This window comes from Lewinellaceae bacterium, assembly GCA_020636105.1.
Taxonomy (GTDB): Bacteria; Bacteroidota; Bacteroidia; order Chitinophagales; family Saprospiraceae; genus BCD1.
In genome coordinates, this window is the sequence record JACJYL010000001.1 from 2,710,563 (window position 1) to 2,825,905 (window position 115,343).

81 protein-coding genes, 1 tRNA gene and 1 other RNA gene (2 of these 83 cut by a window edge) are annotated in these 115,343 nt (G+C 44.2%); 19 read left to right on the forward strand and 64 right to left on the reverse strand.

Annotated elements, in window-relative coordinates; genetic code table 11:
* The 6 genes from bamD to H6571_10230 all read left to right on the forward strand — a co-directional run.
* Positions 1-532 carry the 3' portion of an outer membrane protein assembly factor BamD gene (bamD, locus tag H6571_10205; GenBank protein MCB9324095.1) on the forward strand. 308 nt of this gene lie to the left of the window's left edge, so 532 of the gene's 840 nt are visible here — the last part of the coding sequence; its start codon lies beyond the left edge, outside the window; its stop codon occupies positions 530-532.
* On the forward strand, positions 492-836 hold the full coding sequence (locus H6571_10210) for a DNA-directed RNA polymerase subunit omega (protein ID MCB9324096.1): 345 nt from the start codon (positions 492-494) through the stop codon (positions 834-836). Before bamD ends, H6571_10210 begins: the two co-directional genes overlap by 41 nt.
* A gap of 188 nt (positions 837-1,024) precedes the next feature.
* Positions 1,025-2,224, forward strand: coding sequence for a bifunctional phosphopantothenoylcysteine decarboxylase/phosphopantothenate--cysteine ligase CoaBC (gene coaBC, locus H6571_10215; GenBank protein ID MCB9324097.1), 1,200 nt, complete (start codon positions 1,025-1,027; stop codon positions 2,222-2,224).
* Between the two features lie 36 nt (positions 2,225-2,260).
* Positions 2,261-3,163, forward strand: a complete 903-nt coding sequence (locus H6571_10220; protein MCB9324098.1) for a DUF4835 family protein — start codon at positions 2,261-2,263, stop codon at positions 3,161-3,163.
* 124 nt (positions 3,164-3,287) lie between these two features.
* Entirely contained in the window at positions 3,288-4,883 is a 1,596-nt protein-coding gene (locus H6571_10225; GenBank protein MCB9324099.1) for a hypothetical protein, read from the forward strand.
* 161 nt (positions 4,884-5,044) lie between these two features.
* Positions 5,045-5,842 (forward strand): hypothetical protein, encoded by a 798-nt coding sequence (locus H6571_10230; protein MCB9324100.1) that lies wholly within the window; start codon positions 5,045-5,047, stop codon positions 5,840-5,842.
* A gap of 401 nt (positions 5,843-6,243) precedes the next feature.
* On the opposite strand, the gene H6571_10235 is transcribed toward H6571_10230, so the two are convergent.
* The gene (locus tag H6571_10235; GenBank protein ID MCB9324101.1) at positions 6,244-8,940 is read right to left on the reverse strand and encodes a bifunctional acetate--CoA ligase family protein/GNAT family N-acetyltransferase; all 2,697 of its coding nucleotides are present in this window, start codon (positions 8,938-8,940) and stop codon (positions 6,244-6,246) included.
* Positions 8,941-9,228: 288 nt separating this feature from the next.
* Here H6571_10235 and H6571_10240 point away from each other — a divergent pair, with 288 nt between their 5' ends.
* Both H6571_10240 and H6571_10245 read left to right on the forward strand, forming a co-directional pair.
* Positions 9,229-9,393 carry a hypothetical protein gene (locus H6571_10240; protein MCB9324102.1) on the forward strand — a complete coding sequence of 55 codons (165 nt, stop codon included), beginning with the start codon at positions 9,229-9,231 and terminating at the stop codon, positions 9,391-9,393.
* Between the two features lie 487 nt (positions 9,394-9,880).
* Positions 9,881-14,503 carry a 2-oxoacid:acceptor oxidoreductase family protein gene (locus H6571_10245; GenBank protein MCB9324103.1) on the forward strand — a complete coding sequence of 1,541 codons (4,623 nt, stop codon included), beginning with the start codon at positions 9,881-9,883 and terminating at the stop codon, positions 14,501-14,503.
* A 153-nt stretch (positions 14,504-14,656) separates the two neighbouring features.
* Here H6571_10245 and H6571_10250 read toward each other — a convergent pair whose 3' ends face one another.
* From H6571_10250 to H6571_10295, 10 genes are all read right to left on the reverse strand, one after another.
* The gene (locus H6571_10250) at positions 14,657-15,289 is read right to left on the reverse strand and encodes an NAD(P)H-binding protein (protein MCB9324104.1); all 633 of its coding nucleotides are present in this window, start codon (positions 15,287-15,289) and stop codon (positions 14,657-14,659) included.
* Positions 15,290-15,471: 182 nt separating this feature from the next.
* Positions 15,472-16,512, reverse strand: coding sequence for an agmatine deiminase family protein (locus H6571_10255; protein ID MCB9324105.1), 1,041 nt, complete (start codon positions 16,510-16,512; stop codon positions 15,472-15,474).
* A 53-nt stretch (positions 16,513-16,565) separates the two neighbouring features.
* Positions 16,566-17,453 (reverse strand): carbon-nitrogen hydrolase, encoded by an 888-nt coding sequence (locus tag H6571_10260; protein MCB9324106.1) that lies wholly within the window; start codon positions 17,451-17,453, stop codon positions 16,566-16,568.
* 159 nt (positions 17,454-17,612) lie between these two features.
* A complete protein-coding gene (locus H6571_10265) occupies positions 17,613-18,101 on the reverse strand; it encodes a threonine/serine exporter family protein (GenBank protein ID MCB9324107.1) in 489 nt (162 codons plus the stop codon).
* Complete coding sequence (locus H6571_10270; GenBank protein MCB9324108.1) at positions 18,098-18,829, reverse strand: threonine/serine exporter family protein; 732 nt, start codon at positions 18,827-18,829, stop codon at positions 18,098-18,100. The genes H6571_10265 and H6571_10270 overlap by 4 nt, the downstream gene beginning before the upstream one ends.
* A gap of 286 nt (positions 18,830-19,115) precedes the next feature.
* Complete coding sequence (locus H6571_10275) at positions 19,116-20,072, reverse strand: aldo/keto reductase (GenBank protein ID MCB9324109.1); 957 nt, start codon at positions 20,070-20,072, stop codon at positions 19,116-19,118.
* 185 nt (positions 20,073-20,257) lie between these two features.
* Positions 20,258-23,662, reverse strand: a complete 3,405-nt coding sequence (locus tag H6571_10280) for a hypothetical protein (GenBank protein ID MCB9324110.1) — start codon at positions 23,660-23,662, stop codon at positions 20,258-20,260.
* 67 nt (positions 23,663-23,729) lie between these two features.
* Positions 23,730-24,386: a hypothetical protein gene (locus H6571_10285; GenBank protein MCB9324111.1), complete on the reverse strand. Its 657-nt coding sequence runs from the start codon at positions 24,384-24,386 to the stop codon at positions 23,730-23,732.
* 195 nt (positions 24,387-24,581) lie between these two features.
* Positions 24,582-26,381, reverse strand: coding sequence for a serine hydrolase (locus H6571_10290; protein MCB9324112.1), 1,800 nt, complete (start codon positions 26,379-26,381; stop codon positions 24,582-24,584).
* 202 nt (positions 26,382-26,583) lie between these two features.
* Positions 26,584-29,793 (reverse strand): PD40 domain-containing protein, encoded by a 3,210-nt coding sequence (locus tag H6571_10295; GenBank protein ID MCB9324113.1) that lies wholly within the window; start codon positions 29,791-29,793, stop codon positions 26,584-26,586.
* A 441-nt stretch (positions 29,794-30,234) separates the two neighbouring features.
* Here H6571_10295 and H6571_10300 point away from each other — a divergent pair, with 441 nt between their 5' ends.
* Positions 30,235-30,879: a PorT family protein gene (locus H6571_10300; protein MCB9324114.1), complete on the forward strand. Its 645-nt coding sequence runs from the start codon at positions 30,235-30,237 to the stop codon at positions 30,877-30,879.
* A gap of 287 nt (positions 30,880-31,166) precedes the next feature.
* Here the strand turns inward: H6571_10300 and H6571_10305 are convergent, their stop codons facing one another.
* The 4 genes from H6571_10305 to H6571_10320 all read right to left on the reverse strand — a co-directional run bounded on the left by H6571_10305 (position 31,167) and on the right by H6571_10320 (position 35,116).
* Positions 31,167-32,228 carry a 3-deoxy-7-phosphoheptulonate synthase gene (locus H6571_10305; GenBank protein ID MCB9324115.1) on the reverse strand — a complete coding sequence of 354 codons (1,062 nt, stop codon included), beginning with the start codon at positions 32,226-32,228 and terminating at the stop codon, positions 31,167-31,169.
* A 151-nt stretch (positions 32,229-32,379) separates the two neighbouring features.
* Entirely contained in the window at positions 32,380-33,075 is a 696-nt protein-coding gene (locus H6571_10310; GenBank protein ID MCB9324116.1) for a hypothetical protein, read from the reverse strand.
* 10 nt (positions 33,076-33,085) lie between these two features.
* Positions 33,086-33,409, reverse strand: coding sequence for a T9SS type A sorting domain-containing protein (locus H6571_10315; protein MCB9324117.1), 324 nt, complete (start codon positions 33,407-33,409; stop codon positions 33,086-33,088).
* Positions 33,410-33,472: 63 nt separating this feature from the next.
* A complete protein-coding gene (locus H6571_10320) occupies positions 33,473-35,116 on the reverse strand; it encodes a M1 family metallopeptidase (GenBank protein MCB9324118.1) in 1,644 nt (547 codons plus the stop codon).
* A 403-nt stretch (positions 35,117-35,519) separates the two neighbouring features.
* On the opposite strand from H6571_10320, the gene H6571_10325 reads away from it, so the two are divergent.
* Positions 35,520-38,561, forward strand: coding sequence for an aminotransferase class III-fold pyridoxal phosphate-dependent enzyme (locus H6571_10325; GenBank protein ID MCB9324119.1), 3,042 nt, complete (start codon positions 35,520-35,522; stop codon positions 38,559-38,561).
* A 101-nt stretch (positions 38,562-38,662) separates the two neighbouring features.
* Here H6571_10325 and H6571_10330 read toward each other — a convergent pair whose 3' ends face one another.
* From H6571_10330 to H6571_10350, 5 genes are all read right to left on the reverse strand, one after another.
* The gene (locus H6571_10330) at positions 38,663-39,280 is read right to left on the reverse strand and encodes an SET domain-containing protein (protein MCB9324120.1); all 618 of its coding nucleotides are present in this window, start codon (positions 39,278-39,280) and stop codon (positions 38,663-38,665) included.
* Between the two features lie 319 nt (positions 39,281-39,599).
* Positions 39,600-40,214: a hypothetical protein gene (locus tag H6571_10335; protein MCB9324121.1), complete on the reverse strand. Its 615-nt coding sequence runs from the start codon at positions 40,212-40,214 to the stop codon at positions 39,600-39,602.
* Positions 40,215-40,355: 141 nt separating this feature from the next.
* Complete coding sequence (locus H6571_10340) at positions 40,356-40,889, reverse strand: bifunctional (p)ppGpp synthetase/guanosine-3',5'-bis(diphosphate) 3'-pyrophosphohydrolase (GenBank protein MCB9324122.1); 534 nt, start codon at positions 40,887-40,889, stop codon at positions 40,356-40,358.
* A 142-nt stretch (positions 40,890-41,031) separates the two neighbouring features.
* The gene (locus tag H6571_10345; protein MCB9324123.1) at positions 41,032-42,510 is read right to left on the reverse strand and encodes an alpha-L-fucosidase; all 1,479 of its coding nucleotides are present in this window, start codon (positions 42,508-42,510) and stop codon (positions 41,032-41,034) included.
* A 17-nt stretch (positions 42,511-42,527) separates the two neighbouring features.
* Entirely contained in the window at positions 42,528-42,848 is a 321-nt protein-coding gene (locus H6571_10350) for a hypothetical protein (GenBank protein MCB9324124.1), read from the reverse strand.
* Positions 42,849-43,003: 155 nt separating this feature from the next.
* On the opposite strand from H6571_10350, the gene H6571_10355 reads away from it, so the two are divergent.
* A complete protein-coding gene (locus H6571_10355) occupies positions 43,004-43,573 on the forward strand; it encodes a hypothetical protein (protein MCB9324125.1) in 570 nt (189 codons plus the stop codon).
* A gap of 477 nt (positions 43,574-44,050) precedes the next feature.
* Here the strand turns inward: H6571_10355 and H6571_10360 are convergent, their stop codons facing one another.
* The 16 genes from H6571_10360 to H6571_10435 all read right to left on the reverse strand — a co-directional run bounded on the left by H6571_10360 (position 44,051) and on the right by H6571_10435 (position 65,789).
* Entirely contained in the window at positions 44,051-46,474 is a 2,424-nt protein-coding gene (locus H6571_10360) for a S9 family peptidase (protein MCB9324126.1), read from the reverse strand.
* 143 nt (positions 46,475-46,617) lie between these two features.
* The gene (locus H6571_10365) at positions 46,618-46,857 is read right to left on the reverse strand and encodes a DUF2132 domain-containing protein (GenBank protein MCB9324127.1); all 240 of its coding nucleotides are present in this window, start codon (positions 46,855-46,857) and stop codon (positions 46,618-46,620) included.
* A 17-nt stretch (positions 46,858-46,874) separates the two neighbouring features.
* On the reverse strand, positions 46,875-47,192 hold the full coding sequence (locus H6571_10370; GenBank protein ID MCB9324128.1) for a hypothetical protein: 318 nt from the start codon (positions 47,190-47,192) through the stop codon (positions 46,875-46,877).
* A 73-nt stretch (positions 47,193-47,265) separates the two neighbouring features.
* The gene (locus H6571_10375) at positions 47,266-49,593 is read right to left on the reverse strand and encodes a glycoside hydrolase family 92 protein (GenBank protein MCB9324129.1); all 2,328 of its coding nucleotides are present in this window, start codon (positions 49,591-49,593) and stop codon (positions 47,266-47,268) included.
* A 16-nt stretch (positions 49,594-49,609) separates the two neighbouring features.
* On the reverse strand, positions 49,610-52,123 hold the full coding sequence (locus H6571_10380; protein MCB9324130.1) for a T9SS type A sorting domain-containing protein: 2,514 nt from the start codon (positions 52,121-52,123) through the stop codon (positions 49,610-49,612).
* A 117-nt stretch (positions 52,124-52,240) separates the two neighbouring features.
* Entirely contained in the window at positions 52,241-54,931 is a 2,691-nt protein-coding gene (locus tag H6571_10385) for a glycoside hydrolase family 3 C-terminal domain-containing protein (GenBank protein MCB9324131.1), read from the reverse strand.
* 48 nt (positions 54,932-54,979) lie between these two features.
* Entirely contained in the window at positions 54,980-56,833 is a 1,854-nt protein-coding gene (locus tag H6571_10390; GenBank protein ID MCB9324132.1) for a glycoside hydrolase family 13 protein, read from the reverse strand.
* Between the two features lie 185 nt (positions 56,834-57,018).
* Positions 57,019-57,954 carry a DUF4382 domain-containing protein gene (locus H6571_10395; GenBank protein MCB9324133.1) on the reverse strand — a complete coding sequence of 312 codons (936 nt, stop codon included), beginning with the start codon at positions 57,952-57,954 and terminating at the stop codon, positions 57,019-57,021.
* 382 nt (positions 57,955-58,336) lie between these two features.
* The gene (locus H6571_10400) at positions 58,337-58,477 is read right to left on the reverse strand and encodes a hypothetical protein (GenBank protein ID MCB9324134.1); all 141 of its coding nucleotides are present in this window, start codon (positions 58,475-58,477) and stop codon (positions 58,337-58,339) included.
* 89 nt (positions 58,478-58,566) lie between these two features.
* A complete protein-coding gene (locus tag H6571_10405; GenBank protein ID MCB9324135.1) occupies positions 58,567-59,349 on the reverse strand; it encodes a class I SAM-dependent methyltransferase in 783 nt (260 codons plus the stop codon).
* The gene (locus H6571_10410) at positions 59,330-59,770 is read right to left on the reverse strand and encodes an NUDIX domain-containing protein (protein ID MCB9324136.1); all 441 of its coding nucleotides are present in this window, start codon (positions 59,768-59,770) and stop codon (positions 59,330-59,332) included. Before H6571_10410 ends, H6571_10405 begins: the two co-directional genes overlap by 20 nt.
* A 19-nt stretch (positions 59,771-59,789) precedes the next feature.
* Positions 59,790-59,927, reverse strand: a complete 138-nt coding sequence (locus H6571_10415; protein ID MCB9324137.1) for a hypothetical protein — start codon at positions 59,925-59,927, stop codon at positions 59,790-59,792.
* Between the two features lie 194 nt (positions 59,928-60,121).
* A complete protein-coding gene (locus H6571_10420) occupies positions 60,122-62,908 on the reverse strand; it encodes a fasciclin domain-containing protein (protein MCB9324138.1) in 2,787 nt (928 codons plus the stop codon).
* A 211-nt stretch (positions 62,909-63,119) separates the two neighbouring features.
* Complete coding sequence (locus tag H6571_10425; protein ID MCB9324139.1) at positions 63,120-63,521, reverse strand: lipocalin family protein; 402 nt, start codon at positions 63,519-63,521, stop codon at positions 63,120-63,122.
* A gap of 150 nt (positions 63,522-63,671) precedes the next feature.
* Positions 63,672-65,090 carry an SDR family oxidoreductase gene (locus tag H6571_10430; GenBank protein ID MCB9324140.1) on the reverse strand — a complete coding sequence of 473 codons (1,419 nt, stop codon included), beginning with the start codon at positions 65,088-65,090 and terminating at the stop codon, positions 63,672-63,674.
* Positions 65,091-65,093: 3 nt separating this feature from the next.
* Entirely contained in the window at positions 65,094-65,789 is a 696-nt protein-coding gene (locus H6571_10435) for an SDR family oxidoreductase (protein ID MCB9324141.1), read from the reverse strand.
* Between the two features lie 246 nt (positions 65,790-66,035).
* Here H6571_10435 and H6571_10440 point away from each other — a divergent pair, with 246 nt between their 5' ends.
* A complete protein-coding gene (locus H6571_10440) occupies positions 66,036-66,830 on the forward strand; it encodes a hypothetical protein (protein ID MCB9324142.1) in 795 nt (264 codons plus the stop codon).
* Positions 66,831-67,028: 198 nt separating this feature from the next.
* On the opposite strand, the gene H6571_10445 is transcribed toward H6571_10440, so the two are convergent.
* The 4 genes from H6571_10445 to H6571_10460 all read right to left on the reverse strand — a co-directional run bounded on the left by H6571_10445 (position 67,029) and on the right by H6571_10460 (position 73,253).
* Positions 67,029-68,186 (reverse strand): SAM-dependent methyltransferase, encoded by a 1,158-nt coding sequence (locus H6571_10445; protein ID MCB9324143.1) that lies wholly within the window; start codon positions 68,184-68,186, stop codon positions 67,029-67,031.
* A gap of 114 nt (positions 68,187-68,300) precedes the next feature.
* Positions 68,301-68,789: a gluconokinase gene (locus tag H6571_10450; GenBank protein MCB9324144.1), complete on the reverse strand. Its 489-nt coding sequence runs from the start codon at positions 68,787-68,789 to the stop codon at positions 68,301-68,303.
* Positions 68,790-68,799: 10 nt separating this feature from the next.
* Positions 68,800-71,046, reverse strand: a complete 2,247-nt coding sequence (locus tag H6571_10455; GenBank protein MCB9324145.1) for a glycoside hydrolase family 3 C-terminal domain-containing protein — start codon at positions 71,044-71,046, stop codon at positions 68,800-68,802.
* Between the two features lie 17 nt (positions 71,047-71,063).
* On the reverse strand, positions 71,064-73,253 hold the full coding sequence (locus tag H6571_10460; protein ID MCB9324146.1) for a glycoside hydrolase family 3 C-terminal domain-containing protein: 2,190 nt from the start codon (positions 73,251-73,253) through the stop codon (positions 71,064-71,066).
* 234 nt (positions 73,254-73,487) lie between these two features.
* Here H6571_10460 and H6571_10465 point away from each other — a divergent pair, with 234 nt between their 5' ends.
* The gene (locus H6571_10465) at positions 73,488-74,822 is read left to right on the forward strand and encodes a gluconate transporter (GenBank protein ID MCB9324147.1); all 1,335 of its coding nucleotides are present in this window, start codon (positions 73,488-73,490) and stop codon (positions 74,820-74,822) included.
* Positions 74,823-74,960: 138 nt separating this feature from the next.
* Here the strand turns inward: H6571_10465 and H6571_10470 are convergent, their stop codons facing one another.
* The 6 genes from H6571_10470 to rpsA all read right to left on the reverse strand — a co-directional run bounded on the left by H6571_10470 (position 74,961) and on the right by rpsA (position 81,131).
* Positions 74,961-75,371, reverse strand: coding sequence for a hypothetical protein (locus tag H6571_10470; protein MCB9324148.1), 411 nt, complete (start codon positions 75,369-75,371; stop codon positions 74,961-74,963).
* A 214-nt stretch (positions 75,372-75,585) separates the two neighbouring features.
* Entirely contained in the window at positions 75,586-76,224 is a 639-nt protein-coding gene (locus H6571_10475) for an alpha/beta hydrolase (protein MCB9324149.1), read from the reverse strand.
* A gap of 3 nt (positions 76,225-76,227) precedes the next feature.
* Positions 76,228-77,130, reverse strand: coding sequence for a mevalonate kinase (locus H6571_10480; GenBank protein ID MCB9324150.1), 903 nt, complete (start codon positions 77,128-77,130; stop codon positions 76,228-76,230).
* Positions 77,131-77,134: 4 nt separating this feature from the next.
* On the reverse strand, positions 77,135-77,653 hold the full coding sequence (locus tag H6571_10485) for a class IV adenylate cyclase (protein MCB9324151.1): 519 nt from the start codon (positions 77,651-77,653) through the stop codon (positions 77,135-77,137).
* Positions 77,654-77,663: 10 nt separating this feature from the next.
* Positions 77,664-78,920: a T9SS type A sorting domain-containing protein gene (locus H6571_10490; GenBank protein MCB9324152.1), complete on the reverse strand. Its 1,257-nt coding sequence runs from the start codon at positions 78,918-78,920 to the stop codon at positions 77,664-77,666.
* A 114-nt stretch (positions 78,921-79,034) separates the two neighbouring features.
* Complete coding sequence (gene rpsA / locus H6571_10495) at positions 79,035-81,131, reverse strand: 30S ribosomal protein S1 (protein ID MCB9324153.1); 2,097 nt, start codon at positions 81,129-81,131, stop codon at positions 79,035-79,037.
* A 297-nt stretch (positions 81,132-81,428) separates the two neighbouring features.
* On the opposite strand from rpsA, the gene H6571_10500 reads away from it, so the two are divergent.
* Positions 81,429-81,502, forward strand: a tRNA-Met gene (locus tag H6571_10500).
* A gap of 73 nt (positions 81,503-81,575) precedes the next feature.
* Here H6571_10500 and H6571_10505 read toward each other — a convergent pair.
* A complete protein-coding gene (locus H6571_10505) occupies positions 81,576-83,303 on the reverse strand; it encodes a T9SS type A sorting domain-containing protein (protein ID MCB9324154.1) in 1,728 nt (575 codons plus the stop codon).
* 373 nt (positions 83,304-83,676) lie between these two features.
* Here H6571_10505 and H6571_10510 point away from each other — a divergent pair, with 373 nt between their 5' ends.
* Positions 83,677-84,744, forward strand: coding sequence for a Fic family protein (locus tag H6571_10510; GenBank protein ID MCB9324155.1), 1,068 nt, complete (start codon positions 83,677-83,679; stop codon positions 84,742-84,744).
* 211 nt (positions 84,745-84,955) lie between these two features.
* Here the strand turns inward: H6571_10510 and H6571_10515 are convergent, their stop codons facing one another.
* The 4 genes from H6571_10515 to H6571_10530 all read right to left on the reverse strand — a co-directional run bounded on the left by H6571_10515 (position 84,956) and on the right by H6571_10530 (position 90,695).
* The gene (locus tag H6571_10515; protein MCB9324156.1) at positions 84,956-85,711 is read right to left on the reverse strand and encodes a cyclase family protein; all 756 of its coding nucleotides are present in this window, start codon (positions 85,709-85,711) and stop codon (positions 84,956-84,958) included.
* A 41-nt stretch (positions 85,712-85,752) separates the two neighbouring features.
* Complete coding sequence (locus tag H6571_10520) at positions 85,753-86,634, reverse strand: NAD kinase (protein MCB9324157.1); 882 nt, start codon at positions 86,632-86,634, stop codon at positions 85,753-85,755.
* 12 nt (positions 86,635-86,646) lie between these two features.
* Positions 86,647-88,086 carry a BamA/TamA family outer membrane protein gene (locus H6571_10525; GenBank protein MCB9324158.1) on the reverse strand — a complete coding sequence of 480 codons (1,440 nt, stop codon included), beginning with the start codon at positions 88,084-88,086 and terminating at the stop codon, positions 86,647-86,649.
* 179 nt (positions 88,087-88,265) lie between these two features.
* Positions 88,266-90,695, reverse strand: a complete 2,430-nt coding sequence (locus tag H6571_10530; GenBank protein ID MCB9324159.1) for a TonB-dependent receptor — start codon at positions 90,693-90,695, stop codon at positions 88,266-88,268.
* Between the two features lie 558 nt (positions 90,696-91,253).
* Between H6571_10530 and H6571_10535 the strand changes: the two genes are divergently transcribed.
* On the forward strand, positions 91,254-92,222 hold the full coding sequence (locus H6571_10535) for an XdhC family protein (protein ID MCB9324160.1): 969 nt from the start codon (positions 91,254-91,256) through the stop codon (positions 92,220-92,222).
* Between the two features lie 123 nt (positions 92,223-92,345).
* Here the strand turns inward: H6571_10535 and H6571_10540 are convergent, their stop codons facing one another.
* The 3 genes from H6571_10540 to H6571_10550 all read right to left on the reverse strand — a co-directional run bounded on the left by H6571_10540 (position 92,346) and on the right by H6571_10550 (position 96,574).
* Positions 92,346-93,626 carry a UDP-N-acetylmuramoyl-tripeptide--D-alanyl-D-alanine ligase gene (locus H6571_10540; protein MCB9324161.1) on the reverse strand — a complete coding sequence of 427 codons (1,281 nt, stop codon included), beginning with the start codon at positions 93,624-93,626 and terminating at the stop codon, positions 92,346-92,348.
* Between the two features lie 112 nt (positions 93,627-93,738).
* A complete protein-coding gene (locus H6571_10545; protein ID MCB9324162.1) occupies positions 93,739-95,241 on the reverse strand; it encodes an SUMF1/EgtB/PvdO family nonheme iron enzyme in 1,503 nt (500 codons plus the stop codon).
* Between the two features lie 304 nt (positions 95,242-95,545).
* Entirely contained in the window at positions 95,546-96,574 is a 1,029-nt protein-coding gene (locus tag H6571_10550) for a type IX secretion system membrane protein PorP/SprF (protein MCB9324163.1), read from the reverse strand.
* A gap of 181 nt (positions 96,575-96,755) precedes the next feature.
* Here H6571_10550 and porU point away from each other — a divergent pair, with 181 nt between their 5' ends.
* Together porU and porV are read left to right on the forward strand one after the other, a co-directional pair.
* On the forward strand, positions 96,756-100,619 hold the full coding sequence (gene porU / locus H6571_10555; protein ID MCB9324164.1) for a type IX secretion system sortase PorU: 3,864 nt from the start codon (positions 96,756-96,758) through the stop codon (positions 100,617-100,619).
* Between the two features lie 431 nt (positions 100,620-101,050).
* A complete protein-coding gene (gene porV, locus H6571_10560; GenBank protein MCB9324165.1) occupies positions 101,051-102,250 on the forward strand; it encodes a type IX secretion system outer membrane channel protein PorV in 1,200 nt (399 codons plus the stop codon).
* A 101-nt stretch (positions 102,251-102,351) separates the two neighbouring features.
* Here porV and rnpB read toward each other — a convergent pair.
* The 4 genes from rnpB to mfd form a co-directional block, all read right to left on the reverse strand.
* Positions 102,352-102,767: RNase P RNA component class A (rnpB, locus tag H6571_10565), an RNA gene on the reverse strand.
* Positions 102,768-102,823: 56 nt separating this feature from the next.
* Positions 102,824-103,078: a Txe/YoeB family addiction module toxin gene (locus tag H6571_10570; protein ID MCB9324166.1), complete on the reverse strand. Its 255-nt coding sequence runs from the start codon at positions 103,076-103,078 to the stop codon at positions 102,824-102,826.
* A 10-nt stretch (positions 103,079-103,088) separates the two neighbouring features.
* Positions 103,089-103,343, reverse strand: coding sequence for a type II toxin-antitoxin system prevent-host-death family antitoxin (locus H6571_10575; GenBank protein ID MCB9324167.1), 255 nt, complete (start codon positions 103,341-103,343; stop codon positions 103,089-103,091).
* A gap of 162 nt (positions 103,344-103,505) precedes the next feature.
* Positions 103,506-106,892, reverse strand: coding sequence for a transcription-repair coupling factor (mfd, locus tag H6571_10580; GenBank protein ID MCB9324168.1), 3,387 nt, complete (start codon positions 106,890-106,892; stop codon positions 103,506-103,508).
* Positions 106,893-107,144: 252 nt separating this feature from the next.
* Here mfd and H6571_10585 point away from each other — a divergent pair, with 252 nt between their 5' ends.
* Positions 107,145-107,381, forward strand: a complete 237-nt coding sequence (locus H6571_10585; GenBank protein MCB9324169.1) for a hypothetical protein — start codon at positions 107,145-107,147, stop codon at positions 107,379-107,381.
* Between the two features lie 364 nt (positions 107,382-107,745).
* Here the strand turns inward: H6571_10585 and H6571_10590 are convergent, their stop codons facing one another.
* The 6 genes from H6571_10590 to H6571_10615 form a co-directional block, all read right to left on the reverse strand.
* Entirely contained in the window at positions 107,746-108,162 is a 417-nt protein-coding gene (locus H6571_10590; protein ID MCB9324170.1) for a molybdenum cofactor biosynthesis protein MoaE, read from the reverse strand.
* A 121-nt stretch (positions 108,163-108,283) separates the two neighbouring features.
* Complete coding sequence (locus tag H6571_10595) at positions 108,284-109,225, reverse strand: aldo/keto reductase (protein ID MCB9324171.1); 942 nt, start codon at positions 109,223-109,225, stop codon at positions 108,284-108,286.
* A 113-nt stretch (positions 109,226-109,338) separates the two neighbouring features.
* The gene (locus tag H6571_10600) at positions 109,339-109,902 is read right to left on the reverse strand and encodes a nuclear transport factor 2 family protein (GenBank protein MCB9324172.1); all 564 of its coding nucleotides are present in this window, start codon (positions 109,900-109,902) and stop codon (positions 109,339-109,341) included.
* A 44-nt stretch (positions 109,903-109,946) separates the two neighbouring features.
* On the reverse strand, positions 109,947-110,720 hold the full coding sequence (locus H6571_10605) for a CPBP family intramembrane metalloprotease (protein MCB9324173.1): 774 nt from the start codon (positions 110,718-110,720) through the stop codon (positions 109,947-109,949).
* 255 nt (positions 110,721-110,975) lie between these two features.
* A complete protein-coding gene (locus tag H6571_10610; protein MCB9324174.1) occupies positions 110,976-113,804 on the reverse strand; it encodes a CHAT domain-containing protein in 2,829 nt (942 codons plus the stop codon).
* Between the two features lie 410 nt (positions 113,805-114,214).
* Positions 114,215-115,343 carry the 3' portion of a S8 family serine peptidase gene (locus H6571_10615; protein ID MCB9324175.1) on the reverse strand. 617 nt of this gene lie beyond the right edge of the window, so 1,129 of the gene's 1,746 nt are visible here — the last part of the coding sequence; its start codon lies beyond the right edge, outside the window; its stop codon occupies positions 114,215-114,217.

A 115,343-nucleotide genomic window follows, 5' to 3' on the forward strand; every position in this document is an offset into this window, starting at 1 on the left:
TCGGCGGGAGGAAATAGACTATATGGCTGCTTATTGCAACTATAAAATGTCTCCGACCTTCAGGCTCGATCAGACTTATACTATAGAAGCGATAAACGGTTTACAGACATTCATCAACACTTACCCGTTTAGTGAGCGGGTGGGTGAATGCAACAACCTGATAGACGAAATGCGGAAGAAGCTGGAACAAAAAGCTTTCGAGGAAGGAAAATTGTACTACGACATCAAAAGGTACCAGGCTTCCATACAGTCTTTCGGCAATTTGCTGGTAGATTTCCCTGAAACTGCTGAGGCGGAACAGGTGCGTTACCTCATCTCCAGGTCAGCATATCTGTGGGCATCCAACAGTTTTAGAGAGAAACAAAAAGAGCGTTATGAGCTCGCCATAGAAAAAGCACAAGATTATTTAGATCTTTTTGCCAATGGAGCAAACAACAAAGAGGTCGAAAATATGTTAAATAATTCAAGAGAAAAATTAAATTCACTTAATAATGACGGACATCAAAAGCAGAGTTCAAGGGCTGGATCCTAATATTCGCGCCCGTAATGTAAAGGCGCTTGCTAAGGAAACCGGAAACATTTACGAAACGCTTAATATTATCGCCAAGCGTGCCAATCACCTCGTAGGCGAAATCAAACACGAGCTCAACAAAAAACTGGAAGAATTCGCCATTTCTTCTGACACTATCGAAGAGATCAGCGAAAACAAAGAGCAGATCGAAATTTCAAAATTCTACGAGCGCCTTCCCAATCCGGCCATTATTGCTACGGAGGAATACGTCGAAGGAGAATTATACCACCGTTTTAAGGACAAATCGCTCAACGTCCGTCACTAACCGGAAAACTGACCTGGCCTGAGGTTGCCGGCACCAGCAAAGCGAATGTTCAATATTCAATCCGGCCTGATTCCGGGAGCAATCGAGGAATTTTTTAACCGGGCCAAACGAAGCAACGGCATAAATGGCTTCATTAACATAAAAATGACGACCTCACCACGGTGCGAGGTCGTCATTTCTGCATTTATATGGACAATATAAAAAACAAAAAAATAATCCTGGCTGTTTCAGGCAGCATCGCCGCTTACAAGGCTGCTTTTCTGACCCGCCTGCTCGTCAAGGCCGGGGCCGAAGTCAAAGTGCTGATGACCTCTTCAGCTACCGATTTCATCGCTCCGCTTACCCTTTCAACGCTTTCGGGGCATCCCGTACATTCTACGGTGAGCTCGGGAGAAGGCTGGAACAATCACGTTGAGCTGGGGCTTTGGGCTGATGCTATGGTCGTGGCCCCTGCTACGGCCAACACCCTGGCCAAAATGGCCGCAGGCATTTGCGACAATGCGGTACTTGCCGTTTACCTTTCCGCCCGATGCCCGGTGTTTTTTGCCCCAGCTATGGATCTCGATATGTGGAAGCATCCTGCCACCAGGGCTAATGTCGAAAAACTGAAAGCCTACGGCAACCACCTGATCCCGGTGGGATATGGTGAACTGGCCAGCGGGCTGACCGGCGAGGGCCGCATGGCCGAGCCGGAGGATATCGTATCCTTCCTCGATTCTTTTTTTGTCCACAGCAAACCTCTTTCAGGTAAAAAAGTATTGATCACTGCCGGTCCGACCTACGAAAAAATTGACCCCGTAAGATTTATCGGCAATTATTCTTCCGGGAAAATGGGGATTGCGCTGGCCAATGCCGCCGCCGCCGCCGGAGCAGAAGTCTTCCTGGTATTAGGCCCCACGCACCTGAGCACCGATCACCAGGGGGTGAAGGTCATCCCCGTAAAAACGGCCATTGAAATGAGGGACCAGGCCGCCAGTTTATTCCCCGGTTGTGATGCGGCCATCCTGGCTGCCGCCGTAGCCGATTACCGTCCGAAACATTTCGCGGAACAAAAAATAAAGAAAAACAACCAGGATTTTATCATCGAATTGATAGAGAATCCAGATATTGCCCAAGAACTTGGACTGGCAAAAAAAGCCGGCCAGGTACTTGTTGGATTTGCACTTGAAACCCAATCAGAAGTGGAGAATGCCAAAGCCAAGATCAAAAAGAAAAATTTTGACTTTATCGTCCTGAATTCGCTGAACGACAAAGGAGCCGGTTTTGGTCATGACACAAATAAAATTTCCATCATTGGGAAAGACAATAAGATCAGTAAATTTGAGTTAAAATCAAAGGCCGCCGTTGCGGTGGATATTATTAATAAACTTTCCGAAACTCTTGCCTGACAGTATTTGTTTGAAATAATAAATGTAAAGTTATTCATGAAAAAAATTTCCATAGTAATCGTTTTATTGAGTACGGTGCTGTCACTTTCGGCCCAGGAACTCAATTGCAACGTTAAGATCAATACGCAGAAACTACAGACGGTGGATGCCAAAGTTTTTGAAACGCTGGAGCAAACCGTCAGAGAATTTTTGAATAATCAGAAATGGACTAACGACGTTTTTGAAACAGAGGAACGCATCAATTGTAACGTCGTGATCACCATCCAGGAAGAATCATCTCCAACCAGTTTCAAAGCGGATCTCGCTATACAGGCTTCACGGCCTATTTACAATGCCGATTCGGAAAGCCCGGTCTTCAACCACCTGGACAGGGATGTCGTTTTTGAATACCAGCAATTCGAGCCGCTGATTTACAGTAAGACTTCTTTCAACGGAAACCTTTCTTCCATCCTGGCTTTTTATGCCTATATCATCATCGGACTGGATTACGATTCTTTTTCTCCGATGGGAGGACAGGAATATTTTCAACTGGCCCAGGATGCCATAAATAATATTCCATCCAGCTCTACTCCAAGTCCATACAGTGGGTGGACCGCTTCCGAAAGCAATAAAAATCGCTATTGGCTGGCGGAGAACCTATTGTCGCCAAGGGTAAAGCCATTTAGACTGGCCATGTACCAATACCATCGCCAGGGTCTTGATCTGATGGCCAGTAATGCATCAGGAGGCCGGGCGGCCATTGCTTTGACTTTTGATGATATTGAAAAGGTCAACCAGGCTTATCCAAATTGTATGATTCTCCAGGTTTTTAATGCGACCAAAGCTTCTGAAATCATCGATATATTCCAAATAGCCTCCCCCGAGGAACAAAACAAAGTCATTCGGGTGATGTCAAGGGTGGATCCGTCTAATGCTTCGAAATACAGGAGGATTAAGTAATTTGGGGATCCAGGTACTCATTGAATTTGATTTAATAAGTGCCCGGGCTATCGATGGGCTCCATGTGCGGATGGTAAAATGGCCTCTTATGTGATCAAAAGACAATAATCAATTTGCTTAAGCTATGAAAAAAACTATCCTTCTTTTTACGATACTTTTGGTTTCTGTTTCGGTATGGGGGCAGATGGAAGATTTGCCAGCCACCATCAGTTGGGGGGAAGAGCTCAAAGAGCCTGCCAATACCTATATTGATAAGATCGTAAATTCCAATAGCTCAGGAATGATCACGGTAAGGCATAAGACAGGATTATTGGAAAATACGCCCAAAATTTATGTCGAACAATACGATGAAAAAATGAATTTGAAGCGTTCTGAAAAGATCGCTCTCGAATTCGACGGGAACAACCTCCAGTTTGAGGACCTGATTTATCTGAATGGGCAATTGTACCTGTTGACCAGTTACAACAACAAGGCCAAGGAAACCAGCTTCCTTTTTTATCAAACCCTTTCTTCCCGGTTCACCCCTTCCAATAAAATCAATAAAATCGCCGAAATCAATACGGGCAGCTGGCTTAAAGAAGGTTCTTATGATATTCAACTATCAAAAGACTCTTCGAAAGTTTTGGTTTACGGGCAACTGCCTTATAAGCGGAAAGACGCGGAAAGGTTTACCCTGAATGTTTTTGACAACAGTTTCAATCCTTTGTGGAACCGGGAGATCACCCTGCCCTACCCTGATGAATTATTGTCATTGGAAGCTTACCAAATAGATAATGAGGGGAATGTATATTTACTGGGCAAATTGTATTATGACCGCCTGAGAACGACCCGGAACGGCAAGCCCAATTACCACTATATCGTTTTGGCTTACACCAATGAAAGTCAGGAAGCCTCGGAATACAAAATTGATCTTCAGGACAAATTCATCACTGACCTCACGTTTAAAATCGGGAACGACGGCAACCTGGTTTGTGCCGGATTCTATTCCGAAAAATTGAGTTACAGCATGAAAGGCACCTGTTTTTTTGGCATCAACGCCAAAACAAAAGAAACCTTCAATATCCATCTAAAACCATTCGACTTTGAATTCCTGACCGAATACATGTCGGATGGCGCCAAACAGCGGGCAAAAAAAGCAGAAGAATCCGGCAATTCACGGAGGGCGCCAGAACTGTACCGGTATTCCCTGGATGACCTCATCCTGCGCAGTGACGGTGGAGCAGTGCTCATTGCGGAACAATATTATATCGAAACAAGAACCTACTACGACCGTTCAGGAATTAGCCATTCCATTTATTATTACAATTACAATGACATCATAGTCGTAAACATTCGCCCCGACGGCAGCATTGAATGGGCCACGCATATTCCCAAACGTCAGCAGACGCGGGATGATGGAGGCTATTATTCTTCCTATGCCAAGGCCGTCGTACGTGATAAAATATATTTCGTCTTCAACGACAACATCAGGAATTTTTCGGAAAAAGAAAACCGGAGAACCCGCAAAAGGATTTATTATTTTGATGGCCGAAATTCAGTGGTAGCCCTCGCTGAAATTTCAAAAGATGGTGAGCTCAATACCTGGCCGTTGTTTTCCAACAGGGATGCCAATATCATTACACGGCCTAAAATCTGTCATCAGACCGGCAGCAGGAAGATGGTCATTTATGGAGAAAGAGGCAAGCGATACCGGTTCGCGAATTTGTTTTTTGAGAAATGATAATAATTGGCGTTTTGCAGGAAAAGAATAGGGTGTTTTACCTCTGATCGACGGTGATCTGGCAGTTAAACCAAATAAGCTGGAAGCCATTTTATGCTTCCAAATAAAAAAAATGTAATACTTTCACCGTCGCAATGATTGTATCAATTTAAACACCTGCCATGAATTTTTTAGAATTTTTGAATTATGGAGCCATTGGCATCACCCTGGCCTTAGCTATTCTTTCCTACCGGTTACTATCCAAAGAACAGGACCAACAGCAAGTAAGAGAACCCATGTTGGGCTCTATCAGAAACTATATGGCTTTTACGCTGGTCATAGCGGTCCTTTTTGCCATCACTGAATTTATTGCCCCCTTGTTTTCTAATGATAAAACCGCTGAGAAGGTTGATAATTTATGGGTTAACCACGTTTTAAGATCTGAAATTAAAGACTCATCGTTTACTATAGACCAAAAAATTGCTCAAATTGGCAATCTCCTAAATTCAAATAATAGCTTTACTAATTCCGACCATGGCCCAATAGATACTTCAAAATTATGCGAAGTCATTCAGGATTCCCTGGAACATTACAAAAATGAACTGGCATTATGCAACAATGGAGGTTTTTACAAACAAATTGACCTTTTGAGTGAAACGATTGATAGTTATGTCAAAAAAGGAGAGGGAAGGTCGATCAATATTAGCTTTGAGCCGGAAAAAAAGGAAGATGTTTTCAGATCCCTGATTTTTATTTTCAGCTATTTAGGTGAAATCAGACAAGGAGACGGAACCAAAGGAGAGGATGGCAAACCTAATACAGAGAAAGTAAAAAAAATATATGCCAGGTTTAAAAGATCAAATTATAACCTGGCCGCTAAGGATTCAATAACCCTGCAGGATTACGAGGATAATAAGTATCATATTTTAAAGTCAGATTTAGCCCACATGGTTTTGCTGAAGTTAAAAATTGATGATTAGGAAAACCGTTAAGGAAAATAAAACATAAGTTCATCCCGAATTTTCAAAAACTGTCTGAAATAGAAATTTTTTGATTATTTGAAGTATTTTTTAAATGTAAAACCTGCCTGCAGACGCAGGAAGGCAGGTGTAAAACAAGGAATTTAAAACCTGCCTGCTGACGCAGGAAGGCGGGTGTAAAAGTGAGTGGGCAAAAGGTTTGGGTTTTGGAAAAAAGTCATTTTTTGTCGCAAAACACCTAACCCACGACCCAAACACTTCTAAATTTTGCGGTTACTTGTTTTAAATTTTGCGGTTTATTTCTTTTGTAAAAGAAAAATCCCGAATTTAATCTGATTAGATGAAATTCGGGATGACTCATGTTTTTATATTCTACACTAATCTTTAATTCCAATTATCCTCTATTCATTTACCACCAGTTCTGCATAATAACCGTCCTCTACGGTCTTCATGGTAAAGCCACGCTTCCTGAACATATGCAGCATGATGTGGTTTTCGAATAAAATACTGGCATATACTTTGTGAATGCCCCGGCCTGTAGCGATTTCGAGGATGTAGTCCAAAAACTTATTGCCTAATCCCTGGCTGTGCCATGGGTCGGCGATGACCACTGCAAATTCTGCCGCTTCATTATACTGATCGGAGATCAGTCGGCCGACGCCGGCCATTACTTTTCGGCCATCTTCATCCAATTCCGCGATGATAGCAATTTCCCGATCATAGTCGATCTGCGTATAGCGCACCAGTTGATCGTGGGAGATATCTTTGATCAGCTGGAAAAAGCGGAATCTCTGGGTTCTTTCCGAAAATTTGGTAAACATCTCTTTCTCCATCGCTTCATCCTCCGGTTTGATCGGCCGCAAAATGGCTTTTTCCCCGTTTTTAAGCGTGTACTCAGAAATATATTTTGACGGATAAGGAGAAATAACCAGATGCTTGTACCGGTGATTGGGATTCACTTCATTGCCATCGAGCACGACCTTTGCATCCAGCACTACGCCTCCATGTTCATCCACTCCAAACGGGTTGATATCAATCTCCTCAATTTCGGGAAAATCCATGAGGAGGTAGGCAAACTTGTACAACAGGAACTGTATGGCCGTAAGATCTGCTCCCGGCATTCCACGATATCCTTTGAGCAGCTTATAAATTTTGGTGTCCTCGATCATTCGTTCTGCCAGGGCCATATTCAATGGAGGCAAACCTACGGTAGTATCTTTAAAGACTTCCACAGCCACCCCTCCCATTCCGAATACGATGGTAGGGCCGAAAATCGGGTCTCTTTTGGCTCCGATGATCAGTTCATACCGCTTTTTCATCATTTGTTCCACAAAGATTCCTTTGATGTCTGCATCCGGAACCGCCGCAAGGGAAGATTCAAGAATCTCGTCAAAATAACGCCCGACATCTTCTCTTTTTTTGATATTCAGCACAACCCCACCGACATCCGTTTTGTGCAAAATGTCAGGAGAAGCGATCTTCATCACCACAGGATAACCGAGTTCATCGGCCAGTTGCATCGCTTCTTCTTTGGTAGCCGCCAATCCGTTCCTGATGACATTGATCTGGTAGTTGTCGAGAAACTGCTTGGCTTCAAACTCGGTCATAACTTTACGGCCGTCTGCCAATACATTTCTCATCAACTGGCGGTTCTCCTCAGTTTTGGGAAGGAAAGCACTTGGAATGACAGCCGGAGTCTGGTAGATCGTTTTTAGGTTTCGTTTGTAATCGTACATATACATGAAACACCTGACCGCGTTTTCCGGAATACTGTACACCGGAATGCTGTGTTGCTCAAGTACCTCCCTTCCTGCCTGCACATCATCGGCTCCCATCCAGGAAGCCAAAACGGTTTTTCGTTCTAAATTGGGGATGGTCACAATAGCCTCTGCAATGGCTTTGGAATCAGTCATGGCCTGGGGAGTCAGTATGATAAGAATTCCATCAACATTAGGATCATTGACACACACTTCAACCGCCTTTCTGTATTGTTCCGGTCCGGCATCCCCGAGTACGTCGATCGGGTTGTTATGGCTCCAGAAAGGAGAAAGGTGTCCGTTGAGCTCTTCAATGGTTTCCGGGGATAAAGTGGCCAGCTCCCCGCCCTTGGCGATGAGTAAATCTGTAGCGATGACCCCGGGTCCTCCCGCGTTGGTGATCATGGCCATTTTTTTACCGGAGGGTTTTTCCTGCATTGACAAGGACTGGGCGATATGGAACAATTCTCCTATCGTATCTACCCGGATGATACCTGCGCGTTTGAAGGCCGCATCAAAAACGAAATCGTTGCCGGCAAGGCTACCCGTGTGTGACATGGCCGCCTGGGCTCCTTCAGAGCTTTTTCCCGCCTTCAGGACGATGATGGGTTTGTTCCTTGCATAAGCCCTGGCCGCACTCAAAAACTTGCGTGCATCGATCAGCGATTCCATATAAATCACAATACTGGAAGTATAAGGGTCACTGCCAAAGTAATCGATCAGGTCATCAAAACTCACGTCGATCATGGAACCAATGGAAACGAAGTGGCTGAAACCCACATTCATCTTGATGGACCAGTCGAGGATGGCCGTACATAAGGCGCCACTTTGAGAGATGAAAGCGATCTTGCCGGGCAAGGCCATCTTATTGGCAAAACTGGCATTAAGTTTTATGGAAGGCCGTATAAATCCAAGGCAGTTGGGGCCGATCAGACGCATATTATATCGGCGAACGGTTTTTAGGATTTCTTTGGTCATCGCTCTGCCTTCTTCTCCTGCTTCGGCAAACCCGGCAGAGATCAGTACAATACCTGAAACGCCGGCCATACCACATTCTTCCACGAGTGCCAAAACGGTCTTGGCCGGTGTGGCTATGATGGCCAGATCAACCTGATCCGGAATTTCCTGAATACTTGAGTAGGTCTTTACGCCCAGGATATTATCCCGCTTAGGGTTGATAGGATACACAATCCCGTCAAAACCAGAACCAATAATGTTTCTGACCAATGAATGCCCCACGGCACCTTCGTGCGCAGAAGCTCCAATAATTGCTACCACTTTAGGGTTGAATAAACGCGTTAATTTTTTAGTAACCACTTTTTGTTCTTTTTTTGTTGTCAGCTAAATTTAGATAAAATGTAATGGATGAAACGGAAAACGGAAGCGATTTTTTCAAGCTCCTCTGTTTTCCTGCCCTGTTCATTACACAATCAATTCGGTTTTATTTAGCTACGGATGGTTTTGTGCTTAAAAACGCGACAAAGGTAAGTCCAATCCAAATAAACAAAAGGTGACTTTTAGCAAGATTAGGGTATGAGTTTTGCCACCCAAAAGAGGTTAAAGTTAACTTTTTTGTGGCGGCCTTCGGGTTTTACGTGCATAAACCAGGTCGCCAAAATACTCAAATCAATGCTTTTTTTGGAAAATTTCGCTAAAAAGGAAACTTTGTGCCGTTCCTACGGAACTTTGGTGCCCTCTTTCCAGCCGGAGACGCCTCGCCTCCGGCTGGAAGCTTTCATGCCTACGGCATTTTTTGAATTCCACCAATGCAGCATCGCAAGGTTTTTTGATTAATTAATCCAAGTGGCGATAAATCGGCAACTTGTCAATTAAAAAAAAGATAGCAACTGTAAATCACAAATTTGAAGATTGTAATTTGCAATTTGAACTTTTCACAAGTTGCATCACAACTTGGGTTTATTAGTGCAGTAGGCACGATACCTCTTTGAGGGAGACACCATCCCCAAAAAGAAAAAAAAGCAAGTGCCGTAGGCACGGTGCACGGTACCTTTCAAAACATCACCATTTTTTCAGGGAATTCGAAATTTTTTCCCTTACTGCTCCTTTATTCGCTGGAAAAAAGTCCAAAATGATGGATTAAAAACAAGTCCAAAACGAAGCCTTTTACTGTTAAAATCAGGGGGGAGAAGGACTACCACGATTTCCGAATGGGTGACAAAAATCATTCCTATTAAAATCTTTCGCTGTCGTTAGTCATTCTCTGGCACCTCAATAAGGCCTTAACTTTGAACCGATTTTTTAAGTAATAAATCCTTTAGAGATGCAACAAAACAAAGTCAAATACCCGGGGAAACGAATTACCACTGACGGGAACACCATTGTATCAGCGACTGAAGCACTCATCGTTGATGCCGGAGTTTTTTACCCTATTACTCCTTCCACACAAATGGGTGAGAATTTTCAATTATTATTTGCAAAAGGGGAATTAAATGCTTTTGGCAAAGCTTTGACCGCTATTGAAACCGAAGGAGAACACGCCGCTCAGGGTGGAGCCATTGCTTTATCCGTCACCGGTAAACGGGTGGTAAACTTCACTTCCGGACAAGGTATTGTCTATGGTTTGGAGCAATATTACCATGCCCCCGGCAAATTGAGTACTATGGTACTTGAGGTGGGCGCCAGAGCACTGACCAAACACGCCTTAAATGTTCACTGTGGTCATGATGACTTTTATGCTGCTATGGATACCGGCTGGATCATGCTTTTTGCCAAAAATGCCCAACAGGCAGCTGACCAGTCCATTATATTAAGAAAGGTCACTGAATTAAGCCTGAATCCAGGATTGAACTCCCAGGATGGATTTCTTACCACTCACCTGGAAAGAACCTTCCGCATGCCGGAAGCAGCCTTAATCCGTGAATTCCTTGGCGCTCCGGAAGACATCATCGAATGTCCGACTGAAGCTCAGAAAACATTATTCGGACCAAAAAGAAGAAGAGTTCCTGCAGGGATTGACCTGGAGAACCCAATGTTGCTGGGTCCTGTTCAAAACCAGGAACACTATATGAATGGTGTGGCTGCCCGTCGTAATAATTTCTCTGAACCTATTGGGGATTTTTTACGTGATGCCTATAAAGAATTTGGAGAACTGACCGGAAGAAAATACGGAATGATCTCTCAATACAATTGTGAAAATGCTGAAACAGTATTCGTAGCCCTCGGTAGCGCGGCAGAAAATATTGAAGCAGTCATTGATTATCTGAAAGAAACAAGAGGCGTGGATGTTGGGGTCATCCACATCAACGTCATTCGTCCTTTCCCTGAAAAAGAAATCATCGAAGCTTTGAGAGGCAAGAAAGAAGTTATCGTGCTGGAAAGAACAGACGAATCCCTCTCAGGAAGTAACCCACTGACCCGAGAGATCAAACTCGCCCTGAGGAAAGCAGAAAGTAATTTTAGAAAAAATGCTTACGAAGGCTTAGGAGCCATTGATCCGGCAAACGAAAAACCACACGTCTTGTCAGGAAGTTACGGATTGGGATCCAGAGATTTCCGTCCGGAAGCCATCATCGGAGCCTATGATTTTGCAGAAGGTCGCCTGGCTCGTAAAGATGGCAAAACCATCAATGATGGCGTACGCTTTTTCTACCTTGGCATCGATCACCCTTACAACGTCGAATCAGACGAAAAACCATCAGGGCTTCCTAAAGACTCTATCGCAGTCCGTTTCCACTCCATCGGAGGATGGGGAATGATCACTACCGGTAAAAACCTGGGCAGCATTTTAGGTGATCTTTCGAGTTATGTGGCCAAAAGGGATAACCTTTATGAAGAAACCGGCGAACTCAAGGAAGTCGTCAACCTCAGCGCGAACCCAAAATACGGTTCCGAGAAAAAGGGAGCGCCTACCAATTACTTCCTCGTCGCCGCACCGGAACGTGTCCGGGTGAATTGCGACTTGCGCCACGTTAATGTAGTGCTTTGCTCTGACCCGAAAATATTCCTGCATACCGATCCACTGGATGGATTGACCGATGGAGGAGCCTTTATCTGGGAAAGTGCCGAAAGCGATCCTCAAAAAGTATGGGAACGCATCCCTACAAAATATCGTCAGGAACTCATCGATAAAAACATAAAACTATACGCCCTCAACGGGTTTGATATTGCCAAAAAGGCTACCGACCGTGAAGAACTGCAAACCAGGATGCAGGGTAATGCCTTCCTCGGAGCATTCTTCAAGGTTTCCCCATTCCTCGATCATTACAATATCCCGGCACAGGAATTCCTGGATACCGTTCACGAACAGTATAAGAAGAAATTCGGCCGTTTTGGAGACGATGTTGTAGCTTCCAATATGGATGTAATGAACGCAGGGTTTACCAAAGTTTTTGAAGTACCTGTTGGCGAGATGAATGCCAAAGACAATTCAGCATTCAGTCTGGAAGGCATCCTGCCTTGCTCCGTCAACCTCCACCTGGACGCCATTCCAGAATCCACTAAGGCACCGATGTTCAAGATGTCTACCTTTGACGCAGAATTCCGCGCCGGGTTAGGATATAATCAACCATCTAGTCCTTTGGCTTCCGTTGGTATGGTAGCTTCCGGAACAGGAGCGACAGCCAGTAAGTATGTCGCCCGTCGCCAGGTGCCTATTTTTATAGAAGAAAACTGTACCCAGTGTATGGAATGTATCACCATTTGTCCGGATACAGCCATGCCTAATACAACTCAATCGGTAGCCACTTATATACTTGCAGCGGCTAACCACTATGTTTCAGATGAAAAGGTGAGAGCGCAAATCATCAGCCATATTCCGGAAATCGAGCCCGCTATTAGGGAAGAAATGCTGGAATACGCCAACGCCAAGGATATTCATGGCGACGGCGATGGAAAGGCTAAATTTGCCAACATCGTGACCCATCACCTGAGAAGCCTACAGGATCCATTGATTACTGAAGATGCTATTTACCAGATGCACCAGATCCTCGACATCCTGCCCCTGGCATTCCTCAACACTAAAGCGATATTTAGTGGCCTGGAGAAAAAAGAATCTGGCGCAGGGGGTATATTCTCCATCTTCATTTCCGACTTATGTAAAGGATGTGGCGCTTGTGTCGAAGCTTGCGGAAAACATGAAGCCCTGCAAATGGTTCCGGAATCCGAAGAGATGCACGCAGTCATGACCTCTACCAGCCAATTCCTGAATTTCTTGCCGGATACTCCGCAAAAATACCTGGGAATATATGATTCAGAACATCCTCAGGATTCTAAGGCTGCAGCCTTGAAAAATCACCTCATGGTTCAGTCCGTATACAATGCATTGGTAGCAGGGGATGGAGCTTGTGCAGGTTGCGGTGAAAAATCTGTTTTACGCTCGACTTCCACATTGACCGAAGCGTTGATGCGTCCGATTTTCCATAAAAAAGCGGAACGACTGAGAGGTAAAATGAATCTCTTGTTAGAGAATGGACTGGATGCTCTGGCCGATCTTAAAAAGCGGGACGAAAAGGCTTATCATATTTTTAAAACAACCGTACTGCATATCCTGATGGGTTATGGCGCGGAAAATTTGGAAGCCACTGAAGCCAGGATTGCCGCTGAATTTAAGGGCGGAGATGCCGAAGTACTCCAGGGATTGATCAATGCCATCAATTATGATGCGGACAAGCACGATTCTGTTCAGACTATTGAAGACTGGAAACCCAAAGGAATGTCTGTCATGGCCATGACGGCCCATACCGGATGTAACTCCGTTTACGGATCTACCCCTCCGAACAATCCTCACCCATATCCATGGATGAACAGCCTGTTCCAGGATGGTACTACAATCGGATGGTTAGTGGGTGAAGGCTTCATGAGAGACCACGCCTTGTTATCCGTCATTCCGGAACGCCTTGCCGATACAGTCATTTCAGGTTTTGAAAATGGTTTCACTGAAAATGATTTCTTCTATTACAACCACTTCACCGATACTTTAATGACGGACAACGAGATCCTCGAGTTGCCTAAAGTATGGGCCATCGGTGGAGACGGTGCAATTGGAGACATCGGTTTCCAGAACACTTCCAAAGTGGTGCTTCAAAACCGGCCAAACGTCAAAATTTTGATGCTTGACACCCAGGTTTATTCCAATACGGGTGGACAGAATTCCGATTCTTCTCCTATGCCGGGTGGTTTTGACTTCAACCAGTTTGGCCCGGCTACCGAGGGTAAACTGACCGAAATGAAATCTGTGGGCGAATCCTTTATGGGGGGACACGGTTCTCCTTTCTTAGCCAGGGTTTCCATGGCCAATACCGGGACCTTCTACAAAGCATTACTCGATGGACTGACCTACCGGGGAACGGCTTACTTTGAAGCGTATACCACTTGCCAACCTGAGCATGGTGTAGCCGATAGCGGCGCACAGGTACAGGCACAACTCGTTCGTGACAGCCGTGGATTGACAGAGTTTGTTTTCAATCCTTCCGATGGGGAAAGTTACCATGACATTCTCAACATCAAAGGGAATCCAAACTACAATTTCGACTGGTTCGAACGCCGTCATGCGATCACTAAAGAGAAATATACGTTCACCGTCGCACACTGGGCCATTACGGAAGCACGCTTTAGAAGACACCACAAAAAGGTAAAAAAAGAAGCTACTGAAGGTTTGGTATTACTGGAAGATAAACTGAAACTCATCACCCAGGATGACATCACCCATCGCCGTTATCTCGATCCAACGCATCGGGCTTACGTGGAAGATTTTGGTGTTTACCTGAGAGATTTTGATGAAGCCGGAAAGGAAAAATATCATACCCTTTCCCGTCAGATGGTACTCTTTACCGTAGAACGCCGTAAAGCATGGCGTATGCTGCAAAGTAAAGCAGGGATCATTAACCAGGATTATATCGCGCAGAAAGAGTTGCTTAAAGAACTCGACAGCGTAGTGACAGTTTAATAATAGAGTGCAATTAAATAAATGATCACACCCCGGCAGCGATGTTTGTCGGGGTGTTTTTTTTTGCAAGGCAGGAGTCTTTTGAAATTGTCCAGTTCAAAACTTAAAATACTACCGCTATTATCGCAAATCGTACATTCTTAATCTCCCGCTTTATTTAGAAGCTATTGCGATGTATTTTTTCAATTCGGTAGGTTTTTCTGCTTGTTTAATTAAAAAATCTGCTAAATCGGCTCGATTTATTCCCCCAATGTTTATGCCTTTAAACAGTTTTGTTTCTACTCGATATTTTTCGGTCAATGGTTCATCCAATAATCTTCCCGGCCTTACTATTATCCATTTCATTTGGGAACCGGAAATGATATTTTCCAATTTTGTTTTGTCGGCATAAACGTCCTTTAAAAAGTAATTCAAAAACATTTTTACAAACCACGACACATAGTTTTTACTTTCGCCGGCCCCAAAACCGGTCACGAAAATAAAAGGAACGTCTATTTTGTTTTCTTTTTGAACTTCCACCAGGAGTTTCGCAAAATCAGAAAATAGCGAAGTGGCTTTCATATTCTTTCCCGTTCCTAATGTTACGATTACTGCTTCGGCATCCTGAATGGCCTTTAATAAATCCGATTTGTTGGTCGCGTTACCAATGACCGATCTAAAAGAATGTTTCTCCTGTATCTGAATTGCCGATCGAGAAAGCGTGGTTACTTCATGGTTGCGCTGCAAGGCTCTTTTTACCGTTTCGAGGCCAAGGCCCGCAGAAGCTCCAATGATTGATATATTCATTTTAAGGGTATTTTATCTCGTTTAAGCAATTAAAGCAAAGTTACTTAGGAACATCCCGGCCATTTTATCCACCTTTCTCAACTTCCAGTTCTAAAACCTTTGGCGAATTTTTCACCTATACTATTTTCAAAAATCGTCGTTTCAAACGGTCCTATTCCCTTGTTTTGATGTAGTGTATGATTTCAATAAACCTGCTGGCTCAAACAATGTAGCGTCCCAAATCCCCAGATCAGATCTATAGCATTGATACCGATGATTTGCCGGTCAGGAAAACAAGTGGCCAGGATATTGAGCGCAATCCGGTCATTAGGATCATTGAAAGTAGGAACTAAAACGGCCCCGTTGATGATCAGGAAATTGGCATAACTCGGGGGAATCCGAATGTCTTCAAACATCAGTTTTTGCGGCATCGGCAATTCAATGATATTGGGAGATCTTCCATCTTCGAGATGGGCCGCCTGCAAGCGTTTAAGGTTATCCTGCAGCGGTTGGTAGTTGGCATCCTTCCGATCGGATTCTACGACCGTGACGATGGTATCGGCATTGACAAACCGGCACAAATCATCAATATGCCCATGCGTATCATCTCCCTGGATGCCATTGCCCAGCCAGATCACGTTGGTTACCCCCAGGTATTCGGCAAAGACCGCTTCGTAATCAGCCTTTGTAAATCCCTGGTTGCGCACCTGGATCGAGGGATGTAACAAACACTCCTCGGAGGTCAGTAAAGTTCCTTTCCCGTTGACATCTATGGCGCCCCCTTCCAGCACCACCTTTTTCCCCTGGTAAGTGGCAACGGTCATCGGAATACCTAAAAACCCGGCCACCGTGGCAGGAACATTTCTGTCCAAATGATAATTAGGATATTTTGCCCAGCCATTAAAATTAAAGTTGATGGCTTCCTGTTTATGTTTTCCGGTTTCGACGATGATGGGGCCCGAATCCCGCATCCAGCTCCGGTTGGTTTTTTGCAAAATATAGTGTACCTGTTTCGTATCCACATGCGCCCGTTCGAGCATCGCCCCTACCCTGTTTTGCAATGCCTCGTTCGCCACCACAAGAAACACTTTTTCAAACTGGGCCACTTTTTTGATAAACTCCACCAATGCCCACTGGATGGCCTGGTACTTTCCGGGCCAGTCGTTTCCATTGTGCGGAAAACACAACAAAATACCTTTTTGCTTTTCCCATTCAGCGGGAAATCTTCGTTTTGTTTGGCTCATATCAGCGTTTAGTCTAAAGAAAATAATTTAAGGGAACGCGAAACGAATGTATGCTATTGGTCTATCGCTCTTTTGGTGATCTCTCCATAGGCATCAATCCTTCTGTCTCTGAAAAATGGCCAGTTTTGCCTGACATTTTCCAGCAAATCCAGATCTACCTCTGCCATCAGGATTTCTTCCTGGTCGTGTGATGCCTGTGCCAGTATTTCTCCCTGCGGGCCCGCAATAAAGGAGGCTCCCCAAAACTGAAGTCCGTCGGTATTGGGCAAATATTGTTCCAGACCAATCCTGTTGGCCGCCGCAACATAAATGCCATTGGCCACCGCATGGCCTTTCATGACATTCATCCATGCACCATATTGGTTCGCTCCATAGGCTTCTTTTTCCGCCGGATGCCAGCCAATGGCCGTAGGATAGAACAACACTTCGGCTCCCTGTAAAGCCGTCAAACGGGCAGCCTCAGGGTACCATTGGTCCCAGCAGATGAGTGTCCCTATTTTTCCTTTCTGAGTGCGGATGGTTTTAAATCCCAGATCGCCAGGAGTGAAATAAAATTTCTCGTAAAAATGCGGATCATCGGGAATGTGCATTTTTCGGTACAATCCGGCTTCCGTTCCGTCCACATCTATGATGTAAGCACTGTTGTGATAAATCCCCTGCATTCTTTTTTCGAAAAATGGCACAATGATGACCACGTTTAATGCTTTGGCGAGTGCACTGAATGCCTTAAAAGAGGTACTGTACAACGGTTCCGCCAGGGCGAAATTTTCGACATCTTCGCTTTGGCAAAAATAATGACTGCTGTATAACTCCGGCAGACAAATCACTTCTGCGCCCTGACCGGCTGCTTTTTCCACCCAGGCGGTACATTTTTTTAAATTGTTTTCCGGAATGTCGTTAAGGTTGAGTTGTACGACGGCAATGTTGTATTTTTTCTTCATCAGATGTTGTTATGCTGTTCCGTTTATTGGTAAAAGTCAACTTTAAAAGTACTATGAAAATCGGATGAAATAACATCCTAAAGTATTAAATGTGTTTTTCAGCCTGACTGGTTATGGGTTCTTCATTCCAAACTGTAACCTTTTTTGTTTCAATCATCATTATTCATCCAATCGTTTTACGGTATCCTTTCTCAACATAAGCATAGGCAGTCCGGCACCTACCGTAATGGAGATCAATACAAAAAGCATGGTAAATCCATTGGTAAAAATGGAATCGATTAAAAGTAACCGCTTGTCAGGATCTTCCACTATGAATAAAAAATTCATAACAGATACAACGGTTTTATAAGCAAAGAATCCGGGGATCATGGGAATTACCGGAGGAATCGAGAATACAACCGGAGTTTGGTGTATTTTATGGGCCAAAGGAATACCGACAATCCCTACAAAAAAAGAAGCCAGAAAGGTCGCGGGAACCACATGGATATTAAGGTGGATCAATAAAAACTTGATAAAGCCGGCGCCGGCACCCAATAAAAAGACCGTATAAATGGTGTTTTTGGGAATGTTGAACAGGATACCAAATCCTACGGCTGCCATACCGGACCAAACGGACGCTTCCAGCAATTTAATGATAATATCTGTCATCTTATTTTCAGGTGAAACAGGTACAAATTAAGAAATAACCCCAATGCCATAGCGAGAACGATCATTAAACCCGTCGTAAATCTTACCACACCATTCACAATATGACCATCCAGCAGATCGGTAAACGAATTGATCAGGGGAACCCCCGGAACCAAGAAAAGGATCGAAGTCATCAAAGCGGTCTGCGGATTGGAGCCAATATTAAATACCATGCCCATGGAGGCACAGGCAGAGGCAACAAAGGAGCCCAGAAATATTCTGATGTACAGATTGTAACTAAGCTTATGGGTTTCCTGGAAAAGGAATAAGCCAATGAGCGTACTGATAAAAGCCACCAGCATATTTAAATAATCGCCATCAAAAAGATTGCAAAAACCTGCTCCGGCCAAACTGACCGCAATGAGGACGATCCACCTGGGATATCTCTTTAGTGTTTTTATGCGCTCAATCTCTTCGGCGATCTGTTCTAAATTCCATTGGTCGCTTATAGCTGTCCAGCTGGCCTTGCTAATGGAAGATATTATAAAGAAATTTATCAAATAGGGAGGTATATTTTTTACCCGAGTACAGCTTAGGTCCGTTTTCTCATCATACAGGGTCATGATAATGGATTTGTGGGTAATCTGGCTTGAAGTCTTAAGGTTTAACACCGAGGCAAACCTGTCGATACTCGTTTCGACCCTGTGGGTATTAGCCCCGGCAACCATAAGGAGGGAGGAAATTTCCAACAGTAAATTAGCAGTTTCTATAAGTTTTGGCCGGTTATCCATAGGGTGATGCTCAACTCTTTAAAAGGATGCAAATTTAGGCTTTTCTATTCAAAGATTGGAATACTTGAGGTCAATATCCTCATCATCAGTTAGCCTATCAGGTACTCAAACAGCTACTGCTGGATTAAAAGAAACGCCTGTAAATATTTAACTCATCGTTTAGACATTATATAGTTAAACGGCTTGAAGTCGAATATTAACTTTAATAACTGATCATGAAAATTCGGCCATTTTTATATTCCTTTTAGTACCGCTCGCCCACTGTTTTTGAGGGCATAGATGCTTCAATAACCGCCAGGTCTGCCTGGGTTAGTTCCACATTATAGGCCCCTAAATTCTCTTCAAGGCGATGGACTTTTCTCGTGCCTGGAATGGTGGTGATTTCATCGTTTTGGCTCAGCACCCAGGCAAGGGCTACTTGTGCTTTGGACACTCCTTTGCTTTGCGCCATTTGATCGACAATTTCTACAAACCTGAGGTTTTCTTTGATCGCTGCTTCCGTGAAACGGGGATTACCAAGCCGGAAATCTCCTGCTTCCAGATCAGCACGGCTTTTAATCGCTCCGGTCAAAAAACCTCGTCCCAGCGGGCTGTATGCCACAAAGGTGATACCGAGCTCTTTACAAACATCAAAAAGGGCTTGTTCTGGTTCACGGCTCCATAAGGAATATTCAGTTTGAAGGGCGGTAATGGGATGAACGGCGTGGGCCCGACGCAGCGTTTCGGCATCAACTTCGGAAAGGCCGATGTATTTCACCTTACCTTGTTTGACCAGATCAGCCATGGTGCCGACAATTTCCTCAATTTCCACGTTGGGATCTTTTCGGTGCATATAATACAAATCAATGGCCTCAATACCCAAATGCTGAAGACTTTGGTCACAAGCCTTCCTGATATATTCCGGCTTTCCGTTGAGCCCGAGAAATTCTCCATTGGGGCCCCGCATCACGGCAAATTTGGTGGCTAAAATCACTTCATCCCAACGCCCCTTGAACGCCTTTCCCAATAATCGTTCATTCGCTCCCCAGCCATACATATCGGCCGTGTCAAAAAAATTGACTCCCAGATCAATTGCTTTATGCAAGGTTCTAATGGATTCTTTCTCATCAAAAGCCCCGTAAAACTCTGACATACCCATGCAGCCAAGGCCAATTCTGTTTACATGGAGGGTACTGTGTCCTAATGTTGTTGTTTGTTGCATTTTACTTGTATTTAAACATTCACCTTGCAAAGCTGAAAATCTTTTACTGAATGTCATATCTGTCAACATCCTCTCCTTCACAAAATCCACTTCTTGGTGTTGTCTCGTCTTCTAAAAATAATCAATCCTCATTCAATCCGTCAGCTCATACGCCTGAGTTGCATAACATGATGCATTGAACCGTACTACCGCGGATGAAAGGTAAACACCGGCACATCCACCCCAAAACCGATAAAAAACCGTTTGGAATTTAAGCTGATGACATCATCATTCAACGTCCGGTATTGTGGCCCAAAATGCGCTCCGGCTCCTATATAAAACGGCGATTTCATCAGGTTCCACTGTAACTGGAAACCGGGTTTGAAGACATTTTTAAAATTGATGGTACTTTGCCCTATCGCTTTTGGAGCCAGCCGGTAGGAAAACAATCCACCGAGGTCGATCAGGGAAAGGAACAAAGAGAAGGATTGGGGTTTCTTTTTTCCGACCACCCGGCTGAAAGCAAATCCAAACGGCATGGTAGGTGCCAGGCTGATGAATTGATCCTCTTTTTCGAGGACTCCGCCAGACCATGTTTCAGAACCGATATTGGCCCCGAGGAAAGCATTGAGGCCCACCGTCGTTTTATTGACCCGCTTGGTCTTTGAACTTCCTTTTTCGTCCGCGATCTGGTCGAGCAGATCCTTGACCTGTTCCGACTGCCTCGCATCGATCATTCCTGCGATAAAGTTACCGTATTTTTTAAGGTAGTCAATGGCCAAGGTTCGTTTTTCAACAATGGAATCTGCTCCCACTTTCAGGCTTTCATAATCCAAAGCGGTAAACAAACGGATCAGGCTGCTCACGGCCCTGCCGTGGTCTTTGATGTTGACAAAATATATGAAATTCAAAGCATCGGTAGAAATTTCAGGGACATTTTTCATGCCGGGCCATTGCTCTTTGAGGGGTTTGAAAGTACCTATAGTACCTGGTTGAACGACCAATGGAAGTTCAAGCAAACGATTAAGTGTATTTACCGCAAAAGAGGCTTTGTTAAAAAAGGCCAGCGAATCTGTTCGTCCCAAACTATCCGGAAGATTGAACGCGGGTAAATCCTTTAAATCACCAATAGTCAGTTGCGTGAATTTAGCAAGGCCTCCGGGATTGATGGGTCCAGTTTCGCTAACGCCGGACATTTTTTGCGACAAGAGTCCAAGGAATATATCCTGTTTTTGGCCGCCATCCAGCACACCAGCCAGTTGATCCTTGGTGAGCCACATCTGTTCTTTATCGGTATTTTCCGTACGCAGGCCATACAACAAATAGGTCATCATCTCCGTCGACTGCAATACAGGTTTGGCATTATTCCTGGCCGCACTGGTGTAAGGGGCAAACTTGGCATCCACGTCACACAATTGTAGATCAAGTTTTTTTAACAAATCGCTAAGTTCCTCGATTGCCGACAAAATATAGCCATAAGGAATGGAAGTCATATTCCTTTCCGTCAGGTAAAGCTGAAGGGGGCTTGGAAAAAAGAAGGTGGGATTTTTTTCCCTGAGTTTCTTGTCCAGGGCCACCAATCTTTCTTCGACCTGGGCCAGATGGATGCGTTTGCGCTGAAGTTTCAATTGATCAATATTGGCCTCCGGATCCGTAAACATCATCATGATATAATCGGGATCATTATCAATTAAGCTGAATGCATCTGTGTTTGCCAGATTTGCCAGCAGGCTGAAAGCCAGATTTTGATCGTGATTAAGCCCAACGCTATCCATCCAGAATTGTTTGTCAGCTCTAATGGTATCGAATAAGCGGCTTCTATTGTCTTCCACTTCCTGGATCGCATTTTGCAGGGCATCCAGGGTGTCGATGGCTTCGCCCCAGTTGTCCACGGCATTTTTAAAGGCTACCAAATCTTTTTGCCAATTCTGAAAAATACCTGCAATGGATTGGTCATTATACCAGGTACCACTCAGTTTTCTGGACAATTCAAGCCCTGCAGCTCTCCACTGAATGGTTGTTTTTTCTTCGCTAAAAAATTTATCGTAACCCTGTATGGTATTGAACCCGGCAATATAGGTGGAATCCAGTTCGCCTTTCAGCAAAGAAGGCAGCAGAAACAAATCATACTCAACATCTTCGTTGGCTTCTCCCAACAGTACTTTTATACTGTATTCCGGGCGATCGAGAAAATCGTTGCCCTGGGGTGCATGTTCAGCTTCAGGAAAACGTTGTTCCAAATCACTTAACTTAGCATTTATTTCAGCCTCCGCATTCGATAAATAGAGGTAAGCTTGCTTCATTTTGTTTTTCACGGAATCTGAAAGGGCGATCAATTCATCATACTCAGGTGAACCCACCGCTTTTTCTGCCAGCTCCAGGTTGGTTTCTTTGGAAGATTCTTCATAACTATCGTATATATAGCGATGGGTAACCGGGAAGATTTCATCTATTGTAGCGTCCTGCTGTGCCATGCCGATCATGCTGTAAATGGTAAGCATATTGTAAGCAACCGGATTACCCTGCAAGGGTTTGAAGTAATCGTCTTCAAGCATCAAGAGCGGTAACCGGATCGTCAGCTTTTGGATGTCTTCATAAAATGCCTGCCGCAATCTTTCCACGTAGGTATTGGAATAATTAAACTCCTGCACAGCAAATTGCTGCACCACGGTAGGAAACAAGGCAATCAGGTCAGGACTTTGCTCAGTGACCATATCGTTCAGGTAATTGATCACGATCTCATCCTTGGCCCGGTCGAGCACAAATTTGAACATCCCCTGGATAATTGCGGCTTCGGAAAGCAAAAACCCGTTCCTGACATTTGCATTACTGATCTGTGCTGCGTTGCTGATGGCCATCGGCTGAGGCACCGGCGGAATGGCATACCTTTCCAGGGTTTTTGATACGGAGAGATAATCAGCCGGAGAGACCGCATCTTTGGCGTATAACCTTTCGAGGATCTTGCTGCGTGGCCCTTGTCCGATTTGTTCTGAATAAAATTTCATTTTTTCTGAAAATGACTCCGGAATAGAATCCCGGAGCGGAAAAGCTTGCTTTTGAATCAGGTTGTTAAGCAGATCATTATCTTTATATTTATCCAGGAGGTCCGGCCAATTACCCGGGATCATAGGTTTCCCCGGAACGGATTCATGGTAATTAAACAAAATCGCCAATGCTTTGGCAGAGGAGTCATCCACCAGGGAATCCAGTTTTTCCAGTGCTTCCGAACGAAGTTTTAACAGTCCTCCTATATCTGCCTGCAAGGCGCCTTCATCTGAAATATCATAGGCTGAACGATTGGCTAAACCATTGATCCGGGAATTTTTCGTGAGCAAATCGGCGATCAGGTCATTGGTGTTAAACGCCCCCATGAGATCCTGTGCCGTAAAAGTTCCACTGGTATCTCCCCGAAAAGTACGATCGTAACTTCGCAATACCCGTTCTATCCCGATAGATGCTTTGTCATCGACCTCGGCCTTGTATTTATCCTTATTATTTAAAATATCAAGTGCCTGAAGCAGGTTTTCGGTATCCTCCAACAAACTTTGAGCAGACATTCCAACGGTAATCAGTAAAAAAGATATAAGGTAAATTATTTTTTTTCCGAACATAAGGTATTGGTTTAAAAGTCTTTCCTTTCCAAGTGGAAAAAAGATGATCATTGAAGTGCCTTAAATATTAAACAGCGGGTAATTTAGTTTTGATAAAGTCGCTAAATCCTTTGTATAAGGCAATAAAAACAGGAACGGCCACGGCAGCTTTAATCAATTCGCCATACCTGGTGATGAGAATGACATCGGTTTGGCTCGATTCAATAATATTACCGTTTAAGGCCAGTCGATATGCAGCTGCCCGAGTATTATGCTCTTCATCAATTTTCGTAAACTGGTCGTTTTGGCTCAGGTCTTGTCCATGATTTTTAAAATACGTTTCCCTGCCGGCTATCCTTTGGTGGGTAAGTCTGAGGGCATCGAGCGTTTTCGTATTCCAATCGGAAGGCAACATACCGGCAATCGCTGCCAAAGGCTTTTTAAGGATTTCTTCTTTTAAAAGTTTAAGCAGATCGCGGGTAACCTTGAGAAAATTATCCAGATCAGAAGGATCTGCAACACCCACTTTCAAAATGAGGTTCATTATTTCGGTTTGATCATAGGTGAGTTGCTGGCTCCAGACGGCCGGATTATCAAATTGGCCATAAACGGACTTCAATTCACCCTGTATGGCAACCACATCCGTGTGATCTTGTCCAAAATTTTCTTTGACAACTTCGAATTTTTGACGGCAGATGAGTTTTGCGTCATGCAAAACGGTTTTGAATTGTTCGTTATCAGGCATAATAGAGTAGTGTTAGGTTGTTTAACTAGATGTTCTAACCCGCAATATAAGATTTTAAACATTATAAATTTGGCTGAGCGTCAAAAAAAAAATGGAGTCCCTTCTAAATGAGTTAGTTATATCTGCCTTAACCAGAACATAGTTTTAATAAATACTTGAACTTACTGGTTCAATACAAAAACCTCCCATTTAATGTTATTTTTTTGTGGCGGTAAAAGTCCCGTTTGGCTGTATAAACTTCACCTGCTTGATGTTCCCGTCATCCCCTTCCACAAACTCTAAATTGTATCCTTCCAGGATTTTGATAGTGAACTTGTGTTTCCCCGTAGCCAGCAATTCATACTCCGGCTGGCCGGGGACGAAAGCGTATAACACCTTTTCATTTTTGATGTAAATTTTGATGGTGGTACCGGCCAGCTCATATTCCCCTGCATATTGCTCCAGTTGCCCTGAAGCCACCTCGATGGTTTTCGGGGTACGCTTAAATTTCATCGCATCAAGAGTAGGTTCAACCGGGATGGTTACCCCGTCGATATCCCCGGCGGTATTGGTGGTAAAACTCAGCAAAACGGGAGACTTTGTGGTATCAATTACCCCGTCCTCAATATTGTGTGGCTGAAAAACATCGTAGTGATAATGTTCCAGATAATTACTGTCCAGTGGAAATTTGGCAAAAAGAGAATCCCTTACCAATACCAGCTCAAAACTTCCATACCCCGGATGGGAATAAATGCCGGCATATTCAATCAACTGGTGGGACGGTTTGGTCCCTTTTTTCTGATTGGATGAAGAGGATGCTTCGGCTTCCTTTTGGCTTTTCATGGCCTTATCGTATTGTTCCCGGATATCCTTATTCCAATCTACTGCGGACAAACCAAGGATTTTATCCGCCAGGATATTCCTGACTACAGACGGCACAGAAGAGCCATTCTGGTTGACCAAAACAATGATGCCGATGCTGTCGCTTGGGAAAAAACACGTATTGGCTGAAAACCCGTCGATGTTGCCCCCGTGCTCCACCCGGTAATGGCCACGATAGGAAGAAAGAAACCACCCGTAGCCGTAAGTAGCCATGTGCAGATCAGGGTTTTCCTTTCCGGGCAAGCCGGCGCCCACCACCATCTGCGAGCTCATAGCCTCGGAAACATAAGGGGTCGGAAGGATAGATTCATCATTGTAATGGCCGCCGTAGATCCAGGTTTGTACCCATTTGGCCATCTCATTGACACTGCTGTTGATGCTACCCGCAGGAGCCATGCCGCGGATACGGTAGTAATCCATTTTTTTGATGGTGCCATCTTCTTTGGTTTCGTACCCGAGGGCAACATTTTTGCTCTTTTCCAGTTCGACAATGGATAAATTGGAGCGCTCCATGCCCAGTGGTTTGAATATCCTTTCCCGCACATTATCCTCCCAGCTTTTACCGGTGACCTCTTCTGCAATCACTCCCTGGGCCATGAACATAAAATTGTTGTAATACCATTGCTCCCGCACCTCCGCGAAAGGCTCCTGGTATTGGATCCTTTGGATCAGGGAATCCCTCGAATCCGTTGGAAACAGATACCAGGAAAAGTCATGTCGCGGCAGTCCCGTACGGTGGCACATCATATCTTTTACTTTGATGTTGTTGTCCATCTCCTGATTGAAAAATTTCAACTTCGGGATATAGGTGCGCGGACTTTCGTTAAAATCAACTTCCCCATCCTCTCTCAGTTGACCAAGAAGGGAAGAGGTGAATGCCTTGGTACAACTGCCAATGGCGAACAAGGTATTGGCATCAGCCGGTACTTTGTTTTCATAATCACTGTATCCAAATCCTTTGGCATAAATGATTTTATTTTTTTCGACGACAGCCACGGCAAAACCGGGTGTTTTCCACGTTTCCAGCACTTCCTGTAATGCTTTATCAATGCCGGCAAGCCGTTTTTCCTGTTTTTGACCAAATAAAAGGGTCACGAAAAAGATCATACTAAGGGTGAAAATTATTTCTCTCATGATTTTTGCTGGTTACTGGTTACTTGAGGTGACATCTTCGCCGGGCAGGCCACTTGTTTTGAAAAAGGTGTCATCTCGATACTGGTTACTGGTTACTGGTTAGTTGGTTACTGGTTAGTTGGTTACTTGAGGTGACATCTTCGCCGGGCAGGCCACTTGTTTTGAAAAAGGTGTCATCTCAAGTAACCAGCAACGAGTAGCTTTATTTCAACATTTTATTAATCACTTCGATGGCTTTGTCCAGTTGTGGCTGGTTGCCATTAATTCTGTCTTTGAAAGTCTCTTCCACCCGGATATCCGGGCTGACCCCGGTTTTTTCGAGATTTTTGCCGTCGAGCGTATAACAACCCCAGGAAGGGAGTCGATAAAACGACCCATCGACCAGGCCCTTGCCACTGGTAAAAATGATCCATCGATACGTTTCCGTTCCGATAATGGTGCCCAGTCCCAGTTCCTTGAAGCCTGCAGCGGTCATCTCTGCATCCGAAAGGGATTGTTCGTTGATCAGCAAAACGATGGGCTTGTCGGAAGGTCCGAAATTGGACTGGGAGGTGAGTTGGCCTTCCCGGTACTTCCACTTCAAATACGTTTTCTGACTCAGCAGGCGCAATACGTCATCATGGACATTTCCACCGGTATTGTATCGCAAATCGAGGATCAGTCCATCGCGGTAAGCCCCTTCTTCAACAATATCTCTTTTAAATTTATTGAACTCTTCCCTGCCCATATTTTTCATATGCACGTAGGCGATTTTTTTATTGGACTTGGCATCGACATACGCCTGATTGGCATCCTCCCATTCATCGTAGAGCAGGTTGTTGATGTTGAAGTAATTTGTCGTATGCAATTTCACCTCCACTTTGGTTCCCTTTCGGTCGAAGGTAAGACTGACTTCCGGGTCACGTGAAGGATTGGAAAAATACATCTCTCTGTTTTGGGTGGCATCAACGGGGCGGCCATTCACCGCTACCAGCACATCCCCGGGTTGGATGTCTTTATCCTTCACATCGGCAGGGCTGTCTTTGATGATTCCCTTAACCTTGAAGGGATCATCATTTTCAAACATCACCCCCGTTGCTGTCGTTTCAAAACCATAATAAGTTTTCTCTTCTTTTCCGTTGGAATTGAACCCAAAATGAGAAGTATTGAGCTCCCCAAGCATATCATTGAATAAGAGGCGCAATTCTGCTCTATCGGTGATATAGGGCAAAAAAGCCGCATAACGATCTCTCAGAGCCTGCCAGTTTTGACCGTGGAAGGTTTCGTTATAAAAATTTTCTTCCATGCCGGCCCAGGCTTCGTAAAACATTTGCTCGAATTCGTCGGAAAGGGTTTTACGGAAAATAAAGTCGATTTCAATTTTTTCCATTTTGCTGCCATCCGGATCGAAGGTGTAAATGTTGCCCCCGGTAGCCAGGTAGTATTTGTCCTTGGCTTTTTCTATCCCGAAACCGCCCATTTTTTCCTTGGAGACCTTTTCTGTCTTTGGTTTTTCAAAGGGTTCCAGGGTGGTCTTCCAAAGGTAACTATCGCCCTCAGCATGATTGGAAGTATAAAAAATATAGGTTTTTTCCTCTTTCTGGATGACGTATGGACTGGACTGTTCTCCAAAAGAGGGTCCGACCTCTTCAATGCGGTCCATCAATCCCTCCTGGTTGATCATCACTTTGACCTTTTCCTTTTTATCTTTTTCCTTGTCGGCTTTTTCTCCTTCCGCCGGTTTGTCCGTTTCCTCCCCTTCCTTGTCGGTCTTATCCTTATCTTTTTTATCCTCCTTCTTTTCTTCTTCCTTGAAAAGCTCATCTACCTTATCCGATTTGAAAGGGTCGTCGAACTTATCGAGTTTAATGCGAAAAATATGTTCATTTTGGGTACCGTAAGGATAACTGGGTTGTAACAGGTCGGAAGAAAAATAAAGGTACTTCCCGTCGGGTGACCAGAACGGATTATTTTCGGAAACCCGCGTTTTGGAAAGGTTTTCCAGGGTTTTGTTTTCGAGGTCGTAAACGAAAATATCCTGTTCAAAGTCCCTGTGAGCATTGAATACGATGTAGCGGTCGTCCGGTGAAAAATAAGGTTGTGGGTTATACAGGCCCCACAATTCTTCGGTCGCAATGGTTTCACTCGTCAGGGTTTCAAGGTCTAAAAGTCTCACCTCGTTCCTGCCGCTGAAATAAACGGCTTTGGTGCGATCGCTGTTCATGGAAATGTTGCGGTTGTTCTGGCTGTCGCTGGTGTGTTGTTTGACAGGAGAGGAGCCATCTGCGGCTACGGAATATAAATTGTAGTACCCTCCGGCAGTTTGGGTAAAGAGCAGTGTTTTATTGTCTTTCAACCAGGCTATTTCACTGACAGCCTGTTTGGGATCGGTGATAATTTCCTTAACGAATTTGCCTTTTATATCCGAAATAAACAACCGCCCCCTGGAGACGAAGGCCAGTTTTTTATTGTCCGGAGAGACTGCAAAATTATTGATCTTGCCCTTTACATCATAGTCCTCGGATTTATCAATGGTATAGTTATTAAACAGGCGAATGTCCGGCTTGATGGTTTTTCCTTTTTCCACATCATAAACGAAAACCTGGTAGTCTTTTCTAAAAACGATCTTTTTACCGTTGGCGCTTACCTTTGGCCAGTATATCGACGTTTCAAATTTGGTCAGCTGCTTCTTTTTACCTTTATCGAAGGTATAGAGATTGTATTCCCCGTTGGCTTCATCCGACATGAAATAAACCGTTCCTTTTTTATCGATGGTCGCGCCAAAATCCTTGCCGTTATAGGTGGTATAGACTTTAAAATCTCCTGTTGCGGGATTGTAGGATTTTATATCCGGGTTATAATCTCCCTTGTAGCGTTTGCGATGGGCAAAATATTTGCTTTCCCATGATTCATTAAAGTAAATTTCGTCCGTTTTGGGATGAATGGCCACGTTGTGAACATTATCAAAATAATGATCAAACAAACGTTTTGGGGTTCCTCCTTCGATACTGATACTGTACCCGGAAAACCGGTTGAACCGGTTGGACGTAAAATAAATCGTCTGGCTGTCCCAACTCCAGGAATCCACATCATCACTAGCCTGGTGGTAAGTCAGTTGACGAATAGTTCCACCCTCCAAAGGCATGAGGAAAATATCCTTATTGCCGTACTGGGTGCCGCTAAAAGCCAGCCATTTTCCATCAGGACTTACATTGGGGCGGGTTTCTTCTCCGTCCATTGCCGTAAGTCGGGTCGCTTCTCCACCGTCGACAGATACTTTCCAAAGATCCCCATCATTACTAAAAATTATGGTCTCCGCATCCGGCGTCAGGACGGGGTCGAGTGTGAATTTACTCCCCTCCAATTGGCTGTAGGACGTGGCAGCAGAAAGGAAAAGTGTTGTTAATGCAAAAAAGTGTTTTAATAAGGTCATAACAGGTGATTTTGTGCAATAATAAAACTCCTCCAAACCAGTAGGGCTTGGATACACAATAATACCTTTTTTTATGCAAAAACGATTAGGGTTTCGACGAAATGTATAGATGAGAAGATGAGTGGGGATATTTTCTTGCAGCACCAGGGCAGGAGTCCCTTGCCTTTGTCCGCGTAGGACAAGATATCGTAACGAGCTTTTTTCACGGGGTGTTTTCCTAAGAATTACGAAATCCTGATCCTGGCAAGTGAATAGGCGAGAACTATTATGATCTGAAGCATGAATTATATGGTTATTTTCAAGCAGCAGAAACTATAGAGAGGTGAAGAAATTCACCCGTAAAAAGTTAAAATTAAAATAACATTCACTTGGCCGATACAAAAGACGTTATGGTTTTGTCTTAGATCTGATTCTGCTTTATCACCTTTAAAACTTTTCCTTATGAAAAAGAATGCGCTGCTCTTTGTAATGGGATTTTTTATGTTCCAAACTACTGTTAACGGACAATTTTCCATTGGGTTGTCAAACGGTCTCAATATTTCTTCTGAAAAACGTACCAGATCACAAGAACCAGAATATGGAAGTGTCAAGCCTGATTTTAACTATTTTTTCGGCATAACCTCAAAATATGATATTTCGCCCAAAGTCGCTATAAAAGGCGATATTCAGTATTCTCCTAAAGGGTACAAAATTGACTATACTGAATCGGAAGCAGTTCTAAGGGCCAAATACAGCTATATTGATATTTTACCAGGAATTGAATACAGCTTAAACAAAAATTTTGCCGTGGGCGTGGGGATTAATTTCGGTATTCTGCTAGATTATTCTATTAAAGCTGAAAAAGATGAATGGACAAGTTTGAAAGATTTAGAGGTTATTAAACCGGTTGATTTTGGCATGACAGGTTGTGTAAAAGGGTATTTCGGACGTTTTTTCCTAATAGCCTCTTATAATTACGGATTATCAGATATTAGTAAAATTATTTTCACAGATGCCAATGGTGTACCAATGGAAAATCAGCCGAAATTATTCAACCGAAACTTTCAACTAGGCGCGGGGTATTTGTTTTCAATGGATAATAATTGATGGGCGGATGTGTAAGAGAACAGCTTCATGCACGAGCATGCAGTGATTACGGGAAGATATTTTAACACAGCTTCAGGACTGGAGTCCTTTGCTTTGGTTCATCTACGACAAGATGTCATAACGAGCCTTTTTTAACCGAGAGTGTTTATTTAACAATCCCGATAATTTTATCGAGGATGTCGCGATGCTCCATTTAAACTTTGAACCGGGAATCTTCAACAAACCATCATAACATGCAGCATCAAACCATCATAATATCAAAGTATCAGACCATCATCGTATCAAATTCAATCCAAAACCGTTCCGCGTAACCGCTCCCGGAAATGGCGTAAAACCTCAGCCGTTTGATCCCAGCCCAGACATTCATCAGTGACAGAAACGCCATATTGAAGTTCCTTTAAATCAACAGGAATGGATTGTTTCCCAAAATGGATATTGCTTTCCAGCATGACGCCCATGATCGACTGGTTGCCTTTGGCGATCTGGTCGGCGACATTCATCAGCACAGCCGGTTGGTTGGCTGCCTTTTTGCTACTGTTGTCATGGCTGCAATCCACCATAATACGCTGAGGGTATCCCCTTTCCTTAAGGATGGCCTCGTATTGAGCTATATTTTCGGCATCGTAATTGGGTACTTTTCCCCCGCGAAGGATAAGGTGGGTATAAGGATTTCCGTTGGTACGCACCACGGCTACGCGGCCATCGGGGTGAATGCTGACGAAATTGTGAGGCGAAGCTACGGATTCCAAAGCCTGTATGGCTATTTTGACGTTGCCGTCCGTTCCATTTTTGAAACCAACTGCCGAAGAGAATCCGCTGGCCATTTTACGGTGACTCTGGGATTCTGTAGTCCTGGCGCCAATGGCTGTCCAGGAAAAGAGGTCCTGTATGTATTGAGGCGTTACGATATCGAGAGCTTCGCCGGCAGCCGGCAATCCGAGTTCGGCAATGTAGGTGAGCAGTTCCCGGGAGCGTTTCAGCCCTTCTTCCAGTGCGTAGCTATTATCGAGAAAAGGATCGTTGATAAGCCCCTGCCAGCCGACGGTGGTCCTGGGTTTTTCAAAATAAACCCGCATCACGAGATAAAGGGTATCGTCGAGTTCATCGGCCAGGGCCTTGAGGCGACGGGCATAATCTTTGGCCCCTTGTATGTCATGAATGGAACAGGGCCCCACCACCACAAGCTGACGCTTATCTTCGCGGGCAAGAATATTCTTCACCGTCGTTTGTCCGGTCATCACAGTATGGATAATTTTTTCCGTCAGGGGGTATAATTTTTTGAGTTCTGCCGGGGTGATGATGGGTTGTTCTTCGCTGATGTTTAGGTTTTCAATTCTCTTGTCGGTCATGACTATGGCTGCTTATTTTATTCAAAAAAGTGCTGGCAAGGAAAAGCCCTGCCTCAAAACAAGGCATGAAAGTAAAAGTTATTATTGGGGAAACATAATGGGGTAATAGAAAATACCAAATTAGGGTGGTATGAAAAATAAAAAAGCCAGCCTACTTCTTCTCCATAAACCGATAGCCCAACTCCACAAAAACGACAAAACTACGATCATTCTTTGCCGACAACCTGGACGTTTTCGTCACCGAGAATTCACCTCTCGTCGCCACAGAAAAACGGCCCGGAGCCCAGGAAACTTCCACCGGAAGGATCAACACCAAGGGCGCCAGGGATTTATTGTTGAGTTTCAATGTCGTTGTTATGCCATTCACCACCGCAGTGCCATAATCTGTTTTGGAATAAAACACCCCACGCAGCCCAAGTCCGGCCCCCAATGAAATATTTTTATCAGGCAAAATTTCAAGATAGGGTAAGGCAAATCCACTGAGATTAAGATTGGTGTTGATGCCAATAATTCCACCAAGGGCTTGCCCGTTATAATCATTAAAAACAGTAGGTTCGTCATAAAACCTGAACCGCTGGCCATTGACCTGGTACTTGATCCTGAACTTCTCATTCAAGGCCGTTTGATACGAAACGCCCAAACCAAACCCGCCTACCAATACCCCTCTGCCCTCGCTGGAAGAATACCACAGCATCGGGTATTGCCCCAGCAACTCATTACTGAGGGGGTAAGTTTCGTTGGCGTTAATATGAATAGACCAGGATTGCGCTTCCAGGCGATATCCAAAGGTTGAAATGACCAGGAACAATAATAGTATTCCCGCCTTTATCTTAAAATTGAAATCCATGGTTTTGCTTTTATTCGGCTTTTAAAACAGGATGAATAAAGGTCTCTCCCTCATAAACCAATTCTACGTAGTAGATTCCCTTTTCCTGATCACGCATATCCACTGCAAAATTGCCTCCGGGAGTTATGTTGTTTATTTCTACCACCACTTCTTCATTGCCGGTAAGAATACGTACATTCGACTCCCCTTGAATATTGGCATCAAGTGTCAGCAAAAAAGAATCGGTGAATGGGTTGGGATAAACGGTGAAAGGTGGAAGGCTTATGAATTCCACTTCTTTATTGCACGAAAAAAGGGCTAATATCAAGAGGAGAGCCATTAAATTTTTGGTCATATATTTTTTTTTGAGGATAACGTACAGGGCATAACTTAAGCTAAGTTATGCCCTGTACGTTATCTATTTCTGTGTCTTCATCATGATCACATAAAAATTAGGATCCAGTTCATACCGGCCAAAATCCTGGGGATAATCCATGCTTTGCCATTCGGTGGTAGGTTCCAGCCATTGCATGTCACCGTCAAAGCCAAATTTTATGGGCATATCAAATCCTTCCACACAATCCTCCCAGCGATATAAAAACTCTCCTCCGCTAAAACTGAAGGCAAATATGGGAACCCGTGTATCGCGCAGGTATTGGTCAAAGAAAGGGCCAAGGTCACGATTGAGCATTCTTCCGATGTAATCCTCAATTTGTTTACTGGTAACGGTCTGGTGATAAAACTGCTGGTTAAGCCCGCGAAGCACCCTCATCCAAAGCTTGTCGTCTCCCGCTATCTGGCGTAAGGTGTGCAACATATTAGAACCCTTGGAGTACATATCCCCCGAGCCGGGATAATTTACATCATACACCCCGATGATGGGGCGGTCATTCCTGATGTTCTGGCGGGTGCCGATGACGTATTGATTACAATATTTAGGCCCGAAATGGTAATCTACGAACAGGCTTTCCGAATAGGCAGTAAATCCTTCGTGTACCCACATATCCGCAATATCCCGGTAGGTAATGTTATTGGCAAACCATTCGTGGCCGGATTCGTGGACGATGATGAAATCAAATTCCATCCCAATACCCGTACCGCTCACATCCCGACCGCCGTACCCGTTCTTATAGCCGTTGCCGTAAGTGACAGAACTCTGGTGTTCCATACCCGGGTAAGGCACCTCTACCAGCTTGTACCCGTCCTCGTAAAAAGGATACGGGCCAAACCAGCGTTCAAAAGCTTCCAGCATTCTTGGCACTTCACGGAACTGGTTTTTGGCCTTATCAAGATTGTAGGAAAGGACGTAGTAATCACAATCCAGCATGCCTTTTTCGCCATGGTATTGTTCCGAAAAGTGAACGTAATCGCCCACGTTGAAATTGACCCCGTAGTTATTGATCGGATTGACTACCTCCCAAATGAAAGTTTTGGTTTTATCATCGTTTTGTACCGTTTTTTTCAACCGGCCATTGGCTACTCCCGTCAAATTTTCCGGCACCGTAAGGCTGATGAGCATCCCATTATCGGGTTCGTCATACATGTGGTCTTTACAGGGCCACCAAAGACTGGCACCGTCCCCCTGGCAGGTGGTCACCGCTAAATCATTGCCGTTGTCATCCTTGGCCCAGGTCACCCCACCACTCCAGGGAGGCCTTTTGCTTACCTGGGGTTTCCCCTCAAAATGTATCGTAATTTCATTGGTGGCGCCTATTTTTTGTTTCTGTTTGATTTCAATAAAATGAGCGTTGCCATCTTTCCTGATAGCCAGGGAAGATTTACCCTGCAACACAGAAGTAATACGCATGGGCGGCTGCAGGTCAATCTGCATCACCTGATAAGGTTTGAGCACTTTATAGATAATCGTATTGGTTCCTTTTAGCGTACTGTCAGCAGGGTTGATCGTCACCTGTAAATTGTAATGCTCAAGATCCCACCAGCTTCGTTCTTTGGTAATGCTTCCACGCAGGGTATCCTGGTGGGTAAATTCCGTTTGCTGCCCGAAAGTCAGAGTCACCAAAAACAACAATATGACGGTTAAAAAGCTTTTCATGTATTTCATTTTTTAATAGATAAAATCAAAGAGGCTAAATTAAAGGTTTTTAGCAAACAAAACTACCGAAAAGAAGAAAACACTCCTTTCAACAAAACTGTACCCTTTACAAGTGATTAAGGAGGGCTCTTTAGCCTTTAATCATTAGTCTTTTACCATTCTACACAAAAGGGGGGCTTTTCCACTTTGGAAATCCCCGGCATCCAATTATCTTAGCACTATAGTATCTTTAGAGTCACAGTATATTAGTATCAAATCATCTTAGGAACAGTTCAAAAAAAAATTGACAATTTTAATCATGTAAATCACTGAAAATCAACACTTTTACATTTTTAATTTATCATTCTAAATTTTACATTTCCCTTAGTATCATTAGTATCTTAGTATCTTAGCCCGACATAAAAAACCACTTATGTCCTCATATCAGGAAATATTGCTCTCAGAAGATCAGGCCGCAGCCATTGCAGCCGAAGCATATGGCATCACCGGACACATAAAAAAACTGGCCGGCGAGATTGATCTCAACTATAAGATTTGGAATGGGAAGGATACTCACCTACTCAAAATAAGTCGCCCCGGTGCCGACCCTGGTTACCTTGATTTTCAACAGTCTATTTTACAATTTCTGGAAGATAAAGACATCGTTTGCCCTCGCCTCATCCCCGACCTGATCGGTGCATGGAGCACTACGATCACCGATCAGACCGGCCAGGAAAGAAATGTTCGCCTGCTCTCCTGGATCCCCGGGAGGTTGTTTTCGGCGGTAAATCCGGTTACGGATGCCTTGCTGGAATCCATGGGATCTACCGCAGGAAAACTGACAAAATCATTACAGGGATTTGACCATCCTGAAGCCCATCGCACTTTTGACTGGGATAATGCTAACGCCGCCTGGACCTTCGATCATCTGTACCTTTTCAGCGAACCCCGAAAAAGCATTATCAGTAAGTTCCAGCACAGATTTAATGCCATTCAGCCAGGATACGATATCCTTCGGAAGGCGGTGGTACACAACGATGCAAACGATAACAACTGGATCATTTCCGATAACCTCGCTGATCCGGAAGCTTTAGCACTTGTGGACTTTGGGGATGCTGTTTATACCCAGGTGATCAATGACGTCGCTATTGCCATTGCTTACGCCGTTATGGGCAAACCAGATCCCGTGGCAGCAGCCTGCCGGTTGATAAAAGGCTACCATGACCAATACCCGCTTAAGGAAGAAGAGATTGATATGCTTTACGTGCTGATCGCTATTCGCCTGGTCATCAGCGTCACTAAATCTGCCATCAACAAGGTCAAAGAACCCGGCAACACCTACCTGCTCATCAGCGAAAAGCAGGCATGGGAGCTGCTTGAAAAATGGGCCGGAATCTCGGAGGCTTTTGCCACATTCCGTTTTCGTCATGCTTGTGGCTTTTCGCCTCATCCCAACGAGGAAGCTTTCAAAAAATGGTCGGACATGAACGTTTTTTCAGTAAAAAATATGTTCCCCACTTTAGGCGTGGAAGAAGTCGAACACATCGATCTCAGCCTGACCAGTCCATTGGTAAGTCCATACGACTCCCTGGAGGACAGCCATTTGAAATTCCAAAGGCTCCATGCAAAATATCCGAACAAACTCTTTGCCGGAGGATACCTCGAATCCAGGATATTCTACACCACCAACGCCTTTCGCAGGGAAGGCAATAGCGGATTTGAACACCGTACCAAACACATGGGAGTTGATTTTTGGATGGAGGCCGGCACCCCGCTCCATGCGTGGATGGATGGTAAAGTACATACCCTGGTCCACAACGATTACGAAAAAGATTACGGCCCCACCCTCATCCTGGAGCATGAAACTCCTTACGGATTAACCTTCTACACCCTTCATGGACATCTGAGCCTCACCAGCCTGAATCTTTTCCGGCCGGGAGATCTGGTTAAAGCCGGCGACCTTATTGCCTATATCGGAGACCTGCACGAAAACGGTGGCTGGCCCCCACACCTTCATTTCCAGATCATCCTTGAGGTGCCGGGAACTGAAGGCAACTACAATGGAGTGGCTTTTCCCAGTGAACTGGACACCTGGAGAAGCATCTGTCTCGATCCTAATTTACTTTTCAAAGAAAAAGCCCTTGAACCACAGAAGCATCCTGACCGGGAAGCACAGGTCGCTTTCCGCAAAAAACACCTCGGCAAAAGCCTGAGCCTTTCCTATCGGGAACCCCTCGACATCGCACGTGGACAAATGCAATACCTGATCGACATCCATGGGCAAAAGTACCTGGATACAGTTAACAATGTCCCTCATGTTGGACACGAGCATCCAAGGGTCGTGAAAGCAGGGCAGGATCAGATGGCCATCCTGAACACCAATACCCGCTACCTGAACGATAAAATTATCGACTACACAAAAGCCCTGCTGGAAAAACTTCCTCCCGAGCTCTCCGTGATCCATTTTGTCAATTCAGGGAGTGAAGCCAATGAGCTGGCGCTCCGTATGGCAAGAGCGTATTCCGGACAAAAAGACATGATCGCCGTGGAAGTCGGCTATCACGGCAATACTTCCGGGTGTATTGATATCAGTTCCTACAAATTCGATGGAAAAGGAGGCCAGGGAGCTCCCCCCCATACCCATATTGTTCCGATTCCTGACAGTTTTCGTGGCAGATACCGTGGCAAATTATCCGAAACGGGAGCAGCTTATGCAAACCACATTCAACAACAAATTGAAGCGGTGCAAAAGACTGGTCGGGGCATTGCCGGTTTCATCTGCGAGGGAATTATCAGTTGTGGCGGACAGATCGTATTGCCCGACAACTACTTAAAACTGGCCTATGATTATGTTCGTCAGGCAGGAGGGATTTGCATCTCTGATGAAGTGCAGGTTGGGTTTGGAAGAGTGGGGCACAGCTTTTGGGCTTTTGAGCTACAAGGCGTCGTCCCTGATATTGTAACCCTGGGTAAACCTATCGGCAATGGCCATCCGTTGGCAGCAGTGGCCTGCACACAGGAAGTGGCAGAAGCTTTCGCCAATGGCATGGAGTACTTCAACACTTTTGGCGGCAACCCCGTCTCCTGTGCCATCGGTCATGAAGTATTGAAAGTCATGGAAGCCGATAATCTGCAGAAAAACGCTTTGAAGGTAGGCAATTATCTCAAAGAGGAATTGGTGTCTTTAAGCAAAAAATTTCCTCTCATAGGAGATGTACGAGGCGAGGGACTATTCCTGGGTTTTGAATTGATCGAAGATTCAGCACTAACCCCTGCCACGGCCAAGACTGATTACCTGGCCAACCGCATGAAGGAATTGGGCATCCTAATGAGTGTGGACGGTCCGTTTCACAATGTGATCAAAATAAAACCTCCTTTGTGCTTCACTATGGAAAACGCAAAGGAGGTGCTGTTCAGGCTCGAACAGGTTTTAATGGAGGATTTTTGTGCCTGCCCCGGCGCTGGAGGCTCTTAGTTTCCATTACGTAAAATGATTGTTATTTTAATATAGTTTCACGGAGCAACATTGAAACCACATTGAAACCATTTAGTACTACCCCACCATTGCCATCTGCATTAGCTATCAGACCTTCCCTCCGGATCTTCGCCCCTTCCTGAGTAATAATTGGTCAAAATGGATTTCATTTCCTTTTTTCCTTGAGAGATTTCACGGATCTCTTCCCACATTTCATGGCCGATGAGGTGTCGGAGGGGTTGCTCCAATACCGGAATTCTGTCAAAGACATTCAGCAGCTTCTTGTCCCAGACTTTATAGTATTTCAACAGGTCATCAGGATAAACGACCTTCCTACGGGTTCCTTCATTGATGCCCCGGAAGGGGGTCATAATATTCAGGTACCCGTAATCATCGGTAAGCTGTTCTCCCGGATGAATATCCCTGATCGCAATTTCAAAATCGTATGCGGTGGTCAGGCAGTTGGAATTAAAGCTGTGGTTGACAAAGCGGGCATTGTCCCAGCAAAGCACAAAATTTCCATTGTTGTTTCGGAAGGTATAGGTGTCCAGGATATTTTGATACACAGGCTCCAAACGCTGGAATTCCAGGGGGCTGAACTCCCGGTCCAACTTGTCTAATACCCAGGTGATCGTACCGGCCGGGATGAATTCCGTAGCGACTACGCCATACCCCACGTCATTGCTGATGAATTTAAGTTCTGTTTTTGGATGGATCATTTTAAATAAATTTGGATTTTTTTTATTTTAAACTTTAGAAGGCAATATTTAACAGTGTACCTGAAAAGAAGTGTTTACAAGTAACCTTTGGGTACCCGAAATGGGGCCAAACAAGTAATATTTCAACCTCTTAACCTCCAGTTCCATGTACACCAGGATACCCCCTGACGGATCAAATTTTCCATCAGAAGAGATCAGATGTACATTAACTAACTTTTCAAGCGTGTGAAACAAATTGGGTGTGAAAGGATATCATCATCGGTGATAAAGTGCCCGGGCGATCCTTTGTCGCGGTCGGCACTCAGCTTTTGATGAGTCTTTAGTCCAGGGGGGCCCAGCTTACGGGCCTACTATCCGAAAAATTCGCATATACAGCATATTTCGCAAGGGATTCAAATGAATATTTTTTCCGCAGATTCTCATGCCGTTTCATTTGAACGGCTTCGGTATTCAGGGGATCAATTTTATATTTTCCGTCTTGTTCGACAAAACGAATGAGTACGACTTTTGCCCCTCCCTCGTACATTTTGGTTTCCATTTTGGGGTTGGGGGTATACATACGATCAGCAGTGTACGCCATCGGAAAATTCCTGCGGCCGGGAATGTCCCAAGCCCGAAGAATTTCTTTAATATCTCCGGAGCGCAACAAGGATTTTGGCAAGGCATTTTTCAATCCCAGGATTCTGAGTTGCTGAGGAGGAGGCAATTGAGCAACCCCCTGGCTGTCCAGTGTTATCGCCTTATTGACTTCCTCTCCAAAAGCTTTGAGGTAGGCTGCGGAATACATCGCGTAACGTTCCTCGAAATTATCAGATTTGCCTTTGTAGGATTGATTGTATTTGGTAAGCATTTCCTTTAGCTCAGCATTATTTAGTTCTTTTTTACAGGAAAAAAACCCTATAATCAACAAAGAAAAAAAGAAAAGCTTATTCATACCTTTAACACGTTTCTTACCCAAAAATGCTGTTTGCATTTCAGGGTCAAATATTCATAAATAAATTGAATGTATGCAAATATATTTTTCGAAAAGGAAAGGAAAATAATCCAATATAAATAGTTCTTTTCTATTAAGTTTTTACGAATACTTCCCATACCCCTCAATCTTATCCAATAACCGCTCATGAAGATACTCATTTTTTTCGGTGAGTTCCATAGCGATGAATTTTGCTTCTTGCAGATAAGCCGCAATTTTTTCTTCCGACCAATGTGAAGGAGGTGTTTGAAGGTTGGTGATCCTGTCCGCAAGCTTTACCATGCCTACTTCCCTCGGCTCCTCGTTTATCCGTTTCAGGCTATCCTGCATTTTTTCGATTTTGGAAGCGAGGCTTTCATTTTTCGTAAGGGCCTGAACGCCACGGGCCACCTCTTCACCAAATAACTCTTTCACCTCTTCAAAACCGGTAGGTGTATCTTCGAGGACATCGTGAAGAATAGCTACCTGAACGGCAAAATCAAGATCAAAATCATTCGATTGTTTATGAGCTATAATAATTTCCATGGAAACGTTGGCCAGGTGCAGCAGGTAATTGGCCCGGGTGCCCGGTACTTTTTGGTCGTGGTGCTTTTCGCCGGCAAACTTCATGGCTTTTTGATAATAGTCTTGTGTCATTTTTATTTTTTCCGGTCTGGAGCTTGTAAAAAAAACAAAACCCGTTTAAATCCGTCCAATTCGTTCCATTCGCGTTCTATAATGTCTCTTTGGAACCTGCCTTTGCCTACAAGCAGGCACGGGCAAAAGCGATAAAACCCACCTATTTCAAAGCCGAAATCTTCAGTGTCCAGACAAAATCTGACGGCGGGGCCTTCTGCAATCCTTTCGGAATCGTCACCGTAAAACCACTACCTTCCGTTTTCCATTTTAAGGATTTTTGGCTTCCCAAAAGAGTTACCGTAGCACCGTCTGCCGGCTGATGAGAAGGGATCGTAATGGTTTCAGGCATGGTAGTTTCTCCTTCTTTACAGAGATAAAAAAAGTAAACGTTACCATTGTCCTGTTGTGTCATACAAATATTGTCCACTTTATAAGGCGGCAGGACTTTACTGTTGTAAATGCCTTCGCTGTTGATATTCATCCAGCGGCCAAATTCCTGCAGCAGATCGTAGGCACCCTGCTGCCAGTCGCCTTCCGGAGTAGGAGCGATATTCAATAAGAGGTTGCCCCCTTTTGCGACAATATCTACCAGCATTTGTATGCCCTCTCTGCCGCTCATGTATTTAGCATCTTTGGTATGGGACCAGCCGCCGCCGGAGATGATACAGGATTCCCATGGATAGGGCAATTCTTTTTCCGGAACCCTGTTTTCAGGCGTAAGGTAATTTTGATTCTTTCCGTAAACCGCCCGATCGACAACGATCAGTCCCGGTTGTTTTTCACGCACTTTCTCCACCAGTTCATCCATTTTAATGTCCTGGTTGATGATCCTGTGGGTGATGTATCCGTTTTCCTTTTCCTTAAGTACCTGTTCGTACCAACTTACGATCTCGCTTTTGGGCGTTTTAGCCACCCAGCCACCATCGAGCCAAAGGATATCCATCTTGCCGTAATCCGTCATCAATTCCAGAATCTGGTTGTGGGTAAATTCGATGAACTTGTTCCATTTTTCCGGATTGGCTTCCGGTTCGTAGTTGACGTTCCGGTCACGCGGCGGGTATTGTGGATCCCAGTAATAGGGCGTATTCCAGTCGGGTTTGGAAAAATAGGCTCCTGTCCAAAGACCTTCACTCCGGAAGGCATTGAAAATTTCTTTGGCGATATTTTTCCTTGGGTTGGCAGAAAACGGACATGCCGGATCCGTAACCTTGTAATCGGTGTATTTGCTATCAAACATGCAAAAACCATCGTGGTGTTTGGTGGTAAAAACCACGTATTTCATACCAGCGGCTTTGGCGGCTTTGGCCCATTTCTCAGGAGCAAAATCCACGGGATTGAACGTATTTTTCAATGCCTCATACTCCTGTTTGTACAGAAAATAATTATCGGGATGGGATCCCATTTTCCTTTCGCACCACCCGTATTCTTCCGGGCACAAAGACCAGGATTCCACAATGCCCCATTGGCTATAGGTACCCCAATGCATTAAAAGTCCGAATTTAATATCCTGCCATTGATTCAGTTTTTCAAGTACAAGCGGGTCCGTTTCCGGAACATAACGTTCCTCCTCGTGTCCCTGGGCAAAGGCAATGCCGGGAATCCCCAAAACGAGGATCAACAGGAAGTCTACGATCTTCATCTTTAAATTTTTTATGATTATTTCTTTTTTTCTTTTTCTTCCAGGGTTTCGATCACCTTTTTGAACATGGTGCTCTCTTCTTCTTGTGTCTGGGAATACAAATTAGAGATATTCCGGCCACCGGAAAAATCCCCGTTACGGTGCAGGCTCCTGATAAAGGATTCGTATCCTTTGCCGTTGTGATAGTACCCCAGGGGGGCTAATTTATAGCTGGCTACAAATTCCTTGCAATCATTACATTCCACAAAAACCCGGTCGGGTTCCCCTTCCTTACGGTAGAGGATATTGCGCATATTAGTCGATTGGCAGGACTGACAGTGTTGAACGTGAATTTCCATAAATCACTATTTATTGGCTTCTAAAAGAATAAAGGTACATAAAAATTACTCTCCGCAAAAGTCAATATGAAGGCTAAAACCGTTATATTTTCATCCAAAATACCGAGGGTTTCTCCTTTAGTTTTATCTTGGCTCGTCAATTAATCAGGTATATCATGAAAGATGTCAAAATAGTGTGCATGGGCGACAGCCTTACAGAAGGTTACGAGATCAACCCGGCCAAAAGGTGGAGTGATCTTTTGAGTCGGAAAATGGGAATCGAATTCATCAACAGCGGTATTTCCGGAGACACAACAGGGGGAATGCTGGCCCGGTTCCAACCCATGGTGGTAGCCCATCAACCCACGCATGTTATCATCATGGGAGGCACCAACGACCTGTGGATCAACCTTCCCGATGAACTCATCCTCAGCAATATTCTTGCGATGACACGACAAGCCAATTACCATGAAATTATTCCCATCATCGGTATCCCTACACCGTATTTCTTCGAGGATTCGCCATTGGCTGAAAGCATATTTATCACCGACCGCAAATTAAGTGACCGCATCGATATCTTTTGTGAAAAACTAAGACAATTTGCCCGGGAAGACGAACACCCGGTCATTGATTTTTCCGTCAACATGACCCGTGACCTTTTCCAGGAAGACGGGGTGCACCCCAATGAAAAGGGGCAGGAGGTGATGGCCGAACAAGCGCTAATCGCCTTGAAAAATATTTTTTGAGTAATGTTTAAAAAATAATTTCTCCATTTCCATTACGCGCCCCCGGCCCCTAAAAGGTAGCACCCACAGTTATTATTTGACTGTTTATAAGAGAACAGGAAAACATGAGTTCATCCCGAATTTTCAAAAACTGTCTGAACTAGAAATTTTTTGATTATTTGAAGTATTTTTTAAATGTAAAACCTGCTTGCAGACGCAGGAAGGCAGGTGTAAAAGTGAGTGGGCAAAAGGTTTCGGTTTTGGAAAAAAGTCATTTTTTGTCGCAAAACACCTAACCCACGACCCAAACACTTCTAAATTTTGCGGTTACTTGTTTTATACCTTGCCTGCTGCCGCGACGGAAGGCAGGTTTTGCGGTTTATCTCTTTTGTAAAAGAAAAATCCCGAATTTTATCTGATTAGATGAAATTCGGGATGACTCACGTTTCCATGCCGCTTTACCTCATTATCGCATTATTGCATTTTGGCATTAGAGAACTAAGGAGTCGTTTCTTTATTTTTCACATACTTATCCAACCACTCATCCTGTTCCCAAAGGAGGTGAAGAATACTTTCCTTGGCCTGGTAACCGTGGCTTTCTTTTGGCAAAATCACCAGTCTGACCGTAGCCCCCAATCCTTTTAAAGCATTAAAATAACGCTCGCTTTGCATGGGATAAGTCCCCGAATTATTGTCCGCTTCTCCATGAATCAGCAATAAGGGGGTTTTCATTTTATCGGCATGCATAAATGGCGACATCGTATTATATACATCAGGAGCTTCCCAGTAGGAACGTTCCTCATTTTGGAACCCAAAAGGAGTCAATGTCCTGTTGTAAGCCCCGCTCCTGGCAATACCTGCTGCAAATAAATCAGAATGAGAAAGCAGGTTCGCTACCATGAAGGCCCCATAACTATGTCCGGCAACAGCTACCCTGTCACGATCAATGTACCCCAATTCATCCACCGCATCAATGGCTGCTTTGGCATTGGCCACCAGTTGCTTGCGGAAGGAATCGTTGGGTTGTGTATCTCCTTCTCCAACAATTGGGAAAGAAGCATCATCCAATACCACATATCCTTTTGCTACCCAATAAACCATAGATCCGTAATAAGGAAAGGTGAATTCATTGGGGTTTTGCGTATTCTGACCGGCGCTCGATTTGTCTTTAAATTCTGCAGGATAAGCCCACATGATCATCGGCATTTTTTCCTTTTTTTCTTTATCATAACCTACAGGCAAATAGAGGGTTCCTGAAAGTTCAAGGCCATCATCCCGTTTATAAGAAATAACTTCTTTATGAACGTCCTGGATACTTTTAAAAGGATTGTCAAAAAAGGTCAGCTGTTTCAGGCTACCGCTTTTTATGCCTCTGAAATAATAATTAGGGTATTCGCTTGGAGATTCTATCCTGACGAGTATTTCGTCTTTCTCAGGATCATATTCGCGTAAGCCTTCCTTTTTATCCGTATATTCAGATTGATACAGGCGTTGCTTTTCCTGGGTTTTTAAATTTATTTTATCGACGAATGGAAACTGGCCTTTTTCCGAAAAACCATCTCCCACAAGAAAGGCAGCATCCCCATCCAAAGCCAGGACGGAGGATCCCATTTTATTCCTTCGGGTGACAAAATTGCCCGGATCACTGTAATTGTCCTGATAATTCCGGTCGGTAATAATGACAGGTTCCTGGGTATGGTCAGCCGGATTAAATCTATAAGCTTTTGTATTCCGGGTGTTCCACCAATAGTCATAAGCAACGGCCAACTGGTCATTTCCCCATTCTATACCACTAAACCGGTTAATGGTTTTCAAAAGAGAATTAGGTTTTCCGTTAAAAGGAGCTTCCAATTGAAATACTTCATCCCGGAAGGCCACTTCTGTTTCCGGGTCACCGCCATCGAGGGCTTCTGCGAATACCAGAACTGCCGGCTTATCACTGCGCCAACTCATATTTCTTCTTCCTGTCCGGGTGGCCATAAATCCTTTGGGAAGGTCTTCAATAAGGGGTACTTCCAGCACGGTATTCACCAATTTGGCTTCCTTGTTATAAATAGTCGTTTTTGAGGGAAACCGGTTGTAGGGCACGAGGTATGAAAACGGCTTTTCCACCGTATTCACCATCACATAATTCCCGTCCGGGGAAAAACTGATGCTGCTATACATCGCGCTTCCCAGCCAAAGTTCACTTTTCCCGTCCAGGTAAACCCTGTAGATATCAGACAGGGCCAGTTGTTCAAAATTGTGCTCATCAGATTTGTTTTTCAGGAGATCCTGGTAGGTTCTGTTTTGGGCTTTTTTCCCGTCGTTTACCGAAATGGTTGGGCCGGTTGGCACCTCCGTCTGGGTGTTAATCAAAGGTTCTTTACTTTGAGTAACCATTTTCACCAACATGGATTGCCCATCTTCAAACCAATTGATGACGTCCCCCAAATTAGCATTGACGGCAGGCTTGGTGAGTTTACGGACGGCAGCTGATTTCATATCCAACACCCATACTTCAACTCCTTCAGAAGTAGTATTCGTCAAAGCCATTTTTGTCTGATCCGCCGACCAGGCAAAATTAGAAAGCAAAGGGTTTTTCGGAAGACCGGAAACCTGTTTGGGTTTGGCATTTTTTTCTTTAAGGTTTTGGATCTGGACGTTGTTGTAGTAAGTAACTCTACTTCCAATATTGGTTTTGGGATCAATTCGCAATCCGCCCAGGCGAAGTTCCTCTTGTGATAATTCTTCGATGGATTTGTAGGCATTCCGGGATAACAATACCATAAATTCTTTGCTGTCATCCAAGAAAACGGAGGGAGCCAGCTGAATATCGACGAGGTCCAATATTTCAGCGGAAGGCTTTTGATAGCCAATGTTTTCCTGGGCATTTAAGAAGGTGGCCGAACAGAACATAAGCAGAAAAATTAATCTTCGCATAATTTGAGTTTTTTATTTTAGGTACCAAAATAGGCAGAAACAACCATGTAAATTTAAGCCTTATTTTTTTATAATATATCAATATACAAATCCTGGCTGAATAACCTCAACTTCTCCTTTTGCAAACTGCAAAAAAACGACCACTAATCAATGGAATCGAGATACAACTGTTCCACCTTATCCCTGGCCCAGGGCGTTTTTCTCAGGAATTTAAGGCTTGATTTGATGGATGGATCAATTTGGAAACAACGGATGTTGATCATTGATCCCAGTTCCTCCCATCCATACGTTTCTACGAGGAATTCCAAAATATCTGCCAGTTTTACCCCGTGCAACGGATTATTCGGTTGTTCCTTACCTGGTTCATTTGTTGTGTCCTTCATTTGTTTCAATCAATTAATTATTCACAAATTTCATCAATCCATTTCTGGTCGATCTTTCCGTTATCACCAATATGGAATACCGCCCCGATAACGCACCCGTTGGGACCAATGGAATCCACAAGGTACCGGTAATCAAAACCCATATCGATCGGGGCTCCAAGGATGCTTTTCACCAAAGTAGTATCAGCATCCAACGGCAATAATTCAACCACCTTAACAAGATTTTTGTAATCCCCGTGTTTTTGATAAAGTCTACCGTATCGCTTGACAGTATTGAGGCTGGAACAACCCAAAACGATCGTAGAGAGCAATAGGTATATACTTATTCTTTTCATTTTTTTGCTTTAAATTATTAAATGAGTTATTAGCGGCAAAAAAGCATGTGATCGCGGTTAAATTATGTTTTGCCTAAATTTTGGGTTTGTTTTGCATATAAAAAACCAGCTCCCCGCCATTCATAAGGTCTCCGTGTTTTAGGGTCGTTCCTTCCAGGATTTTTCCATTGAGCTCTACCTTTCCCACATACACATTTTCCCGGCTTTGGTTCACTGCTTTAATGGTCAGTTCCTTTCCGTTATCCAGGTGAATCACTGCATTTTTGACCAATGGACTGCCTATGGCATATTCATCCGAACCGGGAGTGACCGGGTAAAAACCAAGCGCGCTGAAAACATACCAGGCACTCATCTGCCCGGCATCATCATTGCCGCACAATCCATCCACCCCGCTGCCGTACATGGTATCCAATATCATCCTCACCCGCTCCTGTGTTTTCCAGGGCTTTCCCGTCCAATTGTATAAATAAGGAATGTGATGGCCGGGTTCATTGCCGTGAACATAATTCCCAATGATGCCGTCTCGTGTGATGTCTTCGTTTTTTTCGATGTATTTGTCTTCGATCTCAGTGGTGAAAATACGATCCAGGTGTGCAGCAAAAACTTCCTTTCCTCCCATCATGGCGATCATGGTATCGATCTCCTGGGGCACGTACAACCCGTAGTTCCAGGCATTGCCTTCGATAAATCCCTGCCCGTGGGTATCCAGTGGATCAAAAGGTTCTTTCCAGGTGCCGTCCGAATTTTTGGGCCGCATATAACCGATGACCGGGTCGTAAACATTGGCGTAATTTTCAGATCTTTCCATGTACTGCTTTTTGACTTCTTCATTTCCAGCTTTTTTGGCGATCTGCGCAATGCACCAGTCGTCGTAGGCAAACTCCAGCGTTTTTGATACAGAGGAACCGCTTTTGTCTTCCGGCACATATCCCATGGCCATATAGCTGTCCAGGCCATCGTAATACGACAGGGTTGAACTGTTCACACAAGCCTGCAATGCCCTTTCCGGATCCACGTCGGTAGTTCCTTTTACGATGGCATCGGCAATGACCGAAACCGAATGATACCCGATCATACACCAATTCTCATTGGCATAATGACTCCAGACCGGAAGCATCTTATGCATGCTTTGGTCATGGTGAGCCAACATGGATTTTACCATGTCGTTATTCCGTTTCGGATGCAGTATATTGAACAAGGGATGCAGGGCGCGGTAGGTGTCCCACAGGGAGAAAACTGTATAGTTGGTAAAACCGTCCGACTGGTGGATGTTCTGATCCAGCCCACGGTAATTTCCATCCACATCCTCGTATACGATAGGACTGAGCATAGTATGATAAAGGGCCGTATAAAACGTTTTCTTATCGACTTCCGTAAGGGTTTCTGCTTTGATCTTCGACAACTCACCGTTCCATTTTGCACGGGTTTCTTCGCGGGTTTTTTCAAAATCCCAATCCGGAACCTCCGCCTCCATATTCTTCAAAGCCCCGCCAGTGCTTACAGGAGACAGGGCAAATTTCACTTTAATCTGCTCGCCTTCTCCTGTTTTGAAATCAAAATAGGCGCGAATCTCTTTGCCCGCCATTTCAGGAAAATTTTCAGTTTCGTTGAAGCGCCTGTAAAAGCCGTTGTATTTGACGGTTTCATATTTTTTATGGCCGTAATGGTGGAATGGTTTGGAGAATTGCATGGCGAAAAACACCTTTTTCGTCCGTGCCCAGCCGTTCGTCTGCCGATATCCGGTCACCAGGGAATCGTTTTCCACCCTGACAAAGGTCCATACGTTTTTGCCGTCATAGTTGTAAATATTGGACATCAGGTCAAGAATGATATGGCTGCTGTCAGACTTTGGAAAAGTGTATTGGTGAAAACCCACGCGTTCGGTGGCTGTCAGTTCGGCCTTAATCCCGTAATCATCCAGCATTACCTGGTAGTAACCGGGTTCGGCTTGCTCATACTCATGAGAAAACTGCGAATGATACCCGCTGCCGGGAACCGCTGCATCTCCCGGCTCCAGGTTCAAAGTTCCCGTGGTGGGCATGATCAGAAAATCCCCGAGATCGGAATGCCCCGTACCGCTGAAATGAGTATGGCTGAATCCGAAAATGGTAGAGTCTTCATATTGGTATCCTGAACAATAGCGATACGTTTCAGGATTATAAGCCCCTTCCTCAAACAAAGGTTCCTGGTTCGTTTCCGGGCTCAGCTGCACCATACCAAAGGGTGCGGTAGCCCCGGGAAAGGTATGCCCCATGTTCTTCGTCCCGATGAAAGGATTCACCAGAGCAGAAAAATCATCTTCCGGTTTGTTGGTTGCGATAGATTGCTTTTCGTCGCAGGCGGCCAGGAAAAAAACCAGGCACCATCCAACCAAAGACCATTTAATTTTATATCCTTTCATGCGTTCAGGTTTTATATCAGTACGTTATGACCAGTTTCTTTCTCATCAATCGTTGATTGAGGGTCGTTTCCAAAAAATAAATGCCACTTGACAGGGAAGAAATATCCAGTGCATTATCCACCGTTTTTTGCTGCAGCACCTTTTGGCCGAGTTTGTTAAAGATAACGACTTCATCGATCAATTCACCATTTATGCCCGTTATCATGATCATATCTTTTGCGGGATTGGGATAAAAAATGATATTGTCGCCTTTCCCTTCAAAATACAGGTCAATGATATCCGAATACTTAAATGCTCCGTTAAAATCCACTTGTTTGAGCCTGTAGTAATTTACGCCATTAAAAGGTTGACCATCCATGGCATGATAATTTTCCAACTGGAAAGAATTGCCTTTGGCACCCACCTTTTCCAGTAATAAAAAATGATTTCCATCCACACTCTTTTCAATTTCAAAATGACTGGCATTGATTTCCGTTGCGGTACTCCATGACAATTCGACCTCGTTTGAATTGGCTTTCCTTGCGTTAAAAGAAATCAATTCGACGGGCAATACCTGACTGATGGTAAAATTGGCATTGGAAACGTCAAAAAAGGTGGAAGCAGCTTTAAAGGTTCCTCCGACGCTGCATTGCACTAAAACCCTGGCCGATGAGGAAGAAGTATTGGGCACCGTAATATCCTGAGAACCGTCATTGGGCACATTGGTGGCAACGGAAGTAAAACTGGCTCCTCCATCCGTAGATACGAGAATATCCACATTGGCACAATGACTGCTGGTACCGTTTACATTCCAGGTGACGGTTTGCGTTGAGTTGCCGGACCATAATTCTCCTCCATTGGGATATGACACGGAAAACGGACCGGTATTCGCCACTGTTATGACCATCCCGTCTTTCCCGGTTCTTCCCCAATTGGCATTATTATCCCGGACAATAAGATTAAAATTGAGCGTTCTTGCCGCGCAAGGCAATTTCTGCCACGTTACTCCATTGTTGTTGCCGTTTAATATTTCACTCCAATCCGGCAAAATTTTGAAATTATCATATACCGGGTCTTCGAATTTAAATAAGGGCGCATTACTGGAGGAGCAATTTGGAGGGCCTGATACAGCGGGGCCAACGCCATCATATTGTTCCCAGAGATAGGTGAGTTGACCAGCCGGATCATTACCATCCGTGGCACTTCCCACGAGGATAAAAGGCGTTTGTTTGGGAATAGTGATATTGGCATTCGCATTGACGGAAGGAGCAGAGGCATTGCCAGCCCCTGGCGTGGAATTGGTTTCACATCCACCCCAGGTATCGATATAATAGTTCATCTCTCCCAGCGAGGCAGAATGAAAGTATTGATTGCTGTAACCCTGGTAACTGGCCGGAGCACCACAAACGCCGGCATAAGACATGATGGAAGAACCTTCTCCCGGCTCAAAGCGAAAATTTATTTCTGAATTTTGACATTCCGTAGAGGCAAAATTATGCGGTGCATAAAACTGGTGGCCAATTTCATGACAGGAATAATCGACGATCAATGTGGTAAACGAAGAGTTATTGCCCGAAAATCCTTCTGCTTTGTAAGGATCCCAGCAAACAACCCCACCAGCTGCAAGGCCTCCTGTATTGGCCCACATCAACAAGTGCCCGACATCATAATTGCCGTTGCCCAGGGCATTATCACATTCTATCTGATTCTGGTCAAGCATGGCGCTCTGGTCATTGGGATTAAAAGGATCGGTATTGGGATTGGGAAAAATCAGAGCGGCATTGGTCACCAATGTGAATTTCACGCCCAAATCCGTCATATAAATGGCATTGACCACATTCACTGCCGAAGCAAGGGAATTCAGGACATTGGTCGTGGAATAAGGTGCTCCACCGAACTGTTGGCTATATTCCCCCGAAGTGACATAGGCCAGCCTGAAGGTTCTCAAATTAGCCGGATTTCTGAATTCCATATCGCCCCTTCTGTCCCAGGTGTCTCCTTCCCGCTCGCTGGCCTCAAAAGCACACTTTACCAGCTGACCACCGTTTATGTCTTTTTTATTAAAAACGATGTGACGGGAGTTATCGCCTTTATACAAAGGTTCGATAGCATAAGTATTGCTGCCTTTAAATACTACGGCATGGAATCCGGTTTCGCTGATATCACACCTTATGGGAATGGTCGGATCCTCCTGGGCATAACCTTCGAAGGTCTTAACCGTGTACAGATGCGCTACCTCCGGGGCCACAACTGTATTTTCAAAAACGTAAAAAGCATCCAACCCGCCTTCCGGGTTTGGAATATGGATCAGCAATGGATTTTGGTTTTTAGTGCTGGCTGTTACCAAAGTAGCTTTTTCCAATTCAACCTTCAGCGCGGAAATATCGAGTTGTTTCAATTGAAAGGATTCCGGCAGTTCCCCCAACATAAGGTCTTCCTGCGATCGGTTGGCTTGCATTTCAAAGGTTTGCCAATACTGGGGGGTTGCTTTTTGAGCAGAAAGGGAAAAGGTAAGCGCTAAAAATAGCCCGATGAATTGAATGTTTTTCATACTTTGTAATGGTGAAATTAAAAGGTGTAATAATAAACCGGAGAAGGGGATTTCCATCTTGTGCCCCGGGTAAAAAATGCAAAATTACAGTAAAAAATATATCTGCAAAGAAGATATTTATTTTACCCTCAAAACGCCCCTCAACCTGATATCATTGGAAGAAGCGCCTATCATTATCCTGAATTCGCCCGGTTCAATGATCCTGTTCAGATTTTCATCCAGCATAGTCAATAATTCCGGAGTTATTTCAAACCGAAATTCTTTTGATTCGCCTTTTTTTAAATGAATGCGCTGAAATCCTTTTAACTCCAAAACCGGCCGGGCTACTGAAGCCAACAGGTCTTTGATATACAACTGTACCACCTCGTCACCATCGTATTTTCCGGTATTGGTAACCTTAAACTTTACGCTTGTGCTCTCGCCTGGTGAAATTTCCGGTTTTTCAATTGTAAGATCACCATACTCAAAATCGGTATAACTCAGGCCATAACCAAAGGGGAATAGGGGTTTCCCGCTAAGATTCAAATAATCGTCACCCCGGCCCGTTGGTTTGTGGTTGTAATACAAGGGTAATTGCGATTCATGGATGGGAAAAGTTATGGGCAAACGACCGGCAGGATTGTAATCCCCAAACAAAACCGCTGCCACGGCATTTCCGCCCTCATCGCCGGGATACCAAACATCTATTATGGATGAGACCTGGTTGATCCAATTCATCATGGTTATCGCACTTCCGCCCGATAAAACCACGACTACCGGTTTTCCTGTGGCTACAATTTTTTCAATCAATTCCTCCTGATGCCCAGGCAGGGAAAGGTAGGCCCGATCCTGGAATTCTCCTTCTTCGATCCCCGCCACCACAATCGCGACTTCGCTTTTCGACGCAATGGCCACGGCCTCTTTGATTTCTTTCTGCCACGGCTCTTCCACCCCCAGATTCCAAATCATTTGAAGCCTTACATTTCCGACCGTTTCGTAAAACTCCAGTTTGATATCGTAGGTTTTATCTTTTTCAAAGAAATAGCTCGTGGTAAGTTCCCGGAATGTTTGTTTTTTCCAATTATCAATAATAAGTTTTTCATTGATAAACAGCCGGTATCCATCATCCCCTTTTAATCCGATTTTAAAATTTCCGGTTTCAGAAGCCAGCAATTTGCCCGTCCAGCGAACCGAATACCAATCATAATTGATTTTTTCCTGATCAGGAGAAAATAAGGTCCACCTGAAATTTATGTTCGGGTCAATCCTTGTCAATACAGGTGTTCCCTCCAACGTAATATTATTAAAATACTCGGCTTGTAATCCGGATGCTTTTTTTCCATTTTCAGCATGGAAAAGGTTTTCCTGTGGAACGGGGACAAATGCAGCTGATTCCCTGCCACAACCCGGAGCAAAATTTATGGCACAGGTTTTTCCGACTTTATTTTCAAGCCCCTTTAAAATGCTTACAGGATTATTGCCCGGTCCGGAATAACCGCCGAGCCTTGCTTCTGCGGCATCAACACCAATAACGGCAATGGATTGAATATTTTTATCGAGCGGGAGAAGGTGCTTTTCATTTTTCAACAACACAATGGATTCAAGTGCGGCATTATGGGCCAACTGCCTGTTTTCCGCTGAGCCATTCCATTTTTCGGCCTCACCGGCATCGACATACGGATTTTCAAACAACCCCAATTTGAATTTAGCCCGCAGCACTCTCCTGACCGCTTCGTCAATGGCTGTTTCGTCAATCAGGCCTTTTTCAAAAGCATCAAAAAAGAGCGGATAGTGATCATAGGAAGTCTGGAAGATCACATCCAATCCATTTTCTATGGCCTGGGTGGTAGATTCCGTATAATCCTTCGCCGTAAAATGCAATACATTAGCCCCCCCGGTAGCGCCTGCATCCGAGATGACAAAACCCTGGAAGCCCCATTCCTTTTTCAATTTTTGATTCAACAGCCAATCGTTAGCGGTACACTGCCTGCCGTCCAGCGAGTTATAAGAAGTCATCACCGACCAGGCTTTTGCCTCCTGGAAACAAGCTTTGAATGCCGGGAAATAGATTTCTTCCAACAATCTTTCATTGTAGTGAATGGGATAACTGTCCCTGCCGCCATCTCCTACGTTGGTAATAAAATGTTTGGGGGTGGTCATCACACCTGCCTGTTCAAATTGAGTAATAAAAGACAATGCCATTTGAGTAGTCAAAAAAGGATCTTCGCCATAAGTTTCTTCGGTTCTCCCCCATCGCACATCCCGTGCGATATTCAATACAGGGGAAAGAATTTGCCGGATCCCTCGCGATTTTGTTTCCAGGGTAATGGCCCTGGCCACATTCCCCATTAAAAGCGTATCCCATGTCGCTGCCAAGGCGATGGATTGCGGAAAGGCGGTCGCCCCTTCTCTTACCAAACCATGTAAGGCTTCATCAAAGGCAATGATAGGAATACCCAGCCGGGTTTCTTCCACAAAATATTTTTGGATCTCATTGATTAATAGAGCGGTTTCCCTGGCCGTTCCTCCACCGGAATAGTCCAGCAGTTGTTCCGCTTCATTACCCGACTTTGCTTTTGTCGCCACCTGTAGGCCGAAAATGCCGTTTTTATACTTTTCCTTCCCATCGGATAAGTCGCCGGGGATCATGAACAATTGCCAGAATTTTTCTTCGAGGCTCATCCGCGACAAGAGATCGTCCACCCTTTCCTCTATGGGCAATTGAGGATTTTTATAGGGCAATTTATCTTCCTTTTGACAGGAAATGAATCCTGTTATTACAAATGCAAGCAGCATTGTCTTCAAAACAAACCCGGATCGTTTCGTCATTGTTTTAATTTAGCACTGTTCAAAATATTTTTGGCCGAAATGATCCTTTTACTCCAGCTCCAAAATGGCAACAGATTTCCCGGGAAATTCAACTTTGTTTTGCAATGGGTATTCTTTTGAAGTTAAAACGTCCTTTCCCTTAGAAAGGCCTTTTGTCATTTCCGCATACCGGCTCATATCCACTTCGGTAGCCTTGTCATTTTTATTCATGAGTACCATGATCTTTCCTGATTTATTATACCGGAAATATACGTAAACACCGTCGTTAGGTACAAACTGCATCAGTTTCCCATCGTGGATAACATTGTTGGTTTTACGCCAGTTGAGCAGTTTACGCATATAATTTTGTGCGTCTTTTTGCTGATCGGTAAGTCCGGCCCCGGTGAAAGCATTCACCTCGTCACCTGCCCAGCCGCCGGGAAAATCAGAACGGATCAACCCATGGTCTCCGGGTTTGGCAGCGTTCTCCATGAGGATCTCCGTGCCGTAATAAATTTGCGGAATACCGCGCATGGTCAGGTAATAAGCGATTCCCATTTTAAAAAGATCATAATCTGCTCCCATCTGGGTATAAAAACGATCCATATCGTGATTGTCCGGAAAAATGACCAGGTTATCGGGGTCCGGGTATAAAAAGTCCAGCGCCAGTTTTTCATAAAGCTGGATCAAACCGCTGCCATAGTTTTTTTCTTCCTTTACCAGGGCCGCGGTCAGGGCTGTCTGGATCGGAAAATCCATCAGGCTGGGCAGACAGGAAGTGTAACCATCATGGTTTACTTTTCCTTTTTGCCAATAAGAAACGATAGCCGGGTTATCCACCCATTCTTCTCCTACTATGTTGAAATCGGGGTATTCATCCATCACTTCACAAGTCCAGCGCGACATAAAATCCTTGTCCGGATAAGGATAGGTATCCATCCGGATCCCGGCGAGGTCAACGTATTCTATCCACCAGATGGTATTGTAGATCAGGTAATCAGCCATTAGCTCATTGCGTTGGTTCAAATCCGGCATGGTGCGGACGAACCAACCATCTGAGAATTGCTTTTTATCGAATTCGGAGGCATGGATATCCTGGATCGTATTCCTGCGGTGGCTGGTATTGACGTAATCCCCGCCGTAGTTGATCCAGTCTTTGGTTGGCGGATCTTTGACAAACCAATGCTCGGAGCCACAGTGGTTGACGATCATATCCATGATCAGTTTGATGCCCTTTGCCTTAGCCTCTTTACTCAGCCGGCGATAATCCTCATTGGTGCCAAACCTCTCATCTACCTTATAAAAATCGGTGGTGGAGTACCCGTGGTAGGAATATCTTTGCATATCGTTTTCCAAAACAGGATTCACCCAGATGGCCGTAAAGCCCATATCGTGAATATAATCCAGGTTTTTTCGCATCCCTTCAATATCTCCCCCATGGCGTCCGCCTCCAAAAGAACGGCTGGATTTTTCGAGCATGCCTTCCACATTGTCATTTTCAGGAATGCCGTTGGCAAAACGATCGGGCGTGATGAGATACATTACATCGGATGTGTTGAATCCTTCCCTCATGTCGGAATTTTTTTCCCGCTGGAGTAAGGAAAAAGGATGCCTTTCCATGACTTTTTCGTCTTTTTTAAATTGTATATCAAAACTCCCGGGAGCGGTTTCTCCGGCAATGTCGAGGTAGATGAAAATATAGTTCGGGTTGTTGGTTCTAACGGTAGAAGTAATGGTGACGCCTTCATACTCAATCACCGGAGTCCAGGAGGCAATATCATCCCCGTAAACCAGGATCTGAAGTTCCGTATTCTTCATGCCCACCCACCAGTTGGGGGGTTCTGTACGTGTAATCCTGTTTTGAGCTGTAATGGTATTCAGGAAAAGAATAAAAAGAAGGCAAATATTTATCGTCTTTTTCATATTTTAGGTCCTTTTGTAAGAAGTAATAAACGTTGGATGAAAATCATTGACAAAGTAGCCATTTACCCCGAATTTTCCAATTAACGACCTGGTACAAAAAAGGAATTGCCCTCCCGAACCGGAAGGGCAACCCCTGACAATATTGTTTTGCTTAGCGGACTATTCAGCCCTGTTTTTTCTTCCAATTATAATGGCAAAACCCCGGTAAACAATACATTGACGGTAACCGAGGTGGATGCGCCCACCCCAATAGCTCCGATATCCAGGGAGGATATGACATCGAGCAATATGGTGCCTCCAAGCGCTACCTGACCTGTGCTGTTATTTTCATCATAAGAGGCAAAATGTAATTCGTAATCGCCCTGTTCCAGGAAATGCAATTCGAAATTACCGCTGCCGTCTACCGTGGCGCTAGAAACGGCATGAGTAAAGGTAATGTTGCTTTGTCCCTGTCCCTGGACTTCGGTGTTTCGGTCGAAGGTTCCCTTTTTGTAAGCGTAAACCACCACCTTATCGCTATAGTTTCCAGAGCCGCTGCAATTTCCCTTAATGGTACCGGTTCTGTCTTTAGTAACCACCCTTACCGCGTTTTTCATTTCTCCTGCCGTGACAAAATCATAACTGTCCGCCGGGTTATTGTTTCTCACAATAGCTTTTCTCAAGTCAAAATCTATAACCAGATTTGTCGTCGTTCCGGAGGCCACATCAAAGGAATGATCCACCAGGATTTCATTGTTCGTGGCCACCAGCGCATGTTTTCCACCATCGGTATCCTCCACGTAACAGCCAGGGGAATTGCCGTTCGCATCCTTGTCGTAATCAAGTACAAGGGTAACATTACTGTAGGTATCTACATCAAGGTCGGCATTGGAAAGCAATTTGGTGCTTCCATTCTGGTAAGCAAGCAGGTCGATGGTCGTTTTGTTGAATCCTTGAACGGATTGCCCGTCGACCTGTAGATCGGCAATGGTTACAAAAGCTCCGCTGATATGAGCATCATCAATCGGGGCATCTGTTATTTCAAAATTTACGGAACCGTTTTGTCCGCTGTCTTTCTGACAAGCCATGAAACCAAACATGACCAGCAGAGCGCTTAAGAAAGCTACCTTCTTAAAATTCATAGGATTGAAATTTTATGAGTGTTCAAATGATTAACGGCTTATAAACGAGGTGAAAAATCAAATTATTGCCCGGTGATGAAAGCAGAAATGTTAAAACCCTGTCGACAATATTGCAAAATAACAACATGATTATCAGGTTTTCATGAAAATACAATATCACAACACCATGACAGTCAACGAAAAAGGAGAAGGATATCCCCGGTTCAAAAAACAGAGATTCAAAAGAAAAAAAACTTTGAGGGAACGGAAAAAAGAATCAAAAAAATTATCGGATTTTTACCCGAAGCAGGTAATCATTGGCCTTAAGATAAAGCATGTTTGTTTTGATTGGTGCATCTTTTTTTGTTTTGCAAAATTTAACCATTAACAGATATAAAAGGGTTCAATTTATCGCCATTAAATTAACAATAAGTTTGACCATCAGATCCTTTTCAAATTGACGACATTTTCCACTAACCCGATGCTTTGTTTCAGTACTCCCTTCTTTAGTCTGATAAATTACAATCTGATCTTGTTTTTCCATTTGTCTGTTTTTTGAAGTTATTTCAAATGGAAACAGACGTTTTTTGGGATTAGTTCCCAAAGGATTATTCCCTTATTATCAGACGTCAATTATTTTTTTAACCTCATAAAAAGGTAATCTCCTCCTTGATTTTCATAACTTTTTTTCACTTGCCGGATTTGGCCATTATCGATATCCACCCTTAGTTTTCGCAAGCCAATAGCCACCTCCTCGGTATTTGCCAGAGCAGAGAAGGAAGATATACCTGCCCTGACTTCCGGTTTGAAATACAATTCCGGGGCATGTTTACCACTATAGAGAAAAAGATCATGGAGATCCGGTCGGATAGAATAGGGTTCCATTTGGATGAGGTTAAAACCAGCGGATTTTATGGTAGTGGTCACGAGATCCATTGCAGGCATCTGCCGGATGGAATCTGCCAGCATTTTAGGAAAATAGTGATTGAGCCAATACCCTTTCATCTGTTCCGGGGTGGCGGTAAAAATGACCAGGTGGCCTCCCGGTTTTAATACCCGGTACAGTTCCAGGAAAGCCTTGCCCAGATCGGTCCAGTGATGAATGGTGAGGCTCGCCATAATGCCGTCAACGCTATTGTTTTTCAGCCCCGTATCTTCAGCGGTTCCCAATTTCCAGTCTATATTTGGATTTTTTATTTTGGCTTGTTCCAGCATTTCCATCGAAGGGTCGATGCCGATAAAATCAACGCCTTTCCTGAAAAGGGCATGGGTATAATTGCCTGTACCGCAACCGATATCAAGGTACAACCCATCCTTTTTCGGACTCAACAAATAAAATATTCTTTCAGTCAGGTATTTGTCCGCCTTTCGGGTAAGGTTGTACGTAGCTCCTATCTTATCGTATTTGGCTTTCATTATATTTTTTTAGAACGTTTTGTACCAGAGGGCTCAGGGCAGCCGGCTTAAGAGTCTCGAAAAGCTCCCAGTGTGCCTCTCTTGAATCGAGATCACTCACTGTAGTGTTTAAGGCAACTTTTTTCGGCAATCTCGCTTCATAAATAATAGCAATATGAAATAAGTTGGTAGGATTCCCTTCTTCTTCATAAGCATGATTGAAGGAAGTGACAAATTTCAGTTCATAACCCGGTAAAACAATACCCAGTTCCTCCAGAATTTCCCGCTCCAGGGCTTGCTCAATGCCTTCTCCGTATTCAACGGATCCTCCGGGCAAGTCCAGCAATCCGGTATAGGGGCCTCTTGTTTTTTCGATTAATGCCAATTGATTTTCGGGTGTAAAAACCAGGCAATACACCCCAAAGTGTTGTTTGCGGATCATGGAAGTAGATTTTACCGTTTTATTTTTCAGGAGGAAAATCATCAGAATCAGGGTCTGAAGTATTTTCATCATTCTGTGGTTCGTCTGAATCATACCTTTGGATGAGTATGATCATCAGAACGCCTGTTAAAACAATAAATAAGAGTAAAAACCTCATTTGTTTCTTTTAATAGTATCCTAAAAACCAGCCCTAATTCATAATTAACGTAAAAGCTTTTCGCTATCTACGAAGTTATAACTATTTTAACTCAATTGCCTGAAACAAAACATTATCACCAAAAAAAGAAGCGCTCTGCCAGGCAAAGCGCTTCTGAAATGAAAAAACTTGTTTAAAGTCAGGGGAAACCCTATCTATCTAATTACTATTTTATCAAAGTAACTTCCGGAAGCTGTGTCTATACGCAGGAAGTACATCCCTGCAGGAAGGTTACTCACATCCAGCTTACGATATTGGTCTTGTGTCTTTTGTGTGCTAATCAATTTACCATTGGCATCCATAATCAGGAATTGTTTTTCTCCACCTAAATCTGCAGGCAACTGTATCTCAATAAATGTTGATGCTGGGTTAGGAGAAACTTTGATTTGTCCTTCACTTACCGGGTTTACACTTACCAGTGATGGTGGCAACAATACCGCGTCGATTACGTGCACTACACCATTGGAAGCCTCAATATCCGCTACCGTTACCATCGCATCATTGATGAATACGCCGTCTGCATTGATCGTAATTGTGATGTCTTCTCCTTGCAAAGTCGCGGCCATCTGGCCGTCTGTCAAATCCGTCGAGAATACTGCTGCTCCTCCAATTACGTGGTACAATAAAATCTGGGCCAGTTGTCCTGTTGGATCCATCAGTAAAGCTTCTACCGTTCCGGCCGGCAAAGCTGCAAAGGCTGCATCGGTTGGCGCAAATACGGTGAATGGGCCCTCGCCGGACAGATCATCTGCCAAACCTGCTGCGATAACCGCTGCTTCAAGGGTATTGTGGTCTTCGCTATTGACGATGATGTCTACTACACTTGGGGGGGCCGGCGGCAACAATACCGCGTCGATTACGTGCACTACACCATTGGAAGCCTCAATATCTGCTACCGTTACCATCGCATCATTGATGAATACACCATCCGCATTGATCGTTACCGTAATGTCTGATCCTTCTAATGTAGTGGCCATCTGACCGTCTGTCAAATCCGTCGAGAATACTGCTGCTCCTCCAATTACGTGGTACAATAAAATCTGGGCCAGTTGTCCTGTCGGGTCCATCAGTAAAGCTTCTACCGTTCCGGCCGGCAAAGCTGCAAAGGCTGCATCGGTTGGCGCAAATACGGTGAATGGGCCCTCGCCGGACAGATCATCTGCCAAACCTGCTGCGATAACCGCTGCTTCAAGGGTATTGTGGTCTTCGCTATTGACGATAATGTCCACTACACTTGGGGGGGGCGGTGGCAACAATACCGCGTCGATTACGTGCACCACTCCATTGGAAGCCTCAATATCCGCTACCGTTACCATCGCATCATTGATGAATACACCATCCGCATTGATCGTTACCGTAATGTCTGATCCTTCTAATGTAGTGGCCATCTGACCGTCTGTCAAATCCGTCGAGAATACTGCTGCTCCTCCAATTACGTGGTACAATAAAATCTGGGCCAGTTGTCCTGTCGGGTCCATCAGTAAAGCTTCTACCGTTCCGGCCGGCAAAGCTGCAAAGGCTGCATCGGTTGGCGCAAATACGGTGAATGGGCCCTCGCCGGACAGATCATCTGCCAAACCTGCTGCGATAACCGCTGCTTCAAGGGTATTGTGGTCTTCGCTATTGACGATGATGTCTACTACACTTGGGGGGGCCGGCGGCAACAATACCGCGTCGATTACGTGCACTACACCATTGGAGGCCTCAATATCTGCTACCGTTACCATCGCATCATTGATGAATACACCATCCGCATTGATCGTTACCGTAATGTCGGATCCTTCTAATGTAGTGGCCATCTGTCCGTCTGTCAAATCCGTCGAGAATACTGCTGCTCCTCCAATTACGTGGTACAATAAAATTTGGGCCAGTTGTCCTGTTGGGTCCATCAGTAAAGCTTCTACCGTTCCGGCCGGCAAAGCTGCAAAGGCTGCATCGGTTGGCGCAAATACGGTGAATGGGCCCTCGCCGGACAGATCATCTGCCAAACCTGCTGCGATAACCGCTGCTTCAAGGGTATTGTGGTCTTCGCTATTGACGATGATGTCTACTACACTTGGGGGGGGCGGTGGCAACAATACCGCGTCGATTACGTGCACCACTCCATTGGAAGCCTCAATATCCGCTACCGTTACCATCGCATCATTGATGAATACGCCGTCTGCATTGATCGTTACCGTAATGTCTGATCCTTCTAAAGTAGTGGCCATCTGACCGTCTGTCAAATCCGTCGAGAATACTGCTGCTCCTCCAATTACGTGGTACAATAAAATTTGGGCCAGTTGTCCTGTTGGATCCATCAGTAAAGCTTCTACCGTTCCGGCCGGCAAAGCTGCAAAGGCTGCATCGGTTGGCGCAAATACGGTGAATGGGCCCTCGCCGGACAGATCATCTGCCAGTCCAGCTGCGATAACCGCTGCTTCAAGGGTATTGTGGTCTTCGCTATTAACGATGATGTCTACTACACTTGGGGGGGGCGGTGGCAACAATACCGCGTCGATTACGTGCACCACTCCATTGGAAGCCTCAATATCCGCTACCGTTACCATCGCATCATTGATGAATACGCCGTCTGCATTGATCGTTACCGTAATGTCTGATCCTTCTAAAGTAGTGGCCATCTGGCCGTCTGTCAAATCCGTCGAGAATACTGCTGCTCCTCCAATTACGTGGTACAATAAAATTTGGGCCAGTTGTCCTGTCGGGTCCATCAGCAACGTTTCTACCGTTCCGGCCGGCAAAGCTGCAAAGGCTGCATCGGTTGGCGCAAATACGGTGAATGGGCCCTCGCCGGACAGATCATCGTCCAGTCCGGCGGCAATAACCGCCGCTTCAAGGGTAGTGTGGTCTTCGCTGGCGACCACTATTTCCGTAATCGTCTGGCCAAACGAAAACACCAGAGAGAGTGCTAAAATAATTAAGGTGTTCAGAGTTCTTTTCATTTTAAGAGCATTTAATGGTTAATTGTAAATTAACTTAGGTGATTGTAATGCTCTGAAAACACAGCTTAATTTATTTTGTTTAATGATTTTGTATTTTTTTTAAACAAAATATCAAATTTGTCAGATATATTGCATTTCTGTGGAAATAAACACAAAATAAATTAAACAAAACAACATTCTTAATTATCCATAAAATAGCAATAAATCAATACTACTCGCATTCCTGATTGATCCGTTCAACAGCATCAATATTGAAACCATTGGATTTGGCAACCTGCAGAAGCTTGTCATAAGTTTCCGTATCCAGTTCCTTTATTTTGGAAAGCACCCATAAAAACTTCCTTGAAGGGCTTCCTACAAGCGCATAACTATAATGTTCGTCGAGTGCCATAATGTAGTAATCCCCTGAAAAAGGCCAGAAAAAGCGCACCTTGAGCCTACCCGGAAATTCAGGGTTTGGCACCCAGGCCGTTCCGGTGATGTCCTTAAACCGGGACAGGTCTTTGAGTAAGCGGCCCCGGTTCTCCACCTTGATCTTGCCATTTTCCTTAATGGAATAAGTGGCCGTCACACAATCCAGTCCTTTTTCAAAACGGTTGGGCAATTTAGCCACTTCATACCATTGTCCTGCATATTCATTGATATCTACCTTTGCTACGGTAGGCAGGTCTTTAGCTGTTTTGCAGGAAAAAAGGCCGAGCAGGATGGGAAGTATTAACCTGTTTTTTTTTCATAATGAAATGCATGTTTTATATTGAAAAAATTAATGAGCCAGTTTTTTAATCATCCCGTTGAAGATCGGTCCGTGAAACGGTAAGACAGCGTACCAATAAAGCCTGCCCCATAATCCTAACGGACGAAAGGTCGCGGTCTGGTATAACTTGTTGTCTTTTGTTTTAAACTCCAGCCATGCTTCGCCGGGAAGTTTCATTTCCGCGTACAATAACAACCTTCCCTCTTGCCTGTCGGCATAAAGCACACGCCAGAAATCAAGCGCGTCGCCTGCCGTGATCTCAGCAGGATGTTTACGCCCCCGGCGCAGTCCGACCCCCCCTACCAACTTATCCATAAAACCTCTGATAGCCCAGAGCCAGTCGGCATAATACCACCCGGTGTCACCTCCCAATGACCAAATACGGTCCAGGGTTTGTTTTTTATCTGTGATCACTTCGTTCCGTTTGTCTTTAAAACAACCAAAAGTCGGCACTTCAACGAGATTAGAAATCCCTTTTGATAATATTTCACTCGACTGGGCATCTTTCCAGCTGGACAATACATCGTGCGAAACAATTTTTTCAAATGCGAAATGGATGGCCTCTTCATAAGACAACAACTTTATACCCAGTAGCTCATGCAAGTTATTTTCCTTACAGATGACTTCAATCTTCATACTATCCACCAGGTTGATGGCCAGTTTGTAAGAAGTTGAAGTGACGAAATAGAGCCAATAAGAAGAAAGCTTGGGTGTCATTACGGGGACGATAAAAATTTTGCGTTTTAACTTCCGAACCTTTGCAAATCTCAACAGCAGTTCCTTATAGGTAAGAATTTCCGGTCCGCCGATATCAAAACTCGAATCGAATGCAGGTTTATACAACAATACGCCATACAGGTATTCCAAAACGTTACGGATGGAAATGGGTTGCGATTTGGTATTCAGCCATTTAGGGGTCACCATGACGGGTAATTTCTCCACCAGGTCACGCATGATTTCAAAAGAAGCACTACCAGAGCCAATAATTATTCCGGCGCGCAAAGTGGTCAGGTGATAAACACTGGATGCCAGGACACTTTCTACATTTTTCCTTGAGCTCAGGTGTTTCGAGAGCTTTTCTTCATTGGCGATACCGCTTAAATAAATCACCTGTTTGACCCTGGTTTGCTCCATCCTGTCCTTGAAATTTCGCGCAGAGGTTTCTTCCATTACATCAAAATCATGAATGGAGGATGACATGGAATGGATCAGATAATAGGCAACGTCAATATCTTCAGGAATATTTTTCATGGTTTCCTGCTCAAGAAAATCCAACTCGATAACACTCAGTTTTGAGCTGTTGTATCCGCTGACGTCAAACCTGTTTTTATCCCGCACACAACAAACCACTTCATGCCCCTCGCTCAGCAGGATTGGCAGTAGCCTTTTGCCTATGTAACCTGTTGTTCCGGTAAGTAGAATTTTCATAATTTATACTTTTAAAGTTGACATTCCACCGTCCACATGAATTACCTGTCCCGTCATCCAACCGGATTTTTCAGACAATAAAAATTCAGCAGCATTGGCCAGGTCAGTGGCAGTCCCGATTTTTTTAAGCGGATGACGTTGAGCATTGGCTTCCCGTTTTTCGTCAGTCCCCAATAACCTTGCCGCCAACGGGGTATCCGTCAATGAAGGAGCAATACAATTGACTCTTATTTTAGGGGCCAGTTCTGCTCCAAGCGCACGCGTTAGCCCTTCGATGGCTCCTTTGGATGCAGAAACCTGGGAATGAAAATTAAAGCCTTGTTGCACCGCAACGGTAGAAAACAAAACAATGGAAGCCCCTTCATTTATAAACCTGGGCAAACAGGCCTGGATTACTTTAACAGCTCCGGTCACCTGCAAATTAAAATCCTCCGTGAAGGATTCGGGTTTTATTCTTTTGAACGGTTTCAAATTGATGGTGCCGGGGCAATAGACGAGCCCGTCCAGTTCATCAGGTAAAAAACCGAGGTCCGGCTCATCTTCCAAAACATTAAAAGGAGAATAATGGATTCCATCCGTGGCGTTCTGCACAGGATGACTAAAATAGGTCCCGTAAACGGAATGTCCTGCCTCGGCCAATTGCCGGGACAGCTGTTTTCCTATGCCGGAAGAAGCTCCGACGATGAGGTAATTTTTCATAGCTGTTCTTGTGTTAAAGTTTGATTTTCTATCGTTACATTACAACAAATCGGGCCATCCAATAGTTTTGACCTCCCCAAAATGACGTTAAAACTTTAGGAGGTGCGGAGCAATGGGACTATCTTTGGTTTTCCACTGAATTTTCCTGAGACAGGAAGATTGTTTACAAACCCGGGGCAAATCCATACAAAAACAATACTTTTAACCATTGGTCAACATTTTGTAAACTAATAAAAACCCGATTGCATGAAGAAATCACCGTTTTTTTTCCTGACCCTCTTTTCTATCGTTATTTTTTGTTTTTCCAATTGTAAACCGGACGAACCGGACTTTCCTCCTATTCGTACCCTTGCCGATGTACAGGAGGATTTCAGTAACATGGATATTTCTCCAGGCACCCATGATGAAACCTTGAAATTTTTAAACGAAAAGTCGTGGAATTTCCGCGTGATCGCACCCCAAACCATTTCCGGGCAAACCTATCCTCTGGTCATCCACCTGCATGGGGCTTCCGGAGGAGATCCGGATGCACATAAAAGCACGGACTGTTATGTCGAGCCGGGCTTTGAGAACATCGAAACCTTTATCCTGAGCCCGAACGGAGGCATTGAACTTTGGAACAGTTTCAGCAACCAGGAAATGGTCATCAACTTAATTCTTCTCGCCAAGGCAAACTGGCCCATTGATCCGGACAAGATCGTGGTAACGGGCTACAGTAATGGCGGCAACGGAAGCTGGTTCTTTGGCGAAACCCAGGGCCCGGCACTCATCTCCGCTGCCATCCCCATGGCTTCTTCCTACACCACCCTCAGCACCAACGGCTCGGTAAGGGTCATGCCCATTCCGATGTATGTGATCCATGGAGAAAATGATGAGCTGTTCCCTGTTGAAGAAACGGAAGCCTGGGTCACCCAATCCGTGGATGCAGGGAGTGACATTACTTTCGTGGTGGCTCCGGGTTTGACACACCCCGAACCTTGCGAATACGTTCCGTATTTAAAGGACGCGGTGACCTGGCTGACGGATGTGGTGTGGCAATGAGGCCATAAAAGGACAAGAGGACAAAAGGTCCCGTCTGACCATTTTGAAATGACAGAAAAAGATCTATTTCCCTTTCTGTCCTTTTCTTTCTTCTATCATCGAAGAACTCCCTGAATGCATAAATGATTCAATGCCTGAATGATTTTTTCTCACATTCTCGCATGGCTCCATTCTATCATTGAAGCATCGTTCCATTCCTCATTCCCTGAGAAGTTTTTCCAGGTAGTGATACTCGATGCCGTAGGTGGATTTTATGTTTTGAATTTGTTGCAGGATTTCCGGGTCAGGTTCCTCCATTTCCCGTTGTTTTGTCCCGACGATGAGAATATTTTTAGGCGTGTGTTCCGTGGCGATGAACTCAAAAACCTTGGTTTTATACCCATAAGCTTCAAGGAAAAGCGCCCGGATCGCATCCGTGATGATCTCTGCCTGTCTTTCTTTGAGAATCCCAAAGCGGGTGATCTGAGCAAGATCATCCTCCGGGTCGATTTGCTTGCGGATCTGTTTGTGACAGCAAGGGGCGCAGACGATGACCTGTGAACCGGATTTGATACCGCGGTAAATCGCATCATCTGTTGCCGTATCACAGGCATGGAGAGCGATCAACACATCAATATCCGGTAAGGGAGCATCAATGATGGTTCCTTCCTGGAATTTAAGATTGGGAAAAGATGATTTTTCAGCAATGATGTTGCATTTTTCTACGAGTTCCTTGCGAAGTTCCACCCCGATGACGTTGGGATTCCGGCCGGTTGTCTGATATAGATAATCATAAAGGGCAAAGGTCAGATACCCTTTTCCGGCCCCCATATCCACCACATTATAGGAGGGGCCCAAAGGAGTGGATTTCAAAACACCGTCAATGATCTCGACGTATTTATTGATTTGCCGGTATTTGTCCTGTTTTGTGTTTTTTACCTGCCAATCGGCGGTGGTAATTCCGAGTTCATGCAAATATATATTGCCTTCGGTAGCAATCATCCTGTTTTTCTGCCGGTTGTGTTCCAGGGGTGGTTTTTCTGTTTTGGTGGGTGATTTGGTAGTAATTTTAGTTTTATTTTTCGAATTGATAGTGAGGTGGCGGTCCTCCTTCAGGGTATAAGCTACGGCCTGCAGGAAATCTTTGTTCAACAACAATTCAAGCTGTTCAAGACTCTCCTCCCAGGAAAAATTCTTCGTGATATCTTTAGTAGGATACCGGTAAACAAATGACAAGCGATCCCCTTTTTTGGTCTGAACGGGTTTTACAATGACCAGCTTCAAGTCGTTCGATTTATCGCGTTTATTGGCGAGGGTAAGTTCGACAAAAGTTTTTCCCTGAAGGCTTTCTTTAAGAAATGTTAGGAACTGCTGCATTTGAAAAATAGGCTTTAGCCATTAATTAATTTTGATAAAAAGTAAACATACCGCAAAGTATTTATTTACTTAATCCCGGGTTACAAAGGCAAAGGTAAAGAAGTTGTTACACTTTTACCTTGCGTCATTCCACCTGGCTAAAATACTATGGACAATCTCTTTGGGCGAAAGGGAAATATCCACCCGAATACCGTAATCCGGCTCCTCCAGTGCCTCAAACTGAGATCGCAATAAATCTGCCTTCATATAATGATCTTCCCGATTTTCCATCCGTGTTTTGATCTGGTCGTATGTTCCGGGTAAATAAACCCATTGAATTTCTGTCATTCCACTTCCAAGGATTTTACGATAGGATTCCTTTAGTGCAGAACAGGCTAAGACAGCTCCTCCAGTTGATTTCCATTGCACAATATGATCTGCAAGGGATTGCAGCCAGGGCCTCCTGTCATCATCGTTCAATGGTTCGCCATTGGCCATCTTTTGAACATTAACCAAGGGATGAAAATCATCGGCATCATAAAAAGGCACCTTCATTGACTGGCTCAACTGTTTTCCAATGGTGGTTTTGCCACATCCGCTTACGCCCATGACTATAATGATCATTAAACTGTTTTTATTTAAATTCAAACCCTGTCTTCAAACCTGACTGGGCATTTGGTCCTACCCAAATTTCAAAATCTCCAGGCTCAATGACTTCCATCAGTTTGTTATTGACAAATTTCAAATCTTCCGGCACGACGAAAAAGCCAACCGTCCTGGTTTCTCCCGCTTCAAGCACAACATGTTTAAACCCTTTCAGTTCTCTGACCGGACGAGTGATACTTCCTGTAACATCCCGGATATATAGTTGAGCCACTTCCGTCGCCCTTCTTTTACCTGTATTGGTAATGTTGACCGTAACTTCGAGGGACGCTCCCATTTTTAACGTATTGGAAGAAAGCTCAAGGTTGGAATAAGAAAAATCTGCATAAGTCAGCCCGTATCCAAAGGGGAAATGGGGAGTAAACCCAGCGTCGAGGTAGTGGGAATTATTGCCCAGTGAACTTTGCCAGGCTCCGACAGGGATATCATCAATATGGACAAAACGGGTACTGTCTGCAGGGCGGCCCGTATTTTTATGATTATAAAACAAAGGCAGTTGCCCCGCTGTCTTTGGCCATGTAACCGGAAGACGCCCTCCAGGTTCTGAAATTCCCATCAATACATCGTGAATAGCCGGACCTCCCATGGTGCCCGGGTGCCAGGCCATGAGTACAGCATCCACCTGGCCGATAATATTAGAAATCGTGATCGGCCGGCCGGCCATGATGATCAAAACGACGGGTTTACCTGTTTGGGCCAATAATTTGATCAAAGCCTCTTGTTCTCCCGGCAGATCGATATTGGCACGGCTGTGGGCTTCACCCGACAGAATGGCTTCCTCTCCTCCGAAAAACAGGATCACGTCAGCGGTTTCGGCAAGTCGAATGGCTTCCGAAAATAAACTTTGTGAAGTATCACGACTGTAGGCCAGTCCATCGGAATACCCGGCAAAAAAGGATTCCTTTTCAAAAGCACCAACCGGCGTGATGGTTTTTTCTGCCTCCCCGTCAAAAGTCCAGGTGCCGAGTTGCTCCCTTGGAGCATTCGCCAGGGGCCCGATAATGGCCACCTTTTGACCCTTTCGCAAAGGCAGTAACGCTTCGTTTTTTAACAATACCATGCTTTTCACGGCAGCTTCTTTGGCGGCCGTCAAATGATCGGAGTGATACAGCTTGTCATCGGTATCTTTTGGGCGGAAAGGTATTTCAAATAACCCCATTTTAAATTTTACCCTTAGGATATTGCTGACCAGGAAGTCCAGTTGCTGAACGGTCACTTTGCCTTCGTTCAATAAGGTTTTGATATTATTTTCATAAGACTGGCTCATCATTTCCATATCCAGCCCTGCATTAAAGGCCTGTTCGGCCGCCTGCTTTTGATCCCGGGCATAACCATGGGGAATCATTTCAATAATCGAATTCCAGTCGCTGACCACGAACCCGTCAAAAGACAAATCGTCCCTCAATACCTGTTGTAATAAAAATTCATTGCCTGATGCAGGAATGCCGTTTAACTCATTAAAAGCCGTCATAACGGTTAGTGCGCCGGCCTCAATAGCCGCACGGAATGGCGGCAGGTACACATTGCGCAAAAGAGGCTCATGAATGATTACGGTATTGTAATCCCTGCCTCCCATGGCTGCTCCATACCCCAGAAAATGTTTGGCACAAGCGGCCATGCTTGTCGGGTCGGTCAGGTCTTCTCCCTGAAAGCCTTCCACCCAGGCCCTGCCCATGAGGGCACCAAGAAAAGGATCTTCTCCCGGTGACTCCGCTATTCGCCCCCAACGGCTGTCCCGGCAAATGTCAAGCATAGGCGCAAAAGTCCATCGGATTCCCCCGGAAGCACCTTCGACGGCAGAAATACGTGCAGCGGTCTTTGCCACCTCCGTATCCCAACTGGCGGCAATGCCCAACGGAATCGGAAAAATTGTCTTGAAACCATGGATGATGTCCCTTCCAAAAATAAGGGGGATACCGTGGGGGCTTTCCTCTACCGCTATGCGCTGCAACTCATCGACATAATCTTTGTTCATCACATTGAGCATGGCCCCGACTTTTCCTTCACGCACTGCATTCTTCAAAGCTTCGGGCAATGTCCCTTTCACCCGACTGGAGGTTCCCCTCATGGCAGTCTGGCCTATCTTTTCCTCTATGGTCATTTGGGCAACCAGGGATCGGATGCGTTTTTCCAATACCTCATCCTGTTGAGCCTTGGCCGCAATAGGCAAAACAAGCAAAAACAAGCATAATGAACAAAAGGAAATTGATAATTTCATCATGGATAACAGCTGGGTCATTTAACGTTTATGGTTAGTTCTTTGGTAATGTTGTCAGAAGCATTTCCTATATAAATTTTGTATTTTCCTTTTTCAAGGTTCCAGCCCGAAATGCTTTCATCGTAATAGGCCAGATCGTTTACATCAATAGAAATCTCCCCCTTAGCGGAATCGCCCTTTCCCACAAATATCTTTTTAAATCCCTTTAGTTCCTTTGCGGCTCTTTCTACTTTAGAATTAGGTTTTCCAACATACACCTGAATTACCTCGGCTCCGTCTGCTTCCCCGGTATTGGACACCTTCCAGGAAAGCTTAATCTGCTCTCCCGGTTTGTACCCTTTTTTGTCGGTCTTTACCCCTGAAATTTCAAATATTGAATAAGAAAGTCCATAACCAAAGGCGAATCTTGCCCGGATTTGTTTGGTATCGTGCCAGCGGTATCCCACCAGAATATCTTCCTGGTACTTTTGGTTGATGCTATCGCCGGGATAGGACAATTTTCCATAAAAATGCGCCGGGTTATCCCCCAATCTGACCGGGAAAGAAAACGGCAATTTCCCCGAAGGATTAACGTCGCCGCTGATGACATCCGCGAGTCCATGACCGGCTTCGCTTCCGAGGTACCAGGCTTGCATGACGGCATTTACCTTCGACAGCCAGGGCATATCCACAGCGTTGCCGCTAATCAGAACGACACCGATGTTTGAATTCACCGCTGCCAGTTTTTCCAACAATTCCTCCTGGCCGAAGGGTAACCCATATTCCAACCGGTCTGCCCCTTCACAATCCTGGAAATGGTTTTTATTCAAGCCTCCGAAAAACAAAACCACGTCAGCCTTCGAAGCGACTTCAACAGCAGCTTTGAGCAATGAGTCTGCAGAATAAGGAGAAGTCATCTCCCGACCATAATCAGAAGGGCCGGAAGCATATCCCATCGAATAAATGATCCCGGCATTTTTAAACCTTTCCTTTAATCCGGCCAAAGGAGATATTTCGTGTTTGGCTTTTAATTCAGAAGACCCGCCTCCCGGCGTCATCGGACGGATGCCATTTTCGCCAATGACGGCAATGGTCAGCTTTTTTTCCGGATCAAGTGGAAAAAAAGTGTTGTCATTTTTCAGTAGAACGATGCCTTCTGTTGCCACTTTGCGGGCTACCTGTAAATGTTCTTCATTATTAATGCGGCCAAAACCACGATTGGGATTCATACTGGTCCGAAACATCAGCCGCAGGATCCTCCGCACCTTATCGTTTACTACGGATTCGTCAATTTCTCCTGTTTTGAGCATTGCCAGGAAAGGCTTGGCCAGAAAATAATAATCGTAGGCATATGCTGTGGATTGAGTAAGGCCATTGGTCAGTGTTCCCATCTCGATATCTAATCCGTTCAAGGCTGCTTCGCGGGTATCATGGGTACTGCCCCAGTCGGAAATAACCACCCCGTCAAATCCCCAATCCCTTTTCAAAATATGGTTCATCAGCATCTCATTGTGGGTACAAAACTGCCCCCGAAACTGATTGTATGAACCCATCAGTGACCATACACCGCCCTCCGTTACCGCGGCTTTAAAAGCAGGCAGATAGATTTCGTTCAAAGCCCGGTCGCTGACCTCCACATTGATATGACCACGCCACAACTCCTGGTTATTCAGCGCAAAATGTTTGACACAAGCAGAAACACCATTTTTCTGTACGCCTTTGATATAAGGAACTACCATGGCTGAAGCCAGCTTCGGGTCTTCTCCCAGGTATTCAAAATTACGCCCATTGAGCGGTGTGCGGTAAATATTCACCCCCGGGCCCAATAAAACATCCTTTTTCCGGTAACGAGCCTCCTCCCCTACAGCAAAACCATATTGCCCGGCAAGTTGCGGGTTAAACGTAGCGGCGAGACAGGTCAATGCCGGAAAGGCAGTAATCGAATCGTTGGTCCATCCGGCATAACCCCAGTTGTCCCAGTTGATTTCTGCCCTTACTCCATGCGGGCCGTCAGACATCCATAATTCCGGAATGCCTAGGCGAGGGACGCCGGGGGAACTGAATTTGGATTGCGCGTGACACATGGCTACCTTTTCTTCCAATGTCATCTGCGAAAGGAGGTGGTCAATGGTTTCCTCAATATTTTCATTGGCCGGTTGTGTTATTCCAATATTTACGAATAAACCAACCAACAGCAGCGTTCCGGCAATTTTCTTTATCATATACATTTATTTTAGGCTCCCAAAATACAAAAACTAATTTCAATGGCGGAACACACGGCTGTTTTTTAAAATAATGAAAAAAGGCTTGTGCGGCACTGATTTGACCTTGAATCATCCTGCAACAAAGGACAATTGGATTTTTTTTATCTTTAGGCGCAATGGTATGCTTTAGGACTCGTCGTTTCCGGAGCATCGAAGGCTTTTTACGCCCTATTGAACATCATAAAATTCTATCCGTCCATGAACGTTATCCTAAGCGTACTTTTCGGAATAATTATTCTGCTCAGCATGATCCTGCTACTGCGAATTCCGGCATTCATTTCCTTATTGGTGGCGAGTATTCTCACCGGCTTATTCGTCGGGCTGGACAGCGAGGCCATCATCAATACGGTGCAAACGGGCATGGGATCCACCCTGGGTTTTGTTGCCGTGGTGGTAGGACTTGGCGCCATGTTCGGAGCCATCCTTGAAAAATCAAACGGAGCTGAAGCTATAGCCGGTTACCTCACCAGGGCCATGGGCGAAAAAAAAGCCCCTTTTGCCATGCTTATCACTGGCTTTGTGGTGGCTATTCCTGTTTTCTTTGACGTAGCTTTTATCATTCTGATTCCCGTCCTGTATGCTTTACAGAAAAAATCAGGAAAATCGTTGCTTGCCTTTGCGATTCCTTTGCTGGCGGGGTTGGCTACTACGCATACTTTTATTCCGCCAACTCCCGGACCTGTAGCAGTTGCAGATATTATCAAGGCAGACCTGGGATGGGTCATTTTAGTGGGTTTTTTGGCGGGAGTGCCCACGGCCATCATCAGCGGGCTTGTCTTTGGAAAATACATTTCCAAAAAGATATTCATCCAGGCAAAAACGGTAGCGAATGCCGAAATTAAATCCTCAGAAAACCTGCCGCCGATAAGCCTTGTTTTTGGCATCATACTAATCCCCATATTTTTAATTCTTTGCGGCACCATGATAAAATCGGGTCTCTTACCCGTTGAAAATGCCCCCTTGGAAAATATTTTAATACTGATCGGCCATCCGTTTTCCGCCTTGATTTTGGCCAATTTGACCATATGGTATGTACTGGGAATCAGAAGGGGATTCTCTTCGAAAGAACTTTTCAGGATTACCTCCAAATCGATGGAACCAGCGGGAACGATCATATTACTCACAGGAGCCGGAGGGGTTTTTAAACAAGTTTTGATCACCACCGGAGCCGGGGAGATTATTGCGAATACTTTTTCAGACTGGGGATTTCCCATCCTGCTTTTCGGATTCATGGCGGCCTGTGCTATCCGGATATTACAGGGGTCGGCAACGGTGGCTATGATCACGGCCGCTGGGTTGGTAGCTCCTGTTTTGGTGAACCTGCCGTTATCAGGGGGTGAACTGGCCGCTCTCGTCATTGCCATCGCTTCGGGCGCCAGCATCCTCTCCCATGTCAATGACAGTGGCTTTTGGCTGGTCAAAGAATACCTGGGAATGGATGAAAAACAGACTTTCAGGTCGTGGAGCATGATGACCACTCTCCTTGCGCTGACAGGTTTCCTGGCTTCGGCTATTTTATTCTATATTTTTTAAAAAAGAAACGGTGTGCTTTCCGAAATCAATATTTCAAGGAAAACACACCGTAGATATTAACCACATATTCCTAAAAGTTGCCCTCATAAAAATCAGAAAAAGCCGGAAGATTCGGATTTTAGAAAAATGTGGTTATCGTCAGTTGAGCTCAAAGGTTAAGTAATCCGTGCCGCCGTTACCGCCACTTATATCGATCAATTCTATTTTTGTTTCGGATTGGGTCAGGATATGCCAGTCGTCATTGAGGTCTTCAAAGTTATTAGAGAGGTTAAAAATAATATTGAAATGCATGTCATCCGGATTGTCATCGCTGCTGTTGCTGTCTGTGACACTCCAGTTACCGGAATAAGAACTGGAACCATTGCTGGCTGTCAGGGTGCCGTCTGTTCCGAAAGTAAAAGCGTATCCTGTAAAGTGGGCGGTTTCATCCTTTCCCGAATCATTGAAATCAGTAATGATCCAGGCGCCGTTTTGAACGTTTTGCTCCACCTGGTCAGGGGAGGAAGGAACACTGTTATCATGGTTTGAGCAAGAGCCCCAGGTGAGCATAAATAATGCGGATGCGATAAAAATTGTTTTTTTCATGACTGTCGTTTTTGTGTGTGAATGAATAAAGCTAAACCGGTTTTTAAAGTATCTGAAGATACCGTTTCAACCAGTTCATGCCCCAAAGGTAGGCGGGAAAACGAAGGGTGGAAAGTTTAAGACTCCGAACGGGAAGGAATCATGGCTCAATGGGAAAAAGGAAAGGGTTTGACAGGTTTCACCTTTGAATGCTTTTTAATCGCTTATTGATTATGGCTGAAATCTCTTTGGCCTGGTCTACGACCATAAAATGTCCCCCCTTTTGAATGGAAAAATCTACTATTCCCTTTAAAGGAATGAGTCTGTCTGCATCACCATGAATTCTGAAACAATTTACCGGTTCTTCTGAATTGTTCCAACGTAAAATGCAGTTAAGCGCCCATTTCAGAAAATCCGCATCCGTGTCTCTAATGATATCATCCAAAAGTTGTTTATTTTTTGTAGAAAAGAGCCACCGAATCAAAAAAGGGGAAGGTTTGATCACACGGCTGGGGATCATTTTCAAAATGCTGGTTTTCCGGACCAACTGCCACCATTGGGGTAATTCCGACGATTTGGTTGCTGAAGAAATAATAATGGTTAATTCCGGACGAAGAATCTTCGAAATAGTACCTGCCACCATCCCGCCAAAGCTGACCCCAATCAAGCCAAAAGGTTCCCTCCCATCGATCTTCAAGGAGAGTCTTTTTGAATATTCGGAAAGTGATTCATCCTTTTGTGGAGGAATCCACTTAACGGGAATAATCGGCACCTCTAAATTTAGGAATTCAAATACACGTTCATCTGCGCCCAAACCACTGAAGGCATATAATTTCATAAGTTAAATTTCCACCCACTTCCAATTAAAAAAATTCAACATCTCTACGGTGCGCTTGAGATCGGCAGCATAACCCAGCATAAATCCGCCGCCGCCGGCACCGCACAACTTTAAGGAAAAGGCGCCGGAATCAAGACCCGCCTGCCAAATGCGGCGGAAGGATTCGGGGATCATTTCAAAAAACAAATCGTATTGAAGGGCACTGATCCGGGTGAAATCCGCTGCCAGGGAGATCTGGTTGTTTTGAATAAAATGATCGATGGCTGAAATTGAAGCGGAGGTCAGGGAACCATCAATTTGTTGACTATAAGCCTCGTACTCACACTTTTTTAAAAATAATTGCACCAGGGGGCCCGTTTGTCTCGGCATTTGGGTATCCAGCAGGAAAAAGGGCTGGGATTCCTTGGTTTCCGGCAAGGAAATAAGCTCCACGCTTCCGTCTTCTCCAATCACCACCGGCTGATTGATATAACTGATCAGCGGGTCAATACCTGACGAAGATCCATGGAAAAAATTTTCGATCTGTGACAATATTTTTCGCAAAGTGCCGAATTGCTCCACCGCATTTTTATCGATTTTATCGGTTCCATACTTGTCATAAAGAGCGGCACTTAAGGCACCGGAACTGCCCAAACCATATCCTACAGGAATATTGGAATCAAAAAACAAGCCTTTGTCCAAATCGCGAAAAAAAGCTTCGAGGTTCAGTTCGCACAACAAGTTGCCCTTTTTTGACAGATTCGAGAGGTGGTTCGCCAAAGCAGGCAGATTTTGCTGCAGGGCCAGGTTTTCAGGGTCAAAATCCCATCCCCCCCCGAATGCCTGGTAAGGCACGGCCAACGCACGGCCGGAGCGGATGATGAGGTATTCTCCGAAAAGCAGCAATTTGGAATTGTATTCTGGCATTCTTTTATTTTTTCAGCCCCAAAAGCATATCACTGTAAGACACTTCGATCAAATCAGCTTCATCGATTTTCAATAACTCCATATAATCCTGACATTGCTTTAACAGGGTGGCTTCCATTTTCAAATCCGCATGATCTATGGCTTCGATCTCCACAAAAGTACCCAATCCTTTTACCTCATCCACATGGAATTTTACGTTATCAATAAAATATATATGCCGTTGCTTGTCGACCACCACCAACTTGTCAAGAGCTGATTCCAGGGTTATTTTCAGAGAGGCGCCGTCTTGTGGATGATATAAATTCACAGCAGATTTTTTAGGCCCCGCCTGGTTGTCCCGATGATAATGAATGAGGGTATTTTCGATATTCCCCTGTCTCAATTTCAACCGGCCATTGGGCACGACAAAATAGGTGTCGATCTGGTGATCAATGCCTTTAAAGTCAGCTCCCCTGGTTTCAAGAATCGTTTTGATGACCCGTGGATTTCGACAACGGGCTTTGATTTCAATAAGGGTCGGCATTTTTATCTTTTTATTGCTTGACGATTTTGCGGGATACGATATTGTTTCCATCGGAAATACTCAGAATATAAAATCCGGCAGGAATGTTTTGGGTTGGAATATCCAGATTATTTTGAAAAGCATCAACTTCCTGTCTCCATAAAATGGCCCCATGAATATTACTAAGCTGCACTAAAGTCTGGTCACTTCCAGATTGCTCAACATGCAACTGGTCCTCAAAAGGATTAGGGAAGACATTTAAGGTCAACCCTATTTCCGGTGTTTCAGTACTTACAAAATAAGATTGAATCGTCTGGTAAATGGTCTCCAACAAGGAATATTCAACGATGCTGCCAAATGCATCCTGCCCCAATTCCCATATCATGATACCACTCAGGTTTTCCAGGGCCAAAATGGTTTTGGCTTCTATGGTGGGACGTCCGTTATAAAAAGCCAGCCCTACCTGGTCGAGGTCAGCATTTTCAGTATCCTGGGCTACTATTGAAGCATAGGTAAAAGAATAAACATCCCCGGGATCGTTGAAATTATACCCGTAAAAGGGAACGCCGAGCGTGAGTTTTTCGGTAGGAATTCCCTGGGTTATGGACCAATAGGCGATAGCATCTACGGCTTTTGAATAGGGAGAATGTTGCCCGGGGCTGTTGGGTGCCCAAGGGCCGGTATGGTCGTAAACCATCATGTTGATCCAATCAAAAGCCTCCAGTGCTTCATCGGATACCTGGGGATAACGATAACTTCCCGGGAGGGCGGCCGTCATGGTGAGCCCATAAACCTCCATGGTATCTTTAAGCTCAAGGACAAAGCCGCTGTAGTTGTCTGTCACATCTCCCCACTCCAGGTCCACATCAATCCCCTGGAGGTTATGACCTACCGTAAAACTGACCAGTTTCTGAATAAAGGCGGACCTGTTTTGCGGTTGAAGTAAATTCAGCCAGTTTTGCTGGGTAGTTGAACTTCCTCCTGCTATGGAAAGAAAAACTTCCACCTCCTGCTCGTGCGCAAGGCTCACCACCATGGTAATATCCTGCCCGCCAACACTGATGTTACCCGCGGCATCAGGATAACCAAAGGCAATATTTAAATGGGTGAGTTTTTCGTAAGCGATCAGCTCTGACGCCCCAAACCTGTAGTAAGGCAGGTAACCGATGGTTTTAAAATCCTGGCCATAAAGCAAAGTTATATTGGTAATAAGTATGAATGTAATCAACACCTTCCGGTTCAAATTTGCCTTCACGGCCATTGGGAAGTTGTACAAAATTGGTTGCATAAGTTCTATTTTGCAGAAAAATAGTACTTATGCCGCAATAATAATAAAAAAAGCCCCCCACAAATGCGGAGAGCTTTTCTTTTATCGTTGTTCCCGTAGATTACAGGATCATTTTTAAGATTCTTTATCGTCGTCGTTGTCGATCATATCCTTCAGTTCAGAGAAGACATCGAGGTCACCCAGGGTATCTTTTTCCACCTTGGATTGCTGGCGTTTAACGGCCGTTCTTGTTTCTTCCACTTCCTGATTTTTCTCTTTCTTCACTGCTTCATCCGCTTCACGACGGATATCGTCGAGGTAACGGGAGTGAGAAACGATGATACGCTTGTCGTCCCTGTTGAATTCAATCACCTTGACGGTCAAAGTATCATCTACTTCAGGTAAGGTATTGTCATCTTTTCTCAGGTGTTTGATCGGAGCGAAAGCTTCCAATCCGTATGGCAACTGAACGATACCTCCTCTGTCATCACGACGGATAAGGGTAGCTTCATGGTAAGATCCTGTTGGGAATACATTTTCAAAAGTATCCCATGGGTTCTCTTCCAATTGCTTGTGGCCGAGTGACAATTTACGGTTGTCTTTATCCACTTCCAGAATAGAAACATCAATAGTTTCTCCTACTTTAGTAAATTCTGAAGGGTGAGAATAACGCTTGGTCCATGACAGGTCGGAAATGTGAACCATACCACCGATTCCTTCTTCCAATTCAACGAATACGCCATAAGGAGTCAGGTTTTTAACCTCACCGGAATGGGTACTGTTTAATGGGAAACGTTCTTCGATAACACTCCATGGATCGCTGCTCAATTGTTTGATTGAAAGCGACATTTTGCGGTCTTCTCTGTCGATAGTAACCACTTTTGCTTCGTACTCTTCTCCCAGTTTAAAGAAGTCGCGGGCATTAACCGGTTGGTTGCTCCAGCTCACTTCTGAAACGTGGATCAAGCCTTCAATACCAGGCTGTATTTCGAGGAATGCACCGTAATCTTCGATGTTTACGATCTTACCTTTCACTACAGACCCTTCTTCGATATTTTCAGTCAATACTTCCCATGGATGTGGCTGCAATTGCTTCAGACCGAGAGAAATACGTTTTTTGTTCTCATCGAAGTCAAGTACTACAACGTTGATCTTCTGGTTGAGAGAAAGCACTTCGCTTGGGTGGCTGATACGGCCCCATGAAATATCGGTGATGTACAACAATCCATCTACGCCACCAAGGTCGAGGAATGCTCCAAAGTCGGTAATGTTTTTAACCAACCCTTCGAGAACCTGTCCTTTTTCAAGACTTGCAATGATGGCATCACGCTGCTCTGCCAAATCACTTTCGATAAGTGCTTTGTGAGAAACAACGGCGTTTTTGATGATTTCATTCACTTTAACCACCTTGAATTCCATTGTTTTTCCAACGTAAGAATCAAAGTCGATAATAGGTTTGATATCGATTTGTGAACCAGGAAGGAAAGTTTCCAGTCCGCTGGCATCAACGATAAGACCACCTTTTGTTTTGTGAATGACGGTACCCCTGATAACTGTACCATTTTCGTAAGAATCGAGAATGCTTTCCCATGCGCGAAGCAATTTAGCTTTTCTGCGGGAAAGGATCAGGCGACCACGTTCATCCTCCTGTTCCTCAACATAAACGTCAACGTAGTCTCCAACTTTCAAATCAGGATTATCACGGAATTCTGAAAGAGAAATCAATCCGTCTGATTTATAATTGATGTCCAAAACCACATCTCCACTGTCAATGCTGGTCACAAAAGCCTTTACGATCTCTCCTTCAAGTACATCGTTGAGGGTAGATTCGTACTGTTCGAGATAAACAGCAACTTGCTCGTCAGAATAAGTCAGGGTGTGTTTGTTGCTCTGGCTCCAATCGAAATCGTCATGAGCCGTCTGATCTTCATGATCAGGATCCAAATCAAGCACCAACTCATCCTCATCTTCTTCTACTTCAGCCTCTGTTTCATCCTCATCTTCCGCTACGGCTTCCTCGGCAACCTCTTCTTCCGCTACTTCTTCAGTAACTTCTTCAACGGTTTCCACTGCTTCATTTACAGTTTCAGCTACCTCTGCGGCAACTTCTTCAACGGTTTCCACCGCTTCATTTACAGTTTCTGCAACCTCTTCGATGGTCTCTTCCACCTTTGCTTCTACTGATTCAGGTGTTTCGTTCACCTCTTCGTTAATATTTTTTTCGTCTGGCATTGAAAGAATGCTTTTAAAAAGTTAAAAAATAAAATTTATCCTGGGGGAAGAACCACTCTAACCTATTGAAAGTAAAGTAATTAAACCCTTACCGTAAACGGCGGCGCAAAATTACGCCTTTTGTCCTGATAAAAAAAATAAAAACCACTTTTTATTGCCTGTTTTGGGGCCTCAAATGATTGATTTTCAAAAAAGAATGCGGGGCAATGAAATAAATTCATTAAAAATCAACAAAGTGGCTTGCACAATAATGTTAAAAACCCCTATATTTGCAGCCGCTAAATAAAAATAGCACCTGGCGTGGTAGCTCAGCTGGTTAGAGCGCATGATTCATAATCATGAGGTCGGCGGTTCAAGCCCGCCTCACGCTACTAAAAAAGGGTCGTCGTTTGACGATCCTTTTTTAATTTTTCAAAAATCAATTTACAATTTACAAAAACGGGCCTACCTTCCCACCACAAAAGGCTCCATGCCCAGATACTGGTTCCCCGAAGATTGGACACGTAAATAATAGATCCCTTCCGGCAGGTTGTCAACATTGATTTGCTGCTTTGCATTTTGATGCCGATACTCCACGTTGAATTGTTGCAGGACTTTCCCGTGAACGGAAATGATCTGAACATCCAATTCATCGTCCGCGCCGCCGGTAAAATGAAGGGTAGATAAATCACGAACGATATTGGGTAATATCTCGATATTAAATGCTTCTTCACAGGCTAATTGGGCCGAAACCGAATTACTTGTCTCAGACTTTCCATCAAAATCGACCTGCAGCAAACGGTAATAGGCATTACCGGGAGGGTTTTCATCAACAAAAGTGTAAACCGTTTTTTCCAGGGTAGAGCCCTGACCGGTCACTTCTCCTATGGGTTCAAACTTTGATCCGGTTGGGCTGCGTTCGATGATGAATTTATCGTTGTTGTTTTCGGCAACCGTTGCCCATTCCAGGGTCACCGCGCAGTTGGCCTCTTTTACTTTGAAATAGGCCAAGGAAATTGGCAAAGACGGCAGGCCGGGGTCATTGAGCAGGAAAGTGTGCAAGGCTTCATTGGCAAATTCTCCGCCCGTAAGAATGATATTGTTACCTGACTTTACTGTGAAGGCACCGTACCCCCAGGAACAGCACATCCCATCCCCGTAAGCATCATAAATATTGAACTGGTAGCAGCCATTTTCCGTAGCCGTTACATTGGCATTGGGTATCGTAGATTGTCCGTCGGAGTAAGGCGGACTGTTTAAAATCACCACCCCGTTCGGATCAATAATTTCCCAGGAGGTTTCAGAGGCATAATTATCCGGATCAATTTCCACGGTCAACTGAGCATTGTTGCCGACCGGGGCTGCTTCCACAATGATGTCTTCTTCATCGCCGTTGGGCCTGGAATCTATAAATCCATTGGGCTTGACCACCTTGGCGGTCCAGGTTCCGGTCATTGCTGCCGGATAGGAAATGTTTACCGTTTTATAAGCTCCGTGCTGGATATACTGGCTCGAAAAACTTTGCGTATGCACTAAAGTGCCCGATGGATCCCTTATCTCCAGATCAAAGGTGTTTAGCGTTGCCGTACCTGCATTGTACACGTCCACAGAAAATTCCGTCGACTCCCCAGGGCAAATGTATCTTTTGCTTTCTACTAGAAGCAGCGTGGCATCATGAACCTTATTGTCAAAAGCCCCCGGACACATGGTCAGTACATCATTCCAAAAAGTCCACTTTGAAGTGCGTGAGATCTCTGAAGCCGTACCGGCACCACAATGCAAAAACAATGTGGGATAACCGCCAAAATTGTAATGGGACGCGACCGAGGGTCCCTGTCCATTAGGTCCGATGATCGGGTATGGAGTCCCTTCGGTCCAGTCCCCCATGGAATCTCCTCCTCCCTGGAGTTGGGAAACGGATGACCCTGAATCACAATCGATAAAAAATACCATAAATTCATTAGTGCCTCCGGGGCCAAAATCGTGGTAAAGCGATTCCATGATTCCGGTGGAATGCCAATCCCAACATGGAGGGCACCAGTGAGCGGAAAGATCGACCAGGAGAGCCTTGCCATAATGATCGCTGGGACTTTGTGTATTGCCTTGCCAGTCTGTTGCCGTCCAGTTCTGTGCATGGAGGATCGTGGAAAAAGACAGCAAAACCGTCAAAAGGGAAAAGAGAAATTGCTTCATCCTAAAATAGTTGATGTAGATAGTGAATAAATGAAAACAAAAATTGGGTTTTGCTTAACCTGACAAAGGCTTTGTTTGAAATGCTTGTCCTAAAAACAGAAACACTAAAATAGCAAAAAATCCTTAGCTGTTCAATTTTCCGGTTTTCATTTTCAAAATCCAATACAATATTTCACTAGTGTCCCCTTTCGCGGAAATATTCGCGCAGCGCACCAACCGTACATTTTCAGGTCTTTTCCCAAAAGTGTACGGTTGAGAATGAAAGCTTTGGATAGTGGGTTTCAGACCTTTTAATTTATGTACCAAAAATCAATCGACAAAATTTGAAAAACACAAAAAAATGACTAAATTTGTCATGTTAAATAACGTCAAAATGAATTTAGGCAATATTTTAAGAGAACGAAGACAGGCCATAGGCAAGCGAATAAAAGACATCAGTCAGGTCAGTGAGATTGATCAGGCTATCATTAGCAAGATCGAAAATGGGAGCCGTATGCCAACTGAAAAACAATTACCGCTTTTGGCGAAAGCCTATGATATGCCGTTACAGGAGTTGCATAAAGAGTTTTTAATCCAAAAGGTAATGGATGTACTGAAGTATGCTGATATGCCCCAATCCATTCTGGAGGCCGCGGAGAATAGGGTTGAATATTTGCGTAGAGCGCCCGTATCCATCCAAATCGAAATTCCGGACAGCCTCCAAACTCAATTGGAAAGAATAGATCGGTTAAAAACGAAGTGGATCAACAAAAAGCCGCTTAAAGGCATCCAGCTCGAAAAATTAAACGAATATTTTTCCATCAAAAACACCTACGAGAGTAATCGCATTGAAGGCAACACCCTCACCTACCAGGAGACAGAACTCGTGGTGAACAAAGGACTCACTATTGGAGGCAAACCCATGAGAGATCATCTCGAAGCGATCAATCATGCGGAGGCCATAACCTATATTTATGATATCGTCAACGGGAAAAATGAACTGGACAAGCGAACACTGCTGGATATTCATCGCCTCATTTTAAAGTCCATTGATTCCGACAATGCCGGCAGGTATCGTACCGTGCCTGTCCGCATCTCAGGAAGCGAGCATTTACCGCCGCAACCTTTTCTGGTGGATAAAATGATGGAGGATTACTTTATCCATTATCAAATTATTAAAAATAGTTTACACCCGATAATCGTAGCGGCAGAGATGCATGAGCGTTTGGTGAGCATCCATCCCTTCATAGATGGCAATGGCCGAACTTCCCGCCTTATCATGAATTTTATCCTCATGAAAAACGGCTATCCCATTACCTATTTGAAGGGCGATGAAAATAGTCGTCTGGCTTATTATCAAACCCTTGAAAAGGTGCAGGTGGAAAATGATCCTATTCCTTTTTATCAACTGATCCTGGATAGGGTTGAAGCCAGTTTAAAAGAGCATTTGGAGATGGTGTGATAGCATTTTGGGTGCAGTCCGGATAAATTATTGGGTAAGTGTATGGAATTTATCCTGACTGGCTCCACCTCCAGACTTAATCTGTAAATTCATCAGGAAAAGACCATTAACCTGAGCCTTCTCCTGTAATTTATTTTCATATTTTTTTTATACCCTGATGGTTTAACCACTCAGGAATATCATTTTAAACCTCCAGAACACGGGAAAATTATTACAGCTTTGTCAGCTGGTAAATCACCGGCTTACTCGGGCTCGCATCCACTTCAAGACTTGTGATCTGAACATTCAAGAGGTACAGACCATCCGTCACGACATCCGGCACATAAACCAACTCAGTGATCGTAGCGGATCGACGAATATCTTCCGGATATTTCCAAAACGCCTTATGAGCCAGCAATTTGCCTCCATCCTCTTCCCTGTCCACGGAAGGAAGATCCGTCAATAGGTGATTGATGCCTCTTTCAACGAGAAAACTGATGGCGTCATGGTGAAAATATACCGGATTGGTGCCTGAATAATGGCGCTTCATTTTTGAAATTTCATTCGGCAGGGTACGGATGATCAAAGCTTCAACATCATCGTGATGAAAAACCTGCTCCAATGATCTGCGAAGGATAATGCGGTCCCCGTTTTCCAATGTTTCCGGCGTAACGGTAACCAGCCTTGCCGGAAAGTGAAAAGTTTTCAGGCATTGGTTAATGGTAAATCGCTCGCGGGCAATATGGCCCACACATTCGGTATGGGTGCCGTTGCCGTGCGGGTTGAGTTTGATGTTCATAAAATTGACCGGACCGCCCTGTTCGGTGGAACCGATAAAATCCCCCGCAACCACCGGCGATACTTCAAGAGGGGGAGCGTAAAAACAATTCACCGTTTCGTTTCCTGCGTCCAGTGGGATTGATATATCAATAGGCACCTGAAGATCTGCCTGGTAGGGTTTACCGTTATGTATAAGCTTTATTTTCATCCGTACAATTCACATTAGTCTTTAATCTTTAGCCTTTAAAATCAATTTCTCGCATCCGTACCCCATGCCAATTTTTTGTGGAGGGTTTCCATAAAATGCACATCGTGCAACTGAACGATCCTTGCGGAAAAGTCATTTTTTCGGATCGCCAGCTGATGCTGTACGGTCACCACATCAAACCTCGAATCGAGCGTACAAAGGTAGTTTTCCGTACGACCTTCAATTTCAAAAGAAAGCACCGAATCATCCGGGATCACGATAGGGCGTACATTGAGGTTATGTGGCGCAACAGGAGTGACCACAAAATTGCCCGAACCCGGAAAAATGATGGGTCCGCCACAACTCAAAGAATAAGCTGTTGAGCCCGTCGGCGTAGCTATGATCAACCCGTCAGCCCAGTAGGAATTGAGGTAAGCGCCATTGATGTAAGTATGTACCGTGATCATGGAAGAGGTGTCTCTTTTCAGCAGGGTAAAATCATTCAGGGCAAAAGGCTGTCCGTTAAACAATGGAAAATTGGATTCCAGGTAGAGCATGGTTCGGTCCTGAATGGTGTACATCCCTTTTTGTAGGGAAAGGATGGCCTCCCGGATCCGTTTTTTTTCAATGCTGGCCAAAAAACCGAGCCGACCAAGATTGATCCCCACAATGGGCACCCCACTATCCTGCACAAGAGTCAATGCATCCAGGATGGTTCCATCTCCGCCCATAGTAATAAAAAAGTCGATTTTTTTTACGCTGAAATCCAGGTGGTTTTCAAAAATACCAACCTCGCGACGGAAATCCACCACTTCCTTCAGTTCCTCAAAAAAAGGTTCGTAAATAAAGGGAATGATCTGTTCCTCAAACAGAACATCGAACAGATCCTGAAGGTAGGGGAGGTCTTTTTTCTTGAATTTTCTACTGAATATGGCTACTTGCATTCCGGAACTGATTTAAAGATTGGACTTAAAATGTAAAAATAACCCTTTTTCGCCAAGGTGGTTAAAGCTGTACTCAAAACGAAAGACAATGTCGTGAAAAAATACAACATCCAGCGCAGGGCCTCCTCCCCAAAGCAGGGTGCGATTCAGAGGATTGCCCCCAGTCTCGAAAGGATCATTGGCATATCCCCATCCGCTGTTTAGCCGAAGATACAATTTAAAGGGAATGACTTTAAAGGCTTCAAAAGGCATCAGCCTCCCAAAATCAAGACGGTAATCAAGTGCCCGGAAACGGCAAAAAGCCTTGAGTAAAACAGCGTCAATACCATCCAGGATATAATATTCATAGCCGGGTACTGTAGTAGTACTTGACCCCATGATATGGCTATTTTCATAAGGTGGTCTTGTGCGGATCACGGAAACTTTCCCAAAAAGATCATAACCGCTGCTCCACTTTTCGTTGAATTGAAAATATTGCTCGAAACGGGTGGCAACAAACAACATATTCTTGTCGTGAAAGATCCCCAGTCCCGGCTTGGTCACCTTGGCCTGAAAATACCCTCCGTTCAGGGGATAAGCATAAACATCTCTTTTGTCTAAGGTGAATGAATACGACAAACTAAAAGCACGTTCCAATCCGCCGCCAGGGGCAAAATATGCCGGATTCAATTCTTCTAAAACGGAGGAGACTACTGATTTCCAGTTGTAGGACAATCCCCATTCATGGGTGACCTGGTGGCCTGGGCGATAAGTAACTCCGAGCCTTGCCGAGAATTTTTGATAAAGGAATTGATCCCGGTCTTCATAAAAAAGTTGTTTATTGCCTTCGGTGAGAAAGTTAATTTCTCTTTTTTTCTGGTAGGAAACCTGGCCGTCCAGCCCCAGTGTTTTGGCTTTGTTCAGGTAAGGAAAAGCATACTTCAACCCATACTGCCGCACATAACCGTATTTGGCCTGAAAATTGAGCCTGTCCCTCCTCCCCGCGAGATTGATATGGGTGAAATCTATCCCGAGGTTGATACGATCCAGATCCCGATGCTGCTCAACCCACCACACATTGAAATTTCTGTCGATCCATTCAAAGATAGGCACTGGGAAAATATACCAGGCTTCCTGCACTTCAACCTGAATATGTACCTTATTGGAATGCCCCTCCCAGTTTTTAAAAAAAATTTCCGCTTTGGTAAAAAGGCTTGTATTCAGCAAAGATTCCTCACTGCGTTCCAGCTTTTCCGGGAGCTCCTCAATGAAAACACTGTCTCCCTTCTGAAATAATAATTCCCGAAAAATAACGCCTGGTTTGGTGTGGTCATTTCCGGAAACGGTAATTTGATCTATAACGACTTTTTGATTCTGGGCAGGGAGAGCGATTGCCAAAAACAGGAAAGAAAGCAGAATGGTGCTGCTGATTTTCAGGGAGAAATACGACGTTGTGTAGTTTTTGGAATGCAATGCCCTATATTTTCAACAAAGAAAATGAACTCGGGCGTGGTTTGCAACTTTAGTTCTATAAATTACGGGTAAGTAGATATAATAACGTCGGATGAAAAATTAAATATAAAAAATCCCGAATTCCATCTAATCAGATCAAATTCGGGATGATTCATTTCTTCTGGAAGGAATAAACTTAATTACTCCGATTTTATCCGGTTCTGTTCATCTTCAATGCCGGTTTTTCTATTGCGTGTTTTGACTTTTTCATTTCCGAAAAGATAAGAAAAATTAACGCTCAGCCTACGGCTTTCCCAGCTTCCACTGTTCGCAATAGCTACTCCGCCAAAATCACTGTTCCCCGACCATTGCATGGTGTTGAAAATATCTCCTACAGCGATTTTTATGTTTCCTCTGTCATTTAATACTTTCATCTTCAGGCCTGCCTCAACGCTCCACATGGATTTCGTCCGGAAAGTACCTCCCCAAACAGAGGGTGAGTTATAAAATCCTGAAAGTTCGAGAGAGATTCCTTTGGGCAACATGAAGGTGTGCTGATTATAAATGTTAAATGCATTTACCTTTACATTGACAATTTTCCCTTCTCCAAAATCGGCTTTGTTCAATTGTTGATAGGCATTGACATTGGCATAAACATTCCACCATTTCGTGATGGTGATCGGCGCCCCGAAATTCAGGGAAATGACCTGCTGGCTGGCCAGGTTTTTATTGGTAATAAAGCTCCGGCTCGTCTCAGTAGTATCGATGATCTGCGTAAAATAATCATTGGTAAAACTGTAGCTCAAAGTCGTATTGTAACGGTAATTGAACGAATGCGTCAATTGCACGGATTGAGTGTACTGCGGTTGCAAAAAAGGATTGCCGCGCTGGTAAGTCAACTCATCGAGTTTGTATTCAAAAGGATTGAGATCCTGATAACTCGGACGGGTGATCCTACGGCTGTAATTCAACCTCCAGGTCGTTTTGGGGCTGGCCTGGTAAGTGACCCCTCCCGAAGGGAAAAAGTCCAGGTAAGAACGTTTCACCTCATCATTTTCATTGGTCTGTGAACTTGAAAGTGTTCCTACTGATCGGGTCTGCTCGGCCCTTAATCCTGCCAGGATACTCCATTTCTCAAACTGCCGCTGGAAGTTGAAATACGCCGCCCCGACATTCTCCTTATAGACAAAGTTATTGCTTCTATCCGTATCCAATACGTTTGATGCTCCCTCTACATTGTAAAAATTGAAGGTATTGTCAGTGGTTACATTGGCGAATTTCAACCCCGTTTCGAGTTTGCCGCCCAAAAGGTTGCGTTCATGATCCAGTTTGAAACTCAGCAGGTCAATATCGGTTGGCGTTTCGCTCCTAAAAATGCGTTCGGCATAAACTACCTTTTCATCCGGACTGGTGTACAGGTTGGGTTGGTAGGCATCACCATCCCTGCGGAATTGTCCGTAATTGGCATCGAAGTTCCAGATCGTACCGGTTCCTCCATCAAACTGATAATTCACATTATAATCCATATTGCTCGTCATGGAACTATTCCTGCTGGTGGCGAGTAAAAGGCTATCAATGATATCGCTTGAAGCCAGGGATATCTCTGTGCGCCCGTCATTCAGGTCGTTCCTGTCGCTGACAAAACCACCCACAGAAAAACCGACGGTGTTTTTATCATTCAGAAAATAATCCGCACCTGCTTTAAAGTTATGGTTGGCATAATCAGCCGTTCTGATATTGCGCTGGTCGTACACCATGCCCAATTGTTCGCGGTACAAATTAAAAAAGTTGCGTCGATTCCCTGTATTGTAAGAATAGGAACCAAAAGCGTTCATATGTTTATTGCGGTGGTTGATGCCCAGAGAACCATTATATTTAGGAAAAACGGCCACCGTATATCCCAGGCTCAAATTGGCATTGGTTCCATTGCGTTTGTCCTTTTTCATCCGGATGTTGATGATACCGGCATTGCCTTCCGCTTCGTATTTTGCAGAAGGATTGGTAATGATTTCAATGGCTTCGATCTGATCGGACTGCATGCCCTTGAGCATTTCTACCAGGTCATCCGCGCTCAGCGGAGAAGGCCGCCCGTCAATAAAAATCCGGACACCGCTTTTGCCGAGCAGGATAATATTGTCGTTGTTATCCACTACCAGCCCGGGGGCTTTGCGAAGTAAATCAAAAGCCGTGTTGCCGGTAGCATTGATACTGCCTTCCACATTGAAGACCGTTTTATCAGGCTTCACCTCGATGAGCGGCTTTAAGGCCGTCACTACCACTTCTGCCAGTTCCGTCCCTTCATTATCCAGTACCACCATCGGTATTTCAGTGATCTTGTTGGCCTGAACGGATAATACGTCGGAGATAAAATCCGGAAATCCGACAAAACTTGCCTTGAGCCAGTATTGCCCGGGGTCAATATTACGCATCTTAAAGGAGCCGTCTTCAGCAGAATATTCTGCTTTCACCAGCGTACTGTCTGTTGCATCGAAAAGTAAAAGATTGGCGAACGCCAAAGGTTCGTGAGTGGCGTCCATTACTGAGCCGTGGACGCTGCCGGCTGAATCCTGTGCCCACATAAAGAGGCTCAGGCATAACTGCATAGCAGTCAAGCTAATTAATTTTTTCATGTCAGGTGATTTTAAAATATCAGGTGTTCAATGTGTGCCCAATATTCATTTTATAAATACGATGCAAAAATAGAGGTATTACCCCTGACAGATTCATTTTTTTCGACAAATGGCGGGGATAAATGGGTAAACATGTGGCAGGGAGATAAATTAATAAAAAGATGGATTTACGAATGACAAGTAATTAACGCAAGTTGCGATAGACTACACTGTCTGACTTCTGTCAGTTATAACTTAACCGTTTAGCTAACCTGACAATAATTAATTTGATTGATGTAATTAAAAAATTTCACTGGTAAAAGGATGTTGTAAAAGAAGTTGTTCCAGAGGTAACTCATTGTATTTATTCCAGTCTTCTTCTTTGATAATTAAATGTATATACTGTTTTATTAAAAAAATCCAAAGCGGAAAATTTGATTCTACCTGGATTTGTATCTATGTCTTATTATTTGCATTGTCATCGCAAATACTCCTAAAAGCATCATTTCGTTTTTCCTCATAGTTAGAATATTTTGGTTTAAGAAATTATATTAAGCCCTGGAAAAAATTAAACGAATATTGAATTATTATATTTGCTCTATGAACGTCTGGAATTTCATCGTAGAAAAAAATAAACACAACCTCGCCACCTTACTGCTTTTGGTAACAGAAAGTGAGGGAAGTTCCCCGGGCAGACAGGGCTTTAAAATGGCTATTTCTTCCGACGGCGACCTCACCGGCACCATCGGCGGCGGCATTATGGAACACAAATGGGTGGAACTGGGCCGTGAGCTGTTACAAAGGGGCGACACACAAATCCTGATCAAAAAACAATATCACGATGACTCCCGGTCTGAGGACCGATCGGGTATGATTTGTTCAGGTATGCAATGGTTGGTACTGGTTCCGATTACCCCGGAAAGACTGGAGGTCATATCACTGTTTGACGAAGGCAATCGGGAAATCTTCCTGGAAATTCATCCGAAAGGATTACGGGTACTCCCAATTGTCCCTTCTTCTCCTCCCCTCTTTTTTAACTACCAGAATGATGATCAATGGATTTACCGGGAACGCAAATTCAGAAAGCCCGTTGTCCATATCGTCGGTGGCGGCCATGTGGGACTGGCGGTTTGCCGCACCATGGCCATGCTCGATTTTCATGTGATCAATTATGATAACCGGCAAGACCTCATCACTATGGAGCGCAATCCTTACGCCCATGAAAAAATAATCGTGCCATACGAAGCCATCGGACAAAATCTGGACAGCCAGCCTGAGGACTATCTCATCATCATGACTTTCGGCTATCGCACCGATAAAATTGTATTGGAACAACTGCTCCAACGAAAATTCACCTATATGGGCATGATGGGCAGCAAAGCTAAAACGAAACGCCTTTTTGAGGCAATGATCGCGGAAGGCGTTGAGGCCAAAGCCCTGGAACACATCCACGCACCGATCGGGCTTGACATTGGCAGTAAAACGGCGGAAGAGATCAGCATCAGTATATCAGCGCAGATTATTGGATTGAAGAACGGGAGGACTTAAAGGCCTGATAAAAATAAATTGACCTATCTGCCGCCGCTTCGCCCCATCCCTGAAGAGGAGTCCTCCCCAAAATAGGTCAATTTATTTTTAAAGTGTTCGTTGTTTCCTTAGGTCCTTTTTTCCTTAAGAAACAACTTCTTCCAATCGAATCCCCCGGGAACCTTTGAGCAGGATTAATGCTCCGGAAGGAGCTTCTTTTTTAAACCAGGTTTTAGCCTCGGCGGCGTGGTCAAAATGAATATGGTTCCCCTCTTTGGTCACCTTTGCAAACTCAGGGCCGACAAATACTACGGTATCAATTTGGAGGTTTTGGACAAGGCTTACCATTTTACGGTGTTCCTCCTCACTGACACTCCCCAATTCGCGCATATCCCCGAGGATCGCTATTTTTCTTTTTCCGGCCTGGTCCATTTCCGAAAAACTGAGCAAAGCCTTTTCCATGCTTACCGGATTGGCATTATAGGCATCCATGATATAGGTATTGCCGTCCTTTTCCATTAATTGGGAGCGATTGTTTTGGGGCAGATAATTTTCCAGCCCTGACCGGATGGCTTCGTCAGGAACACCAAAAAATTGGCCAATAGTGATGGCCGTCAGGATATTATTAAAATTGTAAGCGCCGATAATTTGAGTTTTCACCTTTACTTTTTCTGCTCCGTCGGTCATAAAAAATTCCACAAAAGGAGAAGCGCCTGCGAGTTCTGCCACGCCATCTTTTCCATAAAAGACCTTTTGCTGCACCGCTTGGGCCATCTCCTCCAGGTAAGGTTCATTTTGATTGACAAAACCGACGCCATCGATTCCGACAAGCCAGTTGTAAATTTCAGCTTTAGTCTTTCGTACCCCTTCAAAGCTGCCAAAGCCTTCCAGGTGTGCCTTACCCACATTGGTAATCAATCCATGAGTAGGCTCTGCAATGGCACAAAGGAAGGCTATTTCCCGCAGGTGGTTGGCGCCCATTTCGATGACGGCAAGTTCCGTATCCTGGGGCATGGAAAGCAGGGTCAGCGGGACGCCGATGTGGTTATTGAAATTCCCTCGGGTGGCATGGATCCTGTATTTTTGCTCCAGCACCGCAGCGATCAGTTCTTTGGTAGTGGTCTTACCATTCGAACCGGTAAGACCGAGGACAGGGATAGTGAATTGACGGCGATGATGACGAGCGAGTTCTTGCAAAGTTTGTAAAACATCTTCGACCAATATAAATCGGTCATCTTGTTTATACTGAGCATCATCGATGACCACATAAGCAGCCCCTTGTTCAAGTGCTCCGGCAGCAAATTTATTGCCATCAAAGCTTTCTCCTTTCAGCGCAAAAAAAAGATCCCCTTGTTTTACGGCCCGGGAATCAGTGCAAACGTTGGGGTGTTTTTGATAAATATTGTATAAAGAACGGATATCCATGGTAAAATTAGTTCGGTTGTTTGTAAAACTAAAAAGTCCCCATTGGCTACGCCAAAAGGGACTTTTTATGAAAATTTAAATGATAACTTTTAAATTACTCATTTTAACTTTCCTAATATCTTCTTTTTCCTCTTTTTTTGGTTTTGAACTGGTTGCCACTCACCTGGTCATTACCAGAAGGCGCACCCACTCTAACCATTGCACAACGGAAACCGATGTCACGGGAAGCTTTATCTTCATCTTTGTAACGACGAGCTCCAGGAGCGAGCCAGTAGGCTCTGTCATCCCATCCGCCGCCTTTAAAAACGCGAGCCTTATCACTGATCAGAGTGGACTTGCCATATTCGTAAACGGCCTGTGACTCCTGGTCACCGTCCATATAGTTATACACCTGTCCACGCTTGTAATTTTCACGATCGGCAGCTTCATCATCCTCAACATACTCGTAACGAATACGTCCAAGGCTGTCTGTACCATCCGGCAATCCATTTTCGTCCAACACTTTTTTCTTGAACTTATTACCCCGGTAAGGGTTCAGGTCATGGCCCTGGGCATCACTCAAAGTGATACTGGTCAATGGTCTGAAAAGGTCAAGCGTCCATTCATTCACATTACCGGCCATATTATACAGACCAAAGTCATTAGGAAGGTAAGAACGAACAGGAGCTGTAGGACAGGCATTGTCATTCAATTTACCTGCAAGACCCATGTAATCACCATGTCCTTTTTTGAAGTTGGCAAGAATTTCACCCTGTTGCTTATCACGTTTTTGGTAACGTACTGTATTGCCGTTCCAAGGATAAATTCTTCTGTCAGAGATCAATTCATCAACGCCACCGATCTGGTTACCCTGTAATGCCAGTGCGGCATACTCCCACTCTGCTTCAGTAGGCAGGCGGTATTCAGGAAGCACGATTCCGTCTTCAAAACGCACTCTACGCTCACCACCGGTGCGAAGGTCTTTAAGGTTCTTGCGAACATTTCCTTCGTACTGACCGAGGAGATAAGCTTCAGTGTTGAAGTTTTCATCATCGATCTGCTCATCAGGGTTTAGGTTGAGAATACCTTTTTCCACAAGAATCATTTCGTTTACCCTGTCGGTACGCCATTTACAGAAGTCAACGGCTTGCAACCAGTTGACCCCTACCACCGGATAATCATCATAAGCCGGGTGGCGGAAATAAGTTTCAACATAAGGTTCGTTGTAAGAAAGTTCCTCACGCCAAACGAGCGTATCAGGCAGAGCATTCAAGCGTACTTCCGGATAGCTTTCACCGAATACTCGATCAAGCCAGTACAAATACTCTCTGTAATTGCTGTTTGACACCTCTGTTTCATCCATGTAGAATGAAGAAACCGTCACCCTTCTTGGAATACTATTCCAGGAGTACAAAACATCCTGTTCAGTATTTCCCATGGTGAACGTACCCCCTTCAATGAGTACGAGGTTTGGACCGGCTTCCTGACCTTTATAATCAGACTGTTTTTCAAAGCCGCCCCATTTTTGGTCATTGACCTTCCAACCTGTAATGTCAGAACGCTCACTGCGGCCACATGAGCTCAACACGAGTACAATCCCGAAAAGGATTGCGTTTAATTTCAACAAATTTTTCATTTTCCTTCCTTAAATTTTTGAGAAATGACGAGCAAATATAGTGAAAATGTTTTTTTTATGTCAGACTACTCGAAATTTAACACTTATAGCCCTCTTTAATTCACGTTTTGTCAGCAATCTATCATTATTGATAAACCCCTTTCATTTAAAATTATTGTTTTTTAACAAAAAATCTATAGGCAACCAGTGTGGTTTTATCGTATTTCAGGTTAAAAAAATATTCCGGGCCCCAAATTTGGTGCAATATATTCAGCTTAAAAAATATTCCGGGCTTAAAAATCAATTATTTTTTTTTTTAACAAAGCTAGTTCAGAAAATTAAAACAGTCCGTAGAACGCATTGCTGCTTTTTTACGTTTGAACTCTTTGCTGTCTTCAAAGTTGAAACTTAATGAGATTTCATGGGTTCCTCCTGTTCCTCCGGGAGCGCTGGCAAGGTTCGAAATCGTGAGGTCATAACTGTATCCAAACCTCAAAACACCCACCCTGTATCCGACAAGAGCTATTACTGCATCCGGGTTGGAGAAAGTGTGCCGATACCAAAGTCCTCCGAAAAACTGCCTCATCCCAGCATAAACACCTCCGTTGATCTGTCCGAAATCTCCTTGTTTTACAAACATTAAATTTGGTGATATAAACGTCGGAGGTCTGCTATTATTGCCCTGATCGAGTGTAATTTCAAACCCTCCGTGGACAGTGAACCTCAGGGGCAACCCCGCCTGGAGGTTATTATTGATCTGCAACAGGCTTTCATCAGGAGAATTGAGATGTTTAACGGATAAGCCTATGTGAAAATCAGGACTGTAATACATGATGCCCGCCGAAATATCCGGAGTGATCTTATTGAGCGATTCAGGCCTGTTCTCTTCACTAATGATGGGATTCCCGCCCGAATCGGTTTCCCCATAAATCTCATCCAGCTGATCAGGAAAGACCAACCGGTCCCAATCGATATAAGATTGGATGATGCCGGCCTGAACCCCAAACTTTATGACATGCTCCCTTTTGATCCGTACCTTGTAACCGAAAACGCCTGAGATACGGGTGCTCTTATACAGTTTGTCTCCGGCGGCATCGCTCAAAACTATTAATCCAAAACCACTGTTTAATGCTTCGACCGATTGTTCATAAGTAGCAGCATAAGTAGCATAGGCATTGGGCCAGTTGGGATATTGGTTTCTGTAATTCAACGTAATACGCGGCGCATAAGTCACCCCGGCAAAAGCAGGGTTAAGCTGAAGCGGGGTGGAAAAAAACTGGCTAAAAACAGGATCCTGCCCAAAACCGACCATTGGAAAAAGCAAAACAGATAAAAAAATTATTTTTCGGATCATAGTATGTAATTTCCAGCAAAAAACGATTTTTTCAAGACATTTGCAACATTATAAAGGTAATCTATGCGACCTAAAGTCGTCAGGAATGTTAAATTTGACAATATGCAACATGCATTAACGTTTTGATAACGTTTATAGTGGACATTCGCGTATGTACAACTTTTACGCTAAGCAATTTATTATGAAAATAAAGACTACTCTCCTGTTCCTGGCACTGTTTTGCCAGATAAGCGCCTTTTCGCAATTTGTCATTTCCGGACAGTTGAAATGGGAAGCAACTGCTGCTCCGTTTACCATTGGCGATGAAACCGTCGAAATCTGGAAATTCGACGGAGGCATCACCTCCGATCTCTATGATGGCCTTCCTTACTACCTTAAACAATTTGATCTGCCTTCCAATGGCCGTTTTGAGGTGGAAATACTTAGCACCCAATACGAACCTTTTTCCATGCAAACGACGATTGCCGACAAACATCTTGGAGAAAGGCTCGATTTCCATACAGTAGTGGGCCGTGACCGAAATGCCTATTACGGAAAGATCGCTTTTATTCCAATTGTAAAAAGAAACGGCCAATACGAACGCCTCACCGCTTTCCAGTTTCGGATCAGGTTTACTTCTGAGCCGGTTACCTCTTTCAGGGGACCCGAAAATACTGAAATTTCGGCCCTTTCCAATGGCGATATTTACAAACTGGCCATTCCCGCAACGGGTATTTATAAGCTGTCCTATAATTTTCTGAAAACTCAAATGGGCATCGCCATTGATAATATTGACCCCAGAACGATAAAGATTTACGGTAACGAAGGTGGACAACTACCTTTTTATACTGAAGCGGAACGTTCCGATGACCTGGTGGAAAATGCCATCAGGATCGCCGGAGAAGAAGATGGCAGCTTTGATTCCGGTGACTATATCCTCTTTTATGCGGAAGGCGCCAATAAATGGACGTTCAATGAAACCAATCAGATTTTCGAAAGAGAACAAAACATTTACGATACAAAAAATTATTATTTCCTGAAGATCAGCGCCGGCAACGGATTGCGCGTTCCTGTCCAGAACAGTTTGCCTGCTGCCGATTATTCCACCAGCGAATTTGATGATTATATGCGCTTCGAGCAGGAAAAATTAAATGTCTTCCATGAATGGGACAGAGCGGAAGGTTCCGGTCAACAATGGTTTGGCGATTATTTTAAGGTGGCCAGAACCTATGATTACGATAATATATTCAGTATTCCCAACCTGGTCACTTCGGTTCCTGTTAAATTAAAAGCACAAATGCCGCTCAGGGCTGATGTCAGTTCCCGGTTCAATCTGATCATAAATGGACAGACCTTAAGCAGTTCCTATGCCGGAGCGATCTCTGTACTCTCGGGAAAAAACGACAACATCATCGATTATTACAAACTTGCGACCATCGATCAGGATGTCACGCTGAATTCAGGAGATATCGATATCACCGTAACCTACCCGCTGCCCAATACTTCTCAGCCCAGCGAAGCCTGGCTGGATTACATTCAGATCAACGCCCGGCGACAACTGATCATGGCAGGAGAACAGATGCATTTTCGTGACATCAGCAGCATAGGACAGGAGGCCACCACTTTTAACCTGGCCGGAGCCGGTAACAATATCCAGGTATGGGATATTACGGAACCCCTGCAGGTACGGCAGCAGGCCGTAACCTTAAATGGCAGCACCCTGCAATTCAATGCAGCGACCACTTCTTTAAAAAATTTCATTGCCTTTGATCCCTCACAGGGATTAATGCAACCCGAATTCATCGACAAGATCGACAACCAAAATATTCACGGCTTAACCGATGCTGACCTGGTGGTTATTTACCCGGAGGAATTCGAAACCCAGGCCATCCAGTTTGCCGAACACCGAAGCAGCCACAACAACTATAATGTGGCACTTGTCCGCATTGATCAGTTGTACAATGAATTCTCTTCCGGACGTCAGGATCCTACCGCCATTCGTGATTTTGCGCGCATGCTTTACGACCGTTCCGCTAACTTTAAGCACATGTTGCTCTTTGGGGATGCTTCTTTTGATTTCCGCAATATTTACGGTTTGAACAATCATTTTATTCCAACCTTTGAGCGGGACAGTTCGAACCCATTGTTCAATTTCCCGACGGATGATTATGTAGGCATCCTTTACCACGATTCCTCCAATGATCCACTGGGAGGTAATATGAGCATTGGTGTAGGCAGGTTTCCGGTTACCAATGAAGAAAAGGCTGCGGAAATTGTCGAAAAGGTCATCATGTATGACAACCATCCCGATCGGATGAAAGACTGGCGCACCCGTATGGTTTTCCTGGGGGATGACGAAGACTCAGGTACGCATTTTGACGACGCGAACATGGCGGCAGATATCGTCCGCGATGAATTCCCTTCCTTTAATGTGGATAAATTATTTATCGATGCCTTTCCCCAGGTTTCGACCTCTGCCGGGGAGCGTTCTCCAGCGGTAACGACCAGCCTGAACAAGTCCATTTTCAAGGGCGTATTGGCCGTAACGTATCTCGGCCATGGCGGACCTAAAGGATGGGCGCAGGAGCGTATTCTGAATATTTCCGATATTCTGAACTGGAAAAACGAAGACCATTTCCCGTTGTTCATCACAGCCACCTGTTCTTTTACGGCCTTTGATGACCCCTCTTTTGTGTCGGCGGGAGAGCAGACTTTTCTCAATGCCCATGGGGGTGCCATTGCGCTTTTTACCACCACCCGGGCCGTTTACGCCAATGCGAACTCTACCTTAACCAATGAGACGATTCGTCAACTTCTGACCCCGGCCAGCGATCATAAAAAAACCCTCGGTGATGTCTTCATTGAAGCCAAAAACATGGTGGCCAGTTCAACAGGATTAAATTCCCGCAAGTTTGCCCTGATGGGCGACCCCTCGCAAGTAGTGGCCGTGCCTCAATACAATATTATCACCACCAAAATAAACGGCAATGATGTTTCCACTTCCGAACCCGATACGATCCGTGCGCTGCAACAGGTGGTCATCGAGGGCGTTGTCTTAAAAACTGATGGCAGTATTTTTGACAATTTCAATGGCACTATTTACCCGACGATCTACGACAAAGATCAAACTTATTCCACCCTTCAGCAGGATTCAGGAAGTCCTTTCCGGAATTTTAAAATTCAGAAAAATGTATTATTCAAAGGAAGGGCTACGGTGATCAACGGGCACTTTTCCTTTAACTGCATTATTCCCAAAGATATAAATTATGAATTCGGGGCGGGTAAGATCAGTTATTACGCCGCTGACCCCAACCAGATGATCGATGCAGACGGATACTCCAAAGACATCATCATCGGAGGGATCTCCCCCGCAGGATTTGCCGACGACCAGGGACCTCAGGTGGAAGTTTTTATGAATACAGAAGATTTCGTTTTCGGAGGCATCACCAACAGTGATCCGACTTTATTGGTCAAACTATCCGACGATAACGGCATCAACGTGGTGGGCAACAGTATCGGCCACGATTTGGAAGGGCTGGTGGATGACAATACACAGAACACTTTGGTGCTCAACGATTTTTATGAAGCTGAGTTGGACGATTACACCAAGGGAATGGTCAAATACCCGCTTTCCAAACTGGAAGAAGGCAGACACACCATGAGGATAAAAGCCTGGGATGTGGCCAATAATTCGGCCGAAGGCTACACGGAGTTTGTCGTGGCCTCCAGCGCCAATATCGCACTGGAGCATGTCTTCAATTATCCTAATCCGTTTTTTGATCATACCTGCTTCCAGTTCGACCACAATATGCCGGGGGCTGAAATGGACGTCCTGATCCGCATTTATACGGTATCAGGCAGGCTGATCAAAACCATTGAACAAACGCTCATTACTGACGGCGCCATCCGACAGGATGATTGCATTGAATGGGATGGAAGGGACGACTACGGTGACCGTATTGGAAAGGGCGTTTATATTTATAAAGTGCTGACAAAAGTTAAAAATACGGGAAGCAATGATTTAAAAGGAGAAAGTGCGTTTGAAAAATTAGTTATCTTAAAATAAAAATTGCTTTTAAACGTAAAAGTGGCAGGGTCTTTGATTGTTAGGAAAAACAGCAGGATTAATTACTATAAAAAGTATGTATTCAGTTATTGCAACAAATACCTAAACAATTAAGTAAAACCTATTGAAAATGAAGACATAATTACCGTTTTCTTTAATAAATAGGCCTGATCTTGCTCGCCAGATATACCATTACAAATAGGAATAGTATATTTGCAGCGATTTTTGAAAAATACCTTACATCGATAATAGAACTAACGATTTATCAACAGAAAATAAAACACTGGAAGAAATTATAAATTTAAAACCAAACAAAAGGAAATCCCGCCAACGGGAAACCTATCGGGCCGGGATGATAAATTTAAAATTTTAAAGCAGATAAATCGGTGTTTAAATATTTTGTAATTCATTATTAAATGCTTGAATATCTCATGAAGAATTTAATTATTACTACTACTTTTTTAATGGTTATGCTCGGCTTTTACCAATCAGCTGAAGCCCAATACTGCTATGAGGAGAATGGTAAATACTACAACCTCGACGGCACCCCATGTACCAACGCTGTTTTAACGGCAGTACCTTTCCTACGTATCGTTGCCGATGCTCGTTCAGGGGCGATGGGTGATGTAGGACTGGCGATTTCTCCGGATGCAAATTCCATGCACTTCAATGCCTCCAAACTTGCTTTTATTGAAGATAAAGCAGGTTTGTCAGCCACCTATACTCCGTGGTTGCGTTCATTGGGATTGAATGATGTTTATCTGGCTTATTTATCGGGTTTTGTAAAAACGGGTGATCTTCAAGCCATTGGATATAGCCTTCGCTATTTTTCATTGGGGAGCATTCAGTTTACAGACGCTAACGGAATGGCGCTCAACACCGGCAAACCCAATGAGTTTGAAGTTGCCCTGGCCTATTCCCGTAAACTTACCGATGATTTTTCTGCTGCTTTAACAGGAAAATTCATCTATTCCAACCTTGCTTCAGGCCAACAAACCGAGGGAGGGGATGTGATTGAGCCGGCGCTTGCAGGTGCTGCCGACCTTTCTGTATATTATCAAAATGAAATGAAATCAGGCGACAACCTAAATTTCGGATTGGCCATCACCAATATAGGATCAAAAGTAACCTACACCAGATCTTTGCTTAAGGATTTTATCCCTACCAACCTTGGAATCGGTGCGGCTTATGAATGGCAGATCGATGATTACAACACCCTGACCATCGCTACTGATATCAACAAGTTATTGGTGCCAACTCCTTGCCAGGGAGACGGTTGTGATACAGACGGTAACGGTCCTGACTATAAAGAGATCGGCTCCATCAAGGGTATTTTCACCTCGTTTAGTGATGCTCCGGAAGGATTCAGTGAAGAGTTGAAAGAGCTCATGTACTCCTTTGGAGTAGAGTACTGGTACGATAAGCAATTTGCTGTGAGAGCCGGTTACTTCGCCGAGCACGCTCAAAAAGGCAACAGGAAATATTTTACCGTTGGACTGGGCTTGAAATACAATATCTTTGGAATGAACATTTCTTACCTCGTTCCTACGACCACCCAACGTAATCCTTTGGACAATACGCTGCGTTTCTCCCTGTTGTTTGACTTCAGTGCTTTTGATGCGGGGGAATAGTCTGGTTACTTGTTACTGGTTATTTATGAGAATATTGGCAACCACCAGATTATAACAAAGAGGCCTCTGAAAATAAATTTTCAGAGGCCTCTTTGTTATTAAAATGCTACGGGCCAATAAGCCGGATCCTGTAATGCTGCCGAAGCAACATCTCTGTCATTTATCTACCCTCCGGCTCGCGCCGAAGATCTATCTGCCTACCCCTTCGAACTTTCCTTGCGAAAAACAGGCCGGGTAAGCCTGACTTCCCTCCGGGAAGGAAACCTTCCCTTTGAGATGATCCGAATGTACATGGCATTTCAACCCACAAGGTTTACCAACCGGAACTGTTACCAGCCCGGCCGTGCGCTCTTACCGCACGTTTTCACCCTTACCCGAAGGCGGTATATTTTCTGTTGCACTTTCTGTATCCCGACACAAGTGTCGCGACCCCAGCCGTTAGCTGGTGTGGTACCCTGCGTTGTCCGGACTTTCCTCATTTCGATTTTCATCGAACCGCGACAGAGTAGCCCGTAGCAAATGTAAAATTAAATTCTTTTAGGTAAAGTTCCGGGGAATGGGGAGAAAAGTTTATTAGTAGTGATTACGGCATTGTACAATATAAAGCGATTCAACTTCCACCTTGTAGACAATACGATGTTCAAAATTGATACGCCTGGACCACCACCCAGTCAAATCATATTTTAGTGCTTCAGGTTTACCCGTCCCCTCATAAGGTGTGCGTTCAATTTCTTTGATTAGGCTATTGATCTTTTTAAGAATCTGTTTATCGTTATTTACCCAGTATAAATAATCTTCCCAACCAGTATCTAAGAATATCTTTTTCATGCCGAACAGATTACGCCTCAATCAACTCCCTCTCCGTTCCCTTTCCCTCTTCGTACTGCTTAATGCCCTTTAACAATCGTTCAGCATTTTTTGGATTTCTCAATAAATAAAAAGTTTCCTGCATGGCATCATAATCACTTTTGGGCATAACAATTACGTCTTCTCCGTTTTGGCGGGTTACGTGAACTGGCTCGTGTTTGTCAAAAACAAGATCCAGGTAATATTTAAGTTTTTGCCGAAAATGACTATAGGAGGTTACATCCATGATTTTATTTTTTACAAATATAATCCAAACGAACCCAATGTACAAGGTTGTTGTACAATATTTAACAATTCTTTGTTTTTAATCTATTATTTACTACCAGTGGCCGACCTATTTTCAGGCACGTACAAGACGTCTACCGCCAATCCGTTTCCCGTCCACCACCTACTCTCCCAGCTTCCCTTCCAGTTTTTTTAACAACAACTCCGCTGCCTTGAGTGAGGAGACGTCGTCTTTTACCATGATCAGGTATTTGAGGGATGGTTTCAGGTGCAGGCCCAGTTCTTTTCCACCCTCGGAAAGAAAAGCCATGATCTGTTTAAAGACGGCACTTTCGTAAAAGGGAGATTGAGGGTTATCAATAAAATAGCAGCGCAGTTTATTATTTTTGAGAATGACCCGTTCAAAGCCCAGTCTTTTGCAGTGCCAGCGTAGACGCAATCCGTTGAAAAGTTCTTTGACTTGTTTCGGCAAAGTCCCGAACCGGTCAACCAGCATTTTGGTGAAGTTATCTATAGCCTCCTCTGTTTCCAGGGCATCGAGTTGGGAATAAAGGCTGAGTCTTTCCTGTATGTTGCTGACGTATTCATCGGGGATGAGCATCTCCACATCGGTTTCGATCTGTACATCGTGAACATAGGTTCTCTCTTTTTCCATTTCTTCTTTGAAGAGGTCCCGGAACTCATTTTCTTTGAGTTCCTGTATCGCTTCCGCCAAAATACGCTGGAAGGTCTCGTAACCTATTTCTGAAATGAACCCACTCTGTTCGGCTCCGAGTAAATTGCCGGCACCCCGAATATCAAGGTCACGCATGGCAATCTCAAAACCGCTGCCCAGTTCCGAATGTTCCTCCAGTGCTTTCAGCCTTTTCCGGGCATCCGAAGACAAAACGGACATCGGTTGACTAAACAGGTAACAAAAAGCTTTTTGATTCGATCGTCCCACTCGTCCGCGCAATTGGTGCAGATCGCTCATCCCGAATTGGTGGGCATTATTGATCATCATCGTATTGGCGTTGGGAATGTCCAGTCCCGTCTCAATGATGTTGGTGCACACGAGTACATCGTATTTCTTTTCGATGAAATCCATCAGGGCGGTTTCCAGTTTCCTGGCTTCCATTTGACCATGAGCAATCCCAACCACCACATCCGGACAAAGCCTTTGGATAATCGCCGCCATATCGGGGAGTGACTTCACGCGGTTGTGCACAAAAAATACCTGTCCGCCTCGATTCACTTCGTAATAAATGGCCTCCCTTATCAGTTCCTCGCTAAAAATACGCACCTCCGTATGAATAGGTTGGCGGTTGGGCGGTGCCGTCCGAATGATGGAAAGATCACGAGCCGCCATAAGCGAAAATTGCATCGTCCGGGGGATGGGGGTGGCCGTCAGGGTCAGGGTATCGACATTCACTTTCATGTTCCTCAGTTTTTCTTTTGCCACCACCCCGAATTTTTGCTCTTCATCGATGATAAACAACCCGAGGTCTTTGAATCCGACATCTTTACCCAACAGGCCATGGGTGCCGATAACGATATCCAATGTTCCTTCCTTGAGTTTGTTGAAAACGTCTTTTTTTTCTTTAGCCGTTTTGAAACGGTTGATGTAATCGACTGAAACGCCGAATTCCTTGAGGCGTTCGCCGAAGGTACGATAATGCTGTAGTGCAAGAATAGTGGTAGGCACCAGGATGGCTACCTGCTTGCCCCCGATTACGGCTTTGAAAGCCGCCCGAATGGCTACTTCCGTTTTGCCAAAGCCCACATCTCCGCAGATCAGCCGGTCCATAGGATTCGGGCTCATCATATCTGCCTTCACATCATTAGTGGCTTTGAACTGATCGGGAGTATCTTCGTAAAGAAAAGAAGCTTCGAGCTCGTTTTGCATATAACCATCCTCCGGGAAAGCAAATCCCTGGGAAGCTTTTCTTTTTGCGTAGAGTTTGATCAACTCGCTGGCAATGTCTTTAACCTTTGCTTTGGTCTTATTCTTGAGCCGCTTCCAGGCATCGGATCCCAGTTTGCTGAGTTGTGGAATCGTGTCCTCCTTCCCTACGTATTTGGTGATTTTGTGCAGGGAATTGATACTCACATACAGGACATCATTGTTTTTATAAAAAATTCTTACCGACTCCTGTACATGTCCGTTAATGTCAATTTTTTCCAGTCCGGAAAACCGCCCTACCCCGTGATCGATATGGGTGACAAAATCTCCCGGTTTGAGTTCCCTCAGCATCCGAAGGCTGATGGCCTTATCTTTTGTGAATCCTTTTTTGAGTTTATAGCGATGAAAACGCTGGAAAATCTGGTGATCGGTATAACAGGCAATATTCATCTCCGGATCGATAAATCCTTCATGGATGGCTTTGGTCACCGGGTGGAAATCGACCTGCGCATCTAGGTCTTCAAAAATAGAATAAAAACGCTCCACCTGCTTGGTGCTGTCAGTAAAAACAAAATTTTCAAATTGTGCCGCTGTATTCTTTTTCAGGTTATCAATCAGCAGGTTGAAATTTTTGTTGAAACTGGGTTGGGGTTTTGAATTAAATTGCAACACCTCGTCTATAGGAACTGGAATTTTGGGAGAACCGATGAAGATCAGGTTGTGCTTTTCAATATCGCCGATCACCTCATCAGGCCTTATAAACGCCCGGTCGCGGAAGATGGTGGCCAGCTCCCCTTCATCCAGGATGGTGAGCGATTTGGAAAATTCGGCGGCTTTTTTGAGACACATCTCGAGCCGGTCCATCAGCATCTGAAAATCCTTGATCCAGATATTCGTCTCCTGCTGCAACACCTGGAACAGGGATACTTTTTGTGTTTGTTCAAATTTGGTGTGAATATTGGGAATGACCGACAACCGGGAAATGGATTTGACCGATAATTGGGTGGTGGGGTCAAAGGTCCGGATACTTTCCACCTCTTCGTCAAACAGCTCAATCCGGTAAGGGTAATCGTTGCCATAAGAGAATACATCCACAATACCTCCCCGGATGGAAAATTGCCCGGGTTCATAAACGAACTCTTCGCGGGAGAACCCGAATTCCACTAAAATATCCGTTAAGGTAGGTACATCAAGTACTTCCTTTACTTTTACTTCAATGCGATGCTCTTCTAAAAATCTGGGTTCAACCACCTTCTCAAAAAGCGCTTCAGGGTAGGTGACGATGATCTCACTTCCCGAAGCCGAAGTGATCTTGTTGATGGTCTCCGTCCGTTGCAGGATGTTGGTATTGTCCATCACTTCAAAATACAATGGGCGACGGAAGGAGTCGGGGAAAAAGCGCACCGACCGCTGATCAAAGATCCCTTCCAGGGTATTCAGGATGTAAGCGGCATCTTCCTTATCGGTGGCGATGAATAAATGATGACCCGTTTCTGCCCGGATCGTTCCGGACAGGACAAAGCATTCCTGTGAACCCACCATTCCTTTTAATTGTAACCTGGCTGGTTTTCCCGAAGCAGACGGCTTCGTTGGGCTCAAAGCCCTGACGATCTTCTCGGTGCGTTTATCTGTCTGGAAAATATCCAGCAAACGCTCTAAATTTTTCACGGGAACGAAGGTAAGGAAAATGGTAAATTTAATTGGATAAAAAATAAAATTAACGATGGAATGGGCCGAGGGAGTGGCATTCTTTCAACCCCATTCCTGCCTGCTGTTATTTGGAAATTACCCGTGGATTTTGTAACTTGAACCACTTCTTATTTTGTAGACTTTTTTTGCCAGATGGATCTGTTTTCCTGATTATTTTCCACAACACTTCTTTTGACATCCATTGAGACCATGTTTTGAGTAGCCATTGATATGGCCTTTTTTGACCTGCAGTCATTTTACTGCTTTGTCAAAACTATTTTATTAATACATCATGGGTTCAATGAAAAAAAAACGGTTCGCCAGGCATTAGGGGTTGCCTTGTTTTTAGGGGCAAAGATCGCCACCCGAAATAAACCCGGTAAGCAGTTCCGGCAACCAGAGCAAATAACTACTATGGAAAATAAGCTTCTCGCTCTTGAAAAACAGCTAAAAGCTTTGGAGCAATAAATTGGACCTTTTTTATAAAGCAGGTGTTCCCGTTTCACATTGCGTGAATTTCGGGACGCCTGTATTTTTTTTTGACATCAAGGGAAGCGTTCCGCCTGTGTTCCATAATTTCTGATTGGGTAGAATAGAACACGGATTGAACGGGTGAAACAAATGAACACGGATTTTCATGGCCTTTATATCAAGGTGTTTTATTAAAATAAAAAAAAAGGAATGGTTCAAAAATAAATTTACAGTTTTCTGCGCTGACTCCACTTTAGGGGCGGGGCGGAGGTGTAGCATAAGTGTAAATTCATTTTTACCGCATTAATAAGACAAATGCCACCTTAAAATTTATCATTTAAAATTTTAAATTTATTATTTCTCAGGGATGCGCCGCTACCCAAACCTCCCCGTCTTCAAAAATTTCCTTTTTCCAGATAGGGACGGTCTGTTTTAGTATGTCTATGGCGTATTCACAAGCCTCAAAAGCAGCTTTTCGATGTGGGGTGGTGACGGCAATGATGACGGCAATGTCCCCGATATCGAGTACGCCCACGCGATGGTGAATGGATATATGAATGACTTTCCAGCGCTCGACGACAGTTTCGGCGATCTTTTGTAATTCTTTCAACGCCATTGGTTCGTAAGCTTCAAACTCCAGGCGTATGACCTTTTTGCCTTTCGTTTCGTTTCGCACGGTCCCGATGAAAACGGTGGAGCCTCCCGCTTCCGGAGCGGCTGAGAATTGGATACATTCAGTTGTATCGAGGGACGTATGTTTGATTTGTATGTCGATCATTGGTGTGTTTTTTGTCTGCCAACGGGTGGAATATGGTGTATTTTGAAGTTTCCTTTAAGCCTTCACCCGAATAAAACGATTGTTCTTTATCGTTTAAAAACGACATTCTGATGGGTTATGTTCACCAGGGAAGCTTTAACTGCTTTACTTCATTCTGATAAAAATCCTCCAGCTGTTCAACAAGTTCCTTTGAAATCGGGTTGTTTATACTTTCTACATTACTGGTTAACTGAGCAATATTTACATTGCCTGGAATAACGGTAGAGACCGCATCATATCCCAAACAAAACGAAATGGCTTTTTGTGCAAGATCATTTTTTGCCCCGACAATTTCCCTTACTCTGTCAACAAGATGCGCCCTGGTTTGAATATCCTGCCTGGACCAGCGGCTTCTAATATCATTAAAGGTACTTTCAGCACTGTACTTTCCTGACAACCAACCTGAATCGAGCGGAATTTTTACGATTAAGCCAACCTCTTTTTCTATGGCCATATCAAATGCTCTTGAGGCATCCTGATGTAAGATATTGAAAAAGGCTTCAATCACTTTAGCATTTGTGGTATTCATAAACAGCTTCATCTCTTCATAAGTGTCTAATGATGCTCCATATCCTTTTATTTTGCCTTCTTTCATCAATCGTTCGAGTATCTCATAATGGTCGTTTTTATTGCCATCCAGATACTCAAAAGGCGGATTATGAATAATGAGCGAATCAACATAATCCACTTGTAATCTTTTAAGGCTGCCCTCCAAAGATCGCTGAATATAATCCGAATTAAAATTAGTGCTACCCGAATCAGTATGCCCAAATTTTGTATTGATCACTATTTTACTTCTGTCAGCACCTTTCAGCGCTTTACCTAGCCGGTCTTCGCCTGTACCATATCCATAATTTGGCGCTGTATCAAAAAAATTAATCCCGTATTCCAGTGCGCTTTCTACTATACCCAAAGCCTCCTTTTCCGACATCCCCTGCCATCCGGAATCATTTCCCAATTGCCAGGTACCAAGTCCAATTTCAGAAACGAGGGGTCCATCCTGGATGTATCTGTTATATTTCATATGAACATTGATTAAATATTAACTTAGCCGGAGTTTAGCATTTTGAATTAGTAATGTTCAAAAAATACAGCATATCAAACACCGAACTTTGATTGGAGGCATTTATCCGTTTATTATTGTCCATGTACCTGACTTGCCGGAACATGGTCGTAACTCAATACTCTTTTCAATTTCCAGTCCCCTGCTTCCAGGATCCAAAGATGCGTAAATTTTGCGGTGCTTGTGAGGTATTTGGGCGCCTCCCCTTTTTGTCCGTAAAACAGGTGTTCCCCGGTTTGAATGGCCCCATACAACTGCCCGTTATTATATAAAGGATGGATGGCTAAACTGTTTTGGGCCAACTCCCTCGTCGCTTTATAATCCATATGGCACAACCCGGATATTCCGAGGATAAAGTTTTCTTTTGAATCTGTGACACCGGATTGGTCGTGATAAAATTCAAAATCATCACTGATCAACAATCTCATCTGACTGGTATCACATTGGTTAAACCCAAGGCTGAAAAGCAAACTGTCCCTGGCCCTCAAATCATTGAAAATCTTTTGATTCTCCGGACTATATACCTTCGTTTCTTCGGTGGGTTGGTTTGCTTTACTGACCTGTTTTGACATTTGGGCATTACAGCCAAAAAGTCCGATCAAAATGACCATCAAAAAGTACAAATTGTTTTTTCTCATTTGTTAAAAAATTATGGCAGGATTATATGTTTTGGAAACTTTTTTTATTTTTTCATCCACAAAGTATCCCTGTTAACGGCTAACGGAATATTTTGTTTTTTCTTATAAAACAGTGTACCTGTAATGGCCAATAAAACGGTCAGTCCTCTGATCAGATTGGCCTCAAGCCCCCCCAGGGCATTATCAGAAACAGCGAAAATTTCCCAGGAAAGGTTCATAAAAAAATGCAGGGCCACGGGAAGCCATAAGTTGTAATTCCACTCCACATATAACCATGCAAAAAGCCCGGCGCCCATAAAGGTAGTCATAAAAATACCGATTAAAGTAAGCAGGTCGTTGCTTTGATACAAATGCAGGGAAGCAAATACCAAGGCACTGATTATCAGCGAAATAAAAAAACCAAACCGCGTATTTTTAAATAACTGCCCGAAGAAAAACCCGCGATAATAAAGCTCTTCAAAAAACGCGGCGAACACACACATAAACCAAAAATTCTTCCATTCCAGGTGGGGCTTAAAGTCGGCAAAGATTCCATATCCAATAAACATGGGGATGGAAAAAAGGAAGGCAAAAAGAAACCCTTTTACCAGGTTGCTCTTTAGTCCCAATGGGGCAAAAAGTTTGTACTGATTGGCAAAAAAAACAAAAATGAATGCCGGCAACCCAACCACGGCATAAGCCAGGAAAAAGCTTAAGGGATACAGGTGAACCACACTTTCCACCCGATAATATATTTTGGCAAAAAAGACCTCTTTGGCGATGAAAAACAATCCAAAGAAAAGACACAAGGTGAGGAAATATTTTAAGTCTTTATTCATGCTTCTAACGATTGGTGTTGGGTTCGGGCAACCGAAAAATCTGCTGAATTAGCTTTTCGGGAGGGTTTCAGGGTTAAATTTCTCCCGGACCATCCTGTTTTTCGCGATGCTTCCGTGTGTTGAAATAGGTTATGAAGGGGGCATAGTTGGGCAATATTTTTTTTTAAAATTAAGCCAATATTATAGATTGTAACCATTTAGGCCAGCATTATTTTTTCAGGAAGGGGGATACTGTGGCACCAGAACACTCCGGTTTCAGGCTGCCTGCTTCCCTGTTTTACGGTAAAAAAGTCCCCCGGAAACCGCCAATACCACCGCCAAAACATACCAGTACTTACGCCACAAAGGCACGTTCAATACCTCCAGCGGCCCGCTTTCGCCAATCACATTCAGGTGCGACCAGTAGTAGGGAGCCTGGTAAGTCGGAGGGGCATTTTCCAGGTAAGTGAGTTTGGCCCGGCGCATGGCCTCGGCTTTGGTCTGGCCTTTTTTAAGGTTTTTGTAAAAATCCACCAGGATCTCCTTGGTGGATTTATCGGAGGCATTCCAGAGGCTGGCGATCAGGCTCGGACAGCCGGCAGCAGAAAAGGCCCGGGCCAGGCTGCGGACCCCTTCTCCCCTTTCGACCAGGCCGGTGCCGGTGTTGCAGGCGCTGAGGACGGCCATATCGGCATTCAGGGCCAAACCGTAGAGGTCGGCGGCGCGGAGAAAATAAGCGGTGCTGTCATTTTGACGGGTAAAGATGAGGGCGGAATTCATGGGGTATCGTTCGTTGAGCACGCCGTGGGTGGCGAGGTGCAGGATGGCGTAGTCGCCTGCATTTTGGAGGAAGGCTTCACGGGTGGCGTTTTGGTTGATCCAGGCATCGCCGTGAAGCAGCCAGGCAATCTCATTGATCTCATCATCGGAAAATTCCAGGTGGCCAAGTGCCCGGGAAAGCGGAAGGCTCGCCAGTGGGTTATCTACGTAAGTGGCCAGGTCTGCCAGGGTATAATCATCGTATTCCAGGCCGAAACCGGCAAAGGTGTGTCGGGCTCTTTTTTTAGCGGAGTAGCCAAACAACAGGCGATTGGAGTAGGCGTAACTGATGGCGTAATCTTTGAGTAGGTAATGAGGCGTAGTGCTTGTGTTATCCAGCACCAAAACATCAAAAGACAATTGAAGCAGCGGGCCGTCGGGGAGGAAGATCAGGTGATGGATCTCCTCTCTTTTTTCAGCTTTCTCCAGGGGGGATTTCACCAGCCATTGAAACAGCTGGTAATTGTCGGAAACAGAGACTGTTCCATTTCCCGGCCTTTCCATTTTCTGCCGGAAAGCCAGGCAACGTTCCTCGAATTGTTGCGGTTTATCAAACTTCACGTAATCGAACCCGCTTTGGGTAATGACAAAAACAAAAATGGAAGCATCGCCCACAAAGTATTCCAGCATGCAACTGCCCCGGGGAAGTTGTTGTTGAATGGCCGCTACGCTTATGGTTTGATCGAATCGGTATTTCAGATCATAATAGTCAGGATACGCTGACTCAAAGTCAATGATTAACTTTTGATACTCCCTGCGCAAAGCAAAAAGGCTGTCCCGCAATACGGGATCGGCCTCCTGGTCTGCCTGTTCATAGATCTTTGATTCCAGCTGAAAGATGGACCGTTTCAGGTTTTTCTCCTGCTCCCGAAGTTCCTGTGGAATAGAAGACCAGGCTTTGGCCTGTTCTTCCTGCATCCCGGCCAAAAGCACCATGGCTTTATTTTTAGCGGCAAAATGATAGGCCGCTTCCAGGTATTTTCCTTTTCCCGTTTTTTCAAACAATTCCAGGGCCGTCGAAATTGCCTTTTCATAAATAGGGTAACGCTGCTCAATCAACTCAAACTGCGACCCCTGCGCCTCATAACTTTGCCGGATCTGGATGATGACCGTATCTATTGTCAGGTAATTTTGAAAAGCGGCTTCCAGATATTTCTGATCTTTCCTTCCTTCCTGCTCATAAATGGCCGCAAAGATTTCAGCTTTTTGAGCAATGGTTTCCAGGAAGGAATTCTTGTTTTTAACAGCCTGCTGTTTAAGATTAACCGCTACAAAAGGATCATCGGTTTTAAAATCAGGTAACAATGCATGGAGGGATTTTTGATTGAATTCCAGGGCTTCGTGGTATAGATTTTGTCCGAGACTTATTTTGGTGCGGTTGCGGTAGATTTCGGCTACACGCGGGTGATGGAAGGTGCCCCAGCCGGAAGTGGTGTATTTCAGGGCTTGATTGAAATATTCAATGCCCTGGGTCCATTCTTTTGTTTTGGAACAGAGGTTTGTGAGGTCGGTGTAGGTGTTGCCGAGACGTTGTTGGATGTCTAAATTGTTGTTGCTATTTTGATTTTTTTTAAAAACATCAATTGCTTTTAAATAATGTTTTTTTGATGAATCAAATTGACCTGAGGCTTGTTCACTATTTGCAAGATTATGAATTACACTCCCTATTTCAATTTCGGATTCAGAATTCATAAGCCTTGAATAAGAATCGATTGAATTTAAATAATTAACGATCGCTAAATCATAATTTTTTTCATCATTATAGATTATACCCTTTGCATTATACAAGTCTGCGATTCTACTCATACTTTGGGATTCATCAAGGGAATAGTAATTAAATACCAGTTCCCAATAAACCAAAGCTGTCTTATTATCTTTTAAGAAGGAATTAATTTTATACATTTCTGTATACATTCTCATTAATCTTGGAACATCATTTGATTGTTTTGATTCAATTAATTTTTCCATCAATGCAATAGCTTTTGTTATATCATTTTTTGCATTACCATAATCCTGCATCCTTCGTAAAACACTTCCTCTATTAAAATACCCACGAATGACATCAATATGATTAGCCCCCAGTTTAATTTCTCTAATTTCTAAGGCTTTAGAATTATTTTTTAAGGCATTATCCATATCACCTTTCATATAGTAATTAACCCCAATTTTATGATAAATTGGTGCTAACTTAATCCTTTCCACCGCTGTATCAAGAGCCACGATAACTTCTAGTAATTCTTCTAATGTCTTAATAGCCTGATCATAATTTTGGTCTTCGATTCTCAATGCCTCAGCTTTTTCAATTGTTATATTAACAAGGGAATCAATATTTTGGGAAAAAGAAAATTGGGAAAAAATAAATAGACTGGATAATAAAAAGAAACCCTTCATAGCAAATATTATTTTAAAAAATAACATGGACTCAATTAATCATTGACGTTATTTAAAGTTTTCGAACGTTAAGGCTTAACTTTTCGGGTAAAGCTCATTTTAAGTTTTATATGGATTATACGGAATAAAAATAGCATAAGTCCGGCAAGTCCGATGCTTTTGGCAAAGATAAGTTAGGACAAAATAAACACCTTTATTAAAATAAATTCAGAATCAAAATGTCAATTGAGGTATAATTTGAATAATTAGGCTGATCCAAATAATTAGGCTGATCCAAATAATTTGGATCAGCCTAATTATTTAAATTAATTTTTAAAAATCGCTTTACTAATAGATCTACCCTTTTCGTTTATTCTTAAAATGTATAACCCTTTTGGAATATTAAACGAACCGACTTCTAGTTTTTTAAATGCAAAATCACTCTTTTCATCAAGTATCCATAAATCACTATAAATCTGTCTGCCAAGTTGATCCAATAACTCAATTGAAATGATGCCTTTTTCAAAATTAAGTAGTTTTATTTCTATATTATCGGAAACGGGATTTGGAAATAACTCAAAGTTTTTTTCACCCATTTGACTTTTTTCTATTTCCCCTTCGAGTAAGAGCACATTATTAATAATGGTCTTACTTAATGATTGATTAAGATTTTTATCACATAAGGACGACAAATCAATCCCATTCACTAAATAAGATTTTGTTCCCTTCTCTGACTCAATAGTATAACGATCCACTTCAATGGCATTTTTTAAAACCGACAAATAAGAAAAATTGGCAGCAGATAGCAGACTTAAAAAATCAACATTTGATCCCGAATTAACACTTGATCCTAGATTGCCTAAAATTGGATTTGTATAGGCATCAACTGCTTGTTGCACCCAAGACACATAATACTGGACGGCTACTCCAGTTGTAATTGCTGATGAAAATGAGGTGCCAGAATTATTCAAAGTCCAATACCCACTTAATGTAGGTGTTAAAATTTCAGTACCTGGGGCATAAACATCAACACCAGAACCAAAATTACTGAATCCTGCCAATTTCCCTAAATGATTTAAGGATCCCACCGTGAGGTGATGATCATTAAGCGCAAAAAAATCTGCTGGCCCATAGTGAAATCCAGTAAAACCATTCATTAAGTTTTCATTAGTTATTTCCAATCCACTATTCCCAGATCCACAAATAATAATCCTATCTGAAGGTATGTTCAATAAATTTTTTAATTCAGACGCTCCGCTTTGTAAAAAATAAATTCCTTCTGTCCCAGATGGAAAAATGTCGTAAGAAAAACCCCAGGAAAGGTTTAAAATATCCAAATCCAATTCATTGGCCATTTCTACAGCCCGTATCATATTAAAATAACTCCCTTGTCCATTTTCATCAAAAGCCTTAATAATATAAAGCTCCAAATATTCAGGCGTGATACCTGCCGAT

Coding starts and splice junctions, on each gene's coding strand:
- H6571_10590 (MCB9324170.1), bottom strand. CDS start 108,162: ATGATCGACATACAAATCAAACATACGTCCCTCGATACAACTGAATGT.
- H6571_10345 (MCB9324123.1), bottom strand. CDS start 42,510: ATGAAGATCGTAGACTTCCTGTTGATCCTCGTTTTGGGGATTCCCGGC.
- H6571_10275 (MCB9324109.1), bottom strand. CDS start 20,072: ATGCAACAAACAACAACATTAGGACACAGTACCCTCCATGTAAACAGA.
- porV (MCB9324165.1), top strand. CDS start 101,051: ATGAAGAATTTAATTATTACTACTACTTTTTTAATGGTTATGCTCGGC.
- rpsA (MCB9324153.1), bottom strand. CDS start 81,131: ATGCCAGACGAAAAAAATATTAACGAAGAGGTGAACGAAACACCTGAA.
- H6571_10400 (MCB9324134.1), bottom strand. CDS start 58,477: ATGGAAAAACAAGATCAGATTGTAATTTATCAGACTAAAGAAGGGAGT.
- H6571_10395 (MCB9324133.1), bottom strand. CDS start 57,954: ATGAATTTTAAGAAGGTAGCTTTCTTAAGCGCTCTGCTGGTCATGTTT.
- H6571_10330 (MCB9324120.1), bottom strand. CDS start 39,280: ATGATCCATCCAAAAACAGAACTTAAATTCATCAGCAATGACGTGGGG.
- H6571_10335 (MCB9324121.1), bottom strand. CDS start 40,214: ATGAATAAGCTTTTCTTTTTTTCTTTGTTGATTATAGGGTTTTTTTCC.
- H6571_10230 (MCB9324100.1), top strand. CDS start 5,045: ATGAATTTTTTAGAATTTTTGAATTATGGAGCCATTGGCATCACCCTG.
- H6571_10485 (MCB9324151.1), bottom strand. CDS start 77,653: ATGCCGACCCTTATTGAAATCAAAGCCCGTTGTCGAAATCCACGGGTC.
- H6571_10280 (MCB9324110.1), bottom strand. CDS start 23,662: ATGTTCGGAAAAAAAATAATTTACCTTATATCTTTTTTACTGATTACC.
- H6571_10320 (MCB9324118.1), bottom strand. CDS start 35,116: ATGAAATACATGAAAAGCTTTTTAACCGTCATATTGTTGTTTTTGGTG.
- H6571_10375 (MCB9324129.1), bottom strand. CDS start 49,593: ATGAAAGGATATAAAATTAAATGGTCTTTGGTTGGATGGTGCCTGGTT.
- H6571_10385 (MCB9324131.1), bottom strand. CDS start 54,931: ATGACGAAACGATCCGGGTTTGTTTTGAAGACAATGCTGCTTGCATTT.
- H6571_10255 (MCB9324105.1), bottom strand. CDS start 16,512: ATGAGCCAAACAAAACGAAGATTTCCCGCTGAATGGGAAAAGCAAAAA.
- H6571_10295 (MCB9324113.1), bottom strand. CDS start 29,793: ATGACCTTATTAAAACACTTTTTTGCATTAACAACACTTTTCCTTTCT.
- H6571_10505 (MCB9324154.1), bottom strand. CDS start 83,303: ATGAAGCAATTTCTCTTTTCCCTTTTGACGGTTTTGCTGTCTTTTTCC.
- coaBC (MCB9324097.1), top strand. CDS start 1,025: ATGGACAATATAAAAAACAAAAAAATAATCCTGGCTGTTTCAGGCAGC.
- H6571_10470 (MCB9324148.1), bottom strand. CDS start 75,371: ATGCTCACCTGGGGCTCTTGCTCAAACCATGATAACAGTGTTCCTTCC.
- H6571_10380 (MCB9324130.1), bottom strand. CDS start 52,123: ATGAAAAACATTCAATTCATCGGGCTATTTTTAGCGCTTACCTTTTCC.
- H6571_10530 (MCB9324159.1), bottom strand. CDS start 90,695: ATGAAAAAATTAATTAGCTTGACTGCTATGCAGTTATGCCTGAGCCTC.
- H6571_10360 (MCB9324126.1), bottom strand. CDS start 46,474: ATGCGAAGATTAATTTTTCTGCTTATGTTCTGTTCGGCCACCTTCTTA.
- porU (MCB9324164.1), top strand. CDS start 96,756: ATGAAAATAAAGACTACTCTCCTGTTCCTGGCACTGTTTTGCCAGATA.
- H6571_10595 (MCB9324171.1), bottom strand. CDS start 109,225: ATGAAATATAACAGATACATCCAGGATGGACCCCTCGTTTCTGAAATT.
- H6571_10285 (MCB9324111.1), bottom strand. CDS start 24,386: ATGCCTGATAACGAACAATTCAAAACCGTTTTGCATGACGCAAAACTC.
- H6571_10305 (MCB9324115.1), bottom strand. CDS start 32,228: ATGACCGACAAGAGAATTGAAAACCTAAACATCAGCGAAGAACAACCC.
- H6571_10570 (MCB9324166.1), bottom strand. CDS start 103,078: ATGAAAAAGATATTCTTAGATACTGGTTGGGAAGATTATTTATACTGG.
- H6571_10465 (MCB9324147.1), top strand. CDS start 73,488: ATGAACGTTATCCTAAGCGTACTTTTCGGAATAATTATTCTGCTCAGC.
- H6571_10350 (MCB9324124.1), bottom strand. CDS start 42,848: ATGGAAATTCACGTTCAACACTGTCAGTCCTGCCAATCGACTAATATG.
- H6571_10405 (MCB9324135.1), bottom strand. CDS start 59,349: ATGAAAGCCAAATACGATAAGATAGGAGCTACGTACAACCTTACCCGA.
- H6571_10245 (MCB9324103.1), top strand. CDS start 9,881: ATGCAACAAAACAAAGTCAAATACCCGGGGAAACGAATTACCACTGAC.
- H6571_10440 (MCB9324142.1), top strand. CDS start 66,036: ATGAAGAAATCACCGTTTTTTTTCCTGACCCTCTTTTCTATCGTTATT.
- H6571_10455 (MCB9324145.1), bottom strand. CDS start 71,046: ATGAAATTATCAATTTCCTTTTGTTCATTATGCTTGTTTTTGCTTGTT.
- H6571_10490 (MCB9324152.1), bottom strand. CDS start 78,920: ATGCAACCAATTTTGTACAACTTCCCAATGGCCGTGAAGGCAAATTTG.
- H6571_10240 (MCB9324102.1), top strand. CDS start 9,229: ATGCTTTTTTTGGAAAATTTCGCTAAAAAGGAAACTTTGTGCCGTTCC.
- H6571_10310 (MCB9324116.1), bottom strand. CDS start 33,075: ATGGATTTCAATTTTAAGATAAAGGCGGGAATACTATTATTGTTCCTG.
- H6571_10265 (MCB9324107.1), bottom strand. CDS start 18,101: ATGACAGATATTATCATTAAATTGCTGGAAGCGTCCGTTTGGTCCGGT.
- H6571_10315 (MCB9324117.1), bottom strand. CDS start 33,409: ATGACCAAAAATTTAATGGCTCTCCTCTTGATATTAGCCCTTTTTTCG.
- H6571_10410 (MCB9324136.1), bottom strand. CDS start 59,770: ATGATCCGCAAACAACACTTTGGGGTGTATTGCCTGGTTTTTACACCC.
- H6571_10445 (MCB9324143.1), bottom strand. CDS start 68,186: ATGCAGCAGTTCCTAACATTTCTTAAAGAAAGCCTTCAGGGAAAAACT.
- H6571_10550 (MCB9324163.1), bottom strand. CDS start 96,574: ATGATCCGAAAAATAATTTTTTTATCTGTTTTGCTTTTTCCAATGGTC.
- H6571_10250 (MCB9324104.1), bottom strand. CDS start 15,289: ATGAATATATCAATCATTGGAGCTTCTGCGGGCCTTGGCCTCGAAACG.
- H6571_10340 (MCB9324122.1), bottom strand. CDS start 40,889: ATGACACAAGACTATTATCAAAAAGCCATGAAGTTTGCCGGCGAAAAG.
- H6571_10415 (MCB9324137.1), bottom strand. CDS start 59,927: ATGAGGTTTTTACTCTTATTTATTGTTTTAACAGGCGTTCTGATGATC.
- H6571_10220 (MCB9324098.1), top strand. CDS start 2,261: ATGAAAAAAATTTCCATAGTAATCGTTTTATTGAGTACGGTGCTGTCA.
- H6571_10365 (MCB9324127.1), bottom strand. CDS start 46,857: ATGAAGGACACAACAAATGAACCAGGTAAGGAACAACCGAATAATCCG.
- H6571_10430 (MCB9324140.1), bottom strand. CDS start 65,090: ATGAAAATTCTACTTACCGGAACAACAGGTTACATAGGCAAAAGGCTA.
- H6571_10420 (MCB9324138.1), bottom strand. CDS start 62,908: ATGAAAAGAACTCTGAACACCTTAATTATTTTAGCACTCTCTCTGGTG.
- H6571_10450 (MCB9324144.1), bottom strand. CDS start 68,789: ATGATCATTATAGTCATGGGCGTAAGCGGATGTGGCAAAACCACCATT.
- H6571_10520 (MCB9324157.1), bottom strand. CDS start 86,634: ATGCAAGTAGCCATATTCAGTAGAAAATTCAAGAAAAAAGACCTCCCC.
- H6571_10225 (MCB9324099.1), top strand. CDS start 3,288: ATGAAAAAAACTATCCTTCTTTTTACGATACTTTTGGTTTCTGTTTCG.
- H6571_10545 (MCB9324162.1), bottom strand. CDS start 95,241: ATGAAAAATTTGTTGAAATTAAACGCAATCCTTTTCGGGATTGTACTC.
- H6571_10510 (MCB9324155.1), top strand. CDS start 83,677: ATGAATTTAGGCAATATTTTAAGAGAACGAAGACAGGCCATAGGCAAG.
- H6571_10290 (MCB9324112.1), bottom strand. CDS start 26,381: ATGAGAGAAATAATTTTCACCCTTAGTATGATCTTTTTCGTGACCCTT.
- H6571_10355 (MCB9324125.1), top strand. CDS start 43,004: ATGAAAGATGTCAAAATAGTGTGCATGGGCGACAGCCTTACAGAAGGT.
- H6571_10575 (MCB9324167.1), bottom strand. CDS start 103,343: ATGGATGTAACCTCCTATAGTCATTTTCGGCAAAAACTTAAATATTAC.
- H6571_10480 (MCB9324150.1), bottom strand. CDS start 77,130: ATGCCAGAATACAATTCCAAATTGCTGCTTTTCGGAGAATACCTCATC.
- H6571_10460 (MCB9324146.1), bottom strand. CDS start 73,253: ATGTATATGATAAAGAAAATTGCCGGAACGCTGCTGTTGGTTGGTTTA.
- H6571_10605 (MCB9324173.1), bottom strand. CDS start 110,720: ATGAATAAAGACTTAAAATATTTCCTCACCTTGTGTCTTTTCTTTGGA.
- H6571_10540 (MCB9324161.1), bottom strand. CDS start 93,626: ATGGATATCCGTTCTTTATACAATATTTATCAAAAACACCCCAACGTT.
- H6571_10435 (MCB9324141.1), bottom strand. CDS start 65,789: ATGAAAAATTACCTCATCGTCGGAGCTTCTTCCGGCATAGGAAAACAG.
- H6571_10300 (MCB9324114.1), top strand. CDS start 30,235: ATGAAAAAGAATGCGCTGCTCTTTGTAATGGGATTTTTTATGTTCCAA.
- H6571_10210 (MCB9324096.1), top strand. CDS start 492: ATGACGGACATCAAAAGCAGAGTTCAAGGGCTGGATCCTAATATTCGC.
- H6571_10370 (MCB9324128.1), bottom strand. CDS start 47,192: ATGAAAAGAATAAGTATATACCTATTGCTCTCTACGATCGTTTTGGGT.
- H6571_10515 (MCB9324156.1), bottom strand. CDS start 85,711: ATGAAAATAAAGCTTATACATAACGGTAAACCCTACCAGGCAGATCTT.
- H6571_10260 (MCB9324106.1), bottom strand. CDS start 17,453: ATGAAGAAAAAATACAACATTGCCGTCGTACAACTCAACCTTAACGAC.
- H6571_10325 (MCB9324119.1), top strand. CDS start 35,520: ATGTCCTCATATCAGGAAATATTGCTCTCAGAAGATCAGGCCGCAGCC.
- H6571_10390 (MCB9324132.1), bottom strand. CDS start 56,833: ATGAAAAAGACGATAAATATTTGCCTTCTTTTTATTCTTTTCCTGAAT.
- H6571_10585 (MCB9324169.1), top strand. CDS start 107,145: ATGGCCTTTTTTGACCTGCAGTCATTTTACTGCTTTGTCAAAACTATT.
- H6571_10475 (MCB9324149.1), bottom strand. CDS start 76,224: ATGAAATTATATGCCTTCAGTGGTTTGGGCGCAGATGAACGTGTATTT.
- H6571_10600 (MCB9324172.1), bottom strand. CDS start 109,902: ATGAGAAAAAACAATTTGTACTTTTTGATGGTCATTTTGATCGGACTT.